Genomic DNA, 113,510 nt, shown 5'->3' with positions numbered 1-113,510 from the left:
ATGACGATCACTGCCGCCGTGCCAAGGCCCGACTTCTGCTCTCGCAGCCAGTCGAAATCCATGATCGCATCCCCGCATTGATCCGCGTTCAACAGCGGCACCGAAGAACCGCCCGGAATAACCGCCTTGATGTTTTTCCAGCCGCCGCGCACGCCGCCACAGTGACGGTCCAGCAACTCACGCAGCGGGATCGACATGGATTCCTCAACCACACAAGGATTTACCACATGGCCGGAAATCCCGAACAGCTTGGTCCCCGCATTGTTAGGCCGCCCGAAGGAGGTAAACCACTCCGGCCCGCGCCGAAGGATCGTGGGAACAACCGCGATGGATTCGACGTTGTTCACCGTGGTCGGGCAACCATAAAGACCGGCCCCCGCAGGGAATGGCGGCTTCATCCGCGGCATGCCCTTTTTGCCCTCAAGGCTTTCCAACAGCGCGGTTTCCTCACCACAGATATAGGCCCCTGCCCCGTGGTGCAGATAGAGGTCGAAATCCCAACCAGATTTGGCGGCATTCTTACCCAAAAGCCCCGCATCATAGCATTCGTCGATCGCGGCCTGAAGCGCCTCACGCTCACGGATGTATTCACCGCGCAGATAGATATAGCAGGCATGTGCCCCCATCGCAAAAGAGGCAATCAGCGCCCCTTCGATCAGGGTGTGCGGATCATGACGCATGATCTCGCGGTCTTTACAGGTGCCTGGCTCGGATTCGTCGGCATTGATCACCAGATAGGACGGGCGTCCGTCGCTTTCCTTGGGCATGAAGGACCACTTCAACCCGGTGGGAAAGCCCGCGCCACCACGACCGCGAAGCCCCGAAGCCTTGACCTGATCCACCAGCCAGCCGCGCCCCTGTTGGATAAAACCCGCAGTTCCATCCCAATGGCCGCGCTTCTTCGCACCAGCAAGGGAGCGGTCATGCATCCCGTAAAGATTGGTAAAGATCCGATCCTGATCTTTCAGCATGTCATGCCCTCAATTATTCCCGGAGGAGGATTTGTTCCGCCGCCAGATCCGATAAGTTACAACCATCGTCCAAAAGAACGCGGCCAATGCGGCCAAGTCGAACAGAAAGACAAAGCGTGCCTCCCAGCCGAAGTGACCCCCGATCCATTGCGCGCCAAGCCAACACGCCATCGTGGCAACCAAAACAACCGCCACCATCCGTGAGTCGCGTGCGTTCTGGATATCAGCTTTTCTGGGTTGGGTTTTGGTCATCTCACGCCCCCCCCGCCCATGCCGACAGGTTTCGAAAACCCTGTGCTTATACCCGTTGCCAAACCTTGTACCAAAACCACCCCTGCCGCAGCCAAGCGATGAAGGCCACGCTGCAAAACAGCCAATTTGCGGCCTGAGCCGATCATCTGCCTAAGATCATCGGCGGCGATAAGAGGCGTCGCTGCCAACGGTGGCATATGTTGCGACACCACCCTTTGCCCAATCCGAAACGCCCGAGCCAAGAACAAACAGGCCGCAACAGCGCAAATCAAACCAAGCATAAAGGTGCGAAAAAGAAACGCCACCAACAGGCCAAAGCCTGTCCCCATAGCCCAGCACATGCCGGTACAGGTATAGATGTGTGGTTTCTTTTGCATTCCAACCTTCCTTAGACCCTACAGCCGTTAACCGTCACTCCCTTTATCAGCCCGACGCGAAAACTCTGTCTCTCCGCCTTTGGCCAAAATCTTCGCTTGTGCGACCCAAGTATCCCGCGTCACCCGTCCCTTGAAACCCTCCAGGTTCTCATCGACCCAAGCGACCTGTTCCGCGGTCCAATTCGCAATCTGGTCAAAGTGATAAAACCCAAGACTGTTACACAAGGTTTCCAGCTTTGGCCCGATCCCCTTGATCAGCTTAAGGTCATCGGCCTTGCCATCCCGCGCTGCAGTCAGCCCCTCGGGCTTGACCGCGACAACAGGCTTCTCATCTGCCTGTGGTGGACGCGCTTTTTTGACCGCATCCGTATTGGCAGCCTTATCCGAGGCCGCCTCTTGCGCCTCGGTCATCGGCTTATCCGTAACCTCGGCGGGCTGATCCGCGCTTGATTTTCCCAGCCAAGGGGTCAGGATCGGAACCTCGGCCCCGTCGATCCGCTTGACAGTATCGCCGATATCAACGGCGGCCTGCGCGCTTGCATTATAGGGTTTGCGCCCGGCCTCATATTCCTTGAGGCTGGTTAGCCCACCCAACGGCTCTGCGGCATAGCGACCGTTTTGCGGGCCGGGTACTGGCACTTCGCCCTTGGAGAAGCGGGCGATCAGATCACGCAGGCTGTCAGCGGTCAGATCCTCATAATAATCTTTGCCGATCTGCGCCATAGGCGCATTGCTGCACGCGCCAAGACATTCGACCTCTTCCCAGCTGAACTTGCCATCCGCTGAAACCGTATGCGGTTTTTCCGCGATCAGCTCTTTACAGACCGCAACCAAATCCTCTGCCCCGCAAATCATGCAGGACGTGGTGCCGCAAATCTGGATGTTCGCAATGGTGCCGCGCGGCTCCAGCTTGAACATGAAGTAAAACGTCGCAACCTCAAGACCGCGAATGAAGGGCATATCCAGCATATCGCAAACATATTCGATCGCAGGCCGAGTCAACCAGCCTTCCTGCTCATGCGCACGCCAGAAAAGCGGGATGATGGCAGATGCCTGGCGCCCTTCCGGGTATTTTGAGATCTGTGCCTCGGCCCAGGTCTGGTTCGCCGGTGTAAACGCGAAATGGCTGGGTTGTTCTTTGTGCAGACGGCGTAGCATCAGGCGGCTCCGTTCGAAATCATGGCAACAGAATATTTAGGACTGAGGGCAACGCTAGATCTTTGGCACGCCCAAGCCGCCGATCCGGCAGCCAAGGCAAACCCAAGGGAGGCCAGATAGAACAGCATCAACGGTCAATCTCCCCGAACACGACATCCATAGTTCCGATAATCGCGGCGACATCGGCCAATTGGTGGCCTTTGCACATGTGATCCATCGCCTGAAGGTGCAAAAAGCCCGGCGCACGGATCTTGGCGCGGTAGGGTTTATTGGTGCCATCCGCCACCAGATAGACGCCAAATTCACCCTTGGGGGCCTCAACAGCAGCGTAAACCTCACCCGCGGGCACATGGAAGCCTTCGGTATAAAGTTTGAAGTGGTGGATAAGCGCCTCCATCGAGGTTTTCATCTCACTGCGCTTTGGTGGCGTGATCTTACCACGCGCCAGCACGTCACCCGGCTCATTGCGCAGCTTTTCGACGGCCTGACGGATGATCGAGGTGCTTTCGCGCATTTCCTGCATCCGGCACAAATAGCGGTCATAGCAATCGCCATTCTTGCCAACCGGAATTTTGAAGTCGAATTCATCATAGCATTCATAGGGCTGCGCGCGACGCAAATCCCATGCAAGGCCGGAACCGCGCACCATGACGCCCGAGAAACCCCAATCGAGGATCTCTTGCTCCGATACCACGCCAATATCGGCGTTGCGCTGTTTGAAAATCCGGTTTTCCGACAGCAACCCGTCGATATCATCCAGAACACGCGGGAAGTCCTGTGCCCAAGTGTCGATATCCTCGATCAACGCGGGCGGTAGATCCTGATGAACACCGCCGGGGCGGAAATAGGCGGCGTGCAGACGCGCACCGCACGCCCGCTCATAGAATACCATCAGCTTTTCACGTTCCTCAAAACCCCAAAGCGGCGGGGTCAGCGCGCCGACGTCCATTGCCTGCGTGGTCACGTTCAAAAGGTGGTTCAACACACGGCCGATTTCAGAAAACAAGACGCGGATAAGCTGGGCACGACGCGGAACCTCGACGCCCGTCAGCTTTTCGATGGCCAAGCACCAGGCATGCTCCTGATTCATCGGCGCCACATAGTCGAGCCGGTCGAAATAGGGCAGATTCTGTAGGTAGGTCCGGCTTTCCATCAGTTTTTCGGTGCCACGGTGAAGCAGGCCGATATGCGGATCGCAACGCTCTACAATCTCGCCATCCAGTTCAAGCACCAGACGCAAAACGCCGTGGGCCGCAGGGTGCTGCGGGCCGAAGTTCAGGTTGAAATTACGGATCTTCTGCTCGCCCGTCAGCGCATCATGAGAGCCGTCATCATAGGTGTGAATGTCGCCGTCCATCACTTCGCCCCTTCTTTCTTCTCATCACCCGGAAGCACATATTGCGCACCTTCCCATGGCGACATGAAATCAAACTGGCGGTATTCCTGCACCAGCTTGACAGGCTCATAAATCACGCGCTTTTGCGCCTCGTCATAGCGTACCTCGGTATAACCCGTGGTCGGGAAATCCTTGCGCAGCGGGTGGCCGCGGAAACCGTAGTCGGTCAAAATGCGGCGCAGGTCGGGATGGCCCGAAAACAAGATGCCGAACATGTCGAAAACTTCACGCTCAAACCAATTGGCCGAAGGGTAAAGCGAGGTGATAGAAGGCACCATCTCATCCTCACGCACCGACATTTTTACGCGGATACGCTGGTTTTGATACATCGACAAGAAGTGATAGACCACGTCAAACCGCGCAACGCCCCGTGTAGGGTAATCCACCGCAGTGATATCAACCAATGTCGAGAAACGGCAGCTCGCGTCCGTTTTCAGGTAATCCACAAAGGCCAGCAACGCCGAGGGCTGAATGGTAACCGTCAACTCATCATGCAACAGCTCGGTCGATACGATGTCATCCGCGTGGCGCAACTCCAGACGGGCGGCCAGTTCTGTCAGGGCTTCGATCATCTCTGTCACTCCTTAACGAACCAGCGTGCCGGTGCGGCGAATTTTGCGCTGCAACTGCAAGATGCCATAAAGCAAGGCCTCAGCCGAGGGCGGGCAGCCGGGAACGTAGATATCCACCGGAACGATACGGTCACACCCGCGCACCACCGAATAGCTGTAGTGGTAATAGCCGCCGCCATTGGCACAAGACCCCATGGAGATCACATAGCGCGGCTCGGGCATCTGGTCATAGACCTTGCGCAGCGCGGGCGCCATCTTGTTGGTCAGCGTACCGGCAACGATCATCACATCCGACTGGCGGGGTGAGGCGCGGGGCGCGAAACCGAAACGCTCGGCGTCATAGCGCGGCATCGCGGTGTGCATCATCTCAACCGCGCAGCACGCCAGACCGAATGTCATCCAGTGCAAGGACCCTGTCCGCGCCCAGTTGATGATATCCTCGGTCGAGGTCAGCAGGAAACCCTTGTCCTGCAACTCTGCGTTCAGCGCCTGGGTGGACACGTCAAGGTCTGCCCCTGCGGTATTTGCACCGGCCATCACTCCCATTCGAGCGCCCCCTTCTTCCATTCATAAGCAAAACCAACCGTCAGGACGGCCAAGAAAACCATCATCGACCAGAAGGCCGTCATCGAGATTTCACCAAACGCCACGGCCCAAGGGAACAAGAACGCCACCTCAAGGTCAAAAATGATGAACAGGATCGACACAAGATAGAACCGGACATCAAACTTCATCCGCGCATCGTCAAAAGCGTTGAATCCGCACTCATAGGCCGACACTTTTTCCGGGTCCGGATTGCGCACCGCAAGAATGACGGCCGCCAAAAGCAACACCAATCCCAAGCCAACGGCAATTGCCAATAAAATGATGATGGGCAGATATTCCCGAAGAAGGTGGTCCACGAAGATGCTCCTATCGCTGGCTGCACGCAGGCTTCTGCCACCAAGGGGCAGAGGACTCTCTATTCATCATGTACTCCGCCCCCTTGACGGGGTCAACCGAAGGCGAAGGGAAAACAGGTGAAAATGCGGGCAAATACACCCGACAAAAATAGTAAGTTATATGTGTAATTCAGGGTTTAGCGGGCCCATCCCGGCTTCTCCTTGGCAAAGAAGGCCGCGACCCCCTCAGCGCTTTCGGGGCTTTCCCAACGGGTGACAAGGGCGGCGATGCTAGCCTCTATTTGTGCGGGGCCGCTGGTGGATGAAAGCGTGGCAATAAGGGCCTTTGCCTCAGCCACGGCACCAGGGGCGCAAGACAAATAAGGCCTTACTTCAGCTTCAATCGCGGCGTCCAGATCATCGGGGGCAACAGCCCGCGCCAAGAGATCAAGCGCCACCGCTTCTTGCGCGTCAAACAGGCGGGCCGAGGCAAAGACCCTGCGCGCCTTGGCCGCACCCATTCTGGCCACCACATAGGGGCCGATGGTCGCAGGGATCAGGCCCAGACGGGTTTCGGTCAGTCCAAAGCGCGCCCCCGCCGCGCCGATGGCCACATCACAGACCGACATCATTCCCACACCGCCGCCATAAGCCTGTCCGTGAACACGCCCGATCAGGGGTTTGGGCAATGTATCAAGGGCGGCCAGCATCATCGCCAGCTTGCGTGCCTCGGCGGCGCGAGTCGGACCGTCGGCACCCATCTGTTCCTGCATCCACGCCAGATCGCCACCGGCGCAAAAGCTGTCACCCTCGGCGGCAAGCACCACCACGCGCACGGCGCTGTCTGCCGCCAGAACGCCCGCAGCCTCGGTCAGCTCGGCGATCATCAGGGCCGAAAGGGCATTGCGCTTTTCAGGGCGCGCCAGTGTCAGCCTGGCCACACCGCGCGTGTCGGTTTCAATACGAATGGTTTGATATGTCATGCCTGTTCCCCCTGCCCGCGCATCGCGCGCGCCATTGTTGCGGCTTGCGCCAATAGCCCGGTGTCCAAAGCGCAATCATAGCCATTTTCGGCCAGATAGGCGGCCACCGCCTCGGTCGCGACGTTACCTGCGGCACCGGGCGCATAGGGGCACCCGCCAAGCCCGCCCACGGCCGCATCAAACACCCGTAAGCCGCGCGCCAGCGAGGCACCAATGTTCTCCAGCGCCCGCCCGTTGGTGTCATGGTAATGCCCTGCCAGCCTTTCGGCGGGCAAAGCGTCCAGCACCGCCGCCAGCATGGCGTCGATTGTGTCGGGCGTGCCTTGGCCGATGGTATCGCCGAGGCTGACCTCATGACAGCCCATATCGCGCAGGGCCGCCACCACCCGCGCCACCGCAGCGGGGGCAACCGGCCCGTCAAAGGGGCAATCCGTGACACAGGAAACATAACCGCGCAGGGCGATCCCGTCCCGTTTCGCAGCCTCGGCCACGGGCGCAAAGCGTTCAAGGCTTTCGGCGATGGTCGCATTCAGGTTGGCCTTGGAGAACCCCTCCGAGGCAGAGGCGAAAATCGCCACCTCATCCGCGCGAGCGGCGCGGGCGGCCTCATAGCCCTTCATGTTGGGGGTCAGCGCGCCATAGATCACCCCCGACGCGCGGGTGATCTGCGCCATCACCTCGGCGCTACCGGCCATTTGCGGCACCCATTTGGGCGAGACAAAACTTGCCACCTCTATCCGGCGAAAGCCTGCACGCGACAACAGATCAATCAGCGCGACCTTTTCCGCGGTCGGGATCAGCCGTGCCTCGTTTTGCAACCCGTCGCGCGGGCCGACCTCATAGATCTCGACAAAGCTCATGCCTCCTCCTCCAGCAAGATCAACGCAGCGCCGGCCTCAACCTGCGCGCCCTCAACGGCGAGGACCTCAGCCACGATGCCATCGCGGGCGGCGGTCAGGGTGTGCTCCATCTTCATTGCTTCGAGGATACACAGCCGGTCGCCGGCCGTCACCGTCTGACCTGCCCCCACAAACACCGCTTTCACCAAGCCCGGCATCGGAGACAAGGTCGCATTGCCCGAACCCGCCCCCGCCGCGGCCCGCGCCAAAAGGTCAACCGGCGTAAAGATAAAGGCACCCTCGGGGGCAAAGACCGTTACCGTCGCCCCTGTTTTCTGTGCGGGGATCATCGGCGCGCCGTCGATCCGCCAAAGCCCCGCGCGGCGCGTGGCCAGATGGGCAGCATCCCCTAGCGTGACACGGGCCGCATCGGGGCCAAGCGGTTCCACCGTGGCATCAATCTGTGCGCCCTCATGCATCAGGGCGACCGCGTGACACAAAGGTGCCCATTGGGTAAAGCCCGAAAGCGCATCATCCGTCAGATCGGCCGCGACCAAAGCCGCCAATGCCTTGATCGGGCCGCTTGCGGCGGGGGCAGCAACCAGCGCCTCCAGATCACGCTCAATCAGGCCGGTATCCACATCGCCCTTGGCAAAGCCCGCATGGCGCGACAAGGCCCCTAGAAAGGCAAGGTTGGTAACAGAGCCCGCCACCTGCGTTTGCCCCAAGGCCCGTGACAGCTGTGACAAAGCCACCGCGCGGGTCGGGCCATGGACGATGATCTTGGCGATCATCGGGTCATACCACGGGCTGATGCTATCGCCCTGACGCACGCCGCTGTCGCTGCGGGCATTGGGAGGAAAGGCCAGATGATCGAGCCTGCCTGTCGCGGGCAAGAACCCTGCGGGCACATCCTCGGCATAAAGGCGGGCCTCAAAGGCGTGGCCGTTGATGGTCAGATCCTCTTGGCGCAGGGGCAGGCTCTCGCCGCTGGCCACGCGCAGCTGCCATTCGACCAGATCGACGCCGGTGATGGCCTCGGTCACGGGATGCTCAACCTGCAGACGTGTGTTCATCTCCATGAACCAGAACCGGTCCGCGCGCAGACCCTCGCTGGCGTCCACGATAAATTCGATCGTGCCCGCACCTTTATAGCCGATCGCCCGCGCTGCCTTGACCGCCGCATCGCCCATCGCCTGACGCATATCCTCGGGCATATCGGGGGCCGGCGCCTCTTCGATCACCTTCTGGTGGCGGCGTTGGAGCGAGCAATCGCGTTCAAAGAGATGCACCGCATCGGAGCCATCGCCAAAGACCTGCACCTCGATATGGCGCGGCTTTTCAACATATTTTTCAATCAGCACCGCATCATTGCCAAAGGCGGTTGCCGCCTCTCCCTTGGCGCTGGCAAGCGCATCGGCGAAATCCGCAGGGGTGGCGACCTTGCGCATGCCCTTGCCACCGCCGCCCGCCACGGCCTTGATCAGCACCGGATAGGTGATCTTATCGGCCTCGGACGCCAGAACGGCAGGGTCCTGATTTTCACCCAAATAGCCGGGCACCACGGGAACGCCCGCTGCCTCCATCAGCTTTTTGGCGGCATCTTTCAGCCCCATCGCGCGGATCGCCTTGGCCGAGGGACCGATAAAGGTCAGGCCAGCCCCCTCAACCGCATCAACGAAATCGGGGTTTTCCGACAGAAAGCCATAGCCCGGATGGATCGCCTGCGCGCCCGTGGCCAAGGCGGCCGCAATAATCGCATCGCCGCGCAAATAGCTGTCGCGCGGGGCAGGACCGCCGATATGCACGGCCTCATCTGCTTGGGCCACATGTTTAGCGAGCCGGTCCGCGTCGGAATAAACCGCAACCGTGGACACGCCCAGCTTTTGCGCGGTTTCCATGATGCGGCAGGCGATTTCGCCGCGATTGGCAATCAGAATTTTATCAAACATCTCTACGTCCATTTCTTGGGAGAGCGCCGGGGGCCAGCCCTTGGCCCCCGAGATTAAATTGGCACAAGGCCCGACCTACATGCGGAAGATGCCGAATTTGGTCGGCTCTATCGGGGCATTCAGCGCGGCGGTCAGTGACAGCGACAGAATCTGACGCGTCTTGCGCGGGTCGATGATCCCGTCATCCCAAAGCCGCGCCGCGGCGTAAAGCGGGTGGGATTGTTCCTCGAACATATCGATCGTGGGCTGTTTGAAGGCGGCCTCCTCGGCCTCGGACCAAGTGCCGCCTGCGCGTTCGATCCCGTCACGCTTGACGGTTGCCAAGACGCCCGCGGCCTGCGGGCCACCCATCACCGAGATGCGCGAATTCGGCCATGTCCACAAGAAACGCGGCGAATAGGCGCGACCGGCCATGCCGTAGTTGCCCGCGCCAAAAGAGCCGCCGACCAGCATGGTCACCTTGGGCACATTGGTCGTGGCCACCGCCGTCACCAGCTTGGCGCCGTGGCGGGCGATGCCCTCATTCTCATATTTGCGGCCCACCATAAAGCCGGTGATATTTTGCAAGAACACCAGCGGGATATTGCGCTGACTGCACAGCTCTACGAAATGCGCGCCTTTGACGGCGGCCTCGGAAAACAGCACGCCGTTATTGGCGATAATCCCGACGGGACAGCCGTTGATATGGGCAAAGCCCGTGACCAGCGTTTCGCCAAAGCGTGCCTTGAATTCGTCAAAGCGCGAACCATCCACCACACGGGCGATCAACTCCCGGATGTCATAGGGGGTGCGCAGGTCGGCCGGGACAAGGCCGAGGATTTCCTCGGGGTCATAGGCCGGTTCCTCGGCGGGTTGCCACTGCACCGAAGTGGGCAGAACCGCATTCAGGTTGCCAACCGCCCGCCGCGCAAGGGCCAGCGCATGGGCGTCATCCTCGGCCAGATAATCGGCCACGCCGGACAGACGCGTATGGACATCGCCGCCGCCCAGATCCTCGGCGCTGACGACCTCGCCGGTGGCGGCCTTGACCAAGGGGGGACCGGCCAAAAAGATCGTGCCCTGTTCGCGCACGATGATCGTCACATCCGACATGGCCGGCACATAGGCCCCCCCCGCCGTACAAGAGCCCATGACCACGGCGATCTGGGCAATCCCCTTGGCCGACATGCGCGCCTGATTGTAAAAGATACGACCAAAGTGATCGCGGTCGGGGAACACCTCATCCTGATTGGGCAGGTTGGCCCCGCCCGAATCCACAAGATAGACGCAAGGTAGATGGTTTTCCTCGGCGATCTCTTGGGCGCGCAGGTGCTTTTTCACCGTCATCGGATAATAGGTGCCGCCCTTTACCGTTGCATCATTGCAGACCACCATCACATCGCGGCCCATCACCCGGCCAATGCCCGCAATCACCCCCGCGCCCGGTGCCGCACCGCCATAAAGCCCATGCGCCGCCGTGGCCCCTATTTCCAGAAACGGCGAGCCGGGATCCAGCAGGTTGGCCACCCGTTCACGCGGCGGCATTTTTCCGCGCCCGATATGGCGGGCCATGGATTTTTCACCGCCCCCCGCCGCGGCCAATTGCGCGGCCTGTGCAACGGTTTCCAACATCTCAAGATGCGCCGCACGGTTGCTTTTGGCCGCATCGGTATTGGGAAGAAAAGTAGAGTTCAGTTTCATCTTGTCAATCCTGTCAAACTTTATCTAGGCGGCGAAACGGGAGGGGCAGTTTATGTTCTGGCTCAAGGCCTTATGCGCCATAATGTCGCGGGTCGCGATGAAATTAGATTGATCCAGATCATGGCTAGGACTCGACCCGATATGAAAAACTGGCCGCGCATTAAAAAAGAGAGAACACCTATGAAAACCCTCGCTATAGCCCTGATGACCACCGCGGCCCTTGCGGCCCCTGCCTTTGCCCAATCCCAGGGCGATATGACCTTGGGGCTTGGTATCGGCTATGTGGAGCCGAAATCCGACAATGGCACGCTTGCGGGCGGGGCGACCACGATTGACGGCAATGTGCGCCCCACGGTCACATTTGAATATTTCGTCCGTGACAACCTCGGCATCGAGGTTCTGGCCGCCCTGCCCTTCAAACATGACATCAACATCGGTGGCAGCAAGATCGGCACGACCAAACATCTGCCGCCAACCGTTTCCTTGAATTACCACTTCCCCACAGGTGGCGCGTTCAAACCCTTTGCCGGTGTCGGCATCAACTACACCACCTTCTTTGAGGACCGCACCGATCTGGGTGGTGGCGAGCTCAAGATCGACGACAGCTGGGGCCTTGCCGCCCATGTCGGCGTCGATTACGCGATCAGCGAGAAAGCCGCCCTGCGGATGGATCTGCGCTATATCGATATTGACAGCGACGTCTATCTTGACGGTGCCAAAATCGGTGAGGTTGAGGTCGACCCCGTTGTCTTCGGTGTCTCTTACGTCATGAAATTCTGACCGCTCCCTCGGTTGGATAGGTGCGAGAGGCTGCGGGCATGGTCCGCAGCCTTTTTTCATGACGCATTTCTGGCGCGGGCTCATTTGCCCAGCAACTCACGCCCGATCAACATGCGACGAATTTCCGAGGTGCCTGCCCCGATCTCCATCAGCTTGGCGTCGCGGAACAAGCGGCTGACAACGCTATCACCAAGGTACCCTGCCCCGCCAAGCGCCTGTACGGCCTGATGCGCTTGCACCATCGCCTGCTCGGATGCATAAAGCACGCAGGCGGCGGCATCCTGACGGGTGACCTGACCGCGATCACAGGCGCGCGCCACTTCATAGGTATAGGCACGCGCCGAATTCATCGCCGTATACATATCGGCAACCTTGCCCTGCATCAGCTGGAAATTCCCGATCGGCTGGCCGAATTGTTCACGTGTTTGCAAGTAAGGGATCACCTCATCCAGACAGGCCGCCATAATCCCCGTCCCGATCCCCGAAAGCACCACTCGTTCATAATCAAGCCCCGACATCAGGACACGCACGCCCTTGCCCTCGGTCCCCAGCACGTTTTCAAACGGCACTTCGACGTTGTCAAAGATCAGCTCGGCGGTGTTGGAGCCGCGCATCCCCAGCTTGTCGAAATGCGGGCTGGTGGAGAAACCCTTCATCGTCTTTTCCACGATAAAGGCCGTCATGCCACGGCTGCCCGCCTCGAGGTCGGTCTTGGCATAAACCACCAGTGTATCGGCATCCGGCCCGTTGGTGATCCAGTATTTATGACCGTTCAGAACGTAATAGCCGTCCTTTTTCTCGGCCCGCAGCTTCATCGAGACCACATCCGACCCCGCCCCCGCCTCAGACATCGCAAGCGCGCCGACATGGGTGCCCGCGATCAGCCCCGGCAGGTATTTCGCCTTTTGCGCCGCCGTGCCGTTCAGCTTGATCTGGTTCACACAAAGGTTGGAATGCGCGCCATATGACAGGCTGACCGAGGCCGAGGCCCGCGCGATTTCCTCGGTGGCGATCACATGGGCGAGGTAGCTCATGCCAGCGCCGCCATCCTCTTCGGGGACGGTGATGCCCAAGAGGCCCAGCTCCCCCATCTCGGTCCAAAGTTCGGCCGGAAAGATATTGTCGGCATCAACTGCGGTGGCCATCGGCTTTACCCGTTCCTGCGCCCAGCGATGCACCATATCTTGCAGCGCCGAAATATCTTCTCCCAGATCGAACCGCATAGAGCCCATGAACATGTCGTATCCTCTCCCGTGAACTGAACACATGTTCATTTAATGCGTGCAGGCGCGATTCGTGTCAAGAAAAACTGTCTGTGGCGGCTTTGGGTTGACACGACTGGGACCATGGGCCACCGCTAATTGGCAACGAGAAAGGGGCCGATCATGCAAACCAGAACCAAAGTGACCGCCGGAAATATAGAGTTCAGCAACGCAGGCCCCGTGGCCTTTATCCTTGGTCCCTGCCAGATGGAAAGCCGCGATCATGCGCTGGAAATGGCCGCCGCGATTGATGAAATCACCCGCGCCGTTGGCGTCAAGGCGGTGTTCAAGGCGTCGTATGACAAGGCCAACCGTACCAGCCTGTCAGGCACACGTGGCATCGGCATGGCCCGCGCGATGGAGGTTTTCGCCGAGGTCAAGGAACGCTTTGGCATGCCGGTTCTGACCGATGTGCATGAGGCCGCCCATTGCGCCCCCGCCGCCGAGGTTTGCGATATCTTGCAAATCCCCGCCTTCTTGTGTCGTCAGACCGATCTGTTGATTGCCGCCGCCAAAACAGGCCGGATCATCAATGTGAAAAAGGGACAGTTTCTGGCCCCTTGGGATATGGTCAATGTGGTGGCCAAGATCACCGGATCGGGCAATGATAATGTGATGTTGACCGAACGCGGCGCCAGCTTTGGCTATAACACTTTGGTCAGCGATTTCCGCAGCCTTCCGATTATGGCCGGGACCGGCGCGCCTGTGATCTTTGACGCGACCCATTCTGTGCAACAGCCCGGCGGGCTTGGCGGGTCGTCGGGCGGGCAGCGTGAATTTGTGCCGGTGCTGGCGCGGGCGGCGGTGGCGGTCGGTGTTGCGGGGGTGTTTATTGAAACGCACGGCGACCCCGATAACGCGCCCTCGGACGGGCCGAATATGGTGCCGCTGGATCAGCTTGCGGGGCTTTTGAGCAGCCTCAAGGCAATCGATGCCCTGATCAAAGCCGACTAGGAGATTGGCGGGCGGGGCCATTGCCCGCCCGCCAACCATATCAGTAACCGCGTGCGGCTGAACTCGTCTGTCGTGTATCGGCCCCACCCAGCAAGAGGCCGTCCTCTTCATCCACCACGATGGATTGGGCAGAACCCATGGTCTCCATCACCTGAACGACATGGCCCTTGGCCTCAAGGGCGGCAATAGTATCGGCGCTTAGGCCTTCCTCGACACGCAGAACCTCGGGCAGCCACTGGTGGTGGATGCGCGGGGCCACAGTTGCCTCGGCCACGTTCATGCCGTGATCGATCACGTTCATGATCATCTGGATCACCGTCGTGATGATGCGCGACCCACCCGGGCTGCCGGTCACCATGAACACCTTGCCGTCCTTCATCACCAAGGTCGGGCTCATCGAGGACAGGGGGCGTTTGCCCGGCTCAACCGCATTGGCATCGCCGCCGATCAAACCATAGGCGTTCATCACGCCCGGCTTGGCGGCAAAGTCGTCCATCTCGTTGTTCATCAAGACGCCGGTGCCATCGGCAACCATACCCGACCCGTAAGAGAAGTTGATCGTATAGGTGTTGGACACCGCATTCCCGTCCTTATCCACAATCGAGAAATGCGTGGTCTGATCGCTCTCATAGGGTGCCAGATCGGCGGGTTTGATATCCTCCGAAGGTGTCGCACGGCTTAGGGAAATGCCCTTGCGGATATCGGCGGCATAGTCCTTGGACATCAACTCTGCCTGCGGAACATCATAGAAATCCGGATCGCCCAGATATTCGGAACGGTCGGCATAGGCGCGCTTCATCGCCTCGGCCATCAGGTGTATCGTATCCGAAGAATTATGCCCCAGCCAGCCGATGGGATATTCCTCAAGCGTGTTGAGGATCTGCACGATATGGATCCCGCCGGATGAGGGTGGCGGCATCGACACAATCTCATAGCCGCGGTAGGTGCCGCTGACCGGATCGCGGCTCAGCGCCTTATAGCCTGCCATATCTTCCATCGTGATGCGCCCGCCCGAGGCCTGGACCGCATCGACGATATGCTGCGCGGTTTCACCCTTATAAAACCCGTCGGGGCCCTCGTCGGCAATCCGCTGAAGCGTTGCGGCCAGATCGGATTGGATCAACCGGTCGCCCGGTTCAAAGAAGGCACCGCCTTCCTTATAGAAGATCGTCTCAGAGGACGGCCATTTCTTGAGCCGGCTTTCCAGCCCGATCAGGCTGTCGGCCAGATCGGCGGTGACAACAATCCCGTCGCGCGCAAGACCGATGGCCGGTTGCAACACATCAGACAGGCTCATGGTGCCGTATTGTTCAAGCACCATCTGCATACCCGCAACGGTTCCGGGCACGCCGGTCGCAAGGCCGGTAAAGCGCGATTTCTCGCTGTCGGCATCGCCTGCATCATCAAGGAACATATCACGATCGGCACTCATGGGCGCCATTTCGCGGTAATCGATGGCCTTGGTTTCGCCGGTTTCGGCGTCATGAACCATCATAAACCCACCGCCGCCAAGATTGCCCGCACGCGGCAGGGTCACGGCCAGCGCAAAGGCCACGGCAACACCGGCATCCGCCGCATTTCCGCCTGCTTTCAGGATATCACGCCCGACTTCTGCGGCAATTTCCTCTTGGGCCACGACCATGCCGTTCTGGGCCCAAGCTGGGTGAATCCGGTCCATTCCGCTATAAATTGCGGCCTCTTGTGCCATGCCCGCCATCGGCGCGAGTACCAATGCGCCGCTTACGGCAACTGCGAATGTTCGCTTCATCAAACTGTCACTCCCGTTGTTCACGTAAGGGAAGCTTAGACAGCGTTAACCAAGACGGCAAGCCGCAAAACCCGCGACTCTTTCTTGTCACTCGGGCAGCGCCCCACAAAAGCCGCCGCTGGCCGCCAGCCCCGATCCAAAGGCAAGCATCGGCGGCGCGCGATAGGGGTTTGGCGGGCTGGCAATAACATCCAGCCCGATCAGTGCCACCAAACCGAAAATCGCCAGTGACGCGGTAAAACGGCGGGTCATGCGCGTGCCTCCAATCCTAGAAGAGGCCGCAGACGGATACCGACAAAGGCTCCGGCAAAGGCGGCAATGAACCAGACCCAACCATGCAAGCTGCCGGTTGCGATACCAGAAAAGAACGCGCCTACATTACAGCCAAAAGCCAGCCGCGACGAATAGCCAAGCACCAAGCCCACGACGACCGTCGCCACCCAGGCCCGCGCCGGATAGGACGGTAACGCCTGTGAAAGCCCGCCACGCCGCCAGGCCGCCACCCCGAAGGCCCCCGCAATCAGCCCGATATCGGTCAGTGATGTGTAATCCGTCAGCAGGCTTGTATTCAGCCGTTGCACCGACCCCGACGCCGCCCAGAACGCGGAGCCCGACAGATCAGCCCCAAGCGCCACGGCCCCTTTGGCAGCCCACAGCCCCAGCCCGTAGACCACGCCCCAAGGCTGGCCCGCCACCACAAGGTTACCGACCGCCAGCGCTGCCAGAACGCAGGCCGCCACGACATAGCGCGCAGGCAGCTTGCGCGTGCCGGGCTTGCCCAAAATCCAGAACAGCCCTGCCGTTAGCCCCAGGCCCGCAAGGGTGATCACAAGCCCCAAACCACCACGCAATGTCAGGATCGGCAAGGCCCCCAGATCCGTCCACCAGACCAGATGATAGGCCCCCGCAAAACTGCCAATCGCAAAGAACGGCAGTGCCAGCAGGCCAATCGGATTGCCCGACCCCGCATTGACCAAAGTGCCCGAGCCGCAGCCCAAAACCACCTGCATCGCCGCGCCGAACACAAAGGCCCCGCCGATCATCGCCCAGCCAATCGGGGCCTGTGCCCCGCTAAGCTCTTCGGGGTGGGCGGCCAGCAGCGGGATCGCCACGCAGGCCACCAAACCAATCGCCAGAAGCTGAGCGAACACACCCGCAGGCTCACGGCGCAGGATCATCGCGCGCCAAGGCCCCGCAAAGCCAAATCGCAATCCCTCCAGCGCCACGCCAAACCCGAGCCCAAGCGCAAGCATCAGCCCGAACCGCGCGCCCGCAAACAGCGCCACCAAAACCACCAGAACGGCCGCAGCCCCGATCAGCGCGCTGCGTCCAAATACCAAATTGGACGTCCGCGCCTGTGCATAAGAAATATCAGACATCGGTCAGCCACCCAAAAGCTGGTTGAACAGATGCGCGATCAGACCCGGCTGGTTGGCCATCTCACCATCGGTCTGGGAATACTCGACCATCGAGCCGGCATAGAGCTTTACATTCTCGATACCCGCGACCTCGGACATGGCAAACCAATCGGTCGCGGCCCAATGTCCGGTATTGCAAAATGCGACCACGGGCTGGTTCGATGTGCCGCCCAGCTTGGCCCGAAGCGCCTCCAGATCGGGGTCGGCATTGATCGCCGTCGCACCGGGACGAAAGAAATCGGTATGCGGCAGGTTCACGGCACCCGGCAGCGTGCCGGGGCGATCGGCCGCGTCATGCATCTTTTTGCCGTTGAAAAACGAACCGGGGCGCGAATCGACCAAAGTGGCCTGCTCGGTGCCCGCAACCACAGCCGAGACCTCGGCGGTATCGGCGGTCCATGCATTATTCCATGTGATATCCAGCTCGGTCGGCACCGGCGCGTTGGCCTGCGTTGACAGCGGCAGCCCCGCATTGACCCAGGCCGTTGCCCCCCCGTTCAGCACCGCCAGATCGGTAAAGCCCGAGCTTTTCAACGTCCAGTACACCCGCGCCGCCGCGCCGAAGTCGCTATCGGTATCGCCCTGCGACACAATGACCACCGGACGGTCCACCTCAAGCCCCAGCGCCTCATAGGTCAGCTCAAGATCCGTTACTGCGGGCACCGCACCGGGGTTGGATTCCGGCCCGCGAAACAAGCCGTAGGGACCAGAGACCGCTCCTGCGATATGGCCTGCCTCGAAACCCTTGGGACGAATATCCAGAATAACCGCCTCATGGGCCGCACCCGATGCCAGTTCGGCAGGCATGATCAACGGGCCGAAATCGCTCGCCAAAGCGGTGGTTGCGCAAATCGCGGCAAGGCCGGTCAAGGAAGACAGCATGATCCGTTGCATAATGAAACCTTTTCGAAATGAGATGTTTTACCTCCATTTTCGCAAAGTCATTGCGGGTGCAAGGAACATCAGCACCCAAAACCGATGCCCAGCCGGAATAAATTCCCGACGAACCCGATGACGAAACAACAATCACCTGCCCGCCAACGGATCGTGCAAACGTGCCTCTGTCAATGCGGCCAAACACAGGAAAAGGGTTCTTATTGCCTATATCTACATTTCACCTTCACGCGACAGCAACAGCGAGGACACCAAGAGACCCGCTGTCTGGCCTTTGTGGGTGCAAGTCGTGGCGCGTCGCGGCTTACGTCACGGCGTGCTTTCTCGCCCTTGCAAAAAGCTGCATCATCGCCATGATGTCCTTGTCGATGCCTTGGCTGTCTCCGGTTTTCCGGCTTTGCTTGCTGGGCATCCACCATTAAAACGCCGCATCCGAATCGCGGCCTTACAACGAGGGAAGACAAGATGTCTCTTAAAACTACGCTTGCGACTGGTCTGGTGATGACCGCGCTCTTGGCCCCTGCGGCCTTTGCCAAGACAATGGTCTATTGCTCCGAAGGGTCGCCCGAGGGCTTTGATCCGGCGCTGTTTACCACAGGCACCACATTTAACGCCTCCTCTCAGGCGGTGTACAACCGTCTGGTCGAATTCGACGGTGCCACCACAGCAACCAAACCCGCATTGGCCGAAAGCTGGGAAGTGTCCGAAGACGGGTTGGAATATACCTTTAAACTGCGCGAAGGCGTGAAATTCCAGTCCAATGACGCCTTCACCCCGTCCCGCGATTTCAACGCCGACGATGTGATCTTTACCTTTGACCGTCAGCGCGATGAGGCCAATCCCTATTTCACCTATGAGGGCGGCAGCTGGGAGTATTTCAACTCCATGTCGATGTCCGATCTGATCACGGAAATCGTCAAGGTCGACGATTATACCGTGAAATTCGTGCTGAGCCGTCCCGAAGCGCCGATGATCGCCAACCTCGCGATGGATTTCGCCTCGATCGTGTCCAAGGAATATGCCGATGCCATGCTTGAGGCAGGCACGCCTGAGATGCTGAACCAGGCGCCGATTGGCACCGGGCCGTTCTCTTTTGTGGCCTATCAAAAGGATGCGGTTATCCGCTATGCCGCCAACCCTGATTACTGGGCAGGCGCGTCACCGCTGGACAATCTGGTCTTTGCGATCACAACCGACGCCTCGGTTCGCTATCAAAAGATGAAGGCTGGCGAGTGCCACCTGATGTCCTATCCCAACCCTGCCGATGTGGCAGCGATGCAAGAAGACGCCGATCTGGTGGTTCAGGAACAAGAGGGCCTGAACGTCGGTTATCTGGCCTATAACACCAAGGTTGCGCCTTTTGATAACGTCAACGTGCGTCGCGCGCTGAATATGGCGGTCGACAAGCAGGCGATTCTGGATGTGGTCTTCCAAGGCGCCGGCAGCATTGCCAAGAACCCGATCCCGCCTGCGATGTGGTCCTATAACGACGCGGTAGAGGATGACGCCTATGACCCCGAAGCGGCCAAGCAGATGCTGGCTGATGCGGGTGTCTCGGATCTGTCGATGAAGATCTGGGCAATGCCTGTGCAGCGCCCGTATAACCCCAATGCCCGCCGTATGGCCGAGCTGATGCAAGAAGACCTCGGCAAGATCGGCGTCTCGGTGGAAATCGTATCCTATGAGTGGGGCGAGTATCTGGAGCGCGCCAAGGCCGAAGATCGTGACGGTGCGGTTCTGCTGGGCTGGACCGGCGACAATGGTGACCCGGACAACTTCCTTGCCGTTTTGCTGGGCTGTGATGCCGTGGGCAACGCCAACCGCGCGCAGTGGTGCAACGAAGACTTCGACGCGCTGGTCCAAAAAGCCAAGGTGACGGCCGATCAGGCAGAGCGCACCAAGCTTTATGAAGAAGCGCAGCTGATCTTCAAGGATCAAGCGCCTTGGAGCACGATCGCCCATTCGGTGACCTTCACGCCAATGCGCAAAGAGGTTCAGGGCTATGAGATGAGCCCGCTCGGCTCTGTCCGTTTCTATGGCGTTGACCTCGCCGAGTGATCTATTGATACGGGAGGGGGCCAGACGGCCCCCTCCCCCCCTGAGCCATTTGCCAAGGTAAGAAACACTATGACCGACCGCTATGCCGAACACCGTGCGATTGCGCGGGACTTGGGCGTTGATGCTATTGCCCTCGTGCCCGGCAGTAACTTTGAACGTCTGTTCAATGCCAGCTTCGGCAGCCATGAACGGCCCATGGTTATCATCATCCCCGTAACCGGCGCGCCGGTGGCCTTGGTCCCAAACCTTGAGCTGCTGTCTTTTGAGGCGCTTGGATTTGAGGGCGCTGTTTTTGATTGGCGCGACCAGACCGGATACCGCGATGCTTTTGCCGCGATGGCCGCACATCTGCCGCTGACCTCGCTTGCGGTTGAGGGTCAGGTGATGCGGGTGTTTGTCCACCACGCGCTGGCTGCGGCCTATCCCGATCTGCGTATTCTGGATGCCGAGAAACAGATCTCGGGCCTGCGTTTGCGCAAAACCCCTGATGAGATTTCTGCGCTGACCGGCGCAATCCGTCTGTCCGAGGCCGCACTTGCCGAAACCATCGCCGAGGTGAAGCCCGGCATGACCGAACGGCAGGTCGAGAGCCTGCTGGTGGCAGCCCTCTTTCGCAACGGGGCCGAGGGGCTTTCCTTCGGGCCGATTGTGGCCGCAGGTGGCAATGCCGCCAAGCCCCATGCCCATGCGCGCGATGTGGCGATTGCGCCCGGTGATGCGCTGCTGATCGATTTCGGCGGGCGCAAGGACGGGTTTACCGCCGATATCACCCGCACCTTCTTTGTCGGCCATGCTGATGACCGCGCGCATCAGGTCTATGACACTGTCTTGCGTGCCAATATGGCGGGACATGCGGTAACACGCGCCGGTGTGACCGCCCATCAGATCGATGATGCCGTAACGTCAGTGCTTGAGGCCTCGCCCTTTGCGGAATACATCCGCACCAAGACAGGTCATGGGCTGGGCCGCGATGTGCATGAGGCACCCTATATCATGCGTGGCAATTATGAGGTTCTGGCCGCCGCAACCGTGTTTACCAATGAGCCGGGGCTTTATATCCCGAATGAAATCGGCGTTCGGATAGAGGATGATGTCCTGGTCACCGATGGTGGCTATATCAGCCTGACTGAATTCCCCAAAGACCTGACGGTGATAGGCTGATGCTGAAATATCTTGCTTCGCGGCTGCTGACCTTTGTGCCGACCTTTATCGGGGTCACATTGATCTCTTTTGCCTTTATCCGCATGTTGCCGGGTGATCCGATCACCGTCATGGCGGGCGAGCGCGGCGTATCGCCCGAGCGCTATCAGGAATTGATGGTGCAGCTGGGTTTTGACCAGCCGGTTTACGTGCAATATTTCGAATACCTCAAAGGGATCGTGCAGGGTGATCTGGGCATGTCCTTTGTCACCAAGAAGCCGGTCTGGGACGAGTTTTTCGCCCTCTTCCCCGCCACGCTGGAGCTGTCGCTCTGCGCGATGATCTTTGCCGTCGGGCTTGGACTGCCTGCGGGGGTGATTGCCGCCGTAAACCGCGGCAAGTTCTTTGACCGCGCGTTGATGTCCACCGCCCTTGTCGGCTATTCGATGCCGATCTTTTGGTGGGCGCTTTTGTTGATCATCGTGGTCTCGGGCTGGTTGGGGCTGACGCCGGTTTCGGGCCGCATCAGCCTGATGTTCTATTTCCCCGACACCACAGGGTTCATGCTGATCGACAGCCTGCTTTCGGGGCAAAAGGGCGCGTTTTCATCGGCCCTGAGCCATCTGATCTTGCCAACAATCGTGTTGGGGACCATCCCGCTGGCGGTGATCGCGCGGCAAACCCGCTCTGCGATGCTGGAGGTTCTGTCCGAAGATTACATCCGCACCGCCCGCGCCAAAGGGCTTTCGCCTTATGGGATCAACGGCATCCATGCGCTGCGCAATGCGCTTATTCCCGTCATCACCGTCATCGGGCTTTCGGTCGGCACCTTGCTGGCCGGCGCAATCCTGACCGAGACGATCTTTAGCTGGCCGGGCATCGGCAAATGGATGGTCGACAGCATCTTCCGCCGCGATTACCCCGTGGTGCAGGGCGGGCTTTTGCTGATCGCCGTGATGGTGATGATCGTCAACCTGACCGTGGATATGCTTTACGGTTTCATCAACCCCAAGATCAGGAAACGCTGATGGCCGATACAGTGCAACAAGAGCCGGATATGCAGGCACGTCCCGGCAGGCTGACCGAATTCTGGCATTACTTCCGCGAAAACCGGGGCGCTGTTTTCGGGCTTTGGGTCTTTGCCATATTCGTGGCGGTGGCCATTCTGGCCGATGTGATCGCCCCTCACGATCCGACGGAACAGTTTCGCCAGCACCTGCTGCAACCGCCCTTCTGGCAAGAGGGCGGGACGACGGCCTTTTTGTTGGGCACCGATGCGGTGGGGCGCGATATGCTGTCGCGGCTTTTGCACGGGGCGCGCTATTCCTTTTATGTGGGGATTGTCGTTGTGGCTGTTGCCGCCTCGGGCGGGATTTTGATCGGGCTGATCGCGGGCTTTGCGCCCAAATGGGTCGATACGATCATCATGCGGGTGATGGATATCATTCTGGCCTTTCCGTCCTTGCTGCTGGCGCTTGTGCTGGTCGCCATTCTGGGGCCAAGCCTGACCAATGCGATGATCGCCATCGCCATCGTCTTGCAGCCCCATTACGTGCGCCTGACACGGGCCAGCGTAATGTCGGAGCTGTCCAAGGATTACGTCACCGCCTCGCGCACCACCGGCGCGGGTCTTGCGCGGTTGATGTTCATCACCGTGCTGCCCAACTGCATGTCGCCGATCATCGTTCAGGGCGCCTTGTCCTTTTCCACCGCGATACTGGATGCGGCGGCTTTGGGCTTTCTTGGTATGGGCGCACAGCCACCAACGCCGGAATGGGGCACCATGCTGGCCGAGGCGCGTGAGTTTATCTTGCGGGCGTGGTGGGTTGTGACCTTCCCCGGTCTTGCCATCCTGATCACAGTGCTGGCGATCAATCTGATGGGCGACGGTTTGCGTGATGCCCTTGACCCCAAGCTGAAGCGGAGCTGAGCCATGGCCCTTTTGGAAATTCGCAACCTCAGCGTCGATTTCACCACCGCATCGGGGGCATTCCGGGCCGTGGATGCGGTGGATGTCTCGGTCGACAAGGGTGAGGTTCTGGCCATTGTCGGCGAAAGTGGGTCGGGCAAATCGGTGTCGATGCTGGCACTGATGGGGCTTTTGCCCTGGACCGCGACCATCACCGCCGATGTGATGGAGTTTGAGGGCCGCGACCTGCGCGCCCTTACCCCCAAGGCGCGGCGCAAGATCGTGGGCAAAGACATCGCCATGATCTTTCAAGAGCCGATGTCCTCGCTCAACCCCTGTTTCACGGTTGGTTTCCAGATCAAGGAAGCCCTGCGCCTGCATATGAATATGGACCGCGCCACCCGCCACAAGCGCGCGATCGAGCTGATGGATATGGTGGGCATCCCTGCCCCCGAAAGCAGGCTCAATACCTTTCCGCACCAGATGTCGGGCGGGATGAACCAACGTGTGATGATCGCGATGTCGATTGCCTGTAACCCCAAACTCCTGATCGCGGATGAGCCGACAACGGCGCTGGACGTGACCATTCAGGCGCAGATCCTCGATCTGCTGACGGGGTTGCAGCGCGATACCGGCATGGGGCTGATCCTGATCACCCATGATATGGGCGTGGTTGCCGAGAATGCGGAACGCGTCTCGGTGCAATATGCGGGGCAAAAGGTTGAGGACCAACCGGTCTATGACCTCTTTGCGCGCCCGCATCACCCCTATACCGCCGCCCTGCTGGCCGCCCTGCCCGAGCGCGCGACCTCCAAACTGTTGCCGACCATTCCGGGCGTGGTACCGGGGCAATTCGACCGCCCCAAGGGCTGTCTCTTCTCGCCCCGCTGCGCCTATGCCGATGACCGTTGCCGCAGCACGCCGCCCATACCTTGCGGGTCCGAACTGGGTCTTGCGCGCTGCCACTACCCCCTGAACGCAACCGAGGAGGTCAAGGCATGAGCGACACCCCCGTAGTCATCGCCGAAAACCTGAGCCGCCATTACGAGGTCGGCGGCGGTATGTTCCGCAAACCGCAAGTGGTGCGCGCGCTGTCCGAGGCCAGCTTTACCCTGCATCTGGGCAAGACCCTTGCCGTGGTCGGCGAAAGCGGCTGTGGCAAATCCACCCTCGCGCGGCTGATCACCCTGATCGAGGAACCGACGGGCGGGCAGTTTCAACTGAACGGACGGGGCGCCACAAGGGAAAACTGGGCCAGCCTGCGCACCGATGTGCAGATCGTGTTCCAGGACCCTTACGGCTCGCTCAACCCGCGCCAAAAGATCGGGGCCATTCTGGAAGAACCGCTCAAGATCAACCGCCCCGAGATGAGCGCCGCCGAGCGCACCGCCAAAGCGCGCGATATGCTGCGCCTCGTGGGCCTGCGCCCCGAGCATTTTGAACGGTATCCGCATATGTTCTCGGGCGGTCAGCGCCAGCGGATCGCGGTTGCCCGCGCGCTGATGCTGGACCCCAAGGTGCTGGTGCTGGATGAACCCGTTTCCGCGCTGGACCTGTCGATCCAAAGCCAGATCCTCAACCTGCTGACCGAATTGCAAGAGCGGATGGGCCTTGCATATCTGTTCATCAGCCATGACCTTTCGGTCGTCAAACATATGGCCGATGATGTCATCGTGATGTATCTGGGCCGCCCCGTAGAAACCGGCTCCAAAGAGGAAATCTTTGCCGGTCCGCGCCACCCATATACCAAGGCGCTTTTGTCCGCGACCCCCGTGGCCGAACCGGGCCTGGAGAAACAACGCATCAAACTGGCAGGCGAACTGCCATCCCCGATGAATGTTCCGCCCGGCTGTGCCTTTGCGCCTCGCTGCTGGAAGGCCCAAGACCGCTGCCATGCAGAACGCCCGCTATTGGAAGGTGCGACACATCGGACGGCTTGCTTCTTTCCCGAGGCGGGGGGAACCCCTTCACCGGCGGCACCAAAGCCCGCAACCTAACGCGCAAGGTTCAGGTGGTGTCGGGCATATGCAGCCAGATCGGCTTGGCTGAGGCCAAAACGCATGACTAACACGGTCAGCGATCCTCAATATTCAGACGCTTTATAAGGTTCTGACGGGCGATAAGCGCCTGTTCAGTTTGTTGGAAATCAAAGGCGGCCACAGCATTGATCACACATTCGGCCACCGCAAAGAAACTGGTGATCGAGTTTGAGATAAAGCTGCTTTGATGCGGCGCAAAAATCGCGGCCTTCGAATGCGATACAAGCGGCGAACTGCCAAGATCGGTGATCGCGATCACATCAAGCCCCTGTTCATGCGCCACTTGCGATGCGGCAACGACCTGACGTGAATAAGGTGCAACGCTGATCACGATACAGACGTCACCGGACCCCATGGCGGCGATCTCTTCGGCGACACCCAGACCGTTTGCATCCAGAACACTTACATCCGCGCGGATCAACCGAAGCCCGTAAGCCAGAAAGGCCGCGAGGGAGTGAAACTGGCAGATGCCGTAAATGGTGACACGCCGCGCCTCGGCGATCATCCTGATGGCTGTTTCAAAGCTGTTCGGGTCAAGGTTTTCCACAAAACGGTCGATATTCGCCTGATTTTCATGACAAAGCTGGGCCGCACGTTGTTTGATCGGCTGATCGGCATTCGACAGGGCCGATTGCGCCTGATTGAGATAGAAAGAACCGGGCTGTTGCAGGCGGGTTGCCAGCAAGGCTTTTTGAAACGCCCCGAACCCAGGATAGCCGAGGCTTTTGGCCAGACGGGTGATGGTCGAGGGGTTGGTCTTGACCCGTTCCGATAACGTTGTAATGGACAACAGGTCAGTGCTGTCCTGAAGATCCAATATCCGGCCAAATGCATCGCGTGACTTGGCGCCCAGACTGTGAGGGGCCGCGCCCTTTGTGATCTCGATCAAAAGGGCGCGCAACTCTTCGATATTCGCAGGCGGCGAGTCAGGCGGGTTCCTGTTCGCTGTGATAGGCTGCTGGTCCGTCTTTTTCACCGTAAATCCCCCACTCCACGCCCGTTTTAGAAACGCTAAACTGACATGTTGCAAGCGTGTTCTCATGGTCGGGATCATCAGGCGCATCGCGGCGTATCGGCAAACCGGGGCCCGACGTATCGCGCAGAATATCGAGGTCGATCAGTTTATCCTGCTTCACCAGCCGCTCCACGGTCGTTTGACGATCCGCCGATGATTGCGTGATGATCTGCCCCTCGGCTCCCAGATGGAGCGCGTGATTGGCGTGGCCGCTGCGCACCTCAATTCCGCGTACCGAGGCCTTGCCGCCACCGTATTCCACACTCAGCAATTGCGGATTTCCGGCCTGGGCCAATGTCATATGGAACCCGCCGCTCTGCGGATCATCGGTCAGGGTCTTGACCGCCCCTTGCAACGTCGCCGACGCCAGAACCGCCCGCCCCAGAACCATACGCGGAATCGTCGGGGTCAGATCCCTCAGCCGCAAATTGTTCACCGCCTGCACCAGCCCCGCATCATTCCAGCCAAAGGTATGACCGGCCACAGATCCCGGATAGCAAAAGGCGCGAAACCCCATTGAGGCCTGCGGCTTGGCATCCAGAATAAAGCAATCCCCGCGAAAGAACGGCAGCCCGTCCTCATTATGGCTGACACGGATGACATTGCCCGGCGACTGGATTGTGGTACAGCCATCCGGCACCGATGCAAGGATATCCCCCCGGCAATTCCAGGCGAAAACATCCTGAAACGGCACATCCAACCCCTGCGCCAAACCGCGCAACTCCTCATAGAATTCGGGGAAACGGTTTTTCGTGCTTTCCATCAGCCGCGAAACAGTTCCGGCATGATCTGCGCCGGTGATTTTGGACCAGATATCTGACCGGATCAGATGGGCATGAACTGCTGCCCGCCCTTGCGCGCCCATTGCTTGCCCGACGTCAAACGGCGTGCCAGACACAGCAAGCCATTCGATCGGGTTCTTGTTACTCGACATGGCTCAGGAAATCCTTCATCCGCGGATTTGGGGGGGTATCGATCACGGTGCGCGGGTCATCATCCACCGCAATCTTGCCGTGTTCCATAAAGATCAGCCGCGTGCCGACCTGTTTGGCAAAAGCCATCTCATGGGTGACCACGACCATGGTCATCCCCTCTTTGGCCAGTTGCAACATCACGTTCAGAACTTCATGCTTCAGCTCGGGGTCCAGCGCCGAGGTCGGCTCGTCAAAGAGCATGACTTTGGGCTTTACGGCCAAGGCGCGCGCGATGGCGACACGCTGTTGCTGCCCGCCTGACAGCTCGGCAGGGTAATGGCCGCCTTTGTCGGACAGGCCAACCTTATCGAGCAACGCTTGCGCCTGTATTTCGGCCTCATCCTTGGACAGGCCACGGACCTTGCGCGGGCCAAGGGCCACGTTTTGCAGGGCTGTCATCTGCGGAAAGAGGTTGAACTGCTGAAAGACCATTCCGGCCTCTTGCCGTATCTCACACAGCACCTTTTTACCGCCCGTGACCGACAGACCATCCACGATCAGATCGCCGCCGGTGATGGTTTCCAAACCATTGATGCAACGCAACAATGTGGATTTCCCCGAACCCGAAGGACCGATCAGAACAACCACTTCGCCCTTTTCAGTGGACAGATCGACATCCTTCAGCACTTGCAGCGGGCCAAAGGCCTTGGAGGTGTTTTTAAACTCGATAAAGCTCATAGAATTTTCATCCGCTTTTCCACGCTGCGCAAGGCAAACGTCATTGTACCCGTCATGATGAGGTAGCAGATCGCCACGGCGGTCCAGATCTCAACCGCGCGGAAATTGGCGGCCATAATCTCCTGTCCGGTGCGGGTCAATTCACCGACACCGATGACGATGAACAACGAAGTGTCCTTGAGGCTCACGATAAACTGGTTGCCAAGCGGCGGAATCAGGCGGCGAAAGGCCAGCGGCCCGATGATATAGAGCAAGACCTTCCAATGCGGCATGCCGATGGCCAGCCCCGCCTCGGTCAGCCCCTTGTTGATCGACAAAAACGCGCCCCGCACGATTTCCGCGATATAGGCGCCGGCATTGACGACAATCGCCAGAACGGCCGCAGACATCGGATCAATACGGATATCGGCCAGCACCGGCAGCGCGAAATACAGGAACATGACCTGAACAACGATGGGCGTGCCGCGGATCAGCTCGATATAGGTAAAGGCGATGGCGTTCAGTATCTTGCCGCCATAGGCGCGCATCAACCCGGCGATAGAGCCCAGAACAATGCCCCCGATCAGGCCAAGCACGGTAATGTAGATTGTGACTTTTGCCCCGGCAATAAGCTGCGGGATAAAGTCGAACATGATAGACCAGTCGACCTGCATGATATCTTCCCCTCAAATCGCCTGCGCCACAGATGACGCAGGCATTTTTCGTGATTTACTTCGCCGGTGCCTGACCGAACCACTTGGAGAAGATCGCATCATAGCGGCCGTCTTTTTTCATTGCGGCCAGCGAGGCATTCACACGCTCAACCCATTCGCTGCCCTTTGGAAAGCCGATGCCATATTCATGTGCCAACATCTGTGAGCCCACGGCCTTGACCGCGCCGTCACCAGCATTTGCGATGTAATACAGCACGTTAGGCGTGTCATGCATGGCGGCATCCACGCGCCCCGTCCGCAGTTCCAGATAGGCGTTGTCAATATTGGGGAACAGACGCAGCTCGCTTTCCTTGAAGTTGCTATTTGCGTAATCCGCAGCAGAAGTCCCCGTTTTCAGCGCAACAGCCTTGCCTGCCAGATCGGCCTCGCCGGTGATGTCGCTATCGCTTGGCACCATCAACAGAAAACCGCTGTCGTAATAGCCGTCGGAAAAGTCGATAACCTCTTTGCGCTCATCTTTGATCGTGATGCCGGCCAGCGCCACATCGACCTGCCCCGTTTGCAACGCAGGAATAATCCCGCCGAAATCCATCGGACGCAGTTCATAGCTGACGCCCATATCGGTGGCGATGGCATCCCACAGATCAATGTCAAAGCCGACGTATTTGCCGTCTTGTTTGAACTCGAACGGAACGAAGGCCGTATCTGTTGCGACGATCAAATCTTGGGCCGAGGCACTGGTCGCAGAGATCGCAAGGGCCGCAACGGCAGCCAGTTTTTTTGAAGGTATTCATATATACACCCTGATTGAACGGATCTTTTGTCCTCCGACATTGATATGCAAATATTTTTGCGAGTAAAGAAAAAATGAAAATATAATTATTCCATCTCGCCGTGGTCAAAGACCCGCTCGACCAGCCCTTGCTGTCTAGGTCATTGATAATGCGAAAAGAGATGCGCAATGCGCAGCAGCTTTTACAAGCCGCCGGGATCAGGACGCCCCCACCTGCAACAGATCACCTGTACCGGTTTTGCCGCGCTGCGGCCAGAATCACATTGGCTAAATCAGGCCGCCCGGCTGTCTCTGTCACCGCTCAGAATGTAATGTGACAAGGCATCTGCCGTCAGATTGGCGGCATCCAGATCAATCTGGTTCTCACCACGCCGCAGGATACTGACCCGATCCGCGACGGCCACAACATCCTTCATGGCGTGGCTGATCAGGATAACGGTCTTGCCCGCATGTTTAAGCGCGCGGATTAATTCAAGCACCTGTTCGGTTTCGCGCACACCAAGGGCGGCCGTGGGTTCATCCAGAATGACGATATCGGCGTTCCAGCGCAGCGCCCTGCAAATCGCGACCGCTTGGCTTTGCCCGCCGGACAGGGCCTCTACCTTGGTGTCCATATCGGTGATCGACTTGTTAAGCTGGGACATATAGCCCAAAGCATCGCGCCGCATGGCCGGTTTATCCAGCAAGGTCACGCCCAGAACTTTCTTGGTAAGCTCTGCACCCATAAAGATATTTTGGGCAATGGTCATACGCGGCGCAACCGCCAGATCCTGATGGATCGTCGCAATCCCCGATGTCAGCGCATCCGTCGGGCTGGTGAATTTGCGCGCGCTATTGCTCACCCATAGCTCGCCACTCTCGGGGGTCTCAACCCCCGAGAGGATCTTGATGAGGGTCGATTTCCCCGCGCCATTGTCACCGCAGATCGCGTGAACATCGCCCTCTTTAATATCAATACTGACGCCCCGCAGGGCTTGGACCGCGCCATAATTCTTGAAGATATTCTTCATCACGATCTTTGAAGACATGGTTTCTTTCCTTATGGCCGGGGCGTCAGAGAACAGGTTAGTCGATATAGTCAGCGGCGTTATTTGCATCCACCAGAATTGCCGGCATGAACATATAGGGGCCTTTGACGATCTCTTCTTTGGCCTTGCCGTCCACCACGATCGCCTTCATCGCATCCACGGCGGCAATGGCCATTTCCTCAAACGGAATAGAGACCGTGGCCGTCATCATGGATTGCGGGTCCAGAATGCGTTGGAACACCTCTTGGCCGCCATCAATGGACACCAGCGACACATCCCCCTTGTTCAGCCCCGCCTCCTTGAGCAGGTCATCAATGATGAACGCCTGCCCGTCAAAGGACGCCCAAACGCCTTTGAACTTGCCAGCCTGCTGCAAAATCAGCGCCTGCATCCCGTTGCGCACATCATCGCGCCAGCTTTTGGTCCGCGCCATGGAATGTTCGCCCACAACCGTAACCGCAGGGTTTTCGGCCAGAACAGCCGAGAGCACCGCCCCCCTGATCCGCGTCCCTGCATTTGCCTCAAAGCGCTGCACAAGGATACCGCCCTCAAAATCGATGGTGCCCAAAAGGTACAGCGCAGATTCCGCCCCCACCCCGTATTCATTGACCTGAACATCAAACAACGTATGCGGGCTGGAGCCGCTGACGACGGAAATCACCGGAATCCCCGCCTCTTTGGCGGCGGCAAATTGGGCGTCTGCCTCAATCGGTTTCGACATGCAGACGAGGATCGCATCGGGGGCAGAGAGGATGAGGTTCTCGATCTGCTCGGAATGGGTTTGCAAGCTGCCGTTAGAATTCAGCACCTGAACATCCCAGCCCAGACCTTTGGCATGGGCCTCGGCGGCATTGGCGCAACGGGCATGGGTTTCGGACGACATCTGGAACGCCACAACACCCAGATCAAAGGCCAGCGCCTGACCGGCAAACAAGGCCGATGTCATAAGCGCACAAAGCCCGGCGGTTGATTTCAAAAACTTCATATTTTTTCCCTATTGGCTGATTAAAGGCTGAATGCCGCCTGTTTCAATGTCGATGCAGATACGGCGACCGAGGCGATGATGATGATACCCAGCATGATATCTTGCACGTAATATTGCGCGCCCAGCAGGATCAAACCATTGCCAAGCATCACGATGATCAAGGCCCCGACAACAGTGCCCAGAATATTCGGCTTAGCGGGGGTGAACATGGTCATACCCAAAAGCGTGGCCGCGATCCCCAAAAGCATGAAATCACCGCCCATTTGCGGCGCCGCCGAGGACAGGTTCGCCACCAGCAGCACGGCGGTAAAACCGGCCGCCGCCCCCGAGAGCGCCAGCCCAATGACCTTGTTCCGGCGGGTATTGATGCCCGCGCGCCGCGCCGCCTCTTCATTCTCGCCGGTGGCTTGTAAATGCACACCCGCCCGCGTTTGGGTCGAAAACACCAAGGCGATCCCGACAACAACCACCAGAACGATGACAATCAACGGAACAGGCCCCAGCTTGCCCCGCGCAAGAAACAGGAAATTCGGGTCCCACCGCCCCACAAAGGCAACGCCCCCCGTCAGCATGAAGGCCAATCCATTCGCGACCGAAGAGGTGCCAAGCGTCGCGATCAGGGACGGCACCTTCAGCACCGTGACCAGAAATCCGTTAAGCACCCCCGCAAGGGTCCCCAAGCCAATCCCTGCAACCACCGCCAAGGGCCAAGGCAGCCCGTTAAAGATCATCATCCCGACAATCACACCCGACAGGCTGCAAATATTGGCAAAGGACAGATCCAACTCGGATGTGATCAGCGCAAAGGTAAAGCCGATTGCCAGAATGGACAGAAAGCTGGCCTGCTTTAGAATATTGAGCAGATTTGCGACCGATGCGAAGTTATCAGCGAATATCAGCAGAAAGACAAACAGGGCGATACCCGCAAAGAACGTGCCATATTTTTCGATCATCTAACGCATACCTGTTTTTATGGTGTGCCGTTTGAAAAGACACGGCCAAAGGCGCGCCACAGCATCGCCCCGGACCTTATTGGACCGCAAAGGGTGTTTCCAGCCCTTTGCCGCGATCTTGTGCCTTTGCAAGCTGTGCAATGCGGTGTGACACCGGCGTCAGCGCGGTGCAGGCGGCCTCAAAAATGGCATAGCGCGCGTTATGGGCCGCGCAAGCGATGGGGTCGGGATGATACCAGCGGCCATTGGCCAAAAGGTCCGTGGTGATCGCCTCTATATCGTCAGATGTCGCAAGGGCCACGCTTGCTGCACCAATCAGCCCCGACTCAGGCACATCAGCCACAAAAACCGGCCTGCCCAGAATATCCGCCTTTAGCTGGCATAAAACCGCGCTATTCGACAATCCGCCCGAAAAACAGATATGTGAGCATGTCTCACGGGTTTCCGCCTCTGCACGTTCCAGAATGACCCGGCTTAGATAGGTAATCCCCTCTGCAACCGCCCAGATAAAATCCTGCGGCGTGGTATCGGGATCAAGCCCCAGAAAGGCCCCCCGCAAATCATGGTCCCAATAGGGGGCCCGCTCCCCTTCCAGAAACGGGATAAAGAGGGGCGTTTTGCCATGTTTCGCGTGGCTTTGCGTAAGGGCGTCTTTAATCGTCCTTTGAGGCATGAAACGATCTACCGCCCATTGCAACCGCGATGCGGCCCCCTGACTTGGCCCGCCGAGTTGCCAATGCTCATCCCCCCATTGCACCGTCATCAGCCCCTCACGACGGTAAGGGCTGTCGGTGATGACGCCGAACACATCGCTTGTCCCCGAAATGTTATATGCCGCCCCATGCCGCAGCCCGCCACTGCCCAAAACGCAGGTCCAAGTATCGTGTGAGCCGCAAAACACGGGCACCCCTTGCAGCCCCATAAGCGGGTCGTCCGGTTGCGCCGTCACCGTCCCGACCCTGTCAAATGGTCCCAGAAGACGCGGCAAGACGGATCTCTCTATCCCCAGCTCCGAGGCGGCATCCTGATCAAGGCTGTCCATGAAAGCCGTTGTCGCATTCTGCGAAATCCGGTCAGAGGCATAGACCCCCGTGAGCTTGAAGTTGAGGAAATCTTTCGGCTCAATGACGGTTTCGACCTGCGCCCAAAGATCCGGCCGCGCTAGTTGCAACCAGATCATCCGCGCAAGGGGATCAAAGGGGCTAAGCCTTGCCAGATGACGTGCGAGCGTAGGTGTCGCCGCCGCACCGCATTGCGCCAGAACATCCGACGCACGCGCATCCTGAAAGGTGATGGCGGGATGCACCGCCTGCCCTTTGGCATCCATCGCCACTTGGCTGCGCGTAAGGCCGCAACCCGCAATCGCCGCTATATCCCCGAAATCGGCACCGCTGCGCAGCAATTGTGAACAGGCTTCACAAAACCCATCCCACCATAGCTCCGGGTTGACCTCATATGCGTTATCGGGACACTTTTCGATGCTCATGGGGATCTGAACCAGATCCAGCACTTCGCGATCTTCCGACACAATCGCAACCCGCAAGCTGCTGCCGCCAAGGTCAAATACAAGGACGTTTTTCATAAACCAGCCCTATTCATTGGCCTAGCTGCGCGCAACACTCAATTACGGCATTCTTCCCCTACCGTCCGTATAAACATCAACACGATGATAAAGGCACAGGCGTTAGGGTGGCCTTAACCAGTCTCAGGCATGGTAAATGCACCGTTTACTATGAAAGGCATGCAGATGCGTTTTACAACCCCCGCCCCGCAGAGTGAAATCGATCAATTCCTGCGCAAGGCCCCATCGCGTAGCGCGGGCGACCCGCCATTACCTTGGGGTCCTGCGATTATCGGACTGTCACTTCTGGTCCTGATGCAAGGGCTGTTTTGACCTCAACAGTGGCCCCCCGCGCAATCAGTTCGCCGCCTCGGCAATTGCTGGACGGATGCTGCGTTCAAGCTCGGCCTCGGTGATCGGCCCGGCAAAGCGCAGGATGATCCGCCCCTCACCGTTAATCACAAAGGTTTCGGGAACGCCGGTGATTCCCCAGTCGATGGACATGCGCCGCTCATCCGTGCCGATCGCGCGGTAAGGGTTGCCCATCTCGGCCAGAAACCCCTCGGCTGCCGGTGCGTTATCCTTGTAGTTCACACCGTAAATGGCAACCCCCTCATCGGCAAGCTGTTCCAGCATCGGATGTTCGGCCCGACAAGGCGCGCACCAGCTCGCCCAGAAGTTCACCAGCTTCACCCCCGGCGCACGCAGATCCTCTTCGGTGAAAAGCGGGTGATCGGCCAATGCCACAACCGTAACCGCTGGCGCGATTTTGCCAGTGAACGCCGAGGGTAGGCTGTCGGGATCGTCGCGGTTCATCCCCACCACAAACAATGCCGTCAGCCCAACAAACAAGACCGGCGGCAGGAACATCAACAGCTTAGACATTGCGCTTTGCCTCCTTGGCTTTTGCGGCACGTGCCTCCACCTCAGCAAGGGTGCGCCGGATGCGGGCCCCTCGCCACAGGCTCCATGCGACCAAAGCCGTAATCAAACCCAGCGATGCGGCATAAGAGCCAAGCACAGCATCGGCGTATTTTCCAAGATCTGGTATCATCCCATCCGCTCCCGCGCCAAAAGCGCATTTAACCGCCGCGACCGGATTTCGGTCCGTGTGCGCAGCAAAACCAGTGTCAGAAACAGCAAGACAAATCCCGCAATGCAAACCAATAGCGGGAACCAGAACACATCGGCCACATTCTCTTCCTTATCCAGTGACAGGGACGCACCCTGATGCAGCCCCTGGTTCCAGAAATTCACCGCATAGCGGGACAACAGCGCAAAGACCGATCCCACGATGCATAAAACCCCCGTCAGATCGGCCGCCGTATCGGGATCATCCACCGCCTGCCAAAGTGCCATATATCCAAGGTAGAACAGCGCGAGGATCAAAAAGCTGGTCAGCCGCGGGTCCCACGCCCACCATGTGCCCCACATCGGCTGACCCCAAAGCGCGCCCGTCGCCAGTGCGATCAGCGTAAAGGTAAGCCCCACGGGCGCCGCCGCCTTGGCCGCCAGCGCCGACACATGGTGCCGCCGGATCAGCCAGACCAGCGAGGCCGCCAGCATCATCACCCAGGCATTGATCGCCATCATCGCGGCGGGCACATGCAGGTAGATGATCTTGACCGTCGACCCTTGCTTGTAGTCATCCGGCGTGCCGAAAAACCCCCAAGCCAGCCCCCCGAGCAGGCATAAAACCGAGGCCGCCGCAACAAAGGGCAAGACCCTGCGCGACAGCTGCATGAATTTCTGCGGATTTGCATATTCCCAAAGTGACATGGCGATTAGCTAGACTTTCATAATTTCGACGACAAGGCTTATCACAGTCTTCACCGAAGGTTGATACGAATTGCAGCGGCTGCGGCAAATGGCAACAGCGCCGATGCCCCCGCCGTAATGGCCGCCAAAAGGGCAAGCGGGGTGGAGGTTGCCATCCCCTCGGCTCCGCGTTTAACGACCTCGGCCCCGAAAATCAGGGTGGGCACATAAAGCGGCAGCACCAAAAGCGACAGCAAAAGCCCGCCACGTTTCAATCCCACGGTCAACGCAGCCCCAAAGGCCCCGATCATCGACAGGGCCGGCGTCCCCAACAACAGCGACACCACAAGCCAGTAGAACCCCGCATCAGGCAGGTTCAGCAAGATCCCCAAGACCGGCGCCACAAGCGTCAACGGCAGGCCCGTCACCGCCCAATGCGCCAGCGCCTTGATCGCCACCACACCCTCCAGCGGGATCGGCGCCGTGACCAGAAGGTCCAAAGAGCCATCCTCGAAATCCAGCGCGAACAGCCGGTCAAGGCTGAGCAGACAGGCCAGAAGCGCGCCGACCCAAAGGATCCCCGGCGCGATCTTGGCCAAAGTGGCGCTTTCCGGCCCGACACCCAGCGGCACCAGCACCGCCACCAACAGGAAAAACGCAAGACCAAGGCCAAAGCCGCCCCCCGCCCGCATCGCCAGCCGCATATCCCGGATCAACAGCGCAATCATGCGAAATCCTCACCAAAGGCAGCATCAAAAGCACCGCCGTTGCCCGCGCCGATTTGGGCACGGTAGGGGCCAAGCTCCAGCACATCGGCCTCTAGCCCCAGATCGATATGGGTGGCGATCAGCGCCGATCCGCCCCGCGCCAGATGCCCGCGCATCACATCGCCAAACAGCGCCACCGATGCCAGATCAAGCGAGACCGTCGGCTCATCCAACACCCAGACCGGCCGCCCCGTCACCAAAAGCCGCGCCAACCCCAGCCGCCGTTTCTGTCCCGCCGAAAGGTTCGCGGCCTGACGGTCGCGCAGCTCTACAAGGTTCATCTGTTCCAAGGCAGGCCCGACCTGATCGGTGCCATAGATCGCGGCCCAAAAGGCAAGGTTTTCGGTGACTGTCAGCGTGGCTTTCAACCCGTCGGCATGGGCGGCATAGGCGATGGCCTCGGCACCCGCCGAAATACTACCCGCCACCGCCGGTTGCAGCCCCGCAATCGTGCGCAGCAGGGTGGTCTTGCCAATCCCATTGGGTCCACGCAGCACCAAGGCCCGCCCCGGCAAAAGGGAAAACCCGACCCCCTCCAGCACCGTCAGCCCGCCTCGGGCAACGGCCAGATCGGTTACATGCAGGTCCATTCCATCCCCCCGGTGTCAGAGTTGTTCAATGTCACCCTCCGCCCGTTTTGCATGAAACTCCGCGACAAAAGCGGCCAATGTGCCAGTTGAGATGGCGTCTCGCATACCCGCCATAAGATCTTGATAGTAATGTAGGTTATGCCATGTCAAAAGCATCGATCCGATAATCTCGTCGGCTTTGATCACATGATGCAAATAGGCCCGCGAATAGTTGCGGCAAGCCGGACAGCCACAGGCCTCATCCAAGGGGCGCGGGTCATCCTTGTGGCGGGCATTGCGCATATTCACCTGACCGTGACGCGTCCAGCCCTGTCCCGTGCGCCCCGAGCGTGAGGGCAAAACGCAATCCATCATGTCGATCCCGCGCTCTACGGCGCCGACGATATCATCGGGCTTGCCCACGCCCATCAGGTAACGCGGTTTATCCTCGGGCAGCATATCGGGCGCATAGTCAAGCACACCAAACATCGCCTCCTGCCCCTCGCCCACGGCCAGACCGCCCACCGCATAGCCGTCAAATTCAATGGCGCGCAAGGCCTCGGCGCTCTCGGCGCGCAAATCGCGTGTCACACCGCCTTGCTGAATCCCGAAAAGCGCATGCCCCGGCCGGTCGCCAAAGGCATCGCGCGACCGCTGTGCCCACCGCATAGAGAGCGCCATGGATTTCGCCACCTCGGCATCCGTCGCAGGCAGCGCCGGACATTCATCGAAACACATCACGATATCCGACCCGAGCAGCTTCTGGATCTCCATGCTGCGCTCAGGGCTGAGCATATGTTTGGAGCCGTCGATATGGCTGGCAAAGCGCACGCCTTCCTCGGTCAGCTTGCGCAGGCTGGCAAGGCTCATCACCTGAAAGCCGCCGGAATCGGTCAGGATCGGCCTGTCCCAATTCATGAATTTATGCAGCCCGCCCAAAGCCGCGATCCGTTCCGCCGTCGGGCGCAGCATCAAATGATAGGTGTTACCCAGCAAGATATCGGCCCCGGTGGCGCGCACCGATTCCGGCATCATCGCCTTGACCGTGGCCGCCGTGCCCACGGGCATAAAGGCCGGCGTGCGAATTTCTCCGCGCGGGGTGGAAATAACCCCTTTTCGCGCGCGCCCGTCGCGGGCCTCTACCTCAAAGCTGAACCGTTGTGTCATCCGCCGCCCCTGTTGCTCTGGCCCCTTTTGCCGTGCCGCGCGCCAAAAGCCAAGCCTTGCAACCGCGCTCCGCTTTGCCGATGTTGGGTGCAGCTCCAACAAAAGGCCGCGCCATGCCCGAAACCCGTCTTCGCCTTCGCCTGCATTTCGGTCCCGCCTCCATGTTCGGCCCCGGTCGCGCCGATCTGTTGGAGGCGATTGCCGAGCATGGCTCCATTTCTGCCGCAGGTCGCAAGACGGGTATGAGCTATCGGCGCGCGTGGTCTTTGGTCGAGGCGCTGAACAGCGGATTCAAGACCCCCCTGGTCGACAGCAGCCGGGGTGGTTCGGCGGGCGGTGGCGCACGGCTGACCGAAACCGGCATTGCCGTTTTGGCACATTTCCGCAATCTGGAGGCCATTTTGGCCAAGGCGGGCGCCCAAGACATCGAGGCATTGCAATCCTTGGCGGTCGATATGCATGACGGGAAATAACGCTTGCAAGACAAACCCGCCTATCGATATGTTCGCCCGAACATGTCGTAACAGGAAATCAGCAATGTACCGCCCCACCCTCGCCCTGCTTTTGCTTGCCGCACCCGCCCAGGCCGATACCGCCCTTGCCGCTGTCGCTGCCAATTTTGCCGAGGCCGCGGCCGAGCTGGCGGATGGTTTCAACGCGCAATCGGGGCATGAGGTACAGATCACCACCGGCTCTACCGGCAAGCTTTATGCGCAGATATCCCAAGGTGCGCCCTTTGATCTGTTGCTTTCGGCCGATGCGGCCACCCCCGCGCGATTGGCCGCTGAGGGCCACGGTACAGCCGCCCCCTATGCCTTTGGCGTGCTGACCCTTTGGGCACCAGAAATGCTCGCCGATATGACAGCCGAGGATTTACTGGTGGATCAAAACATCCGCCATATCGCCATCGCCAACCCCGATCTTGCCCCCTATGGGGCGGCGGCGAAATCTGCGCTAGAGGCGATGGGGCTGTTTGAGGCGGTCAATGATAAAATCGTGATGGGCCAGAATATTGGACAGAGTTTTGCCCTTGTGCAATCGGGCGCGGCCGATGCGGGCTTTGTCGCGCGATCCGCCTTGGCGGGTGAGGTGACTGGCTATATCTGGGATGTCTCACCCGACCTCTACACCGCCATCCGTCAGGATGCGATCTTGCTGGCGCACGGCAAGGAGAATGCCGCCGCCCAAGGGTTTCTGGAATACCTCACTAGCGATGCCGCCCGCGATGTGATTGCGCGCTATGGTTACGGTCTGCCATGAGCCTACCCGATCTTGGCCCGCTCTGGCTTACGCTCCGGCTGGCGGCCATCACCACAGTATTCCTTTTGATCCTTGGCGCCCTTTGGCGTGGTGGCTGGCGCGCACGCGCTCGCGCTTCAAGCCGGTGGTCGAGGCGCTGACGGCCCTGCCTTTGGTCCTGCCGCCGACGGTTCTGGGGTTCTATCTTCTGGTGCTGTTCAGTCCCAATTCCACCTTTGGCGGGTTCTGGGTACAGGTTACGGGGGAAACGCTGACCTTTTCCTTCACCGGCCTTGTCATCGCCTCAATGATCTATTCCCTTCCCTTCATGGTGCAGCCCCTGCAATCGGCCTTTGAGGCCGTCGGCCGCGCCCCGCTAGAGGCCGCGATGATGCTGCGCGCCACCCCGCTGGACCGTTTCTTCACGGTGGCCGTGCCTCTGGCGAAACGCGGGTTTCTGACGGCGCTGGTGTTATCCTTTACCCATACCTTGGGCGAATTTGGCGTGGTCTTGATGGTGGGCGGCAATATTCCGGGCAAGACCAAGGTTATCTCTATCGCGATCTATGAGCATGTGGAGATGATCAACTACGCCGATGCCCATGTACTTGCGGCCATTCTTTTGGTGTTCTCATTTGCGACCCTGCTGATGGTCTATACCCTCAACCGACGATTCCCAAGCGGGGGGCATGGGTGATGCTTTTAATTGATATAAATATTAAATATCAAAATTTTACACTGCAAACCTGCCACACGATCTTAGCTTCCGGTGTTACCGCCCTTTTTGGGAGGTCGGGATCGGGAAAATCCACCCTGCTGCGGGTGATCGCGGGGCTGGAAGGTTGCGCCAAGGGCCGCGTGGTTTGGGGCGATGAGGTTTGGCAGGACGACAGCCACTTCACCCCGCCGCACAAACGCGGCCTTGGTTTCGTCTTTCAGGACAGCCGGTTGTTCGCGCATCTGACGGTGGCGGGGAACCTCGCCTATGCCGATAAACGGGCGCGCGACCTGCCCGGTGCCAACCTTGATGAGATTGTCGACGCGCTTGACCTTGGCCCCCTAATGGCCCGCCACCCCGCCACGCTTTCAGGCGGGGAACAATCCCGTTGCGCCATTGGCCGCGCGTTGCTGACGCGTCCGCGCATGCTGCTGATGGATGAGCCCCTCGCCGCCCTTGATGCCAACCGCAAGGCGGAAATCCTGCCCTATCTGGAACGGCTTCGTGACCGGATCGGCACGCCCATCCTTTACGTCAGCCACAACATGGCCGAGGTCACACGGTTGGCCAACCATCTGATGCTGATCGACGCGGGGCGCATCACCCATTCCGGCCCGCTGTCCGCGCTGCTTGCCGATCCGGCCGCCGCCCCCGCCCTTGGCCCGCAAGAGGCCGGCGCCGTGATCACCGCCACGCTGACCGCCCATGAGCCAGACGGGCTGGCGCGCCTGCAAACCACCACCGCGCCGCTGTTCCTGCCGCATATCGAAGCCCCGCTTGGCAGCCGTCTGCGCATCCGAATTCTGGCTCAGGATGTGATTATCGCGCGCGAGGCCCCGGCCGGCCTTTCGGCACTGAACATCCTGCCTGCCGAGATCAGCCAGATCAGCGGCGATGACGGACCCGCCGTCATGGTGCAATTGCGCGCGGGCGACGACCTTATCCTTGCCCGCATCACCCGACGATCGGCATCGGCACTTGGGCTTTGCATCGGCATGGCCTGTTTTGCGATTGTCAAATCCGTATCGGTCGCCCCCGCCCATATCGGGCCAGACCATAACACAAGCCATCAGCGACCATAAGAAAATATTGACCTCTTTCCCTTGCACCCTTTTGCGTTATGTTCCATCACTCATACCAATCTGACACCACGGGCCGGACGCCCGAATTCTTGAGGAAGCGGGTACGCCAATGGTTGATGCAACAATGAAACCCACCGAAGAAATCTCTGTTCGAGAGGTTTTCGGCATTGATACCGACATGAAGGTCAAGGGCTTTGCAGAGCCGACCGACCGCGTGCCAACGATTGACCCGACCTATAAATTCGATCCCGATACGACTTTGGCGATCCTTGCGGGCTACGGCTATAACCGCCGCGTCATGGTGCAAGGCTATCACGGCACCGGCAAATCCACGCATATCGAACAGGTCGGCGCGCGGCTGAACTGGCCCACCGTGCGCGTCAACCTCGACAGCCACATCAGCCGGATCGACCTGATCGGCAAGGATGCGATCAAGCTGCGCGACGGCAAGCAGGTCACCGAATTCCACGAAGGCATCCTGCCTTGGGCGCTGCGCAACCCTGTGGCGATTGTCTTTGATGAATATGACGCAGGCCGCGCCGATGTGATGTTTGTGATCCAGCGTGTGCTGGAACATGACGGCAAGCTGACGCTGCTTGACCAGAACGAGATCATCACCCCGCATCCGTCCTTCCGTCTGTTCGCAACCGCCAACACCGTTGGTCTGGGCGATACCACCGGCCTTTACCACGGCACCCAGCAGATCAACCAGGCGCAGATGGACCGTTGGTCGCTGGTCGCCACGCTCAACTATCTGTCACATGACGCCGAAACCAATATCGTCCTGTCGAAAAACCCGCATTACAACACCGAAAAAGGCCGCAAGACCATCGGCCAGATGGTCACCGTTGCCGATCTGACGCGCATAGCCTTTATGAACGGCGATCTTTCCACCGTCATGAGCCCGCGCACCGTGATCACATGGGCCGAAAATGCGCGGATCTTTCAGAACATCGGCTATGCCTTCCGGCTGACCTTCCTCAACAAATGTGACGAGCTAGAGCGCCAGACGGTTGCCGAATTCTATCAGCGTTGCTTTGACGAAGAGCTGCCGGAATCGGCCGCATCGCAGGCGATGAAGTAACGTCCTTTCGGGGTTCGCCCCAGCGTCACCGGAACGGCGGGGTCAGCCCCGCCCCAGAGGGGCCGAGTATATGAGCAAACCATCAGATAACCCCGCCGATCCGTTCAAGAAAGCCTTGGCCGAGGCGACTAAGGTCATAGCCAATGATCCGGAGATGAACGTCACCTATTCGGTGGATCCCGCCGGCATGACCAAAGAGGGCATCCGCCTGCCGCAGGTCAGCCGCCGGATGACGCGTGACGAGGTCTTGCTGGCCCGCGGCACCGCCGATGCTTTTGCCATGCGCCGCAAATACCACAATGAGGCCACGGCAGCGAAATATGCCCCCAGCGGCGGCCTTGCCCGCGAGATTTACGAGGCCATGGAAACCGCCCGCTGTGAGGCCGTCGGCGCGCGTGAAATGCCCGGCACCGCAGGCAATATCGACGCCAAGATCGGCTATGAGGCCAAGCGCAAGGGCTATGCCGATATTACCCAATCCGCCGATGCGCCCCTGTCGACGGCGGCGGGCTATCTGGTGCGGCATCTGGCCACGGGGCGCGCCCTGCCGCCGGGCGCCGATAACGTCATGGAACTGTGGCGCGGTTTTATCGAGGAAAGCGCCTCTGGAACCCTTGATCACCTTGATGAGGTCCTTGACGATCAGGCCGGTTTCGCCCGCCTTGCGCGGAAGGTGATCGCGGATCTGGGCTATGGCGACCAGCTTGGCGACGATCCCGATACCGAGGACGAAGATCAAGACAGCGGCAATGAGGCCGAGCAGGAGCAGCAAGAAGAAAGCGGCTCTGACGACGACAGTCAGGACGATGAGAACGACGCCTCGGCCGAACAATCACAAGAAGAGCAGCAAGACGCCTCCCAAGCGCAGGTTTCCGAGGACGAATCCTCGGATATGGAGCAGGGCGAAGAGGCTGAGATGCCCGAGGGCGAGGCCCCGATGGAGCCGCCGCCCCCTGCGCCCCATTCCGACGCCGATCCGAATTATGTTGTCTACACCACGGATTTTGACGAGGAAATCCGCGCCGAAGATCTGGCCGAGATTGCCGAATTGGAACGGTTGCGCGCCTATCTCGACCAACAGCTGGAGCCCTTGAAGGGCGCCGTATCGCGCCTTGCCAACAAGCTGCAACGCCGTCTGCAGGCACAGCAGAACCGCAGCTGGCTGTTTGATCTGGAGGAGGGCACGCTGGACGCGGGCCGTCTGGCGCGGGTTGTGGCCAATCCGACCACGCCGCTGTCGTTCAAACAGGAAAAAGACACCGAGTTCCGCGATACCTGTGTGACCCTTTTGCTGGACAACTCGGGGTCAATGCGCGGGCGGCCGATCTCTATTGCCGCGATTTGCGCCGATGTTCTGGCCCGCACGCTGGAACGCTGCTCGGTCAAGGTTGAAATCCTCGGCTTTACCACCCGCGCATGGAAGGGCGGGCAAAGCCGTGAACGCTGGTTAAGCGCGGGGCGCGAACAACAGCCCGGCCGCCTGAACGATCTGCGCCACATCATCTATAAATCCGCCGATGCACCTTGGCGGCGGGCACGGCCCAATCTGGGGCTGATGATGAAAGAGGGGTTGCTCAAGGAAAATATCGACGGTGAGGCGCTTGAATGGGCGCACCGCCGTATGCTGGCCCGCCCCGAGGCGCGCAAGATCCTGATGGTGATTTCCGACGGTGCGCCGGTGGATGATTCCACCCTTTCGGTCAATCCAGCCAACTACCTTGAAAAGCATCTGCGCGATGTGATCGGCATGGTTGAAAAGCGCAAAGCCATAGAGTTGATCGCCATCGGTATCGGCCATGACGTCACCCGCTATTACGACCGCGCGGTGACGATCACCGATGTGGAACAGCTTGCCGGTGCAATGACAGAACAGCTTGCCAGCTTGTTTGACACCGACCCACGCAAACGCGCGCGGGTTTTGGGGATGCGGAACGTCAAATGAGCTTTCAGAATTTTTCCGCCAGTGCCGATCCGTCGCAAGGTCCCACCCGCCTGCAGGCTTTGCGCAAAAGGCTGGCTGCGGAAGGTCTGGACGGGTTCATCATCCCCCGTGCCGATGCGCATCAGGGTGAAAATGTCGCGCCCCGCGATGACCGTTTGCAATGGCTGACGGGGTTTACCGGCTCGGCGGGGTTTTGCATCGTTCTGCCCGATGTGGCGGGGGTGTTCATCGACGGGCGTTACCGTACGCAGGTGAAAACCCAGGTGGATCTGGCGCATTTCACCCCTGTCCCCTGGCCCGACATCAAGCCCGGCCCGTGGATTGCGGATCATCTGGAACAGGGGCGCATCGGCTTTGACCCGTGGCTCCATACCCCTGACGAGATCGCCGCGATAGAGAGGGCATTGGAGGGGCTGGCGATCACCCTTTGCCCTACGGCCAATATGGTGGATGCCATCTGGCCCGATCAGCCCGCCCCGCCCATGGGCCGCGCCTTTGTGCATCCCGATGCTTTGGCGGGCAAGACCAGCGCGCAAAAACGGACCGATCTGGGTGCGCAACTGCAAGAGGCAGGCCAAGGCGCCGCCATCATCACCTTGCCCGACAGCCTGTGCTGGTTGCTCAATATTCGCGGCCGGGATGTGCCGCGCACGCCGGTCTTGCACGGCTTTTCCATCCTCTTTGCCGATGGCCGCGTCAGCCTGTTTACCGCCCCCGAAAAGCTGGATGAGGCCACCCGCGCCCATCTTGGCGATCAGGTTACCATCCGCCCTGCGGCGGCCTTTGTCCCCGCCCTGCGCAGCCTGCAAGGTCCGGTGCGGGTGGACCGTGCAACAGCCCCCTTGGCGGTATCACTGGAACTGAACGAGCCGGCCTGGGGTGATGACCCTTGCCGTCTGCCCAAGGCCTGCAAGACCGATGCCGAAATCGCAGGCGCCCGCGCGGCCCATCTGCGCGACGGGGCGGCGATGGTTGAATTCCTCTGCTGGCTAGAGGATGAGGCCCCCAAGGGTCAGTTGACCGAGATTGACGTTGTCCAAAAGCTCGAATCCTGTCGCCGCGCCACAAACCAGCTGCATGATCTGAGCTTTGACACCATTTGCGGTGCGGGCGAACACGGCGCGATCATGCATTACCGCGTGACCGACGAGAGCAACCGCCCCGTCACCCCCGGTGCGCTGCTCTTGGTCGACAGCGGCGCGCAATATGTCGATGGCACAACCGACATCACCCGCACGATGGCCATCGGGCCAATACCGGCGGGCGGCGCAGAGGCCTTTACCCGCGTGCTGCAAGGGATGATTGCCCTGTCACGGGCGCGCTGGCCCAATGGCCTTTCGGGCCGCGATCTGGACCCGATTGCGCGCTATCCGCTCTGGCTGGCGGGGATGGATTTCAACCATGGCACCGGCCACGGTGTTGGCGCGTTCCTCTCGGTCCATGAGGGGCCGCAGCGGATTTCCAGAATGTCAGAGGTGGCCTTGCGGCCCGGTATGATCGTGTCGAACGAGCCGGGGTATTACCGCGAGGGGGCCTTTGGTATCCGGCTCGAAAACCTGATCGTGGTGACACCTGCCGCCAAGCTGCTAGATGACCGCGACCAGCTTTGCTTTGAGACGCTGACCTTTGTGCCCTTTGATCGCCGTCTGGTTGATTTGACCATGCTTGCCCCCGGAGAGCGTGACTGGCTGAACGCCTATCACGCCGAGGTCGCATCCAAGATCGCGCCGCTCGTCTCGGCCCCTGCGGCGGAATGGCTGGCCCGCGCCTGCGCGCCGCTTTAGGCCGCAGCGGCGGCGGCGGTTTGCCGGATACGTTCCACCATGGCGCGCACGCCGTTTGACCGCTGAGCCGACAGATGTTCGTCCAGCCCCAGCCGCGCCAGTTCGGCCGCCGCATCGACACGCAGCACATCGGCAACCGTCAACCCTGCATAAAGCGCATGCAGAACCGCGATTAGCCCGCGCACGATCATCGCGTCGCTTTCGCCGTCAAAACGGAAAATTGCATCCGGCCCCTGCCCCTCGATCTGCGGGTGCAACCAGACCTGACTGGCACAGCCGTCAACCTTCAGGCTTGGCACCTTAAAGGCCTCATCCAGCGCGGGCATCTCCTTGCCCAGATCGATCACATGACGATAGCGGTCTTCCCAATCGTCCAGAAATTCAAAGGTCTCGGCGATCTCTTCAAAGGCGGCGGTGGCCATAGTGTTGCTCCGTTTCCATTTCCACGCAGAGGTAGCGCCCTGCGCGCCAAAGGTCCAGCTTTGCGCGCAGCAAATGCTTTCCAAATGCCGCGCTATGGGCTACGCAAGGGGCAACAGATGATAGGGAAAGCCGCTATGAACAGACCGCTGGTCGCCGCCCTTTGCGCAACTTTGGCCCTCGGGGCCTGCTCTACCGTTGGGAAATCCCGCCTGAATCCGATGAACTGGTTCGGTGGCTCAGAGGAAACCCCCGTGGTGACCGTGGTCGAGGGCAAGCCCGTCGATCCGCGCCCGCTGATCTCGCAGATCACCGATCTGAAGCTGGAGCGCATGCCCGGCGGTGTGATTATCCGCGCCACCGGCCTGCCGCCAAGCCAGGGGTTCTGGGATGCCGAGCTGGTGGCCCGTCCGGTCAAAGACGGCACGATCGTCTATGATTTCCATGTCTTCCCGCCGGTAACGCCAAAGGCCGCTTCCACCCCGCAATCGCGTGAGGTGACGGTCGCCAGCTATCTGTCGGACACCAAGCTGGCAGGCATCCGCCAGATCACGGTGCAGGGCGCCAGTAACGCGCGCAGCAGTCGGCGCTGATGCGCGCCTTGGGGGCTATTTCTGGGCAACCTCCAGCCGCAAAGGCACGGTAACGCGAAATGCCCCGCCCCATTGCCCCGGCAAATAGCTGATGGTGCCGCCCAGATTGGCCATCACCTCACGGCAAATCGCAAGGCCAAGCCCGGCCCCGCCCGCCTTGGTCTGATCGGTTAGCCGTGCGAATTTCTCGAATATAAGCGCCTGTTTATCCTTGGGGATACCTGACCCGTTATCGATGAAATCAACCGTCACGCGGCCGCCCTTTTGCCGCACGGCGATGCGCAGTTCCGGGTTGGTCGCATCGCAATATTTGCGCGCATTGGAGATGAGGTTGATAAACACCTGCGTCAGCCGGTCACTGTCGGTGCGCAGAAAAATCTCTTCGGTTGGCAAATCGCGGTGGATGATAAACTCCCGCTCGGGGCGGGTATGACAGGCCGCCGCCATCGCACGGTCAATCATCCCGCGCAGGTTGCTCAGGTCCAGATTAAGCTGCACGGTGCCGCTTTCCAGCACGCTCAGATCCAGCAGATCATCCAAAAGCCGCGTCAGCCGTTTGGTTTCATCATGGATCACATGGCCGTATTTCGTGACCAGCTCTCCCGGTAAATCACCCTCGGTCAAAATCTCGGAAAACGCGCGGATAGAGGTCATCGGCGTGCGCAGCTCATGGCTGATCTGGCTCAGGAAGGCGTCTTTTTGCACCGAAAGCGTGGTCAGCTTGTCATTGGCATCACGCAGCTGGCGCGCGGTGCGGGTCATCTCTTCGCGCTGTTCTTCCAACTTTGACGAGTATTCCTTGATCTGGGCGGCCTCATTGGCCACGGCCATCAGATCCTCGACCGAGACAATCGCCCGCCCCGCAATCTGCGAGATCATCGCATGGGCCGTCGCCGCCCCGACCGACCCCGCAAGCCTGCGCTCCAACAGATCGATGAACCCCGAAGTCGGATCGGGCAAATAGCCTGCACGCCCTTGGGCGCGGGCCTCGGCCTCAAAAAAGGCAAGCGCCTCTTCATCGCCCAGAATACGCTGTGCCATGACCAGAAGGTCCTCGGCCTCCGCCCGGCCATGAGAGGCCCAGCCATGCGCATTGCCGCTGTCCACTTCGAACACATTGACAAAAGCCGCGCCCTGAAACCGTTCGACAGGACCGGGAAAGGTCAGCAAGGAGCCGACACAAAAGGTAAATGCATTCAGTGCGATGGACCAGAACAACGCGTGGATCAACGGGTCCATACCCGCCACACCAAACAGCGCTTGTGGACGCAACCAGCCAAGGCCAAGCGGCCCCTGCGCCAGAATTTGTTCCGACAAAACCCCATCCGCCCCGAAAGAGGGCAGGAACAGCGTATAGGCCCAGATCGCAAACCCAAGGCACAGCCCCCAGATCGCCCCCGTGCGCGTGGCCCCGCGCCAAAAGACACCCCCCAGCATGGCAGGCAAGATCTGCGCCACCCCCACAAAGGAAATCAACCCGATAGAGGCAAGCGCCTCGGCCCCGCCCGAGCTTTGGTAATAGGCAAACCCCAGACCAAGGATCGCCAGAATCGACAGCCGCCGCGACAAGAGCATCAACCGCCGCACATCCCCCGCCACCGGCTTGGCCGGGCGCAGCGACAGCCAGAGCGGCATCGCGATATGGTTCGACACCATCGTCGCCAGCGCGATCGAGGCCACGATCACCATCGAGGTCGCACTTGAAAACCCGCCCAGAAACGCCAGCATGGCAAGCCCGCCCTGCCCCTGGCTGAGCGGCAGCGTCAGCACGAACAGATCGGGGTTGGACCCCTCTGGCATCAGCTCCAGCCCGACAACGGCAATCGGGATGACAAAGAGGCTCATGAGCATCACATAAAGCGGAAAGGCCCAGCTTGCGGTGGCCAGATGCCGCTCGTCGCTGTTTTCCACCACCAGCACCTGAAACATCCGCGGCAAGCAGATCACCGCCGCCGCCGAAAGGAATATCAACCCCGTCCAGCGCGAGGGCTTCATATGCCACTCGGCCATCGGGCTGGCATCGATCCGCGCCAGAATATCCGCAGGCCCGCTGGCAAGCCCCCAGATCACAAAGATCCCCACTGCAATCAGCGCGACCAGCTTGACCACCGCCTCGACGGCGATGGCGGTGACAATGCCGGTGTGCTGCTCATTGGCATCAAGGTTGCGGGTGCCGAACAAAATGGTGAAAATCGCAAGGCCGATTGTCACCCAAAGAGAGGTCACATTGCCGTCCGGCTTGGCCCAACCATCCGCCGTGGCACTGGCGAACACCCCGAACGAAAGCGTTACAGATTGAAGTTGCAGCGCGATATAAGGCGTCGAGGCCGTGACGCACATCAAGGTTACGATCACCCCCAGAAGGTTCGATTTCCCAAATCGGCTGGAGATCAGATCCGCAATAGAGGTAACCCGGTACTGCCGCCCGATCCGCACCAGCTTGCGCAGCACCCACCACCAGCCGACAAAGACAACCGTCGGCCCCAGATAGATGGTCATATATTCCAGCCCCGAGCGCGCGGCATATCCCACAGCACCGTAAAACGTCCATGCCGTGCAATAAACCGACAACGACAACGTATAGACCAGAGGCGAGCGCAGCCACTTCACCGCCCCGCGTGCGGCGCGACGCTCTGCCAGAAACGCCACGCAAAACAGCATGACAACATAGGCCACAGAGGCGAAAACCAGCAGATTGAACGGCATCTTACCCTTTGTCCTCATCCGCGGGGGTGTCACCCGGCGTCAAGCGCCGCGCCAGAACCGCCGCGGCAATGATAACGCACAGCCAGACCACGAACAGATAGATCGCATCCTGCCCCGAGCTGCGCAGATCGCTGCCCGCCTCACCCCAAAGCATCGGCAAAATGATCAGGAACACCGCCAGGATCGGCAACAGCCGTGCCGCATCGCGCAACCGGCGCTGGCGGTAACTTTGCGGTGCAACATAAAGTGGTTTATTCATCACCTCCCCCATCCCCTTTTTCCGACTATCGCGGGTTCGGCGCGGCCTGTCAAAACGCGTCTAGGCAATTTCGGCAATAATCGACGGTTCGCGGCGCGCTGCACAATTCGCGCGCGGGCAAATCCGGCAAGAGCTGCCGACCTCCAGCGCCGGTCCTGCGCGCTCGGCCATCGAGGGCGCGATGAGCATGGCGGCATCGCGCACCTGCGGCCCCGAAAATCCCTTAGGATAAGTGATCGCGCAATAGGCCCGCAACTCAAACCGCTGCGGGGTCAGCCCCGGCATCTCGGCTATGGCCGCCACAGGATGCGCAGGGCAGGACAAGGCGGCATAAAGCGGCCAAAGCGGACAAGCCGCCCCTTGGCGCGGCAGGATGAACCCATCGACCGGCTTGCGCATGATCAACGTGCCCGCCCCATCGCAAAGCGCCAGCCCTTCGGTCGCACCAGGACGCAAGGCCAACCGCCGGAACACCCGCAGCACATCACAGCCAAAACGTTGCGCAAGCAGCAAGGGGTCGCTCTCTTCGGTCAGGGCCGACTCAAATTGCGCCAGCGGCAGGTGGCGGGCATCCTCGGCTGCCTGCGCCACCCATGCACGGGCCAAAGACCGCGCAACCCCCGAAGCAAGGCCCGAAATCCGCGCCTTCAATGCATCCGGCCCCGCGCCCCCCGTTTCCAACTCGGGGAAATGCCAGCCCTCTTCGGCAAGCCAGCTTTCGAATTCTTCTTGCGGGGCGGCGACACCGGTGTCGGCCTCCTGCTCGGACCCATCGAGATAGGCGACCAGCGCCTCGGCCCCGGCCGCCAGACGCCCGCTGTCGGCATGAAGGTTGGCGTGAAACCGGGCGCGCCAGTCGGGGTCGATATCCTCGGTTTCCGCCAGAATAGCAGCGGTGGACCGCACCGAACTGACCGCCGAGAGCATCTCATGCAAAGCTTGGGACAGATGCGGGTCATGGCCGATCCGGTCGTTCAGCGCCGCGACCATCCGCTCCAGATGTCCGATGCGCCGGTATTGCCCCGCCAGCAGATCGGCCCAGCCCGGAAAACGTCCCAGAAATTCATCCAGCCGTTCCACCTCGGGCTTTGGCCCTTGGGCCGCGGTGGCCGCCGCGCGCAAATCGGACGAAAGGCCACCTTCGGCACCTTCGGCCAGATGCGCCGCATCCACCCCCAAGACCTTGGCCAGCTTGGCCAGAACAGCATCAGATATCCGGCGCCGGTTATGTTCGATCAAGTTCAGATAAGATGCCGATATGCCCACAGCCCGCGCCAGATCGGCCTGTCCGATTCCCGCAGCCAAGCGGCGTTCACGCACGCGGCTGCCTGTCAAACCTGTAAGTGCCATAGGCTAACCCTCTCTGATCTGCCCAAATTTACATCATTTGAAAAGTTTTACAATTTGCATTGACAGCCTCGTGACCACTTGGGCAAATTTCCGGCCCGTGTCCGGGGCTTTATTGACAATCCCCACCCCCGGTGACAGCCTCCTAAACGAAATATCTGTTGCACCACGACCCTTTGGAATGGAGAACATGATGTCTATCCAGATCACACGCAGAAATCTGATACGAGGTGCCGCCATCTTGCTGGGCACCACGGCGCTGCCATCCTTTGCCCTTGCGGCAGCGGGCGGGCGGCTGGTCATCGCCTCGGATTCAGAACCGCGCAACCTGAACCCTGCGATGGTGGCCTCCAACGGCGTGTTCTTTATCGCTTCCAAGATCGTGGAACCTCTGGCCGAGCTTGGGTATGACGGGATGAAGCCCCTGCTTGCGACCTCATGGCACGGGTCGGATGATGGCAAGACCCTCACCTTCAAGCTGCGCGAGGGGGTGACATGGCATGACGGCCAGCCCTTTACCGCCGCCGATGTCGCTTTTTCGGCGATGGAGGTCTGGAAGCCGCTGCAAAACCTTGGCCGCGCGATTTTTGTCAACCTTGAGGCGGTTGAGACCCCTGATGATCATACCGCCATTTTCCGCTTTTCACAGCCGACACCGGTGCAGCTGATCCAGAATGCCTTGCCCGTGGTCACCTCGGTTTTGCCCAAACATCTCTATGAGGGCAGCGACATCAAGGAAAATCCGCTCAACCTTGCCCCCGTCGGCACCGGCCCGTTCAAATTCGCCGAGCACCGGCCCGGTCAATATTACCGGCTGACCAAGAACGATGCCTATTGGAACGCGGGCGAACCCAATATCGACGAGCTGATCTACCGCGTCCTGCCCGACCGCGCGGCGGCGGCAAATTCGCTAGAGGCGGGCGAAATCGGCCTAGCCGCATTCTCCATGGTGCCGCTGGTGGAACTGGACCGGATCGGCCAGATCGATGGGCTGGAGGTGATCACCAAGGGCTATGAGGCGCTGACCTATCAGCTGATCGTCGAGATCAACCACCGCCGTGAACATATGGCCAACCTCAAGGTCCGTCAGGCCATCGCCCATGCCATCGACAAGCAATTCGTTATCGATGCGATCTTCCTCGGCTATGCCGCCGCAGCGACCGGCCCCGTGCCCGCCAATGCGCCAGAGTTTTATACCCCCAAGGTGACGCAATATGATTTCGACCTCGATAAGGCCAATGCCCTGCTGGATGAGGCGGGCTATCCCAAGGATGCCTCGGGGGTTCGATTCTCGCTGGATCTGCTGCCCGCGCCCTATTTTTCCGAAACCAAGCAATTTGGCGATTACCTGCGCCAAGCCTTGATAAAAATCGGGATTGAGGCGCGGATTGTGGCCAATGATTCCGCAGGGCATCAAAAGGCGGTCTATACCGATCATGATTTTGATCTTGCGATTGCGCCTACGGTTTTCCGTGGCGATCCGGCGATCTCAACGACCGTTCTGGTGCGTTCGGGGCTACCTGCGGGGGTGTCCTTTTCCAATCAGGGCGGCTATGCCAATCCGCAGGCCGATGCGCTGATCGACAAGGCCGCAGTGACACTGGACACCGACAAAAGAACCGCGCTTTACAAAGAGTTCCAGCAGTTGGTCGCGGCCGATCTGCCGCTGATCAATGTCGCCGATTGGTCCTTTACCAGCGTCGCCGCGACCAGCCTTGGGAATGTCGCCAACAATCCGCGCTGGCCGGTTTCAAACTGGTCCGATCTGACGGTCGAGAGATGAGGCGCGCAGGATGAAACGGGCTTGGCGGCTGCTTTTGCGCCGGTCGCTGACCAGCATCCCCGTGCTGATGCTGGTCATCACCGGCACATTTCTGTTGTTGGAGAACGCCTCGGGCGATGCGGCCGACGCCTATCTTGTGGCCATTGGCGGCGGGGATGCGGGCTATGTCGCGGATCTGCGCGCAGAATACGGGCTGGACCGTTCGGTCTGGGTGCGGCTGTGGTTTTACATAAGCAATCTGGCACAGCTTGATCTGGGACAGTCGGTGGCGCTGAACCGGCCCATTCTGGATGTGATCCTTGAACGGCTTCCTGTCACGCTTTGGCTGATGGGGTCGGCGGTGGCGCTGTCATTTGTGTTCGGCAGCTTGCTGGGCGTCCTTGCCGGAGCGCGGCCTGGAAGTGCCACCGATCGCACGCTCTCTATCGGCTCCTTGGCGCTTTATTCGGTGCCGAGTTTCTGGCTGGGACTGGTGCTGTCGGTGGTGTTTGCGGTGCAGCTGCGCTGGTTTCCGGTGTCGGGCATAGAGACCATCGCCTCGGGTAAGACGGGGCTTGCGCGGGCGGGGGATATTGCCCTCCATCTGGTGTTGCCGGTGGCCTCTTTGGCGATGCTCTATCTGGCGCTGTTTTTGCGGTTGATGCGCGCCGGCATGGCCGAGGTCTGGCGGCAGGATTTCGTGCTGGCGGCAAGGGCGCGGGGTATAAAACATCACAAGATCATCTTGCAACATATTGCGCGCAATGCATTATTACCGCTCATCACCATGCTGGGGCTGCAAGCGGCGGGGATGCTGGGCGGCTCGGTTGTGATCGAGGGCGTCTTTGGTATTCCCGGCTTTGGCAGGCTGGCCGCCGAGGCGGTATCGGGCCGCGATGCACCCTTGCTGATGGGAGTGATCCTGACCAGCTCCATTCTGGTTATTCTGGTCAATCTGGCGGTGGATATGGTTTATGCACTGCTTGATCCGCGTGTCGGGGCCTCGGATCCGGCATGAATTTTGTCGCCCGTTTCATACGCTCCCCCGAAGGGATTGCAGGGTTGGTTTTGTTGAGCCTGCTGGCGGCGGCGGCCCTGCTGGCGCCTGTGTTTTTTCCCGGCGATCCGTTGGCAATCGAAGGCAGACCCTTGCTGCGCCCCTTTGAGCACCCAGGCCTGCCCTTGGGCACCGACCGGCTGGGCCGCGATGTGATGGCCGAACTTTTTCATGGCGCGCGGGCGTCAATGATCGTGGGCATTTCGGCGGCGGCAGTGGCGATCTTGGTCGGCGCTTTGGTCGGCACATTGGCGGGCTTTGGGGGCGGGCTGATCGACGAGGCCCTGATGCGGGTTGTCGAAGCGTTCCAGATTGTGCCCGGATTCTTGCTGGCGCTAGCCTTTGTCAGTGTGGTCGGCCCCTCGCTGACGGTGGTTGTGATCGCCATCGCACTGGGGTCATGGACCGGCCCCGCCCGCCTTGCCCGCGCCGAGGTTCTGTCGATCCGCGAGCGGGATTTCGTTGCCGCGGCGCGTGTCATCGGGATGCACCCTTTGGAAATCGCGGTCAAAGAGGTCTTGCCCCTCGCCCTGCCACCGGTAATGGCGCTAACATCGGTGATTGTCGCGGGTGCCGTGCTGACCGAGGCGGCGCTGTCTTTCCTTGGGCTGGGCGATCCCAATATCGTCACTTGGGGGTCGATGATCGCCGAGGGGCGCAACGTGTTGCGATCCGCCGCCTATCTGTCGATTGTGCCGGGCCTCGGGCTGGTGGCATTGGTTCTCGGGGTCTATCTTTTCGGCGAAGGTCTGGTAGAGGCCCTCGCCCGCCGTGAGGGTCAGGGATGAGCGCGTTGGTTTCCCTTGAGGGCCTCAGCGTCCGCTATCCGCGCAGCACCACTCCGGCACTGGAGGCGGTGACGATGTCGGTCGCGCAGGGTGAAAAGCTGGCCATTATCGGGGAAAGCGGTTCGGGGAAATCCACGCTGGCCCGTGCGCTGGTCGATCTGTTGCCAAGGGGTAGCCGGTGTGACGGCACCATCACCTGGCAGGGCGGTTCACCTGCGCCGGGGCGCGACTACGGCTATGTCTTTCAGGATCCGGGGTCCAGTTTTGACCCCATCCTGAGCATCGGCGCGCAGATGGTTGAGGTCTTGCAAACCCATTTCCCGCTGACCCGCCATGACGCGCGGGTGCGGGCCGCCGCATTGCTGGCACGGGTGCAAATCCCCGCGCCCGAACTGGCGCTGGATGCTTATCCGCATCAGTTTTCCGGCGGTCAGAAACAACGGATCGCCATTGCTATAGCCATCGCGACCGGCCCCAAACTTCTGATCGCGGATGAGCCGACAAGTGCGCTTGATACCGTGGTGCAGGCTGAGATTGTGGCCCTTCTGCAAGAGTTGGTCGAAAGTGACGCGATGACACTTTTGTTCATCACCCATGATATCGCTCTGGCCTCTGGTCTGGCCGACCGGATCGCGGTGTTCCGTAACGCGCGGCTGGTAGAGATCGGCACAGCCAATGAAATCATCACCGCCCCGCGCCGGTCCTATACCCGTGGCCTTGTCGCGGCCCATCTGGATCTGACAACGCCCGTGCTGATCGGGGACGTCCCATGAGCCTGTTGGAGGTGAGCAACCTGTGCAAAACCTACCCCGGAAAACGGCGGGTCATGGCGCTGGATGATGTTTCAATCACCTTAAAGCGCGGGGAAACACTGGGTCTGGTTGGCCCATCGGGCAGCGGGAAATCCACCCTCGCACGTGCCATTATGCGGCTGGTGGAACCCGACACGGGCAGCATCCGCTTTGAGGATGGCGACTGGCTGGCCCTGCGTGGACGTGCCTTGCGGCAGGCGCGGGCACGCTTACAGATGGTGTTCCAAGACCCGCTCGGGACATTCAATCCGCGCGCCTCGGTGGGCGGGGCGATTGGGGATGCACTGCGCATCCACAATATTGGTGCGCGCCATGACCGCGCCGATCGGGTCGCGGTTCTGCTGGAACGGGTCGGCCTGAGCGCCGATCACGCCCGCCGCCCCATCACCCAGATTTCGGGCGGTCAGCGTCAGCGCGTTGCCATCGCCCGCGCCTTGGCCACCGCGCCCGCGCTGATCGTGCTGGATGAGGCGGTCTCGGCGCTGGATGTCACCGTGCGCGCGCATATCCTCGATCTACTGGTCAATCTGCAACAACAAGAGGGCATCGCCTATCTGTTTGTCTCGCATGATCTGGCGGTGGTGCGCGCGGTGTCGCACCGCACCGCGATCATGGAGGCCGGACGCATCGTCGAAACCGGCCCGATCCAAAATGTCATCGCCGCCCCCGCCTCGGCCACCGGTCGCGCATTGGTCGCCGCCGTTCCACGCCTGATCACCAACCCGCCCGCAAAGGAGCCCGCCCCATGATCCCTTGGTCCCCCCTGCCCGACGCGCCCGACTTTCCTGCCAGCGGCTTTGCCCAACTGGCTGACCGGATCGCGGACCTATTGGGCACGCGCAATGATGTCGTGCTGGTTCAGGCCGAAGCTGTGGTGGCACTAGAGGCCGCGGCCAGCAGTCTGGGACGCCCCGGCTTGGTCGCGCTGAATGTGGTGACAAGCCTCTATGGCGCGTGGTTCGGTGGCTGGCTGCGCCATGCGGGGGCCACGGTGATTGACCTGACCGCCGAACCGGGCCGCCCGATCACCGCCCAAGTCGTGGCCGAGGCGCTGGAAACCCACGACATCGGGCTTTTGGCGATGGTCCATGCGGAATCGGCAACCGGCATCCTGAACCCTTTGCCCGAGATCATGGCACTGGCGCAAAAGGCGGGCGTGATGACGGTGGTGGATGCGGTGGCCTCTTTTGGCGGGCATCCGGTGCCGGTGGACGCGCTGGGGATTGATGTGGCGGTCATCGGGCCGCAAAAGACCATGGGCGGCCAAGCGGGCTGTTCCGCGATTTCCATCAGCCCCCGCGCGTGGGATGTGATGAACCCCGCCGGAGAGGCCCCCTCGATCCTGTCACTGGCCGATCTCAAGGCGGGCTGGATCGACGCAGGGCGCGGCGCATTGCCCGGAACGCCCTCCCCCATCGAATTTCATGCGCTGGCCGCCACGCTGGACCGGATAGAGGCCGAGGGGCTGACGGCAATGCTGACCCGCCACGGGGTGGCGGCACAGGCGATGCGCGCAGGGGTGGCGGCACTTGGGGTGATGCCATGGGTTGCGCCGGAACATGCCTCCAACCTTGTGACTGCGGGGCCGGTGCCCGAGGGGTATAGCGCCGACGACCTGACCCGCGCCCTGCCCCAAGGAGCAACCATGATCGCCCCCGGTGTTGGCCCCGCCGGAGAGCGCTTGGTCCGGTTGAACCATACCGGCCCGCGCGCCTGCCCGGCCGTTGTGCTGTCCGAACTGGCCGCCTATGCGGGCGCATTGGCGCGTCTGGGGGAAACGGTTGATTGCGGCGCGGGGCTTGCCGCGGCGGCATCTGTTTTTGAGGGTGCATAGATGACGGCAGAGCGGCTCTCACATCGGCCCAAGGCCATCCTCTTTGATCTCGATGACACGCTCATTAGCGCCTACCGCAATCCGGTTGAGACATGGCGCGGCATCATCGCCGAACACCCCGAGGCCCTGGGGGAGCAGGACGCGGGCTGGGTCACGCGGGGCGTGGTCTTTCGCATCGTTGATTTTCTGTCTGACCATGAGGCGCGGCGCCTTTGGCGGCTGGAGGCCGATACCACGCGCCGCCTTGTGATCCGCCAAGCATTCCACAAGCTCAATCTGGCGCGACCCACAGGGTCGGAGCCGCTGCACGGGGTCGATGCCGACCGGATTGCCGACCGGTTTGAGACCTATCTGAACGAGACTATGCGCCTGAAGCCCATGGCGATCGAGACATTGGATGCCCTGGCTGCGCGCGGACTTGCGCTGGCCCTGCTGACCAACGGGTCCAGCAAGACACAGCGCCGCAAGATCGCACAATTCGATCTGGCCCCCCATTTCCAGCTGATCCGTATCGAAGAGGAAGTGGGCACCGGCAAGCCCGAACCGGCCGCCTATCACGGCGCCCTTGATGCGCTGGGGATGAGCGCGGATGACACATGGATGATCGGGGATGACCCGATCTGGGATGTGGCGATGCCGCGCCGTCTTGGCATGGGGGCGATTCTGTTTGACGATCTGGGCGGACGGGAACCCGATCCGGCAGCCCCGCCCCATGCCATATTGACCCGCCTGACCGATTTGCTGCCTTTGGCTGACCAATCCGTTTAGGGCAAACCAGCCCGCCTTATGACCGTTGACAGACGCAACACTCGCCCTTCTTTTCAGGTCGATCAGTTTTTTGGGGTTGCGCGCCCTTCCTTTAGGCCAGAAATCCCTTATGCTGCTCCAAACCTTGGAAAGGACACCGCATGGCTCGCACAATCGAATACGGCAACCTGATGCATAACGCCATGCGCGGACTTATACAGACCGTTCTGACGGATGTTTCCAAGAACGGCTTGCCCGGGGATCACCATTTCTTCATCACCTTTGACACCACCCATCCGGAGGTTGAAATCGCCGATTGGCTGCGCGCCCGCTACCCCGAAGAGATGACAATCGTCATCCAGAACTGGTTTGACAACTTCGAGGTGACCGACAAAGGGTTTTCCATCACCCTCAACTTTGGCAACAACCCCGAGCCGCTGATCATCCCTTTTGATGCCCTGCGCACATTTGTTGACCCTTCGGTTGAATTCGGCCTGCGGTTTGAAACCTCCGATGACAGCGACGAGGACGAGGCCGATCTGGAAGAGGACGCGGAAGCAGAAGACAACACAGCTCATAACGCCGAAGTTGTGTCACTCGACAAATTCCGCAAATAACCCCCAGAAAGTTTCGCGCCATATGCTCGCCGACCTCGCGTTCTTTCTGAAACAGGCGGTCATGCAGCCAAAGCAGACGTCCTCTCTGGTGCCCTCTTCGCGGGCGCTGGCGGCGGCAATGGCATCACATGTGGGGCCCGATACGGGGCCGGTGGTGGAATTCGGCCCCGGCACAGGGATCATCACCAAGGCGATCCTTGCGCGAGGCGTGCCCCCCGAAAACTTGACCCTCTTTGAGATGAACCCCAGCTTTGCGGCGAACCTGCGGACCCGTTTTGCGGGCGTCAAAATCCATGTCACCGGCGCGCAAGAAGCGCCAAACCTGATGCCCGCAACCGTGGGGGCCGTCGTATCGGGATTGCCGCTTTTGTCGATGCCAAGCGGGTTGCGCCGCGACATTGTTGCCGCCGCCTTTGAGATCATGCGACCGGACGGCGTTTTCATCCAGTTCACCTATGGCCAGAAGATGCCGCTGTCGGCCGAGGGGCTGACCGCTTTGGACCTGCACGCCACAAAAGCGCAAAAGGTCTGGCGCAACTTCCCGCCGGCACAGGTTTATTTGCTGCGCCGCGCCGATATCTAGGGCTTTGCCGCGCGGTGCCAATTGATTTCTGCGCCGCAGCGGCCTAATAAGGCGCAAATTTTGCAGGAGAGCATGATGTCCGCAACGCGTACCGAAACCGACAGCTTTGGCCCCCTTGAAGTCCCCGCGGACAAGTATTGGGGCGCACAGACCCAACGCTCGATCCAGAACTTCCCCATCGGCTGGGAACGTCAGCCCGTCGCCATCATCCGCGCGCTTGGCGTGATCAAGAAAGCCTGTGCTTTGGTGAACAAAGCCCAAGGCGATATGCCCGCCGATTTGGCCGATACCATTGCGGCGGCGGCCCAAGAGGTGATCGACGGCAAGTTTGACGACAACTTTCCGCTGGTTGTCTGGCAAACGGGTTCGGGTACGCAAAGCAACATGAACGCGAATGAGGTGATCTCTAACCGCGCGATTGAAATGCTGGGCGGCGAAAAAGGGTCCAAGAAACCCGTCCACCCGAATGACCATTGCAATATGGGGCAATCGTCGAATGACACCTTCCCCACCGCGATGCATGTCGCAACGGGGATGATGGCGCGTGATGTGCTGTTGCCGGGGCTGGAAAAGCTGCACACTGCCTTGGTCGCGAAATCCGAAGAGTTCAAGGACATCATCAAGATCGGCCGCACCCATACTCAGGACGCAACCCCTCTGACGCTGGGTCAGGAATTCTCCGGCTATGCGCATCAGGTTGCCAAGGGGATCGAGCGGGTCAAATCCTGCCTGCCCGATATCTATGAGCTGGCACAGGGTGGCACCGCGGTTGGCACCGGATTGAACACCCGCGTTGGCTGGGATGCCCGTGTGGCCGCCGAAATGGCCAATATCACCGGCCTGCCCTTTGTCACCGCCCCGAACAAGTTCGAGGCATTGGCCGCCCATGACGCCATGGTGATGATGTCTGGCGCGCTGAAAACCGTTGCGGGAAGTCTGTTCAAAATCGCCAATGACCTGCGTTTGCTTGGCTCCGGCCCGCGCTCGGGCCTTGGCGAATTGATCCTGCCGGAAAATGAGCCGGGCTCTTCGATCATGCCGGGCAAGGTGAACCCGACCCAGGCCGAGGCGCTGACCATGGTCTGTGCCCATGTCATGGGCAATGATGCGGCCATCGGCTTTGCCGGTTCCCAAGGGCATTTCGAGCTGAACGTCTACAACCCGATGATGTCTTATAACCTGTTGCAAAGCATGCAGCTTTTGGGTGACGCGGCGGGTTCGTTCACCGATAACATGGTTGTGGGAACGCAGGCCAACACCACCCGCATCGACAAGCTGATGAAGGAATCGCTGATGCTGGTCACGGCGCTGGCCCCGACCATCGGCTATGACAATGCGACCAAGGTTGCCAAAACCGCGCATAAAAACGGCACGACCCTGCGCGAAGAGGCAATCGGTCTTGGCCTTGTCGACGGCGAAACCTTTGACCGTGTGGTGCGCCCCGAAGATATGATCGGTCCAAAGGGCTAAGCATGGCGGCAGATATCCTCAGCCTCGCGCGGGCGCGCAAACAGCGCGACCGCAAGGCGCGCGCCGCGCAGGCTGATGCCAATGCCGTCAAATTCGGCCGTACCAAGGCCGAAAAACAGGCCGATGCGGCCGCCAAACAGAAATCAGATCGCGCCTTGGACGGCCATGCGCGCGATCCCGAAGACGGGTCATGAGCCGCGCTTCGGAACGCCCGGCCAAACGGTCGCTGACATTACGCGGCCACCGGACCTCGGTCTCGCTGGAAGCAGAGTTCTGGCAGGCCTTTCGTGATATTGCCGATGAACGCGGGCTGACCATCAATGCCCTTGCGATTGAAGTGGATGAGGCCCGCCAGACCGATATCGGCCTGGCCTCTGCCATCCGGGTTTTTGTGCTGAACCATTACCGCAAGACCAAAGCCTGACACCCCCTTGCACAACGGCCTGAAAAGGGCGAGGCTCGGCCTGCATGGACCCCGCCCCCCAAAGCAACCCGCCAAGGAGTTGTCGATGAAGATCGCATTGTGGCAGACACCCCCGCATCATGATGTGCAAACCGCGCTGGAACAGATTGACAGCGCGGCAAAGCAGGCCAGGGCGGCGGGCGCAGTGGTGATGGTCACGCCGGAAATGGCATTGGGCGGCTATAACATAGGTCCCGAGAAATGCGCCGAACTGGCACAGCAGGCAGATGGGCTGATTGCCGCCCTCAAGCAGATTGCCACAGCGCATGACATCGCCCTTGTTGCAGGGCTTGCCCTGCCCGGCGAGGGGCGTCCCTTCAATGGTGCGATCGCGGTGGACGGGCATGGCCGCGAGCTTTGCTGCTATCACAAGACCCATCTTTACGGCGATGTCGACCGCGCGCAGTTTACGGCGGGCAAGGCCCTATCTGGCCTCTTTGACCTGCACGGGTGGCGCATCGGCTTGGCGATTTGCTATGACGTGGAATTCCCCGAGGTCACAAGATCGCTGGCCCTGCAAGGCGCAGAGTTGATCTTGGTCCCGACGGCCAATATGGCCCCCTTCACCAGCGTTGCCACAAGGCTTGTTCCCGCACGGGCCGAGGAAAACGCTGTTGTCGTGGCCTATTGCAATTACACCGGCCACGAGGGCGACTTTGACTATTGCGGGCTGTCTTGTGTCTGCGGTCCCGATGGCAATGACCTTGCGCGCAGCAAAGCATCGGATAGTGATGTGCTGATCGCCGATCTCTCGCATGCCGCTTTGGCCGACTGCCGCGCCGTGATGACCCACCTCAGGGATCGCCGTCCCGAATTGTACCGCCCCTGAAAGGAACGAACACATGGTGAATAAAGTCTCTGTCTTCGGACCGGATTTCCCCTTTGCCTATGATGACTGGATCAAACATCCAAAGGGGTTGGGGCATCTGCCCGCGACGGCCCATGGGGCCAAAGTGGCGATCATCGGATCGGGGGCTGCGGGGATTATCGCGGGCTATGAGCTGATGAAACTTGGTGCGCGGCCCATTGTGTTTGAGGCGGGACAGTTCGGCGGCAGGCTGCGCTCTCAATCCTTTGAGGGGGCGGATGGTGTTATTGCCGAGCTGGGCGGGATGCGGTTTCCGGTCTCTTCCACCGGGTTTTACCACTATGTCGAAATGCTGGGCACCGAAAGCAGGCCTTTTCCCAACCCGTTGACCGAGGCGGCGGGCTCCACCGTGATCGACCTGCTGGGCAAATCGCATTACGCACAAACCCTTGATGACCTGCCCGTGCTGTTTCAGGAGGTGGCCCGCGCCTATGATAAGGCGCTGGAGGATGGTGCCAATTTCACCGCGCTGAAACAGGCCATCCGTGACCGCGACAACGCCCGCATCAAAGAGATCTGGAACCCCATCGTCAAACAATGGGATGAGCGTACCTTTTACGATTTCGTCGCCTCTTCTGATGCATTCAAGGCGCTGTCCTTCCATCACCGTGAGGTTTTCGGTCAGGTCGGTTTCGGCACCGGCGGCTGGGATTCCGATTTCCCGAACTCGATGCTGGAGATATTGCGGGTCAATGTGACCGAATGTGATGACCATCAACGCTATATGGTCGGCGGCGTCGGTCAGGTGCCGCGCAAGCTTTGGGAACATGCCCCCGAGGCGATCACCCATTGGCCCAAAGGCACGACGCTGGCCAAGCTGAACAATGGTGCCACACGGGCCGGTGCCGTGCGCATCAGGCGGCAGGAGAACGGTAAAATCCAGATCACCGACCAATGGCAACGCGCCGAGGCATTCGACGCGGTGCTTGTCACCTGCCAGAGCCATCTTTTGTCGATCGCCATCGACACCGAGGAAAGCCTCTTTGCCCAAGACCTGTGGATGGCGCTGGACCGCACCCGCTATATGCAATCGGCCAAGACATTCGTCATGGTGGACCGTCCCTTCTGGAAGGACAAAGACCCCGAAACCGGACGCGACGTGATGTCGATGACCCTGACCGACCGGATGACACGCGGCACCTATCTGTTCGACAACGGGCCGGACAAGCCTTCGGTCATCTGCCTGAGCTATTCATGGATGACCGACGCGCTGAAGGTTCTGCCGCTGCCGGTGGAAAAGCGGGTTGATCTGGCCTTGTCCTCGCTGGCACATATCTATCCCGATCTGGACATCAGGTCACATATTCTGGGCGACCCGATCACCGTCAGCTGGGAAAATGATCCGAATTTTCTGGGGGCCTTCAAGGGGGCGCTGCCGGGGCATTACCGCTATAACCTGCGGATGTTCGGGCATTTCATGCAAGACGATCTGCCCCCGCAGGAACGCGGGATTTTCCTGGCCGGTGATGGCATCAGCTGGACGCCTGCCTGGGTAGAGGGCGCGGTGCAGACATCCCTCAATGCGGTGGCGGGGATTATCCGGCATCTGGGCGGCGGCTTTCACCCCGAGAACCCATCGCCCTGCGACCATTATCCCGAATGGGGGCCGGTGCCGCTAGACAACTAATCTGGCAAGGGCGGCGCGGTCGATTTTCGAGGCATGCCGTTTGTCCATCGGGATATTGGCAAGCTGTTTCACCTTGGCGATCCCCAGACGCGCGGCCTGTGCCTGCCAATCGGCAAGGCACCGCGCGTCGCCCTCCACCACCAGACAGGCGCCCGCCCCGGTTTCGATCAACGCGCATCCGGTGACGCCTTTCCACCCCCGCGCGGCGACCTCGATCGGAAAGGGAAAGCGCGGCCCTTGCGGCAGGTCCACCTCTGTGCCGCTGCGCCCCAGCAGCCACAGCCTGCCCTGCGCATCGACATGGCCCGCATCGCCCGTCCGGTGCCAGATCACCCCGCCCTCATGGACCTTGTTTTCAACGTCATGCGCCGGATCGAGATAGCCGGAGTTGACATGCGCCCCCGCGACCTGGATCTCATCCTCAACCACGCGCAGCGCAAGCCCCGCCACGGGATGACCAACCAAGAGGCCCTTCCCCTCTGTCATCCAGCGCTGGTCCTCGGCGCTGATATCGATCGCATCCAGATGGGCAATCGGCTCTGCCTCGGTCGAGCCATAGACGCAAACAAGGCGCAGCTCCTTATTGCCCGCCGTCAGTCGCCGCATCAGATCGGGAAACACCGGCCCCCCGCCGGTAAAGAGGCTATGCAACGTGGTCGGAAGCGTCACCTCAGCCAGTTTCTCGCAGAGTGACGGTGGCATAAGGGCCCGCGTCACCGATTGACGGGCCATCCAACCGGCCAGCGCGGCGGGTTTGACCCGCGACAGGCGCGACATCTTCCAATCGGGCAAAACCGATGTCCGGCCGCTGGCGATATTGATCAAAACGAACACCGGAAAGCAGACCAGATCCCGCTCTGGCGTATCGCTGTGCAGCATGGGGGCGATGGCGTGGTGTTGTGCGTCAAGAAAGCCATGGCTGCGCGGGATCGCCTTGGGCAGGCCGCTGGTCCCCGAGGTAAAGGAGATCAACGCGATATCCTCTGCCTGCGGGGCGGGCAGATCGGGCCTTGGACCGCGCGATGCTGTGGGCCGCAGATGACGCAGGGGCCACAGTTCAGGCAAGGCAAATTTCAACACCCCAAAGGCGCCGGAACTGCAAAACGCCGAGACCCCTTCCAATTTCGCGGCATGACGCAGCCCCGCAAGCCCCATGGCCGGCTCGGGCAAGACCACCGTGGCCCCCAGCGACCAAAGTGCTGCCAATGCGGCATAGAGGTCGGCATCCCACCGCATGGCCAGCAAGACACGGTCGCCCTTGCGGATACCCCGCATGTGCCACGCGCGCGCCAAGGCCTCGGTGCGGGTCATCAGTTGCGCAAAACGGGTCTCACGCCCTTTGCCATCGACAATCGCAACCCTGTCGGGATGGCGTGCAACGGCGGCGGCGAAATCCGACAGCAGGTTAGTCATCCAGAACCAGCCCGAACAACCCGTAACGGCGAAAGACCTCGGCCCCTTCGGCCGCGCTGCGCAATGCAGAAAGGTTATCCTCATGGATCAACGCATGGATGGCCGTATCATAGCCCCCCGCCAATGCCGCAGTGTGAAAGGCATGGGCCAGATGCTGCCCCGCCCCTTTTTCCAGACTGGCATAGGTTTTCAAGATGGCGCTGCGCGGCTTTGGCCCTTCGGCATAATTCGGGGTGCCGAACAAAAAACCCGCAAGGCTCTGATCCGGGCGGCGGGCGAAAAAGATCAACTCTTGCCGCAGCAATGGCACCATGGGCATATACATCGCCAGAAATGCGTCACGGCTGATCGGTTTGTAAAAGGCATTGCGCGAAAAGGCCGCGCTCGACAGGGTAAAGACCTGATCGAACAGCACCTCGGGGTTGGTCCCGTCCCACGGGCTAACCTCAAATGCCGCAGTGGCGGGCGGGGCCGTCCGCGCCACCTGTGCAAGCGGCACACGGGCCGAGAAATAGCGGCTGATCTGGGCAAAGCCCGCGTCTTGCATGACCTTCAGTGCAAGGGGATTATCCGCAGGCTCCATCAAGAACTCCGGGCTGCCGTCGCTTTGGGTCACGAAACGGTAGCTGTGCCAAGTGTCGCCCTCCATCGGGCCGATAACACGGCGCAGCCCCGCCTCACGGATAAAGGCAAGGGCCTGGGCCAATACATCCGCCCCCGCCGCCGCCGTCTTGCACGTGAATGCCCCCAACGCCGCGGCGGGCATGCCGTCCCATTCCGGCGCGTCCAGATAGGCGGTGATCTTTGCGCCATCGGCACGGAAAACCTGTTGTGTCATGCGGAAATACCAATCGAGATCAAATAAGTAGAAAGCGGGATCACAAGCGCCAGCAGCGTCAGCTTGCCCACACGCGCCCGAAAAAACCACTGCGGAAATAAGGAAGGAACAGCAGCCGCCAGAAAAAGACAACCCAGCACCACCGGCCACATCGCCCCGTTCCAGTTCGACGCATCCGGGTTCAGGCTGATCACCCCCGCATAAAGCAGGCAAAGCGCGCCCGCCTCGGCCATAAGCACCGCGATGCGCCGCGCGGGCCTTTGGGGCGTCAGGTCAAGCGCGCTTAACCCCAGCGTCATGCCCATCGCCGTCATCCCGTAAAAGCTGACGGCATTCCAACCACTTGCCGTCCCCAAGGTCAGCCAGCCAAAGCTGACAAGCGCCAGCGCAGCGACGATATCAATATCGGGAAATCTCGCCTTGCAAGGGGTGGTACTGCGCGCCCAGACATGGGCCGCCAGCACCAGAATGGGCAAAAGCGCATTTTGCACCATCGTCACCGCAAGCAGCAAAAACACCGTGATAACATAGACATGTGCTGTGTGATCATTCAGCCCGATCCTTGGCGCAACGCCCCGAAAGGCAAAGATGCTGATGGCAAAAATCCCCGCAAGGGTCATCAATTCCGGTAAGGCGCTGGTCGCATGGACCGACAAGAACACCAGCAGGCCAAGCGGCAGGAAGAAATTGTCAAACCCGCGCCAGCTGGTTGCCTCAACCAAGGTGCCAAAGCCCGCGACCATGACAGAAAGCGCGATGATATTCAGCGGCGCAAACCCCGTCATCAGCATAAGGCAAAGCATGGAAATCAACAGTGTGACGGTGAAAAAGACCACGCTGCCCTCGATGCTCTTGGTCCCGTCCTCGATTTTGAAAAACCGGGTGCCATAGGTGCTGCCCGCCAAGGCGGCGGCGGCATCGGCAAGGGTCAGAACCGCGATCGGCAAGACATAAAGATAGAGCTGCTCCTGTGCCAGAAACAGGCACAGACCCACCGAAATCGCTAAGAGAAGATCGCCGTAAGAACTCCGCGCGACACCGTGCAGGGTCTTGCCCAGACGTGAATTCGGCAAGCGCAGAACCAGCAGCACGCCAAGCGTCACCCCCACCAGCACATAGACCGGCCAACGTTCGGGAAACAGCCACGGCAGCATCAGCGCATAAAGCCCGGTGCCGATATGGATCAGCTTGCGCTGCACCTCGGCGCCGATCTGCCACTTTGCCGCAAGCTGGCGCACCACGCCCATCAGCCCCAGCAAAACCGCGACCGAGGCCAGCGCCAGCATGAGTTGCCAAAACGCGCTCACCCTTTGACCTCTTCCACAACCAGATCGGAATAAAAGAACGCCTTGTCGCGTGGTTTCAGCCGATCCTCGATATCGCTGCGGGTTGTCACCCTATCCGCAAAAGCCTGCGGCACACGGCGCGGGGCCATCATGTTCCAATAGACCAACCGCGCACCGGGGGCCGAGGCGCGCAGAATACTGCCGTAAACCTGCGCAAAGACCCCGGGCGACATATACTCGAAAATATCGGACAGGTTGAACCCGTCCGCCTTCTCGCCGGTTGAAATAAAGGCCTCCAACGATCCGGGGCGGATGTCGAGCCGGTCCAGACGGGATTTGATCACCTCGAAATGCTCGGCCCGCCATGTCATCGGCAGGGCCGCCCCATGGGTGCCCTTCATGATCCAGTGGAGATAGGGGTTTTGCGCCGGTTCGCCAATAACAGCCGCATGATGGATACGGCGCGCGACATGCTGTGCGGGACTGCCCTCGACATGGTCGAAAAAGGCCTTGTCCCGCCCCATCCGCCCCATAACAAAGCGCGAGAAAAAGACGTTCAGCAACAACCGCCAGCGCCAAGTGTTGAACCGCCTGTCAAGGAACGCCTGACGCGCTGCCTTGGGGCGCGGCACAAAGATCGCATCAATCGTCTTGCGGGAATGGACCAAGGGCAAAAGCCGGGTTCGAAAGATGCGGAAGTAACGCTCAAACTTGCCGACACCGCCCGCGCCGTGCTGGGCGACCTCATCGCCCAGAGCGTTCCAGAACGCCTGCACCTCAGGGGCGGCCCCCGCCAACGCCTTGGCCAAAAGCGCCTTGCGTTTGGTTGAGGGACGCGCCCCCATCAGCGCCAGAAATTCCGCGTGATCCAGATTGCGAAACATACCAATCCGCAACTGAAGGCAGGCAATCTGGGCCGGAGACAGGTCCACCACCACGACCTTTTCAGGGTCCAGCGTCAGCATCGCCAGCGCATTATCACCCGCAGAGCAGATCGAGACCAAAGTCCCGCCCGCGCAATCGCCCAAGGCTTCGGTGAGCACATCGGCATCTTCCCAAAGCTGGGCATAGCGGATGTGGTCAAAGGCGGCTTTGGATTCGATCTCACATCTCTGCATCGCAGCGCTCCACCTGCCCGGTTGCCCCATCAACGGTAAGGGTCTCACCGTCCCTGATCCATTGCGTCGCCCCCTTAAGGCCGACCACACAAGGAATGCCCAACTCCCGCACCACAATCGCGGCGGCATTGGAAAACACGGCAATCCAGCCCGGATCGGTATGGCGGGCGACCAAGATATCACCGGGGGTCAGGGATTCGGTCCGCGGGTCGCGGATCACCCTTGCCCGTGCCGTCACCTGCCCCGCCGAACAGCCCGTACCACTGCGCGCGGCAGCATTGTCCTGCGCGGACGGGACGTCGTTCCACTGCGGCGCGATGGCCGGTCCGCGCAGCTCTATCCGTTCCGGCGGGTCCGGCCGTTTGGCGGCGGCCAGATCCTCGGCCTTTCGCAACGCCACATGCGCCTTGAGGTCCGGCGACAGCCCGTACCCCTCCACCGCGCCGAGCAGTTCATCCTTGGTCAAAAAGAACACATCGCGCGGGGCGGCCAACAGGTCACGCGCTGCAAACTCCCGCCCAAGGGCAAGGAAAACGCGGCGGGTATAGCCAAAGATGCGCGTTCTTTCGAACCGCAGGTTCTCACGGTCCCGCACACGGTTCTTGGTCCAGCCGATCAGCCATTTCGCAACCCGCCGTTTGACCGGATTTTTCGGAAACAGCGCCTTCCAGTCCGGCTCTGGCGTGATGTGCTGGGCCTTGGGGTCCCGCGCGGCACTGGCGGCAATTGCCTGCAACAGGCTGGTTGGATCATCACTCAGGGGGATGCTCTCCAGCTTCAGCTCTTCGGTGCAACGGTCGCCGAATTTCTCCAGATAGGCCTGCACCTCGGCAGCAATCTGGGGGTGCCCCTCAAGGGCCGCCAGCCCCTGTTCGCGCAGCGCATCCGCAAGGCCCGCCGCCCCGACCATTTGCCCCAATTTGGCGATGCGCTGTGCAGGCTCGGCGGAAATGATATCGCCCTGCCCGATCATCACGTCATTATGCAGGCGCAAGCCCTCTGGCCCCAGCCATTTCTCCAACAGATTGCGTGAGGCGCCAAAGGCGATCATGCATAGAAAATCATTGACCAAAGGCGCGTCCCAACGGTCCAGCAGGCTGCTCTCGATCCGGCGGTATTCGGCGGCAAGCGCCGTTGGCCCCGCCGTGCCGGGATCAAAGCCGCTGTCAAGCGCCGCATTCAAACGCGCGTAAAACCGTGCCCGCGTGCGCGGCAACCGGACGGCCTGCCAGATCAGACCGCCGCCGACCTTGACCAGCTTCAGATACTCCAACAGGCGGGCGGCCCCTTGCGCCGGTGGCGGGCCGATCGCATCGGTCACCTCTGCGGGCATCGGCGTTGCAACCCCCATCATGGTTTCCATATAGGCCCGGTTCAGCGAAAACCCCGGCAGTAGCGCCAGCGCCTGATACCAGTTGACAAGGTTGTAATAGACCCGCCCGTCAACGCGCCCCAGCATATTGCCAAAGACCGCCGCATTGGCGTCAATTTTTGCCTCAGGCACCCCCAAAAGCGTGACAAAGGCCCGATAAACCCGCGCATAGATATGCACCGCAAAAGAATAGGTTAGCGGGCTGACCATGCTGGGATAGCTCTCGACGATATTGGAGTTGTCAAAGATCGTCAGGGCCGTGTCCGGCTGCGGTGGCGGAAACAGCGCCGTGGTGATGGGCCGCGATTGCAAGATATGCAGCCCCTCGGCATCAAAGGCCCATTCGATATCTTGCGGCGAGCCAAAAGCCGCCTCGGCGCGACGGGCAAGGTCGGCCACCTGTGCCGCCTGATCCGGGGTCAGGACCTTTGGCGTGGCGGGTCCATGCACGCTGCTGTCCACGGTCCACCCCTCGCCGTCTTCCTCGCCCGAGACCAGACGTTCGCCCAGCCCTGCAATGGCCGAGATTACAACCTTGTTGCGCAGCCCGCTGACCGGATCGGCAGAAAAGGCAACCCCTGCGGAGACAGCCTCAATCATCCGCTGCACGATCACGGCAGGCCCCTCGGCCTCACCGCCCGATTTCACCGCGCGGTAGGTTGCGACAGTATCGGAAAACCCCGATTGCCAGACCTCCACCGCCGCTTGCCAAACCTCGCCCCCGGCCACGTTCAAACGGGTGTCGAACTGTCCGGCATGGCTGTGTTGCGCGCCATCCTCGGCCCGGCCCGAACTGCGCACCGCAAAGGGCCCAGCGCCCAAGGCCGTCAGGGCAGCCTCCAGATCCTTTGGCTTTGTGCCCGCCTCAAAGGCTTCGGCGCGGATCACAAAAAACGCCGGCGGGTTGAACCCCAAAGCCGCCAGTCGCGACAGGGCCGCGGCCTTGCCGCCAACCTCGGCGACATCGCTTGCGCGCTCTTGGCTGATTAAAACCGACGTCATGTTGCCCCCATCAAAACTGGCACAAAGCCCGCAATCGCGTAGCAGGCAAAAACCCAAAGACCCGCGATCTTATCCATGCGCTTTTCATTCAGCTGTGTCGGGGCTTGCGCATAGCGCCGCGCCGCCAAAAGGCAGCTCAGAACGCCAAAACCGCCCAAAACCAAGCTGATCGCAAATGCTCCCACCGCAGCCGACACGCCCAGCAATAGCGCGAATGACAGCAAGACACTCATCCCCCAGACAAGCGCCGCGCGCCGTGGCCCCCACATGCGGGAATAGCTCTCTACCCCGTCAATCTCACTTTCAGGGGCCCAGAGTTTTCGACCGACCTCCAATACGCAGCCGTTCACAAAAGACAGCGCCAGAAACATCCACAGACCGCTTGCCGCGCTGCCAAAAGGCATCCATTCCAGCCCTGTCAGCAAAAGATCAATCAACGGCATGATCGCCATATGGCTGAGCAGATAGAGCAAGGGGCGCGCCTTGAGCCATGCGGGCACAGCGAATTCCACCGTCATTGCCGCCAGCCATATCCAGACCAGCGCCAAAAGCCATAATGCGGGCGGATGCCACAAAAGCGCCGCCAAAGCCGCCAGCGGTAACGAGACCACCCCAAGCCCGATGACCAGACGCAAGGACACCAATCCGCGCGGGATGGGACGGTCGGGCCGATAACGCCGGTCATCCTCCAGGTCCTTGTATTCATCGCAAACGCGCATCTGGAAAAACAACAGCATCGCAAGGATAAAGCCCGCCAGATAAGCGCCCGCGCCGGGCAAGGGCCGCCCCGCAAGTTCTGCCGAGACGCAGATGCTGGCCGCCGAGAACACCGCCAGAAGTGGCACGGTTTTAAACAGGGGAAAGCGTTCCGCCTGATAGGTCCAAAGTGCCGCTAGGGTCATCTTTGCCGCGCCAGCTGTTCATGGGCGCGGGTGAAATGGCCCGCCGCAATGGCCGCCACGATGGAAATCTCACCGCAAAGACAGGTTGCGGCAGCGACCTCGGCCAGGGCGGCGCCCTTGCCCGGCCCTTTCAGCCCCAATATGTTCAACCCTGCGGATTGGCTGGGCAGGGATGTCCCGCCCCCGACCGAACCGACAAGGATATTCGGCATCGTGACCGAGCAGAACAGATCCTCGCCGCGGGCCTCCATTCGGGTAATGCCAATCGCGCTTTCCGCAACGCAGGCTGCATCCTGTCCGGTGGCGATATAGAGCGCGGCGAGACCATTGGCGAAATGCGCCTGTGCCCCCAATTGCCCCGACAGATGCGCGCCCAGATTGGCGACCTGACCGTATTCCAGCATCGCCTGCACCGTGGTGCCCAGCGTTTTCTGGACCACATCGGCCGTTAGGGTGACAGAGGCGCTGACCTTGCGCCCGCGTCCCGTGACCAGCCCTAGAAACGAGGCCTTTTTATCGCCCGAGAAATTCCCCTCGATATACCACGCCTTCAGCGCAATCGGGCAACGCGCCGCGATATCCTCGCACAGTGCATTGGTGGCGATGGTCACCATATTCTGCCCCGCCGCATCGCCCGTACTGTAACGGCAGATCAGGAACACGACGTTATTGTCGATCACCGGCTCTACCGAGACCAGCTTACCGTGACCGGTGGTGCCTTCGGCAACCGCCTTGAGGGCTGTGATTTCCTGCACCACCCATTCCACGAACATTCCCGCATCCAGCAAACCGTCCAGAACAAAGGCCGGCGTGCGGATCACCCCCTCATAGAGCAAGGCCGTACTGATGCCGCCCGATTTACTGGCCGCATAGGCCCCGCGCGCATAAGAGGCCACCAGAGCCGCCTCGGTGGTGGCCATGGGCACGTGATAATCACCATGGGCATTCAACCCGTTGATCCGTAAAGGCCCGATGATGCCCACCGGAACTTTGACCGTGCCGATAAAATTCTCGATATTCGCGCTGAAACGATCAGGGGCGGCCATGGTCAAAGGGTCGGCCATCGCATCGTGATCCTCTGGCGTGGTGGTCGCCCCGAAGCGGTCCCAGTATTTCGCCACCGAAGCCGTGCTTGCCCGGCGCACTGTGCGCAGGGTGGCAAATGCCTCCCCCTTGGGCAGCAAACGCGCCTTCAGGGGTGCCGTCTGAAACCGGCTGCGGATCTTTTGCAGCATCTCGATGACATGCGAGGGGATTGTCATATCGGAACCTCCGGCTTTGCTTTACGAATGGAACTCTTACAAACGGCGTATTTGGTACCGGATCGGTTTAGACCTCCGGACGCGTCACGACAGCGAACACATCCAGAGAATGGAACATGATTGCCTGACGGGTATCACTTTTGGAAAATGGTGTAAATTACCGGGCCGGAACGGTTTTCGGATTGCACCGTCCTGTTGGCCCAAGCCATAACAGCCACCCCCTCGCTGACTGACCTGCATCAGGCGCCGGGGGGATTGCCTTTTACGCGACAAGCCCACTAATGTCGCGCCACCCCGTCGGGAACAAAAATGAAGGTCACATGACATTTTCCAGCCCCAAAGACGCAGGCGCTTTACTGTGCTGCCTGGTGCTTTTGGTCCTGACGGCCTGCGCACCACGCCCCGGTACCGAATCGCTCACACCGGTTCCGAGTGCAAAAACCGTCCTGAACCAGGTGACGATCAAGGTCGCAACCACCCGCGTTTTTGATCCGGTTACGGGCAGCTATTCCGATGCCCGTGCACCTGCGCTAAGCTACGAGTCCTTTACCGTTTCTATTCCACCCACACACAAAGCCACCCGGATCGAAATATCGCAGGCCGGACCGGACCCGATGACAAGCTTTGCCGTGACAGAGCGCCACCACCTTACCGGTCTTGGCCCGTCAAATCCCGCGCAGGGCAAGCAAGACATCATGATCTTTGTGCATGGCTATAACTATACTTTTGCGGAATCGCTGTTTCGTCTGGCACAGGTTGCCGTTGACGGAGAGATAGCCGAAACGCCGGTGCTGTTTGCCTGGCCTTCGGCGGCCTCGGTGGTGGGCTATCTCGCCGATAAGGATGCCGCGACCTATTCGCGTGATGATCTGGTGATGCTTCTGGCCGATGTGGCCGCCGATCCCGATATCGGAGAGATCACCCTGTTTGGGCATTCCATGGGCGGCTGGCTGGTGGCGGAGGCCCTGCGCCAGCTACGTCTGAGTGGGCAGGACAAGGTGATCGACCGGCTGGAAAATGTGGTTCTGGCCGCGCCGGATATTGACCTTGATGTGTTCCACCGGCAATTGCGCACCATCGGGCCGCTGACGCCGCCCATGACGCTGCTGGTTTCAGCCGATGATCGCGCCTTGCGGCTTGCCGAGTGGCTGGCAGGATCGCGGGCACGGCTAGGGACAACGGATGCCTCAGACCCCAAGGTGCAGGCACTTGCCGCCACGCATGGCCTGCTGGTGATCGATATCTCAAAGGTGGACGCATTGGACCCGAGCAATCACAACAGGTTCGCAGGCTTGATGACCGTGCTGCCGCGCGTACCCAGCAGCACGCTTGCCTCCCTGCGCCATGCGGGGGCCTTTATCCTTGAACCGATAAGCGCCACGCTGGTGGCATCACAAAACTGATGTCGAGACCGGCGGGCGGTCCCGACACAAGGTCAGGCGGAATTATTCCGCTGCTACCGCCTTATCGGTCAGGGCCTTCAGCGCGCCATTGACCTTGGCCACAACCTCGGCATCGGCAGGAATATCCAGCCCGGCAAAGAGATCCTCGGCGGGTGAGTAAACCACTTGGGTATTCCCGTCACCGTCCTGATAGGCCAGCACGCGCAGCGGCAATTCCAGACCCGCGCGCAAATCGGCCTCCATCGCCACGGTGCCCAGCGCCGGATTGCCAAAGACCAGCAAGGTCGCATCCGGGATCGACTTGCCCACGCTCTCGGCACCTTCGGCATGATCGACCCGCGCAAAAACCGTCGCACCGGCCCCTGTTGCTGCGGCCTCAAGCCGGTCGATGGTTTCATCAACCGAAAGGGGCGATGGCTTGGTGATATTTTCGGCCCAGGCTGTGGTGGCCGAAACGGCCAAAAGGGTTGCGGCAACATAATGTTTCATGTCGTGCTCCTGTTGTGATCACCACCAATCAAGCGGGGCGGCCAGTAAAACAAATGGCCAGCCCGAGCCGCTTTTTCAACCGTTTGCGCGGCGGTCGGCGGTTTTATCGGCCATACGCACCGGCAAAGCGGTCGGCCCGCGAAAGGCAAAGCCGTGAAATTTCACCTTGGGCGCATCCATCAGCGCCATATCCGCAAAGCGCGCAAAGAGTTCGGGTAGAACGACACCACCCGCCAGCAAACGGTAGGCATCCCCGCCCAAACATTGATGCGCCCCGTCGCCAAAGCTGTGGTTGCGCAAGGCGGGGCGGTGAATGTCAAAGCGGTCGGGCTGGTCCCAGATATCCTCGTCATGATTGGCCGAGGCCTGAACCGCCATCACGGTTTCCCCTTCGGGAATATGCAGGCCGCGCATCTCCAGCGATTTCCTAACGATGCGCGGGCTGGCCTGAATGGGCGCGACCCAGCGCAGCCCCTCCTCAACCGCGGCCCCCCAAGTGCCGCTTTGGATGCAGCTTTGCAACTGCGCGGGGTCCCCAAGCAAGCCGTAAAGCGTAGACAGCAGCGCATCGCGGGTCTCGATCACCGCGCCGCCGATGCAGATCTTCATATTGGTTCTGATCTGCGATAGCGGGATCGGATCGGCTTGATTGGCCATCACGGACAGCACCGAGCCATCCGGTGCCGCGCGGTGCCTTTCGATCATCGCGTCAAAATGCGCGTTCATTTCGACATTGGCCTGATCGCTGATCCTGAAAACCTCAGGGTCAAAACCGGCATTCATCGCGCCGGTCACAAGCGCATCGGCCCATGCAAAGAGCTGCGCATCCTCCATATCGCCCAAGCCCAGCACCAGCTTGACATAGCCCGCGCTGATCGGCGTGGCGAGGGCGGGCAGCAGATCACAGCTGTCCTGTCCGGCCATATCCTCCAGCACGCGCGCCGTCAGCGCGGCAAAGGCCGGACGCCACATTTGAACATGATCGGCGGTCAGGGCCGGTTCCATCGCGGCACGTTCGCGCAGATGCGGACAGCCATCCTTGCGCATCAGGGTATGGCCGCCAAAGGCGCGCTGCATCGGCGTGGTCTCATCCTGCGAACCAAAGTGTTCGCCGTCGGTTTTGACGCGCAGAACATCCTCGGCCTTGGTGAACAGGATCCTGCCCCCCAAGGCGGCGATCCGCGCAATCGGCATGGTCCGGCGCAAACGGGCATAGACCTGCGCCGGATCATCCTCCAGCATCGCAAGCGTGGTCTGCCCGTCCGTTGGCACCATCTCAGGCATTTGCTGCGACCTCGGTTGTGACCGTGACCGGACAGTTCAACGTATTGCTGACGGTGCAAATCGATTTGGCCTGCGCCACAATGGGGGCGATCAAGGCCTCATCCGCGACCAGACGGCCCAGAACGGTGACCTCGATACTGCCGACGCGACTTGGGTCATCGCTGGCCTTGACGCCTTCGACCTTGACCGAAAAGGGCTGAAGCGCCGCGCCGTGCTGTTCCGCCGCCCATTGCACGGATTTCAGGATACAGGAGGCCAGCGAGGCCAAAAGCGTGTCTACCGGCGTTTGCGTGGGTGGGTGCGCGGATGCCCGCGCCACATCGCGGTAGGCATATTGAATGACATCCCCTCCGTCAAAGATCGCAAAGACAGGGCCGAATTTCCGTGGGCGGACATTAAGAGCCATAGGGACACTCCAGTATCAGAAAAGCAGGTTGGGAAGGAAAAGCGCCAGCGTGGGAAAGGCCGTCAGCAGCAGGATCGCAAACAGATGGATCAACCAGTAAGGCACAGTAGCATAGGCCACACGGCCAAGGCTCACCTGATTGTTGGTCAGCGAGGTCAGCACCGAAAGGTTCAAACCTACAGGGGGCGTCACCTGACCGATTTCGATCACAATGGTGATGACCACACCGATCCAGATTGCGTCAAACCCAAGCCCCGTCAGCAAGGGAAAGACCACCGGCAGCGTCATGATCATCAAGGACAGCCCATCAAAGAAACACCCCATGATCAGATAGATCAATACCACCAGCAGCAAGACGCTATAGGTGCCAAGCCCGCTTTGGGCCACGACCTCCAAGATCTTTTGCGGCAGGCCCAGAATGCTGACCGATTGCGCCAGAATGGTCGCGCCCAGCACCAAAAACCCGACGGCTGAAAACAGCAATACCGAGTTGTAGATCGCCTCGATCAGTTTCGAAAACGTCAGATCGCCCCAGATCGACGAAATAATCACCGCCAAGACAACGCCAACACCGGCGGCCTCGGTGGGCGTAGCAAGGCCAAGGACGATGGTGCCGATCACCCCTGCAATCAACGCAAGCAGCGGCCAGATTTGCCGCAGCCCCAGCATAATCGCCCAAAGGGTGCTGCTTTGCGGGTCCCGCGGGGCCAGCGACGGATTGCGGATACATCTGACCAGAATATAGGCCATGAACATCGCCCCGACCATCAAGCCCGGCACGATCCCCGCCGCAAACAGCCGCCCGATAGAGGTCTCGGTCAGCGCGCCGTAAATCAGGAAGGACAGGCTTGGCGGGATCAACAGGCCAAGGGTGCCGCCCCCCGCAAGGCTGCCGACCACCATATCCTTGTTATAGCCGCGCTTGGCCATCTCGGGGTAGGCGACAGAGCCCACGGCGGCCGCTGTTGACAGGCTTGATCCGCTGACGGCACCGAACAGGGTGCAAACCGCGATATTGGTGTGCAACAAGCCGCCCGGCACCCGCCGGAACAGCGGCGAAAAGGCGGAATAGGCCTTCTCGCTAATGCCGCTGCGCAATAAGATTTCGCCCAGCAGGATGAACATCGGCACGGCGCTGAGTGTAAAGGAATTGAACACGCCCCAAATGGCATCGATTGCCAAAGAGGTCGCGCCGTTGGAATAGAACTGCAAGATAACCAGCCCGGTGATGCCAAGGGCCGCGCCCAAGGCAACGCCCGTGCCCGCGCTAAAGACGATGCCGCCGATCAGTGTGAACCAAAGTGTCATTCGAAGGGTTTTCCAGAATTGGGCTGCGCATTCTCCGCAGGCGCAATAATCCCGAGCAGCTGCGCCAGCAAAATCGCCCCCGTGGTCGCCAGCGACAGCGGCATCAACAACATCCAGGGCCAGAGCAAAAGCCGCGTCGTCTCGGTCTTGAGGTTGCGCTTGAAGGCGAATTCAAACCAAGGGATTGTTTCCACGATCAACCAGCCGAAAAAGCCGATACCCACCAACAAGGCCGTGATGCCCATCACGCTGCGCGCAGTCCCTTGCAGCCGGTCCGCGATCAGCGAAACCCGAACGTGGTCTTGCTTGAGCGTGACCATGGGCAGGCCCAGAAACAAAGACACGCTCAGCATTAGCCCGACGACTTCTTCGGTGATATGCACCGGCGAATTTGCGAATTTGCGCATCATAACGCTGGTCACGATGATGCCGACAATTCCCACCATCCCCAAGGCCGCAAGGGCCGCACATGCCAGGGCCAGCCGATCCAGCCCCAGCGCGATACTGTTTTTCAGCCTGTTCACAAAGTGCCTCTTAGCGTCCCAATGCGTCAAGCACACGTTCGCGGTAGGCTGGCGCATTGCCCCCGGCCTCTTCGGCCAGCTGTGCCCATGTCTCGGTCATCGAGGATACGACCAACGCGCGATCCTCATCCGAGAAATCCTCACCCCAGACAACACCGCCATCGGCGAGGGTCTGACGTGCGTCCATCTCAAGCTGGAGGTCTTTTTCATATTGGTTGGTGCGGTCCCACAGGTCATCCGCAGCCTTGGTGATGGCGGCTTTGACGGTCTCGTCGGTTGCTTCCCAACGGTCGGTGGCAACGCCGATCACATAAGGCCCCGACGCCATCGGATAGAGGTAGGACGCATATTGGGCGACCTCTTGCAGTGACACCGTATGGGCGTAAAGCGCGGGGTAAAGCGCGCAATCCACCACGCCGGTTTTCATTGCCACATACATCTCCTCTTGGGGCACGATCTGCGCCGCGATACCCAGACGGGTGAAGGTTTCAACCTGATCACGCGCCCAGACCCGGAGCTTTTTGGATTTCAGGTCCTCGAGCGTGCGCACAGGTTCGTCCCGGCAAAAGACCGAAACCGACAGCATCGGAATCGCGACATAGCCGACCGAGGACACACCCCAATCGGTAAACTCTTCTTGATAGATCTCACGCACAGTCGGGATCACCCGTTCGAATTCCTCGATGGAACCAATGGTCCCCTGCACCACGACCGAGCTGAGCGCGGGGGCATCGCGGCCCAGATAATTCGCCCACATCAGGCTCATCTCAACCGCGCCTTTGGGCAAAAACCGCAAGGTGTCGGTATTGGGCAGCCCCAGCGAGCCACCGCTGTAAAGCTTGAGGGTGGTCTCACCGCCCAAGGCCGCATTCACCTCTTCGACGAATTGTTCCATCTGTGCGGTTTCGGGGCGGGTCTCGGGCAGGAAGTTATTGAACCGCCATTCCTCGGCCATGGCCGGGGTCATGGTCATGCCAAGGGCGCTAAGGCCCAATGCAAGGCTTGTGCTAATTTTGCTCATCCTGAAAACTCCCTATAGGGTTTGCTTTTGACATATCGAGCAGACCCTTAGTGTGTTTTGAGGCCGCGCGCCACTCTGGAACGCGCATTTTCAATGGCCGAGTCAGGCTCTCACTGGCTGACAATGGCGCAACCGGTCAGAAGATACTATTATTTTCATGCCGACATCCGCCCAAGTGCTGCGCTGATAGACGGGCAACAGGGAAGGCACGCCATCGCGCCCCTTCCCACACTCATTACACGCCCGCAGCCTCTTTGCACATCACAAGGCCTGCGCACCACTTAAGACGTCAGCCGTAGCGTCCGGTGATATAGCTTTCGGTGCTGGGATGTTTCGGGCTGGTAAATATCTGGCTGGTCTCTCCGAATTCGATCAGCTGGCCCAGATACATAAAGGCCGTCCGGTGTGAAATCCTCGCCGCCTGTTGCATGTTATGGGTCACGATCACCACGGTTACGGTTTCCGCAAGATCTTGAATGAGGTCTTCAACCTTGGCAGTTGCAATCGGGTCAAGCGCCGATGTCGGCTCATCCAAAAGCAGGATTTCCGGGTTTGGGGCAAGGGCGCGCGCGATGCACAGACGTTGTTGCTGGCCGCCCGACAGGTCATTGGCCGATCCGTGCAGCTTGTCCTTGACCTCATCCCAGATCGCGGCGCGCTTGAGGGCGGTTTCAACAGCCTCCTCGATCACGGCGCGGTTCTTGATCCCGCGCACGCGCAAACCGGCGGCGACATTTTCAAAGATCGACTTGGGGAAGGGGTTCGGCTTTTGAAACACCATGCCCACGCGCAGGCGCACCACAACCGGATCGGCCTCGGGGCCAATAAGGTTTTCGCCGTCCTGTTCCAGGATCACACGGCCTTCATAGCGGTTGCCGGGATAAAGGTCATGCATCCGGTTCAGGCTGCGCAACAGCGTGGATTTCCCACAGCCAGACGGCCCGATAATCGCCGTTACCTTGCGGTCAAGAATCGGCATATCGACGTTTTTGATCGCCTGCATCCCGTTGGAATAAAAGAAGCTGAAGCCCTCTATCCGCGCGCAAAGGGGTTCGCTTTCGGCCGCGGGCTTGATCGGGGGCAGCGTGGAGGTATCCGAGGCTTTGGGGGTCATGCCGGTATCCATCATGGGTTAATTCCTCGAGCCTTTGCGAAGACGGTATCTGATCCAGATCGCAACGCCGTTAAGTGAAAGGGTCAGCGCCATCAGCACCACGCCGGTGGCCGCCGCATTGGTGTGGAAATCGGCCTGCGGACGCGAAACCCAGTTGAACATCTGAATGGGCAGCACCGTAAAGGGCGCATTCAGCCAGTCGAAGTTGATAAAGGGAAACTCTCCCGTAATCGGTGCCGGTGGCAGGAAGGCGATGAAGGTCAGCGCGCCGATGGTGATGATCGGGGCGGTTTCACCGATGGCACGGCTCAGACCAACAATCGCACCCGTCAAAATGCCGGGACGCGCGGCCGGAAGGATATAGTTCCACATCACCTGCCACTGGTCAGCGCCAAGACCGTAAGCGCCTTCCTTGATGATCTTGGGGATCGCGCGCACCGCCTCACGGGTAGAGACAATCACAATCGGCAAGATCAACAGGGCCAATGTCATCCCCGCAACCAAGACCGTCTTGCCCAGGTTCATCCCGTAAACAAACATGCCAACCGCCAGCAAACCGTAGATGATCGAGGGCACACCGGCCAGATTGGCCACATTGATCTCGATCAGATTGGCAAGCCAGCCCTTGCGGGCGTATTCTTCTAGGTAAAGCCCCGCCGCCACCCCGATCGGGATCGCCAGAAGGGCCGTCACCAGCATGACCAGCAAAGAGCCGACCCAAGCCGAAAGAATACCGGCCCGTTCGGCCTTGCGCGATGGGAAGTTGGTCAGAAAATCATAGTCGATCCGCCCCAGCCCGCGCACGACAAGATCGCCGATAAGCGTGAGCAGCAAGGTCATGGCGATGGCCATAACGACCAGCCCACCAACCGAAAAGATAATGTCACGGCGTTTGGCACGGGCAATGGCGGCATAGGCGGCCTGATCGGTTTTGACCGCAGCGTTACCAAGGGAACCTTGGGTTGTTACAGACATCTTAATAAACCTCGCGGAATTTGCGGCGCAGATAGAAACCGACGACGTTGAAGAACAAAGTGATCAGGAACAGCAACAAACCGACCGCAAAGATCGTTTGATAGGCAAGCGAACCATGCGCCACATCGCCCAGACTCATCTGCACGATATAGGCGGTGATTGTGGCCGCACCCTCACGCGGGTCCCATGTCAGATTGGGGTTTTGCCCGGCCGCAATGGCCAGAACCATGGTTTCGCCCACAGCGCGCGACATCCCGAGGATAAAGGCCGCCGTGATGCCGGAAAACGCGCCCGGGATCACCACTTTGACCGCCACCTGCCATTTGGCCATGCCCAGCGCATAGGCCCCTTCACGCAATCCGTTGGGTACGGCGCGCATCGCATCCTCGGATACGGATACCACATAGGGCAGGATCATGATGCCAAGGATAATGCCCGGCACCAACAGGTTGATGCCCTTCAGGCCGGGTACAAACTGCTGCAAAAACGGCGTCATCACCAAAAGCGCGAAATAGCCATAGACAACGGTTGGCACCGCCTCAAGCATCTCTAGCGCGGGTTTGATTACCTCACGGACAGCCGGTTTGGCGTATTCGCTCAGATAGATCGCCATGGTCAGACCGAATGGAATGGCAATCAGCATCGCCAGACCCGCCGTCTGCAATGTTGCAAGCAAAAGCGGCAGAACGCCGAATTGCGGGTCGGCAAAAACCGGGGTCCACATTGTCCCGAACAGGAAATCGGTCAACGGGATTTGCATGAAAAACGGCCAGGAATCGCGCAGCAGGATATAGACAATCGCCGTTGTCACAAAGATCGACAATGCGGCGCTTAGAAACAGGAACACGCGCATGATGCCGGCAATCATCCTGCGCCGTTTGACGAACCCGCTTTTAATCAGTTCTGACCCTGTAGGAATGGCAGAGTTGGTCAATGGAACCCCCAATCATTGGAAATGGCGGGCCGATATGGCCCGCCACCGGGTTAGGTCGGATCAGTTGGCAGCCAGAAGGTCGGCAACGCTTACGCCGATCTTGGACCCACCATCAAAGAAAGAGCCGGTCTTGCGGGCGTCGATCTTTTCCTCGGCCAGAACAAATGCCTCTTTGGGCAGGGCAAGATAGCCGGTTTCGGAAACCAGTTCCTGTGCGTGCTCTGGGTCAAACATGAACTTGGCATAGGCCAGAACTTCGGGTTTTTCGTCCAGATGCGCCTTGTTGGCATAGATGAACAGCGGGCGGGTCAGCGGCTGGTAAGACCCGTCACCGGCGGCCTCAACTGTCGGGGCAACACAATCGCCACCCTGATAGGAAATCTCCACCGCTTTTACGCGGCTGCGGTTTTCTTCGAGATAGGCCAGACCCAAGAAGCCGATCGCGTCAACGTCGGTCGACACACCTTGGATGGTGATATTGTCATCTTCGGTTGCGGTGAAATCGCCGCGCGATGCCCCCTCTTCGCCAACAATCGCAAAGGTAAAGTAGTCATAAGTACCCGAGTCCGTACCAGCCCCGAAAAGCGTCAGCCCGTGGTCGGGGAACTCAGGGTTCAACTGGCTCCAGTTGTTGATCTTGCCCTGAGCTTCTGGCTCATAGGCTTTTTTCAGCTCTTCGACGGTCATGCAGGTCGCCCATGTGTTTTCCGGGTTCGCGATGACGGCAAGGGCGTCCATGGCCAGCGGCATTTCGATAAACTCGATACCGTTTTCTGCACACAGCTCGGCTTCCGAGGTTTTGATGGGACGCGACGCGCCCGAAAAGCTGGTCTCGCCGCGGCAGAATTTCTTGAAACCGCCGCCTGTGCCGGACACACCGACCACAACGCGGTTGCCTGTGGCAATCTGGAATTCCTCGGCAAAGGCTTCCGAAACAGGATAGACTGTAGAGGAGCCGTCAATCTGAACGGCATCCTGTGCCATTGCAAAGCCGGGCAAAACAAGGGCAGCGGCGGCTGTAAGGGTAATATTACGCATGAGCAGTATAGTCTCCTGTCAGGTTTAAGTAGCTCGATGCAGGCCTAATCCGGACGCATGACAGATATGCAAAGGTTTTATGAAGGTTTTGTGACAAGCAAAATTGCGCGTCGCCGATGGATTTTGCGGGGCAAACGCCCCTTGTCCTTTGGGGATCTTGTCGTCAAGGTGGCGCCAATCCGACCGGAGCACCCCCCACACTCCAGCAAATCCCGAGAGTGAAACATGACCGACCAAGCCATGGATGACCGACCACATGTTCAGGATCTGATCGCGGCCTTTCCCTTGCCGACACTGGTGATCGACCCTGCCGAACAGATCATCGCCGTGAATGATGCCGCCGTCAAAATGATGGGGCCCAATGCCGCAGGACGTCATTTTACCGCCACATTGCGCAACCCCAAACTGGTGGATGCGATAGAGCGGGGGCTGCGCGAACCGGCACCACAGAGCATCTCTTATCAGGGAATAGAGAACGGCAACGACATTCACTATGACGTCCACCTGCAACAGATCGGCCAGACCGGCCGGCTTCTGGTCAGCCTGCAAAACGTCGAAGGTCAGGCCCAGGCCGAACAGATGCGCCGCGACTTCATCGCCAATGTCAGCCATGAGCTGCGCACCCCCCTGACCGGCATGATCGGCTTTATCGAGACGCTGCGCACCTCGGCACGCGATGATGCGCGGGCAAGGGATAAATTCTTGGGCACGATGGCGCGAGAGGCCGAGCGGATGAACCGCCTTGTCCATGACCTTCTATCCCTCAGCCGGGTTGAGGCCGAACAACGCGTGCGCCCCACCGAACGGCTGGATCTGCGCAATGTGATGCAAACCACCCTGCGCAATCTTGATCGGTTGGCGATCAAAAGCAATGTGACCCTGAAACCCGATCTGGGCGAAGAGCCGCTGCTTGTCATCGGGGAAATGGACCAATTGTTGCAGGTCTTTACCAATCTTCTGGAAAACGCGATGAAATACGGCGGTGCGGATAAATCCGTCGAGATTACCAGCCAGATCATCCCCCATGATCCGGTATTGCGCGGCCCCGCGATTGGCCTGACCATTGCCGACCACGGGCCGGGCATCGACCCGATCCATATCCCCCGCCTGACCGAACGTTTCTACCGCGCCGATAGCCACCGCAGCCGCGAGCTGGGCGGAACCGGCCTTGGGCTCGCGATTGTGAAACATATCCTCAACCGGCACCGGGGCCGGTTGAAAATATCCAGCGAACCCGGGCAAGGTGCAAAATTCACCGTCATCCTGCCCCCCGCCCAGATCTGATTTTCCACCCCTACCGGCCCAGTGTCATAAATCTGTAACATAGCTGTCGCAAAACCGCAGCGTTCCGCGCCGATAACCGCAGTTGAATGCCACCCCTTGCGCGGGTCGGCACCGGTAACGACTAAATTCGCAAGATTGGATGACCCATGACGAAAGACCATATCTCTTCTGCTTTTGACACCGATCTGGCAGTCATTCAGGCCCAGATCATGAAGATGGGCGGGTTGGTAGAGGATGCCATCCGCCTTGGCATGCAATCGCTTGAGACCCGCGACGAGGAACTGGCCCAGCAGGTTCGCGCCGCCGATAGCGCAATTGACGATCTGGAAGAAACGATCAATGAGGCCGCCGCCCGTATCATCGCCCTGCGTGCGCCCACCGCGATTGACCTGCGTCTGATACTTTGCGTGATCAAGATCAGCGGCAACCTTGAACGCATCGGCGACTATGCCAAAAACATGGCCAAACGGACCGAGGTTCTGTCACAGGTCGCCCCCATCGGGGACAGCATCGGCACGCTGCGCCGCATGACCCGCGCGGTTCAGGTGATGCTCAAGGATGCGCTGGATGCCTATATCCAGCATGATCCGGCCCTTGCCGCCGATGTGATCGCGCGCGATGTCGACGTCGACCAGATGTATAACGCGCTTTTCCGGGAACTTCTGACGTTCATGATGGAGGATCCGCGCAATATCACCGCCTGCCTGCACCTGCATTTCATCGCCAAGAACACGGAACGTATGGGCGACCATGTCACCGCCATCGCCGAACAGGTCGTCTATCTGGCCACCGGCAAACAGCCGGATGAAAACCGCCCCAAGGCCGATTCGACCTCATCGACAACAGGGGCCTAAAGAATGGTAGACCTGCACCCCCAAGTTCTTTTGGTAGAGGATGAACCCGCCCAACGCGAGGTTCTGACCTATAACCTGGAGGCCGAGGGTTTCTCGGTTCGCTGTGCTGAAAACGGCGAAGAGGCCATCATGATGGTTGATGAGGCCATACCAGATCTCGTCATCCTCGACTGGATGATCCCGCTGATGAGCGGGATCGAGGTGTGCCGCCAGCTCAAGAACCGCTATGAGACCCGGCATATCCCGATCATCATGCTCTCGGCGCGGTCCGAAGAGGTCGATACCGTGCGCGGGCTGGAAACGGGTGCGGATGACTATGTGATCAAACCCTATTCGGTGCTGGAGCTGATGGCCCGCGTGCGCACACAGCTGCGCCGTGCCGGTGTGGCGATGGCAAACGGTGCGCTGGCGTTTGAGGATATCACCCTTGATATCGAAAGCCACCGTGTGTCACGCAATGATCAGGAACTGAAGCTGGGCCCGATCGAGTTCCGCCTGCTGACCCGTCTGATGGAACGGCCCGGCCGTGTGTTCAGCCGCGAGCAGTTGCTCGATCTGATCTGGGGGCGCGATATCTTTGTCGATACACGCACGGTTGATGTTCATGTCGCCCGGCTGCGCAAGGCGCTTACGGTCCATGGTGGCAGCAACCCGATCCGCACCATTCGCGGGTCAGGCTATGCCATAGGCTAGGGCCGGTCTTTAACACTTGGCAGGGCCCTGCCCCGCCCCTAAGGTCAGGAAGTACCTTTCTGATGAGGCCCGCCATGCCCGCCCCCATTCTGGTTTCAATGCTGCTTTTCGTGATCCTCGCGGCCGGTCTGACCATCGCCGCAACCATCGGCCTCGGCTTGCCGCTCGCGGCCCTTGCCTTGGCGGCTGTTGCACTCCGGCTTTGGATGCTTGCAAGGTGACCGCGCGGCCCGATGACCACAGCCTGACCGAAACCGGCCTTCCCCCTCGAGGAGAGGGCCGCATCCTGCTGATTGCCTGCGGGGCCTTGGCACATGAGATCCTTGCCCTGAAGCGGCTGAACGGCTGGGCGCATCTCGACCTGCGCTGTCTGCCTGCCAATCTGCACCTTTGGCCCGACCGCATCCCCCCCGCCGTTGAGGCCGCCGTCACCGAACACCGCGCGGATTATGACAAAGTCTTTGTGGTCTATGCCGATTGCGGCACTGGCGGGCAATTGTCTGATACCTGCCAGAAGCTGGGCGTAGAGATGATTGAGGGCCCGCATTGCTATTCCTTCTTTGAGGGGAATACCAAATTTGCCGCCAAGGCCGAGGATGAATTCCGCGCCTTCTACCTCACCGATTTTCTGGTGCGCCAGTTTGATGCTTTTGTCTGGCGGCCCATGGGTCTGGATCGCCACCCAGAGCTGCGGGATATGTATTTCGGCAATTACACCACGCTGATCTATCAGGCACAAACCAACGACCCGGCATTGGACGCGAAGGCCGAAGACTGCGCAAACCGGCTCGGGCTGGCGTATCAGCGCCGATACACCGGCTACGGCGATCTTGAACCCGCACTGGCACGTCAAACGCCTTAGGGTGCAAACTGCCGCCATCGGATTAAGATAGCACAACCATAGGTAGATATGGTATCGAGTGGCAACAAACGGTATTTTCGGGATGGGATCTCATGGGGCAAATAGAACGCGCGTTGGATCCGGCCAACATGACCGCCCGCGCAGAAAGCTTTTCGCGCATCTTTGCACAGCTTTGGGGCGCACGGGATGTGGCAGGGCTGGCGGGGCTGATGGTCGAAGATGCCGAGATGCTAAGTCTGACCGGCGGTTGGGCCGAGGGCCGCGCCGAGATCGAGGCGCTCTTGGCCAGCGAATTTGCCGGGGCTTTCGGGCGTTCGCGTCTGGTTAGCGGCAAGACGCGCCTGCGCACTCTGGGTCCGGGAACAGTCATTTTGCAGCAACGCTTTGTGCTGTCGGGTTTGCTGGATGGTGCGGGACGCGATATCGGGCGCACCGGCGCGATGCTGATTGCGGTTCTGGTGGCAGGCCCCGACGGTTGGCAGGCCGTTACTCTGCAATTTTCGGCAGTGGACCCTTAATCAAGCAAGGCGCGCGCCGCCTCACGCGCCGCCGCTGTGATGGTATCGCCCGCCAGCATCCGCGCAATCTCCTCGATCCGTTGATCGGGGGACAGGGGTGTGACGGTCGAAGTGGTCATCCCCTTGGCGACATTCTTTTCCACCCGCCAGTGATGTGCGCCAAGGGCTGCAACCTGTGGCGAGTGTGTCACGACCAAAAGCTGTGCCGTGGTGGCAAGCGCCGCCAACCGGCGACCAACCGCATCGGCTGTGGCCCCGCCAACGCCTCGGTCGATCTCATCGAAAATCATGGTCAGCCCCGGCGTATTCCCCGCCAGACAGACCTTTAGCGCCAGCAAGAACCGCGACAACTCCCCGCCCGAGGCGATCTTGTTCAATGGCCCCGCAGGCGCCCCGGGGTTGGTCGCCACGGTAAAGGCAACCTCATCCACGCCGTCGGGTCCTGCGTCCACCTGCGTGATCGCCGTGGCAAAAACCGCGCGTTCCATTTTCAGCGGGGCAAGCTCTGCGGCCATCGCCTTGTCCAACCGCTTGGCGGCAGACCGGCGCGCCTCGGTCAGACGGGCAGCGCGGCGGCGGTAGGTGGTTTCCGCCTCGGCCAAGGCCAGATCAAGGGCGGCAAGGTTGCCCTCCCCCCCGTCGATCACTGCAAGCCTCTTGCGCAACCCTTCGGCGAAATCGCCCAGATCATCAGCCAGCACGTTATGTTTGCGGGCAAGCGCTCGGATGGCGAACAGGCGTTCCTCCAGCTGCTCCAGCTCATAGGGGTTGAAATCCAGCGCTGAAAGGCAATGCTCGACCCCGGTCTGCGCCTCATCTAGTTCAACCAAAACGCGCGCCAAAGCGGCAAGCGCACCGTCCAAACGGCCCTCGGCACGATCAGCAACCCCTTCCAACCAGCGCAACGCATCGACCAACACACCCTCGGCGCCTTGGTCGGACATCGCCGCTTGGGCGCGGGCAATATCGCTGCGGATTTTCTCGGCGCTTTGCATAGAACGGCGCCGCACGTCCAAACTCGCCTCCTCGCCCGGTTCGGGGGAAAGTTTGTCCAGTTCTGCCACGGCATGGCGCAGGAATTCCTCTTCGACCTTGGCGGCAGCCAACGCCTCTTCGGCGCGGGATTTTGCGCGGCGGGCCGCGGCAAGGGCCGTCCATGCAGAACGCACCGGCCCCACATCAACTGACGCAAAACTATCAAGGATCAGGCGATGCCCGCGCGGGTTCAACAGCCCGCGATCATCATGCTGGCCGTGCAGTTCCACCAATGTATCCGACAGCGCGCGCAATACTTCACCGCTTGCACGGCGGTCGTTGACCCAAGCGGTTTTGCGCCCGTCAGCGGTGTTGATGCGGCGCAAGATCAGCTCATCCTCGGCCACAATCCCCGCCTCGTCCAAGACAGTCCGCGCGGCGTGATCGGGCGGCAGGTCAAACACCGCCGTCACCTCGCCCTGATCGGCACCGGCGCGCACCAATTCGGCGCGCCCCCGCCAGCCCAGAACAAAGCCCAAAGCATCCAGCAGGATCGATTTGCCCGCACCGGTTTCGCCGGTCAACACATTAAGACCCGGCTGGAAATTCAGATCCAGCCGGTCAATGATCAACAAATCGCGAATTTCAAGCGAGCGGAGCATAGGTTTCTTCGCAGGCGCGCGCGCGCTCCATTCTTACAACCACTTACCCTGAATGACCTGACGGTACACATTGCTCAGCCAGCTTTCACCCTGCGCCTCCATCGACAATCCACGCCCTTTGAGCAGGCGGAAACTGTCATCATAGAAGGGGCTGGACTGATAGTTGTGGCCCAGGATCGCCCCGGCTGTTTGGGCCTCAGCGGTCAGACCCAGTGCAAGATAGGATTCGACCAAACGGTGAAGCGCCTCAGCAGTGTGGGTCGTGGTCTGGAAATCCTCGACAACCACACGGAAGCGGTTGATCGCCGCGGTATATTGCCCTTTTTTCAGGTAATAGCGCCCGATCTCCATTTCCTTGGCTGCCAAGTGGTCAAAGGCCAGATCGAACTTCAGAATGGAGGAGCGCGCATATTCGCTATCGGGATATTGCTCGATCACCTCACGCATGCCCTGCAATGCCTGGAAGGTCAGGCCCTGATCGCGGCCAACCTCGTCAATCTGGTCGTAATAGGACAGCGCCAGAAGATATTGCGCATAGGCGGCATCTTCCTCGGCGGGATAAAGATCAAGGTAGCGCTGTGCCGAGGCGCGCGCATCCTCATAGTTCTTGGCCTTATGCTGTGAAAAGGCCTGCATGATCAGCGATCGCTTGGCCCATTCCGAATAGGGGTAAAGCCGCTCTACCTCAGAGAAATACCTGATCGCGCTGTCGGGTTTGCGGCCGGTTTCCAGCGCAAGCTCCCCACGTTTATAGATTTCTTCTGCCGTCAGGCTTTCAAGAGGCACTTCTTTTGGCGCCCCGGCACAGCCCGAAAGGCCCACGGCGATAACAGCCGCCCAAATGAACCCTGCGCGTGACTTAACGCTTGTCATCTTCCGCCTACCCCATAATCCTGCAAATACCGACCATAACGGGTCTGGTTTGATACGTCCTAGCACAGAAAAATCCGCTGCGCAAAACGCCTTTCACCTTTTAGGGTCGGTTATGCATGAACAGGGACGTCAGAGCGCAAAACACCAACGCCAGGCAGCTTTCTGCCGGTTGGAAGGCCACATTCGACGATCTCCCAGGCCCCTGCCTGTGCAAAAAGAGCGCGCAAAAGGCGGTTGGTCATCGCATGACCTGCACGCAAACCGGTGTAGCGGCCAAGAATCGGTCCGCCTGCCAGCGCCAGATCCCCAAGCGCATCCAGCATCTTGTGGCGAACCGGCTCATCCGCGTAGCGCAGACCGCCAGGCGAGAGGACGCGGTCGCCCTCAAACACCACGGCGTTCTCCAGATTACCACCCAAGGCCAAGCCGTTCGCCCGCATCGCATCCACATCGGACTGACGGCAGAACGTACGACTGTCGCAGAGTTCGCGCACAAAAGCACCGTTGGACATGTTCAAGGCTTTTTCCTGACGGCCAATCGCGGCCTCAGCGAAATCGATGCTGAAATCGATCTCCAGCATATCGGATGGTTCCAGCCGTGCCACGGCATCTCCGTCGCGCACTTCGATGGTTTTCAGGATACGGATCGCACGGACAGGCACGTTTTGCGTGCGCACGCCCTTGGCCAGAATACCCGAAACAAAAGGCCCGGCAGAGCCGTCAAGAATCGGAACCTCGGGGCCATCGATTTCGATCAACGCATTGTGAACACCGCAACCGGCCAGGGCCGCCATGATATGCTCAATAGTCGATACACTATGCCCCGCCGCATTGGCGACAAGCGTACACAGCCGTGACGGCACCACAGCATCCCACCGCGCCGCAATCAGCGTATCGCCTTTGTCAATGTCGGTCCGACGGAACCAGATGCCATAATCAGCAGAGGCGGGTTTTACCACCATACGAACCGGCTTGCCGCTATGCAGCCCGGCACCTACAAAAACCACTTCGGATTTGAGCGTATGTTGCACGATATCACCTTCTGGCCGTTTCTATTTCGTTGCCGGTCCCCTTCACGCCTTTGTCGGCAGTTACGCCAAACTCTGTGCAGGTTTTCGGTGAATTTTACATAGACAGGCTGACGCGCCGCAACAACTCACTCTTTGTGACCTTCTGTTACAAAACTGCAATTTAAACGCAAGGGACCGCCTACCCTTGTGCAACCTCCTGAATATAAACGCAAAAAGGGCCCGCCTTGGCGGACCCTTCTGCAATCACATTTGATCGGAATCAGTTGGCCTGACGGCGCAAGAAGGCCGGAATTTCGATCCGCTCCTGATCCGCGCTCATTTCCGGATCGTCGTCATAGCTGGTCACAGGCGGCTGTTGGCGCACGGCTTGCTGCTGTCCAACGGGGCGTTCTGCCTGTCCTTCGGGGTGACCCGCCATACGGTTGATCAGCGAGCCGATGCCAAAGCGCGGGCGCGCGCCTTCGGCTGCGGCGGGACGGGCGGCCTGTTGTGGTGCGGGTGCAGCACTTGGGGCCGGGCGCTGCTGATGCGCAGGGGCTTTGGACACGGCGGCTTGCAAACGGGCCAATGCCTCTGGCGAGGGAGAGCCAGCAGGGCGTGGGCGCGGCGCGACGAAATCCGAAGCATTCGCATCGAAGGCACTTGTCGCGGCCGGACGGGGCTGCGGGCGGTAAGCCGGGGGCGGCAGATCATCGGCCGGTGCCGCGTGCTGCTGCGGTGCTGGCTCGGACTGCTGGGCCTCGACTTCTTGGTCAAACAGGCTTGGCGCGCGATCTTGCACGGCGGCGGGGCGGTGCTCTTCGCGGGGGGCGGGGGCATGTGCAACTTCGGGGGCTGGTGCCGGTTCCGGCTCTGCGTTGGGCGCCACGAAGGGCGGTGTTGGCAAAGGTGCGGCCATTGAACGGCGCGCAACAGGCTGTTCCGCGCTAGAGATATTGGCGTCAATACCGGTCGCAACCACAGAAACGCGCAAACGCCCTTCCATTTCAGTATCCAGAGTGGAGCCAACGATGATATTCGCATCCGGATCGACTTTTTCGCGGATGATATTCGCAGCTTCGTCCAGCTCAAACAGGGTCAGGTCATAACCGCCTGTGATGTTGATCAAAACACCCTTGGCGCCATGCAGGCTGATTTCATCCAAGAGCGGGTTGGCAATCGCCTTTTCGGCGGCCTGAACGGCGCGGTCGTCGCCCTCGGCCTCGCCGGTGCCCATCATCGCCTTGCCCATCTCATCCATCACCGAACGCACGTCGGCAAAGTCGAGGTTGATCAGGCCGGGGCGCACCATCAGGTCGGTCACGCCTTTAACACCCTGATACAGCACATCATCGGCCAAAGCGAAGGCTTCGGTAAATGTGGTACGCTCATTCGCCAGACGGAAGAGGTTCTGGTTCGGAATGATGATCAGCGTGTCGACAACTTTTTGCAACGCATCAATGCCGTCCTCGGCCTGCTTCATGCGCTTGTTGCCCTCAAACTGGAAAGGCTTGGTGACAACGCCGACGGTCAGAACGCCCAACTCCCGCGCGGCTTGCGCGATGATCGGAGCAGCACCCGTTCCGGTGCCACCACCCATACCGGCGGTGATAAAGCACATATGCGCACCGGCCAGATGGTCAACGATTTCCTCGATGGTTTCCTCGGCCGCGGCCGCCCCAACGGAAGGGCGCGCACCGGCACCCAGACCTTCGGTCACTTTCAGACCCATCTGGATGGTCGCCGTCGCGCGGCTTTGCTGAAGCGCTTGTGCGTCGGTGTTGGCCACCACGAACTCCACGCCTTCAAGCTGTTGGTCGATCATATTGTTGACGGCATTGCCGCCCGCCCCGCCAACCCCGAAAACCGTGATCCGCGGCTTCAATTCCTCGCGCTGCGAAGTCATCATCAAATTAAGTGCCATGTGCCAGTCCGCCTGCCTATGAGTGTCCCTGCGCCTTTAGGTGACGCTTTCAGTCCCGATATGCGCCATTATTACGCATAAGCGAGGCAAAGGTCACGCAGAAAACATGGCCTCAACACAAAATATGGGCGAATTTATGCCATTTTTAACGGTATCTGGGGCAGTCGGCCCGATAGTGTGGTCACCAATTGTCCTTGAACCATTTCAAAGCGCGCTTGAGCGACCGCGCGGGATAGCGTTCTGCGGGGATATCGAAATCCCACCATTCGTCTTGCGGGTGGGCGGCAAAGAGGCACAACCCCACAGCCGATGAAAACGCAGGACCGGTTGCGGCCTGCGGCAAGCCTTGCACGCGCAGCGGACGGCCAAGGCGTACCCGTTGCCCCAGGATCCGCGCGGCAAGCCCGTCGAGCCCCGGGATCTGGCTTGCGCCCCCCGTCAGAACGATCTGCTGGCTTGGCAAATGGTCAAAACCCGCCGCATCCAGACGGGCGCGGGCCTCTTCCAGAATTTCCTCGACCCGAGGGCGCATGATGCCGATCAGCTCGGTCCGGCTGACCTGACGGCGGTCCTTTTCCCAATCGCCACTGTCGCCGCCAATCTCGATCATCTCGCGGTCATCCATGCCGGTGGCATGCACCCCGCCAAATTTGGTCTTGATGCGTTCGGCCGTGGCCAGCGGCACCTGCAACCCCTTGGAGATATCGGAGGTAACGTGATCGCCGCCCATCCGCACGGAATCCGCATAGATCATGTGTTTCTTCATGAACACCGAAATGCCGGTCGATCCGCCGCCCAGATCGATACAGGCCGCGCCCAGCTCCTGTTCATCCTCCACCAATGAGGAGATCCCCGAAACATAGGCCGAGGAGGCCATGCCGGCCAGCTCCAGATCACAGCGTTTCAGGCAATAGATCAGGTTTTGCACCACGCTGGCATCCACCGTCATCATGTGCAGATCGCACGACAAACGGTTGCCGATCTGCCCGCGCGGGTCGCCCAATCCGGTGCGGTGATCAAGTGCAAAGTTCACCGGCTGGGCGTGCAAAACCTCGCGCCCTTCACCTACATCCGGCACCTCGCAAGAGGCCAGAACCCGCGCGACATCCTGTTCGGTTACCACGGAATCTTCCAGCTCCCACTCCCCTGCCAGGCCGTAGCTGCGCGGCTCGGCCCCCGAGAAACAGGCGATCACATGATCGACCCGCACATTGGCCATCTTTTGCGCCGATTGCACGGCGGTGCGGATCGCGCGCTCGGTTTCGTTCATCACCGCGATCTCACCAAAACTCACCCCGCGCGAGCGTGTCGTGGCAGCGCCGATCACTCGAAACGAGGATTGCCCTGCCATAGAACCGACACCCTCCATGTCGCGCAGCCCGTCACTGTCGGAAACGCGCAGGATGAGGCAGCCGACTTTACTGGACCCGATGTCCAAAATCGCGATCACCCCGCGTTGCAGGGCGGCACGACGAATGTTGCGCATCGCGCGCTGGGTTTGATAGAGATCGGTCATAGGTCGTTCTCCGCAGGGATAATGCCGCGTTGGCGGCGTAATTCGGCCAAGGAATAAGGGGCAAGCCGCAAGGAAGGGCGGGCCTGCAAACGAAGATCAACAGCCACGACATCGCGGGCCAGAACCTCTTGCGCCTGATCCAGCGCGATAAGACGTTCCAGCGCCAGAACGGGCTGATCGGCGGGCAAAAGGATGCGTTGGTCACGGTCCAGCACGATATCCCAGCGCCGGTTTCCCATACGCACAAGCCCGCGCAAACGGGGCAAAAGCGGCCCGGCCGAGGCATAGATCTGGCGCGCCTCGGCAATCGCCTTATCCGCCCCCTCGCCCGCGATCAGCGGAAGGTCGGGGCGGTCACTGCGCGCCTCGACCTCGGCCACGCGTTTGCCGGTGTCATCCACCAGCCAGATCCCCGCCGCATCCCGCCAGACAAAGGCCGGCACGCGCTCTTTGATCACCACCTGCAAGATACCGCCGGACTGGACCCGTACATCCACCGAACCGACCGCATAAAGCTGTGCCACCTTGCTGCGCGCCGCCTCCAGATCCAGATCCAGCGAGCTGAGCGGCAAGGGCAGCGCCAATGCGTTGCGCACGGCCTCGGCCAGTTCCGGCGAGGCACCCTCAACCGACAACAGGGTCACCTGAAACTCGGGGCGGTTTTTCACCTTTTCGCGCATATCGATATAAATCGAGGCCAGCGCATCGCGCCGCCCCTCATCCGCCAGATAGGTCCCGACCCCGGCCGCCAGCACAAGTGCGGGCAGCCCCACACGCAAAGCCGCGCGCACCGAGGGCGTCAACCACAGACGTTGCAGCCGGTAGGCCATACGGCTTGGCGCCGGATCGCGGCGCGGGGTGTTGCGTTTCTGGCCTGCTATCGGTCGCATGAGGCATCCTCGACGATTGCACGGCACAGCTCGGGAAAGCTGATCCCCACAGCGGCGGCCTGCTCTGGCGCAAGCGAGGTCGGGGTCATACCCGGCTGGGTGTTTGTTTCCAGAATAATCAACCCGTCCAGGCCCCGCGACGCATCCCAGCGAAAATCCGTGCGCGACAGCCCGCGACAGCCCAATGCCTGATGGGCGCGCAGGGCGTATTCCTTACAAGCCGCTGAAATCTCTGCCGGAACATCGGCCGGGATCACATGACGCGACCCGCCGACCGAATATTTCGCGTGATAATCATACCAGCCCTCAACGATGATATCGGTCACGCCAAGCGCGCGATCCCCCAGCACGGCCGTCGTCAATTCACGACCCGGTGCATAGGTTTCGACCATCACCACTTCGGGCATATCATCCGACAGTTTCGGCGGCGCATTTGCCGCCTCATGCACGATATAGACCCCGACCGAGGACCCCTCGTTATTGGGTTTCACCACATAGGGCGGCGGCATCACATGGCGCGCGCAAACATCGGCCTTACTGGCAAGGATGCTGGTGACAACCGGAAGGTTTGCTGCCCGAAACGCGGCCTTGGATTTTTCCTTGTCCATCGCCAGCGCCGAGGCCAGAACCCCCGAATGGGTATAGGGAATACGCATCCATTCCAGCAGGCCTTGAACACAGCCATCCTCACCCCAGCGACCATGCAGAGCGTTGAACACAACATCGGGCTTTATCTCGGAAAGGCGTGCACAAAGGTCTGGTCCGGCATCCACCGTAACCACCTTATATCCGGCCTCCGTCAGGGCATTGGCGCATTCACGCCCGGATGACAAGGACACCTCCCGCTCTGCGGAAGGTCCACCCATCAAAACGACCACTGTGGAGGCTGTCCCGCTCGACATGCCAACCATATTATTTACTGCCTCAAGGCCTTTTGCGGCCCATATTATTGTTTTTCAGCAAGCCTTTCGCCGACCCGCTTGATTTCCCATACTAGCCGTATTCCGCTGTGTTGGAAAACCCTATTTCGTACCTCTTCGCCCAATTCTTCTAAATCTGCGGCGGTTGCGCCACCCTTGTTGATCAAAAAGTTGGAATGCATCTCGCTCATCTGGGCGCCGCCGAGGCTTGCGCCGCGCATTCCGGCGTCATCGATCACCTTCCAGGCCTTCAACTCATGGCTGTCATCCGCCCGCCCCGTTGAGGAAAACCCCGCCGGATTGCGAAAGGTTGACCCTGCCGAGCGGTCCTTGGTCGGCTGGCTCGCATCGCGCTTGGCCAGCTGATCGGTCATGCGGGCGTGCAAATCCTGCGGATCGCCCTTGGGCGCGCGAAAACTGGCCCCGACGATCACGGCGCCCTCGGGCAATTGCGACTGACGGTAGGCAAATTCCAGCGCTTCGGGGGCGAGGCTTTGCAACCGACCCTGACGCGTAACCACATGGATTTTCTGTATGAAGTCGGCCGTATACTGTCCGTAGCACCCCGCATTCATCCGAACAGCGCCGCCGATGCTGCCCGGAATGGTGCGCAAAAACGTCAGGTCCAGCCCCGCATCCGCCGCCTTGCGCGCCACATGGCTGTCCAATGCGGCGGCCCCTGCGGTGACGGTATCACCCTCAATCGTGATCGCATTGAACCCGCGCCCAAGGCGGATCACAACGGCCCGAAGTCCCCCATCCCGCACGATCAGGTTGGAGCCGACCCCCATCGGGAACACAGGCACCTCGGGCGCAAGCGCGGCCAGAAACTGGCACAAGTCATCCAGATCCGCAGGCTGGAACAACCAATCCGCAGGCCCGCCCACACGCAACCATGTCAGATCAGCCAACACCCGGTTTTGGGTCAGCCTACCGCGCGTCGAGGGCATCGGGAAAGCGGGATTTTCAACCATAGAGAGCCCCCTATTCCGCGGGATGCGCGGTTTTGGATTTCAACCAGCGCCACAGATAGATCACCGGCCAGCGCAGGACCGAAGTCCCCATCGCCAAAATGATCAAGCCGACCACCGGCCCGTTGATCCAGGTCACCCAGCCCAAAATCGGAATACCCACCGCGATCAATACATAGGCCGCCCGCCAATGATTGTCCCGACTGGGAAAAAACCCGGTCACATTGGCCGCCACCAGCCAAAGGAATGCCGCCGCAAGCGCCACCCTTATGTACCCCCGTCTTGCAACAATGCAGGCAGGCCGGTGGCCCAGGTTGAGATCGTTCCCGCCCCAAGGCACACCACCATATCACCGGGACGGGCCTGCTCGCGCACCAGCCGTGCCAAATCCTGTTCGTTCAAAATGGCGCGGGCATGGCGGTGGCCATGGGCGATCAACCCCGCGACCAGATCATCACGCTCTGCCCCCGGGATGGGGTCTTCACCCGCACCGTAAACTTCGGCAATGGCGACAACATCGGCCTCGTTGAAACAGGTGCAGAAATCTTCAAACAAACTTGACAGGCGCGAATAGCGGTGCGGTTGATGGACAGCAATCACACGGCCTTTGGTAGCCTGACGCGCGGCACGCAGAACGGCGGCAATTTCAACCGGATGGTGGCCGTAATCGTCGATGATGGTCACATCGTTCACGACACCCACACGGGTAAAGCGGCGGTTGACCCCGCCAAATGCGGCAAGCGCTTCGCGGATCTCATCCATGCGCATCCCAAGGAAACGGCATACGGCAATCGCGGACAAGGCGTTGGACACGTTATGATCGCCGGGCATCGGCAGGGTACACCCTTCGATCACGATGGTGCGGCCCGCCTCACGGGATTCGCCTTGCAAGGCCACATCGAAATGCGCGATCCCATCTTCATAGGTCAGGTTGATCGCCCGCACATCGGCCTGCGGGTTAAACCCGAATGTCACCACGCGGCGGTCGGTGATCTTGCCCACCAAACTCTGTACCTCGGGGTGATCGGTGCAGCAAACAGCCAACCCGTAAAAGGGAATATTGGACACAAAGTCGTAAAACCCCTGGCGCAGCGCGTCAAAGCTGCCCCAATGCTCCATATGCTCGGGGTCGATGTTGGTGACGATCGCAATGGTCGCGGGCAAACGGTTAAAGGAACCGTCGCTCTCGTCGGCCTCCACCACCATCCATTCACCGGCCCCCGCCCGCGCGTTGGAACCATATGCGTGGATCACGCCGCCATTGATAACCGTCGGGTCAAACCCGCCCTTGTCCATAAGGGTCGCAACCATGGTGGTCGTGGTGGTCTTGCCATGCGTGCCACCAATCGCGATGTTGGATTTCAGACGCATCAGCTCGGCCAGCATCTCGGCGCGGCGCACCACCGGAAGACCCAGACGGCGCGCTTCCTCCAGCTCGGGGTTGCCCTTTTTGATCGCAGTGGAAATCACAACCACCGCCGCCTCACCGATGTTTTCGGCGCGCTGCCCCTCAAACACGGTCGCGCCAAGCGTCACCAGACGGTCGGTGATTTTCGAGGCCTTGGCGTCGGAGCCCTGCACGGTATAGCCAAGCGTCATCAACACTTCGGCGATACCCGACATGCCGATACCCCCGATGCCGACAAAATGGATCGGTCCCAAGGCAACGGGGAGTTTGGTCGCGGCGATCATGAAGGCACTCTTTCTGTCAGGCTTGTCACAAGGTCTACAAGGCGGTCCGTCGCATCCGCACGCCCCAACCCCAGCGCATTGCGCGCCATGGCTTGTGCGGCTTGCGGATTTTCGAATACAGCCGCCATTTGCGCGCTCAGGCTTTCGGGGTCAAGCGCCGATTCCGGGATCAGGATCGCGGCATCAGCACCGACAAGCCCGCGTGCATTGGCGGTTTGGTGATCGCCGGTGGCGGCGGCATAGGGAATAAAGATCGCAGGCCGCCCGATCACCGAAATATCTGCAACCGATGACGCGCCCGAACGCGAGATGACAAGCTGCGCCTCGCTCAGCCGTCTTGGAATATCATCGAAAAACGGCTGCACATCGGCATGGATACCGGCCTGCGCATAGGTGGCGTCGACACGTTCCAGATCCTCGGCCCGCGCCTGATGGGCCACACGCAAGTTGGCGCGTAACCCATCGGGCAAACGTGCCACCGCGGCGGGCACCACATCTGACAGGATGCGCGCGCCCTGGCTGCCACCGATCACCACCAGCGACATCGGGTAATCGCCGGGCGCAATATAGCCCGCGCCTGCACGTTCCAGCACGCTGGCGCGCACCGGATTTCCGGTATGGATGCCCGACACACCTTCGGGCAGATCCGTAGGCCATGTGCCACAGGCCACCGCCATAACACGCGGCGCAAAGATCCGGTTCACACGACCCAACACGCCGTTTTGTTCATGGATCATCCGCGGCAGACGCAACATGGTCGCCGCCGCCAGTGCCGGAATGGAAGGATAACCGCCAAAGCCCACGACCACCGCGGGCCTGTCACGAACCATCCCCCAAAGCGCTCCCAACACGCCACTCGCGATGCGAAACGGCACGGCAGCCTTGGCCAGAACGCCGCCCCGCGCAAAGGTGGCCGATGGGACCTGTTCGACCACGACCTCTTGCGGGAAACCACCGGCATAGCGCGCACCCCGCGCATCGGTGGAAAGCTTCACGCGCCAACCGCGTGCAACCATCGCCTCGGCCAAAGCCTGTGCGGGGAACATATGCCCGCCGGTGCCACCGGCTGCGATCAACAAAAGTGGTGCCATGCGCCCAGCCCCCCTTACCGCCCGCGGCGGAACAGGATTTCCCCGATCTGCCCTTGTGGTCGCGTACGGGTCAGCGCCAGCAACATCCCCACCGTAATACCGGCTGCAATCAAGGATGATCCGCCATAGGATACAAACGGCAACGTCATCCCCTTGGAGGGCAACAAGCGCACCGCCACGCCCATATTCACCATCGCCTGTACCGCAAAAATGCAAGCCAGCCCTGAACCCGCAAGCCTGATAAAGGGATCACGCTCCCGCATCAGTCGGAACAGCGACAGCACCACAATCGTGGCGTAAAGCGCGATGATGCACAGCACCAGCAACAACCCGTATTCCTCGGCGGCAACGGCGATGATGAAATCGGTATGCGCATCGGGAAGCGACCATTTCACCTGCCCCTCGCCCACGCCAACGCCGAAAAAGCCACCCTCTTGAATGGCATTGGTGGCATAGCCGATCTGGGTCCGCGGATCGATATCGGGCGACAAAAAGCCGTTGATCCGGCGCGCGAAATGCTCAGAGCTTTGATAGGCAAACATCGCCCCCGCCCCGACAAGGCCCAAAACGGTGGCAATAAGCACCATCGGCGCACCGGCGATGAAATAGACCACAGACCAGCCAAAGATGATTAGCGCCGCCTGTCCAAAATCAGGCTGCATTGCCAGCAACAGCACCACGATAAAGGTGATCAGAAAGGACATGGATTTACCACGCGGGCCATTTATCTCTTGCGCGGCGGCCATCAACCATGCGGTCAAAACGATGAAACCCGGTTTCAGGAATTCCGATGGCTGCACCGATGCAAAACCAAAGCTGATCCAGCGCACCGCCCCCTTGCCGAAATCCGTCCCGATCACGGGCAAGGCCGCCAGCGCAGCAAAGGCGCCCAAAAAGCCCAAGACCCCCAAGCGGCGCACCATCACCGGCGGCATCATCGATACCCCCAGCATCGCCGCCAACCCCAGAGTGCCGAAAAACGCCTGTCGTTTTACGTAGTAGAACCCGTCAAGCCCGTTGCGCTGCGCCAGCGGAACCGAGGCCGCCAGCCCCAGCAAGAGCCCGATACCGAAAAGCATGAAAACAGCAGTCAGGGACCAGCGGTCAATGCTGCGCCACCAACGGGGAATAACGGGGTCCACCACCCGACTGGGTGAGGAACCATAGACCATCTCAGTCATGGGGTACCGCCTGATTTTGCCTGTATACTGCCTTAGTGTCCGGATGTTTCCCCGGATCTTGCATAAAGTTTAGCGAAGAACGCAGCCCATGGCTAGAGGGAAGCGGCCCGGATGCCGCCAAAACGGGCATTTTCCAAAGCCTGTCTTTGTGCCCCTGCGCGCCTCAGTCGCCCTTAGGTAAAGCTGCCGGTGGCAGCTACCCGTCAAGTGCTGCTTTGACACAGGCGCAGAAATCATCCCCGCGCTTCTCGAAATTCGGATATTGGTCAAAAGAGGCCGCCGCCGGGGCAAGCAAAACCACCTCGCCCGCCTCGGCCTCGGCGGCGGCGCGCTCTACCGCGACGGCCATGGTTTCGCACAGCTCATAAGGGGTATCGCCCAGCTCCAGCGCGAAATCGCGGGCGGAATGGCCGATCAGATAGGCTTTGGTCACCGCGCCCAAATGGGGGACCAGCCCCTTGATGCCCCCCTCTTTGCCCATGCCCCCCGCGATCCAGCGGATCCGCGCAAAGGCCTGCAAGGCCTTGGCCGCGCTATCGACATTGGTGGCCTTGCTGTCGTTGACAAAACGCACGCCGCCGCGTTCGCCCACCAGTTGACTACGGTGCGGCAAGCCGCCAAAGCTGTGAAATGCCTGCTCGATCAGCTTCGGTCCGATCCCGAGGCTGCGCACCGCCGCATAGGCCGCGCAGGCGTTTTGATGGTTATGCGCCCCCGGCAGCCCCGCAATGGCACGCAGATCGATCGAGGCCACCTGCCGCCCCTTGCGCCATTCACTCAGGAACCCTTTGCGCACAAAAACCGACCAGCCAAAGCCTTCAAGCTTTTGCCCCGCGGAAATCCGGATCACCCGATCATCCTGCGGCCCTTCGGCCATTTGCCCGGCAAGGAACTGCCCCTCCACCTCATCCACACCGATCACGGCACGGTCCGGCCCGCCCTCGGCAAACAAGCGGCGCTTGGCGGCGAAATAGCCCCCCATGCCGTGGTGACGATCCAGATGATCGGGCGAGAGGTTGGTGAAAACGGCAATGTCGGGGGTCAATGAACGCGCAAGCTCTGTCTGGTAGCTCGACAGCTCCAGCACCACCACCTCACCGTCGACGCCCGGATCAATGTCCAAGACCCCGCGCCCGATATTGCCCGCCATCTGGCACGGCCTGCCTGCCACCTCCAGAATATGATGGATCAATGCGGTCGTGGTGGATTTGCCATTTGAACCCGTCACGGCGATAACGCGGGGCGTGGTGTCAAACCCGTCCCAATCGTCATTGGCAAAGCTGCGAAAGAACAAGCCAATGTCATTGTCCACCGGAACGCCGACCTTCAGGGCGGCCTCGATCACGCGGTTGGGTTCAGGATAAAGATGCGGGATACCCGGCGAGGTGATCAGGGCTGCCACCCCGTCAAACGCCCCGTTACGTCCCAGATCGGTGCATTCGAACCCCTCAACCTGTGCGGCCTCGCGTGCCTCGGCGCTGTCATCCCAGACGACCGGCACCGCACCACCGGCACGCAAGGCCCGCGCCGTCGCAAGGCCGGAGCGGCCAAGCCCGAGAACAGCAACCCTCTGGTCAGCAAAACAGATAACGGGAATCATGGCGCGCCTTTCAAACAGGTTTCCCCGCACAATGGGCGCGCAAGGCGGGGGGGTTCAAGCCCCCATCACGCAAGGTTAACGCAGTTTCAACGTGGCCAGCCCGATCAGCGCAAGGATCAAAGAGATGATCCAGAAGCGGATGACGATCTGCGGCTCTGCCCAGCCCTTCTTTTCAAAGTGGTGATGGATCGGGGCCATCAAAAACACCCGCCGCCCCGTACGTTTGAAGTAAAGCACCTGAATGATGACCGACAGCGCCTCCACCACAAACAAACCACCAACGATCGCCAAAACGATCTCATGCTTGGTGCAAACCGCAATGGCGCCAAGCGCACCGCCCAAAGCCAGCGATCCGGTATCGCCCATGAACACAGCCGCAGGTGGGGCGTTATACCACAAGAACCCCAGCCCACCACCGAACAGGGCAGCAGTAAAGATAAACAGCTCCCCCGTGCCGGGAATGAAATGGACGCCCAGATAATCGGTATAGTTATAGTTGCCGACGATATAGGAAATCACACCCAAAGTAGAGGCCGCGATCATCACCGGCATAATCGCCAGCCCGTCCAGCCCGTCCGTCAGGTTGACCGCATTGGCCGCACCGACGATCACGATCATCCCGAAGGGCACAAAGAACCAGCCAAGATCAAGCAGCACATTCTTGAACACCGGCAAGGCGAGATTATAGGAAAGCCCCTCGGGGTGGTAATGCGCCGCCGCCGTCGTTGCCAGAACGGCAATGATCAGCCCAAGGCCAAAACGCACCCGTGACGACACACCCTTGGTGTTTTGCTTGGACACTTTGGCGTAATCGTCGGCAAAACCGATCATGCCAAAGGAAAAGGTCACCCCCAGCACGATCCAGACATAAGCATTATCCAGCCGCGCCCAAAGCAGGGTCGAAAACAATAGTGCCGACAGGATCAGCAAGCCGCCCATCGTCGGTGTGCCCACTTTGGCAAGATGCCCCTGCGGGCCGTCATCGCGGATCGGCTGACCCTTACCCTGACGACGCCGCAGCAGATTGATCAGCGGTTTGCCAAAGATGAATCCGAACACAAGTGATGTGAAAAACGCCATGCCTGCCCGGAAGGTGATATAGCGAAACAAGTTGAAAACATCGCCGCCGTCCGAAAATTCAGTAAGCCAATAGAGCATTCATGCGTTTCCTTGATGTAGGGCGCTGGGTTGCCCCAATTTGCGCAAGGCGTCAACCACCCTGCTGACCTTGATGCCCTTGGACCCTTTAACCAGCACAATATCGCCCGCATCGACCAATTGTGACACCTTGGGCAACAATTCCTCGGCTGTTTCCACCCAGTGACCACGTTTGGATTTAGGCAAGGCAGAGTGCAACACACGCATACGGGGACCAACGCAATGGACAAGGGTGATATGCGCCAAGGCGGGATGGCCCGCGAGGGCAGTGTGCAGCGCGTCTTCGGTCGGGCCAAGTTCCAGCATATCGCCCAGAACCGCGATACGGCGGCCCTTGCTGATGCGGCCAACGCGGTCGGTCGGCTGACAGGCCGCCAGCAGATCAAGCGCGGCCGAAACCGAGGCCGGATTGGCGTTGAACGCATCGTCTATCAACCCGACAGAGAGTCCTTCGACCTCATCCAGCATGATAACCTCACGCGTGCCGCGCCCTGCGGGTGGTGCCCAATGGCCAAGGTCGGTTGTGGTTATCGCGCGGTCCAGATCCAGCGCATCCGAGGCCGCCAGAACGGCCAGCGCATTGGCCGCAAAATGTTTTCCCGGTGTCGCAAGTTTAAACAGCATATCCTGCCCCGCATGGCGTGCCCGCGCGATGGTGGCAAATTCAGTGATCTGCACATCCGTCAACCGGTAATCAGCCTGCGCATGGGTGCCAAACAGCACCGTGCGCACACCGGCCAATGACGCCCGCGCCGTCAGGATCGGCGTCACCGTCAAATCGGCCGGTAGGATCGCGGTCCCCCCCTCCTCCAGCCCGTCAAAGATCGCGGCTTTTTCATGGGCAATACCCTCGACATTCTCAAAGGCCTCAAGATGCGCCGAGGTAACGGTGGTGATGATCGCCACATGCGGGCGCGCCATTTGCGACAGGGGCGCGATTTCGCCAGGGTGGTTCATGCCGATCTCTATCACCGCAATATCGGCATCCGCAGGCATCCGCGCCAGTGTCAGCGGCACACCCCAATGGTTGTTATAGCTGGCCTCGGCTGCATGCACCGTTCCCTGCCCCGCAAAACCTGCGCGCAACATATCCTTGGTCGAGGTTTTCCCGACCGAGCCCGTCACCCCGATCACCCGCGCCGAGGTTCGCGCACGCGCGGCGCGGCCCAGGTCCTCCAACGCCTTCAGAACATCGGGAACCACCAGCAGGGGCGCATCCTCGGCCACCCCTTCGGGGATCCGGCTGACAAGGGCTGCGGCCGCCCCTTTGGCCAGGGCGTCAGCGACAAAATCATGCCCGTCGCGGACATCCTTTAGCGCGACAAACAGATCACCCTTTTGCAAGCTGCGCGTATCAATGGAAACCCCGCTTGCAACCCAGCCGGTGGGAGAGCTGCCCCCTGTGGCTGCGATGGCATCTTGGGCGGTCCAGAGCGACGTCATGGTGGTATCCTTTTGGTATCAAATGGCCGGTTCACTGCCCCGCGCCAGGTTTATCAAGCGGCCTGCGTCAAATCATGCCGTCAAGGGCGGCCACCGCGATCGAGGCCTGCTCGACATCATCAAAGGGGTAAACCTGCCCTTTGACCGTCTGACCGGATTCGTGGCCCTTGCCCGCGATCAGCAAGGCATCGCCGGGGCCAAGGCTGTCGACCCCGCGCAAGATCGCCTCGGCCCGGTCACCGACATTGCTGGCATCAGGACATGCGGCCATGATCGCGGCGCGGATCTCGGCCGGATCTTCGGATCTGGGGTTATCATCGGTGACGATCAAGACATCGGCATGTTCGGCCGCGGCCTTGCCCATCAAGGGGCGCTTGGTGGTGTCACGGTCGCCACCTGCCCCGAAGACCACGACGATACGCCCCATAACATGCGGGCGCAGCGCCTTCAGCGCGGTCTTCAACGCATCGGGCGTATGGGCATAATCGACAAAGACGCTGGCGCCATTTTCACGGGTGGCGGCCAGCTCCATCCGGCCGCGCACGCCCGTCAACTGTGGCAGGGCCGCAAATACCCGTGCCGGATCATCACCGCCCGCAATCACAAGCCCTGCGGCCAGCACGACATTATCCGCCTGAAACCCGCCGATCAGCGAAAGCCGGATCTGGTGCGCCTCGCCCAGCCATTCGATGCGCACGTCCTGACCCGTCGCATCAAAACGCTGGCCCAGAATACGCAGATCGGCCGCAGCGTTGCGCCCCACGCGCAGCACATCCTGCCCGCGATCCTCGGCAAGGGCGGCCATATCCTCACCGCGCGGATCATCGATATTAATGACGGCGACACCGTCTTCGGGCAAAATCCGTGTGAAAAGCCCCGCTTTGGCGTCAAAATAGGCGTCAAAGCTGTGGTGATAATCAAGGTGATCTTGGGTGAAATTGGTAAAGCCCGCTGCATCAAGCCGCACCCCGTCAAGGCGGCGCTGGTCCAGCCCGTGGGATGAGGCCTCCATCGCGGCATGGGTGATCCCCGCCCCCGAGGCATCTGCCAAAAGCCGGTGCAGGGTGATCGGTTCGGGCGTGGTATGGGCGCAGGGCGCGTGCCAAGCCCCCTCAACCCCCGTGGTGCCGATGTTGATGGCGGCATGGTCCAGCCCCATCCAGATCTGACGAGTAAAGGTCGCAACCGAGGTTTTGCCGTTGGTCCCCGTCACCGCGACAATGGTTTCAGGTTGTGCGCCCGACCAGAGGGCCGCCGCATAGGCCAGCGCCTGACGTGCATCCTCGGTCACGATCAAGGCCGCATCGCCCAGATCATCACGCGCAATCGCGGCCCCCTCGGCATCGGTCAAAATGGCCGAGGCCCCGCGGGTGACAGCCGCACGGATATATTCCGCCCCATGGACCACAGATCCGGGCAAGGCGGCAAACAGCACACCGTCGCGCACCGCGCGGCTATCAACACAAAGCCCCGTGATATCGGGGTTGGCGCCGCCACGTGCCGTCAGGCCAAGATCAGAGAGTTTTGTGGCCTGTGTCATCGCCTTGTCCATTTTTACCGTTACTGTACGGAGGCTGATACCGCATTCAGGGGGGCATATTCAATCTGTGGTCTTAGCCCCAACAAGGGCGCTGTGCGGCGGATCACCTCGGCGGCGACGGGCACGGCGGTCCAACCGGCGGTACGGCGCGGGCGGGTGCTGGAATTATCCGAGGCTTCATCCAGCGTCACCACAAGCACATATTGTGGATCCGAGGCCGGAAACATTGCAGCAAACGTATTGATATTCTTACCCTTATCATAGCCGCCACCACGTTTCACCTTATCGGCAGTGCCGGTTTTGCCGGCAACCTCATAGCCGTCAACCTCGCCAAAGCTGGCGGTGCCGCGGGTCACCACCTGACGCAACATCAAGGCCGCAGCCCGGGCGTTCTCGGACGACAGAATGCGTTTTCCTGCAGGCGGGCTGTCACGGCGCAACAATGTGGGCGTCAACATCACCCCGTCATTTGCAATCGCGGAATAGGCGGTGGCAAGATGCATCGGGCTGGCCGACATGCCGTGCCCGTAAGAAGAGGTGATCGTCACGATATCCGCCCAACGCTTGGGCAAAAGGGGTGCGGCCCCCGATGCCTCGGACAGCTCCAGCGGAACAGGATCGAACAACCCGAGGGATTTGAAAAATTCCTGCTGGCGCTCTCCGCCGATTTTCAACGCCAGATTCGCGGTGCCTACGTTGGAGGATTTCACAATCACATCCGTTACCGACAACAGCGGGCCATAGTTCTTGCCCTCATACTCACCGATCCGGTGCTTACCCCAGCGCAGCGGCGCATCGGCATCCACCATCGTATTGGCATTGACCAGCCCCAGTTCCATCGCCTGCGAGGTGGTGAAAATCTTGAAGGTAGAGCCCAGCTCATACACGCCCTGAACGGCGTGGTTGAACAAAGGGCTGTCAGCGGGATCGCCCTTCAGTAAGGGTGTGGGGCGGTCGTTGGGATCAAAATCGGGCAAGGACACCAAAGAGAGCACCTCTCCGGTGTGCACATCCATCAACACACCCGCTGCCGCCTTGGCGTTCATCATTAACATGCCGGTCTCAAGCACCTCATGCATGGCGGTTTGCACCGTCATATCGATGGACAGCGCCAGCGGGGTTGCGGCCTGTGCCGGGTCACGTAGCCGCGAATCCAACGCGCGTTCGACACCGGCAATGCCGATCACCTCGGCGGAATGCACGCCTTCGGCCCCAAAGGACGCCCCGCCAAGGATATGCGAGGCCAGCTTGCCATTGGGATAAAGCCGCATGTCGCGCGGACCAAACAACAGCCCCGGATCGCCGATGTCATGGACGGCCTGCATCTGCTCGGGGCTCAACTTCTTGCGCAACCACAGGAAGGAACGCCCATCGGTAAAGCGCCGCTCCAGATCCTCCGCCTTCATCTCGGGGAACAGGGCCGACAGTTCCAGCGCGACACGGGCGGGGTCAATCATCTGTTTGGGGTGGGCATAAAGCGCATGGGTGGAGAAATTCGTCGCCAGAATCCGACCGTTGCGATCGGTAATATCAGCCCGCCTGCCGCTGATTTCCGCCCCCAACCCGGCTGAGCGCGGTTCCATCGGCTCACTTGCCGCCAAAAGCCCCATGCGCGCACCAACCACCATAAAGGCGGCAAAAAAGGCCAAGCCAAGCAAAAGCAACCGCCCCTCGGCCCGGTTTTGGGCGCGCGCCCGGGTAGTCTCGGCCCGCAGGCGGATGTTCTCACGTTCAATATAATCAGGGTTTTCACCCTTTGCACGCGCAGACAGAATACGCGCAAGCGGGCGAAGGGGGGTGCGGATCATGGCGTATCCTCCATCTCATCAGAAATCAGTCCCATCGTATCCACAGGCATGCCCAGCTCCGGCAGCGACAGCGGCGGCAGCGGATAGGCGACCTGCTCTACCCGGCCGAATTGCTCTGGCTCCATCGGCAAAAGGCCCAGGCTGTCAAAGTTGAGCACCACAAGATCGCGCAGCCGCGACGGACGGTTAAGATAGGCCCATTCCGCGCGCTGCTGCGAGAGCGCCTCTCGTAGATGGGCGATTTCGCGGGTCAGGGCGGTCACATCCTTTTGCGCGCGCTGTGTGGCATAGTTTTCGCGGTAGGCCCAAAAGGCAAGCGACATCAGAACCACGGCAGAGAGGATAAAAAGCAGGGGGCGCATCAACGATGTCCTTTCGCTGGTCTGGTCGGTGGTCTGGATTTCGGAGGTCTTTTCGAACCGGAGGACGTGGGCAGCATCGGCACACCAAGTACGGCAGGATCAACCTTTGCCGAAGGGGCATCGGTCCGCTTGCCCACGCGCAATTTGGACGACCGCGCGCGCGGGTTGGCCGCGATTTCCTCGGCATCAGGGGCCACCGCGCCTTTGGTCACAAGCGTAAACCGTGGCACGGCCTCATCCCGCGCGGGGGCATAGCGGTTGGTCTGGGCATCCTTGCCCGCGCGGTTCTGGAAAAACCGTTTGACGATCCGGTCCTCAAGGCTGTGAAAGGTCACAACCGCCAGCATACCACCGGGTTTGAGCGCGCGTTCGGCGGCCATAAGCCCTTCGATCAGCTCATTGAATTCGGTGTTTACCGCAATACGGATCGCCTGAAAACTGCGGGTGGCGGGGTGCGATTGGCCGGGTTTCGGGCGCGGCAAGCAGCCCGCCGCAATCGCGGCCAATTGCAGCGTGGTGGTGATCGGCTGGGCCGTGCGCGCGGCCACAATTGCCCGTGCAATCCGGCGCGAGGCGCGCTCCTCGCCATAGTGATACAGGATATCGGCAAGGGTTTCCTCAGAGGCAGTATTGACCAGATCGGCCGCGCTTTCACCGTCTTGCGCCATGCGCATATCCAAAGGGCCCTCCTTGGCAAAGGAGAACCCCCGCGCGGCCTGGTCCAACTGCATCGACGATACGCCAAGGTCCAGCACGATCCCGTCCAGCGGCGCATCCGCATAATGATCGAGTTGTGAAAACGTACCCGCAACAAGCCGCAACCTGTCGCCATATTCAGGGGCCCAAGCGGCAGCCATCTCCAGCGCCAGCGGGTCGCGGTCCACGCCGGTTACGCTATCGGCCCCCGCCGCAAGCAAGGCGCGCGTATAGCCACCCGCCCCGAACGTACCGTCAAGCCAATGACCTGTGACCGGGCCAACAGCATCCACCAACGGGCCGATCAGAACCGGAATATGCGGGCGACCTGTGGGATCGCAGGGTTCCAAGGCCTATTCCCCCTGATCTACGCCGCTGAGCAGCGACAACACATCCACACCTTCTGGCAACTCATCTTCTTCGTCATCCAGATTGCCGTTGACAAAATCATAGGTCTCGCGCTTCCAGATCTTGAACCGGTCCAGCGCACCGGCAAAGGCCGTCTCGCCGCCATCGTCAAATGCGATCTTGTCACGCACCTTTTGCGGCAGGACAATACGGCCGTTTTCATCAATTTCCACGGTGAGAGAGCGGGTGATCAGATCACGCTCTGCGATCTCGCGCTGTTTGGAGCCTATGGGAAGCTTGCGTACGCGCGCGGCCAGAAGGTCGGCATCGCGCACGGTATAGCATTCAACGAACTGGCGCGATTTGCCGCCATAGACGATCACGATACGGGTGCGGGGGTAATCGGCGCTTGGCGGGTCACCTGCGTCGAGGACACGGCGAAAGGCCGCAGGAATAGAGACCCGCGCCTTGCTATCTACCTTCTGGTAGTATTCGCCTCTAAAGTCTTCCGACACGGTTTGTTTGCCCCTTGCGCCCTCGTCCCAATAACTGCCCCTTGAACGGGAAACGGCGGATTGAGCTGCTGCCACTGCCCAATCCGCCGCCCTATCCCGCTTGCGGGGAAACCGACTGCGCGCGCCACCTGGGGGATGTCTGCTCGCTCGCGCGCCGGATCAGTTGTTCGTCGGAAGCAAAAAAGCGGTTGCCTGTATGAGCCTGCTTTTTCTGCCTATTCGGAGTCTTTTGAATCGCCCCTATTTGTTTTGCCCGTTCTTTGCTTCCGTGAACAATGAATGCCATGGGATTTCATGGGACGCAATGGAAAATTTTGGGCGCGACAGGGCAGATCTTGTTTCCGACCAGGCTCAAAAACAGCATTTGGTGCAAAAACTGTATCAATCTAAGCTAACTGTACTGCAAGGCGGCGACAGACACACAACATATGGGGGCTGCCCATCAAAACAACTAATTCCCAAATAATCCCATTATTTTCAAAAATATTTCCGGAAACCCGCAGTTTTCAGGGATGACACAGCGCCCAGTATAAGACAGCGGCCCCAAAGCTGCTCGCCAAAAACGAATTTGATTCGGAAATCTGGATGGGAACGACGTAAATCCCAAACCATCCCATTCGGGCTTGCCACTTGTCCCATAAAATCCCAACGCCTGACAACGAAGGGCCGCGCAGGGCTATTCCTGCGCGGCCCTTCGCCGGATCTTTGAAGGTGAATGTCAGGCCATACCGCCTGCAATCAACCGCGCAGCCAAGGCGGCATAGGCCTTGGCGGCCGGGCCATCCCCCAAGGCAATCGGCGTACCTGCATCCCCGGCCAAGCGGGTATCAAGCTCCAACGGCAGTTCCCCCAGGAAAGGTACACCGATCTTGGCCGCCTCGGCCGCCACGCCGCCATGGCCGAACAAATGCGCTTCATGGCCGCAATTGGGACAGATATAGGTGGACATGTTTTCGATCAGCCCCAGCACCGGCGTTTTCAGCTTTTCGAACATATCCAGCGCCCGGCGTGCATCCAGCATCGCCACATCCTGCGGCGTAGACACAACAATCGCGCCCGTCAGCTTGGTCCGCTGGCACAACGTCAACTGGATATCCCCTGTGCCCGGCGGCAGATCCACGATCAGAATATCCAGCTTGCCCCATTCCACCTGCGAGAGCAGCTGCTGCAACGCCCCCATGATCATCGGGCCGCGCCAGACCACCGCCTCATCCTCTTTGAGCATCAAGCCGATCGACATCACGGTCACACCATGCGCCTGAAGCGGGATGATCGTCTTGCCGTCCGGCGAGGCCGGGCGCTTGGACACCCCCATCATCCGCGGCTGTGACGGCCCATAGATATCAGCATCCAATAGCCCCACACGCCGACCCTGTTTTGCCAAGGCGACCGCCAGGTTGGAGGAGACGGTGGATTTCCCTACCCCTCCCTTGCCCGAACCAACCACTACAATCCGGTCAATCCCGCTTATCGGTGCCGGGCCGCCCTGCTGCGGCTTGGGGTGCTGGCCGATTTTCAGGCTGGGCGGATTGGCCGCAGGACCATGGGCGGTTGTCACCGCCTGCACCGATGTCACCCCCGGCAGCGCCCGCACCGCAGCCTCGGCCGTGGTCTGGGCCGGAGCGAGCGCGCGGGCCTCCTCGGGTGTTGGTGCCTCGATCACGAAACGGACGGTGCCCGCCTCGACCGTCAGCGCCCTGATCAGATCCCGCGAAACCAGCGTTCCGCCGTCGGGCAAAGCCACGCCGTCCAGTGCCGCCAGTACCGTTTCTTTATCCAAAGCCATAAAATCCACTCCAAATGTTCCCTTGCAGAATGTCACTTTGCTGACGAAGGGCAAGGGCCACTGCTATATTTCCCGATAAAACCCAAAAGGCGCTGGATTACCCTTTGTTTACCTTACGTTAATTCCTTAACCTGCCATTCCCAAAACGCATAGCTGCAATGCAGCAATGGGCGTTGTGCAATTGCAGCATATGCCCCATCTTAGTTTCAACAGCGCAACAAGACGCGCTTTGAAAGAAAAGAAGCGAGACATAAAAATGGCTTATACAAGCACAACATCTGCTGGCAACCTGGGCCTGATGGACCGGATCACAAGCCTTGTGAAGTCCACCAAAGAAGCAATGCACAGCCGCCGCGTCTATAACCAGACCGTGTCGGAGATGCGCGGTCTGTCGACACGCGAATTGAATGATCTGGGTATCTCCCGCAGCATGATCACCCGTATCGCCCTTGAGGCAGCCTACGGGAAGTAACAACAGAATTCGGACAAGGGCCCTCCTCCTCCCTCGGGCGCTTGTTTGAAAACGGCGACACTCCTCCTCCCTTGTGTCGCCGACCTTATACGAAGGCTCGGCCTTCATGAATACCAATCGGCTCCTCCTCCCTGAGCCGGATGGGATATGCAGCGGCCCCTATCCTCCTCCCGGGGGTCGCTGCGCAAAGT

Annotated in this window: 112 protein-coding genes (1 of these 112 only partly in view); 39 read left to right on the top strand and 73 right to left on the bottom strand. The window is 60.3% G+C overall.

What is annotated here, in order from left to right; translation table 11 throughout:
• From nuoF to AKU94_RS18150, 11 genes are all read right to left on the bottom strand, one after another.
• A protein-coding gene (gene nuoF / locus AKU94_RS18205) for an NADH-quinone oxidoreductase subunit NuoF (protein WP_050528655.1) crosses the window boundary here: on the bottom strand, positions 1-971 show its 5' portion. Its footprint begins 325 nt before the window's first position; 971 of the gene's 1,296 nt are visible here — the first part of the coding sequence; the start codon lies at positions 969-971; the stop codon falls past the left edge of the window.
• A gap of 9 nt (positions 972-980) precedes the next feature.
• Positions 981-1,223, bottom strand: coding sequence for a DUF5337 domain-containing protein (locus AKU94_RS18200; protein WP_050528654.1), 243 nt, complete (start codon positions 1,221-1,223; stop codon positions 981-983).
• A 404-nt stretch (positions 1,224-1,627) separates the two neighbouring features.
• On the bottom strand, positions 1,628-2,758 hold the full coding sequence (gene nuoE / locus AKU94_RS18190; RefSeq protein WP_050528652.1) for an NADH-quinone oxidoreductase subunit NuoE: 1,131 nt from the start codon (positions 2,756-2,758) through the stop codon (positions 1,628-1,630).
• A 127-nt stretch (positions 2,759-2,885) separates the two neighbouring features.
• Positions 2,886-4,115 (bottom strand): NADH-quinone oxidoreductase subunit D, encoded by a 1,230-nt coding sequence (locus AKU94_RS18185; protein ID WP_050528651.1) that lies wholly within the window; start codon positions 4,113-4,115, stop codon positions 2,886-2,888.
• On the bottom strand, positions 4,115-4,726 hold the full coding sequence (locus AKU94_RS18180; protein WP_050528650.1) for an NADH-quinone oxidoreductase subunit C: 612 nt from the start codon (positions 4,724-4,726) through the stop codon (positions 4,115-4,117). The genes AKU94_RS18185 and AKU94_RS18180 overlap by 1 nt, the downstream gene beginning before the upstream one ends.
• A 12-nt stretch (positions 4,727-4,738) precedes the next feature.
• Complete coding sequence (locus AKU94_RS18175) at positions 4,739-5,272, bottom strand: NuoB/complex I 20 kDa subunit family protein (RefSeq protein ID WP_050528649.1); 534 nt, start codon at positions 5,270-5,272, stop codon at positions 4,739-4,741.
• Positions 5,263-5,628: an NADH-quinone oxidoreductase subunit A gene (locus tag AKU94_RS18170; RefSeq protein WP_050528648.1), complete on the bottom strand. Its 366-nt coding sequence runs from the start codon at positions 5,626-5,628 to the stop codon at positions 5,263-5,265. The genes AKU94_RS18175 and AKU94_RS18170 overlap by 10 nt, the downstream gene beginning before the upstream one ends.
• A 176-nt stretch (positions 5,629-5,804) precedes the next feature.
• The gene (locus AKU94_RS18165) at positions 5,805-6,590 is read right to left on the bottom strand and encodes a crotonase/enoyl-CoA hydratase family protein (protein WP_050528647.1); all 786 of its coding nucleotides are present in this window, start codon (positions 6,588-6,590) and stop codon (positions 5,805-5,807) included.
• The gene (locus tag AKU94_RS18160; RefSeq protein ID WP_050528646.1) at positions 6,587-7,450 is read right to left on the bottom strand and encodes a hydroxymethylglutaryl-CoA lyase; all 864 of its coding nucleotides are present in this window, start codon (positions 7,448-7,450) and stop codon (positions 6,587-6,589) included. Before AKU94_RS18160 ends, AKU94_RS18165 begins: the two co-directional genes overlap by 4 nt.
• Positions 7,447-9,381, bottom strand: coding sequence for an ATP-binding protein (locus tag AKU94_RS18155; protein WP_050528645.1), 1,935 nt, complete (start codon positions 9,379-9,381; stop codon positions 7,447-7,449). The genes AKU94_RS18160 and AKU94_RS18155 overlap by 4 nt, the downstream gene beginning before the upstream one ends.
• 75 nt (positions 9,382-9,456) lie before the next feature.
• Positions 9,457-11,061, bottom strand: a complete 1,605-nt coding sequence (locus AKU94_RS18150; protein ID WP_050528644.1) for a carboxyl transferase domain-containing protein — start codon at positions 11,059-11,061, stop codon at positions 9,457-9,459.
• Between the two features lie 180 nt (positions 11,062-11,241).
• Between AKU94_RS18150 and AKU94_RS18145 the strand changes: the two genes are divergently transcribed.
• A complete protein-coding gene (locus tag AKU94_RS18145) occupies positions 11,242-11,841 on the top strand; it encodes an OmpW/AlkL family protein (protein ID WP_050528643.1) in 600 nt (199 codons plus the stop codon).
• 80 nt (positions 11,842-11,921) lie between these two features.
• Here AKU94_RS18145 and AKU94_RS18140 read toward each other — a convergent pair whose 3' ends face one another.
• Positions 11,922-13,079, bottom strand: a complete 1,158-nt coding sequence (locus tag AKU94_RS18140) for an isovaleryl-CoA dehydrogenase (protein ID WP_050528642.1) — start codon at positions 13,077-13,079, stop codon at positions 11,922-11,924.
• Positions 13,080-13,226: 147 nt separating this feature from the next.
• Here AKU94_RS18140 and kdsA point away from each other — a divergent pair, with 147 nt between their 5' ends.
• On the top strand, positions 13,227-14,057 hold the full coding sequence (kdsA, locus tag AKU94_RS18135; RefSeq protein ID WP_050528641.1) for a 3-deoxy-8-phosphooctulonate synthase: 831 nt from the start codon (positions 13,227-13,229) through the stop codon (positions 14,055-14,057).
• A gap of 40 nt (positions 14,058-14,097) precedes the next feature.
• On the opposite strand, the gene ggt is transcribed toward kdsA, so the two are convergent.
• From ggt to AKU94_RS18120, 4 genes are all read right to left on the bottom strand, one after another.
• Positions 14,098-15,825: a gamma-glutamyltransferase gene (ggt, locus tag AKU94_RS18130; protein ID WP_050528640.1), complete on the bottom strand. Its 1,728-nt coding sequence runs from the start codon at positions 15,823-15,825 to the stop codon at positions 14,098-14,100.
• Between the two features lie 87 nt (positions 15,826-15,912).
• A complete protein-coding gene (locus tag AKU94_RS20085; protein WP_198144946.1) occupies positions 15,913-16,077 on the bottom strand; it encodes a hypothetical protein in 165 nt (54 codons plus the stop codon).
• Positions 16,074-17,204 carry a YeeE/YedE thiosulfate transporter family protein gene (locus AKU94_RS18125; RefSeq protein WP_050528639.1) on the bottom strand — a complete coding sequence of 377 codons (1,131 nt, stop codon included), beginning with the start codon at positions 17,202-17,204 and terminating at the stop codon, positions 16,074-16,076. The genes AKU94_RS20085 and AKU94_RS18125 overlap by 4 nt, the downstream gene beginning before the upstream one ends.
• Before the next feature lie 3 nt (positions 17,205-17,207).
• Positions 17,208-18,137, bottom strand: a complete 930-nt coding sequence (locus tag AKU94_RS18120) for a sulfurtransferase (RefSeq protein ID WP_050528638.1) — start codon at positions 18,135-18,137, stop codon at positions 17,208-17,210.
• A gap of 465 nt (positions 18,138-18,602) precedes the next feature.
• On the opposite strand from AKU94_RS18120, the gene AKU94_RS18115 reads away from it, so the two are divergent.
• The 6 genes from AKU94_RS18115 (at position 18,603) to AKU94_RS18090 (ending at position 25,241) form a co-directional block, all read left to right on the top strand.
• Complete coding sequence (locus tag AKU94_RS18115) at positions 18,603-20,195, top strand: ABC transporter substrate-binding protein (protein WP_050528637.1); 1,593 nt, start codon at positions 18,603-18,605, stop codon at positions 20,193-20,195.
• A gap of 69 nt (positions 20,196-20,264) precedes the next feature.
• The gene (locus tag AKU94_RS18110) at positions 20,265-21,356 is read left to right on the top strand and encodes a M24 family metallopeptidase (protein ID WP_050528636.1); all 1,092 of its coding nucleotides are present in this window, start codon (positions 20,265-20,267) and stop codon (positions 21,354-21,356) included.
• Positions 21,356-22,363 (top strand): ABC transporter permease subunit, encoded by a 1,008-nt coding sequence (locus tag AKU94_RS18105; RefSeq protein WP_050528635.1) that lies wholly within the window; start codon positions 21,356-21,358, stop codon positions 22,361-22,363. The genes AKU94_RS18110 and AKU94_RS18105 overlap by 1 nt, the downstream gene beginning before the upstream one ends.
• The gene (locus AKU94_RS18100; protein WP_050528634.1) at positions 22,363-23,265 is read left to right on the top strand and encodes an ABC transporter permease subunit; all 903 of its coding nucleotides are present in this window, start codon (positions 22,363-22,365) and stop codon (positions 23,263-23,265) included. Before AKU94_RS18105 ends, AKU94_RS18100 begins: the two co-directional genes overlap by 1 nt.
• Positions 23,266-23,268: 3 nt before the next feature.
• A complete protein-coding gene (locus AKU94_RS18095) occupies positions 23,269-24,246 on the top strand; it encodes an ABC transporter ATP-binding protein (RefSeq protein ID WP_050528633.1) in 978 nt (325 codons plus the stop codon).
• Entirely contained in the window at positions 24,243-25,241 is a 999-nt protein-coding gene (locus AKU94_RS18090) for an ABC transporter ATP-binding protein (protein ID WP_050528632.1), read from the top strand. The genes AKU94_RS18095 and AKU94_RS18090 overlap by 4 nt, the downstream gene beginning before the upstream one ends.
• A gap of 76 nt (positions 25,242-25,317) precedes the next feature.
• Here the strand turns inward: AKU94_RS18090 and AKU94_RS18085 are convergent, their stop codons facing one another.
• The 9 genes from AKU94_RS18085 to AKU94_RS18045 form a co-directional block, all read right to left on the bottom strand.
• A complete protein-coding gene (locus tag AKU94_RS18085; protein ID WP_198144945.1) occupies positions 25,318-26,172 on the bottom strand; it encodes a MurR/RpiR family transcriptional regulator in 855 nt (284 codons plus the stop codon).
• A gap of 37 nt (positions 26,173-26,209) precedes the next feature.
• Positions 26,210-27,232 carry a C45 family autoproteolytic acyltransferase/hydolase gene (locus tag AKU94_RS18080; RefSeq protein ID WP_050528630.1) on the bottom strand — a complete coding sequence of 341 codons (1,023 nt, stop codon included), beginning with the start codon at positions 27,230-27,232 and terminating at the stop codon, positions 26,210-26,212.
• On the bottom strand, positions 27,222-27,950 hold the full coding sequence (gene glnQ, locus AKU94_RS18075; protein WP_050528629.1) for a glutamine ABC transporter ATP-binding protein GlnQ: 729 nt from the start codon (positions 27,948-27,950) through the stop codon (positions 27,222-27,224). Before glnQ ends, AKU94_RS18080 begins: the two co-directional genes overlap by 11 nt.
• Positions 27,947-28,603, bottom strand: coding sequence for a glutamine ABC transporter permease GlnP (glnP, locus tag AKU94_RS18070; RefSeq protein WP_050528628.1), 657 nt, complete (start codon positions 28,601-28,603; stop codon positions 27,947-27,949). The genes glnQ and glnP overlap by 4 nt, the downstream gene beginning before the upstream one ends.
• Positions 28,604-28,658: 55 nt before the next feature.
• Complete coding sequence (gene glnH, locus AKU94_RS18065) at positions 28,659-29,378, bottom strand: glutamine ABC transporter substrate-binding protein GlnH (protein ID WP_269744981.1); 720 nt, start codon at positions 29,376-29,378, stop codon at positions 28,659-28,661.
• Between the two features lie 290 nt (positions 29,379-29,668).
• Positions 29,669-30,424 (bottom strand): ATP-binding cassette domain-containing protein, encoded by a 756-nt coding sequence (locus tag AKU94_RS18060; RefSeq protein ID WP_050528626.1) that lies wholly within the window; start codon positions 30,422-30,424, stop codon positions 29,669-29,671.
• A gap of 37 nt (positions 30,425-30,461) precedes the next feature.
• Positions 30,462-31,409, bottom strand: a complete 948-nt coding sequence (locus AKU94_RS18055; RefSeq protein ID WP_050528625.1) for a sugar ABC transporter substrate-binding protein — start codon at positions 31,407-31,409, stop codon at positions 30,462-30,464.
• A 20-nt stretch (positions 31,410-31,429) separates the two neighbouring features.
• Positions 31,430-32,362, bottom strand: a complete 933-nt coding sequence (locus AKU94_RS18050; protein WP_198144944.1) for an ABC transporter permease — start codon at positions 32,360-32,362, stop codon at positions 31,430-31,432.
• A 76-nt stretch (positions 32,363-32,438) separates the two neighbouring features.
• Positions 32,439-33,944, bottom strand: coding sequence for a xylulokinase (locus AKU94_RS18045; protein WP_050528624.1), 1,506 nt, complete (start codon positions 33,942-33,944; stop codon positions 32,439-32,441).
• Positions 33,945-34,109: 165 nt separating this feature from the next.
• Here AKU94_RS18045 and AKU94_RS19850 point away from each other — a divergent pair, with 165 nt between their 5' ends.
• Positions 34,110-34,256, top strand: coding sequence for a hypothetical protein (locus AKU94_RS19850; protein WP_157056608.1), 147 nt, complete (start codon positions 34,110-34,112; stop codon positions 34,254-34,256).
• A 24-nt stretch (positions 34,257-34,280) separates the two neighbouring features.
• Here AKU94_RS19850 and AKU94_RS18040 read toward each other — a convergent pair whose 3' ends face one another.
• Genes AKU94_RS18040 through tgt form a run of 6 tightly spaced genes read right to left on the bottom strand, consistent with a single transcriptional unit; the run spans position 34,281 to position 38,184 of the window.
• Positions 34,281-34,808, bottom strand: a complete 528-nt coding sequence (locus AKU94_RS18040; RefSeq protein WP_157056607.1) for a DsbE family thiol:disulfide interchange protein — start codon at positions 34,806-34,808, stop codon at positions 34,281-34,283.
• The gene (gene ccmD / locus AKU94_RS19420) at positions 34,801-34,977 is read right to left on the bottom strand and encodes a heme exporter protein CcmD (protein WP_083445128.1); all 177 of its coding nucleotides are present in this window, start codon (positions 34,975-34,977) and stop codon (positions 34,801-34,803) included. The genes AKU94_RS18040 and ccmD overlap by 8 nt, the downstream gene beginning before the upstream one ends.
• Positions 34,974-35,702, bottom strand: a complete 729-nt coding sequence (locus AKU94_RS18035; RefSeq protein ID WP_050528623.1) for a heme ABC transporter permease — start codon at positions 35,700-35,702, stop codon at positions 34,974-34,976. The genes ccmD and AKU94_RS18035 overlap by 4 nt, the downstream gene beginning before the upstream one ends.
• A 50-nt stretch (positions 35,703-35,752) precedes the next feature.
• On the bottom strand, positions 35,753-36,409 hold the full coding sequence (ccmB, locus tag AKU94_RS18030; protein ID WP_050528622.1) for a heme exporter protein CcmB: 657 nt from the start codon (positions 36,407-36,409) through the stop codon (positions 35,753-35,755).
• Positions 36,406-37,038, bottom strand: coding sequence for a heme ABC exporter ATP-binding protein CcmA (gene ccmA, locus AKU94_RS18025; protein ID WP_050528621.1), 633 nt, complete (start codon positions 37,036-37,038; stop codon positions 36,406-36,408). Before ccmA ends, ccmB begins: the two co-directional genes overlap by 4 nt.
• 15 nt (positions 37,039-37,053) lie before the next feature.
• Complete coding sequence (tgt, locus tag AKU94_RS18020; protein WP_050528620.1) at positions 37,054-38,184, bottom strand: tRNA guanosine(34) transglycosylase Tgt; 1,131 nt, start codon at positions 38,182-38,184, stop codon at positions 37,054-37,056.
• Between the two features lie 113 nt (positions 38,185-38,297).
• On the opposite strand from tgt, the gene AKU94_RS18015 reads away from it, so the two are divergent.
• The 7 genes from AKU94_RS18015 (at position 38,298) to AKU94_RS17985 (ending at position 46,033) form a co-directional block, all read left to right on the top strand.
• Complete coding sequence (locus AKU94_RS18015) at positions 38,298-38,657, top strand: winged helix-turn-helix domain-containing protein (RefSeq protein ID WP_232295809.1); 360 nt, start codon at positions 38,298-38,300, stop codon at positions 38,655-38,657.
• Between the two features lie 64 nt (positions 38,658-38,721).
• Entirely contained in the window at positions 38,722-39,444 is a 723-nt protein-coding gene (gene modA, locus AKU94_RS18010; protein ID WP_157056605.1) for a molybdate ABC transporter substrate-binding protein, read from the top strand.
• 82 nt (positions 39,445-39,526) lie between these two features.
• Positions 39,527-40,120, top strand: coding sequence for a molybdate ABC transporter permease subunit (gene modB, locus AKU94_RS18005; protein ID WP_232295808.1), 594 nt, complete (start codon positions 39,527-39,529; stop codon positions 40,118-40,120).
• Positions 40,120-41,223 (top strand): molybdenum ABC transporter ATP-binding protein, encoded by a 1,104-nt coding sequence (gene modC / locus AKU94_RS18000; protein ID WP_050528617.1) that lies wholly within the window; start codon positions 40,120-40,122, stop codon positions 41,221-41,223. The genes modB and modC overlap by 1 nt, the downstream gene beginning before the upstream one ends.
• 109 nt (positions 41,224-41,332) lie before the next feature.
• Positions 41,333-42,307, top strand: a complete 975-nt coding sequence (cobS, locus tag AKU94_RS17995; RefSeq protein ID WP_050528616.1) for a cobaltochelatase subunit CobS — start codon at positions 41,333-41,335, stop codon at positions 42,305-42,307.
• A 70-nt stretch (positions 42,308-42,377) separates the two neighbouring features.
• Complete coding sequence (cobT, locus tag AKU94_RS17990) at positions 42,378-44,249, top strand: cobaltochelatase subunit CobT (protein WP_050528615.1); 1,872 nt, start codon at positions 42,378-42,380, stop codon at positions 44,247-44,249.
• Positions 44,246-46,033: an aminopeptidase P family protein gene (locus AKU94_RS17985; protein ID WP_050528614.1), complete on the top strand. Its 1,788-nt coding sequence runs from the start codon at positions 44,246-44,248 to the stop codon at positions 46,031-46,033. The genes cobT and AKU94_RS17985 overlap by 4 nt, the downstream gene beginning before the upstream one ends.
• Here AKU94_RS17985 and AKU94_RS17980 read toward each other — a convergent pair.
• Positions 46,030-46,455, bottom strand: coding sequence for a SufE family protein (locus AKU94_RS17980; protein WP_050528613.1), 426 nt, complete (start codon positions 46,453-46,455; stop codon positions 46,030-46,032). The genes AKU94_RS17985 and AKU94_RS17980 overlap by 4 nt on opposite strands.
• A gap of 135 nt (positions 46,456-46,590) precedes the next feature.
• On the opposite strand from AKU94_RS17980, the gene AKU94_RS17975 reads away from it, so the two are divergent.
• A complete protein-coding gene (locus AKU94_RS17975) occupies positions 46,591-47,046 on the top strand; it encodes a hypothetical protein (protein WP_050528748.1) in 456 nt (151 codons plus the stop codon).
• Positions 47,047-47,061: 15 nt separating this feature from the next.
• On the opposite strand, the gene AKU94_RS17970 is transcribed toward AKU94_RS17975, so the two are convergent.
• From AKU94_RS17970 to AKU94_RS17960, 3 genes are read right to left on the bottom strand one after another with little or no spacing between them, the layout of a single operon-like run.
• Positions 47,062-49,752 carry an ATP-binding protein gene (locus tag AKU94_RS17970; protein ID WP_050528612.1) on the bottom strand — a complete coding sequence of 897 codons (2,691 nt, stop codon included), beginning with the start codon at positions 49,750-49,752 and terminating at the stop codon, positions 47,062-47,064.
• A gap of 1 nt (position 49,753) precedes the next feature.
• The gene (locus AKU94_RS17965; protein ID WP_050528747.1) at positions 49,754-50,011 is read right to left on the bottom strand and encodes a hypothetical protein; all 258 of its coding nucleotides are present in this window, start codon (positions 50,009-50,011) and stop codon (positions 49,754-49,756) included.
• 60 nt (positions 50,012-50,071) lie between these two features.
• The gene (locus AKU94_RS17960) at positions 50,072-51,361 is read right to left on the bottom strand and encodes a helix-turn-helix domain-containing protein (protein ID WP_050528611.1); all 1,290 of its coding nucleotides are present in this window, start codon (positions 51,359-51,361) and stop codon (positions 50,072-50,074) included.
• A 190-nt stretch (positions 51,362-51,551) separates the two neighbouring features.
• On the opposite strand from AKU94_RS17960, the gene AKU94_RS17955 reads away from it, so the two are divergent.
• From AKU94_RS17955 to AKU94_RS17890, 14 genes are all read left to right on the top strand, one after another.
• Positions 51,552-53,141: an ABC transporter substrate-binding protein gene (locus tag AKU94_RS17955; RefSeq protein ID WP_198144943.1), complete on the top strand. Its 1,590-nt coding sequence runs from the start codon at positions 51,552-51,554 to the stop codon at positions 53,139-53,141.
• A gap of 10 nt (positions 53,142-53,151) precedes the next feature.
• Complete coding sequence (locus tag AKU94_RS17950) at positions 53,152-54,138, top strand: ABC transporter permease (protein WP_050528610.1); 987 nt, start codon at positions 53,152-53,154, stop codon at positions 54,136-54,138.
• Positions 54,135-54,965 (top strand): ABC transporter permease, encoded by an 831-nt coding sequence (locus AKU94_RS17945; protein ID WP_050528609.1) that lies wholly within the window; start codon positions 54,135-54,137, stop codon positions 54,963-54,965. The genes AKU94_RS17950 and AKU94_RS17945 overlap by 4 nt, the downstream gene beginning before the upstream one ends.
• Positions 54,962-55,738: an ATP-binding cassette domain-containing protein gene (locus AKU94_RS17940; RefSeq protein ID WP_050528608.1), complete on the top strand. Its 777-nt coding sequence runs from the start codon at positions 54,962-54,964 to the stop codon at positions 55,736-55,738. The genes AKU94_RS17945 and AKU94_RS17940 overlap by 4 nt, the downstream gene beginning before the upstream one ends.
• Positions 55,735-56,526: an ABC transporter ATP-binding protein gene (locus tag AKU94_RS17935; RefSeq protein WP_050528607.1), complete on the top strand. Its 792-nt coding sequence runs from the start codon at positions 55,735-55,737 to the stop codon at positions 56,524-56,526. Before AKU94_RS17940 ends, AKU94_RS17935 begins: the two co-directional genes overlap by 4 nt.
• Entirely contained in the window at positions 56,523-57,611 is a 1,089-nt protein-coding gene (locus tag AKU94_RS17930; protein WP_050528606.1) for a pyridoxal-phosphate-dependent aminotransferase family protein, read from the top strand. Before AKU94_RS17935 ends, AKU94_RS17930 begins: the two co-directional genes overlap by 4 nt.
• Positions 57,612-58,379 (top strand): HAD family hydrolase, encoded by a 768-nt coding sequence (locus AKU94_RS17925; RefSeq protein ID WP_050528605.1) that lies wholly within the window; start codon positions 57,612-57,614, stop codon positions 58,377-58,379.
• A gap of 140 nt (positions 58,380-58,519) precedes the next feature.
• On the top strand, positions 58,520-58,975 hold the full coding sequence (locus AKU94_RS17920) for an SspB family protein (protein ID WP_050528604.1): 456 nt from the start codon (positions 58,520-58,522) through the stop codon (positions 58,973-58,975).
• Between the two features lie 22 nt (positions 58,976-58,997).
• Positions 58,998-59,558, top strand: coding sequence for a class I SAM-dependent methyltransferase (locus tag AKU94_RS17915; RefSeq protein ID WP_050528603.1), 561 nt, complete (start codon positions 58,998-59,000; stop codon positions 59,556-59,558).
• Between the two features lie 75 nt (positions 59,559-59,633).
• Positions 59,634-61,028: a class II fumarate hydratase gene (gene fumC / locus AKU94_RS17910; RefSeq protein WP_050528745.1), complete on the top strand. Its 1,395-nt coding sequence runs from the start codon at positions 59,634-59,636 to the stop codon at positions 61,026-61,028.
• 2 nt (positions 61,029-61,030) lie between these two features.
• Entirely contained in the window at positions 61,031-61,222 is a 192-nt protein-coding gene (locus AKU94_RS17905; protein WP_050528602.1) for a DUF4169 family protein, read from the top strand.
• The gene (locus tag AKU94_RS17900; protein WP_050528601.1) at positions 61,219-61,452 is read left to right on the top strand and encodes a ribbon-helix-helix domain-containing protein; all 234 of its coding nucleotides are present in this window, start codon (positions 61,219-61,221) and stop codon (positions 61,450-61,452) included. The genes AKU94_RS17905 and AKU94_RS17900 overlap by 4 nt, the downstream gene beginning before the upstream one ends.
• An 85-nt stretch (positions 61,453-61,537) precedes the next feature.
• The gene (locus AKU94_RS17895) at positions 61,538-62,320 is read left to right on the top strand and encodes a carbon-nitrogen hydrolase family protein (RefSeq protein WP_050528600.1); all 783 of its coding nucleotides are present in this window, start codon (positions 61,538-61,540) and stop codon (positions 62,318-62,320) included.
• Positions 62,321-62,333: 13 nt separating this feature from the next.
• The gene (locus AKU94_RS17890) at positions 62,334-63,986 is read left to right on the top strand and encodes a flavin monoamine oxidase family protein (protein WP_050528599.1); all 1,653 of its coding nucleotides are present in this window, start codon (positions 62,334-62,336) and stop codon (positions 63,984-63,986) included.
• Here the strand turns inward: AKU94_RS17890 and AKU94_RS17885 are convergent.
• Genes AKU94_RS17885 through AKU94_RS17855 form a run of 7 tightly spaced genes read right to left on the bottom strand, consistent with a single transcriptional unit; the run spans position 63,975 to position 73,179 of the window.
• Positions 63,975-65,399: an AMP-binding protein gene (locus AKU94_RS17885; protein ID WP_050528598.1), complete on the bottom strand. Its 1,425-nt coding sequence runs from the start codon at positions 65,397-65,399 to the stop codon at positions 63,975-63,977. The genes AKU94_RS17890 and AKU94_RS17885 overlap by 12 nt on opposite strands.
• Entirely contained in the window at positions 65,392-66,237 is an 846-nt protein-coding gene (locus AKU94_RS17880; protein ID WP_050528597.1) for a hypothetical protein, read from the bottom strand. The genes AKU94_RS17885 and AKU94_RS17880 overlap by 8 nt, the downstream gene beginning before the upstream one ends.
• A complete protein-coding gene (locus tag AKU94_RS17875; protein ID WP_157056604.1) occupies positions 66,234-67,544 on the bottom strand; it encodes a diacylglycerol/polyprenol kinase family protein in 1,311 nt (436 codons plus the stop codon). The genes AKU94_RS17880 and AKU94_RS17875 overlap by 4 nt, the downstream gene beginning before the upstream one ends.
• Complete coding sequence (locus tag AKU94_RS17870) at positions 67,541-68,641, bottom strand: DUF3419 family protein (protein WP_050528595.1); 1,101 nt, start codon at positions 68,639-68,641, stop codon at positions 67,541-67,543. The genes AKU94_RS17875 and AKU94_RS17870 overlap by 4 nt, the downstream gene beginning before the upstream one ends.
• Entirely contained in the window at positions 68,628-71,015 is a 2,388-nt protein-coding gene (locus AKU94_RS17865) for a PEP/pyruvate-binding domain-containing protein (protein ID WP_050528594.1), read from the bottom strand. The genes AKU94_RS17870 and AKU94_RS17865 overlap by 14 nt, the downstream gene beginning before the upstream one ends.
• Positions 71,012-71,917 carry a UbiA family prenyltransferase gene (locus tag AKU94_RS17860; protein ID WP_050528593.1) on the bottom strand — a complete coding sequence of 302 codons (906 nt, stop codon included), beginning with the start codon at positions 71,915-71,917 and terminating at the stop codon, positions 71,012-71,014. Before AKU94_RS17860 ends, AKU94_RS17865 begins: the two co-directional genes overlap by 4 nt.
• Complete coding sequence (locus AKU94_RS17855; protein ID WP_050528592.1) at positions 71,914-73,179, bottom strand: hydroxymethylglutaryl-CoA reductase; 1,266 nt, start codon at positions 73,177-73,179, stop codon at positions 71,914-71,916. Before AKU94_RS17855 ends, AKU94_RS17860 begins: the two co-directional genes overlap by 4 nt.
• Before the next feature lie 320 nt (positions 73,180-73,499).
• Here AKU94_RS17855 and AKU94_RS17850 point away from each other — a divergent pair, with 320 nt between their 5' ends.
• Positions 73,500-74,582, top strand: a complete 1,083-nt coding sequence (locus tag AKU94_RS17850) for an alpha/beta hydrolase (protein WP_050528591.1) — start codon at positions 73,500-73,502, stop codon at positions 74,580-74,582.
• Positions 74,583-74,624: 42 nt separating this feature from the next.
• Here the strand turns inward: AKU94_RS17850 and AKU94_RS17845 are convergent, their stop codons facing one another.
• The 10 genes from AKU94_RS17845 to AKU94_RS17800 all read right to left on the bottom strand — a co-directional run bounded on the left by AKU94_RS17845 (position 74,625) and on the right by AKU94_RS17800 (position 83,675).
• On the bottom strand, positions 74,625-75,071 hold the full coding sequence (locus tag AKU94_RS17845) for a DUF302 domain-containing protein (RefSeq protein WP_050528590.1): 447 nt from the start codon (positions 75,069-75,071) through the stop codon (positions 74,625-74,627).
• A 75-nt stretch (positions 75,072-75,146) separates the two neighbouring features.
• Positions 75,147-76,355 (bottom strand): cytochrome P450, encoded by a 1,209-nt coding sequence (locus AKU94_RS17840; protein WP_083445125.1) that lies wholly within the window; start codon positions 76,353-76,355, stop codon positions 75,147-75,149.
• Positions 76,348-76,761, bottom strand: a complete 414-nt coding sequence (locus AKU94_RS17835; RefSeq protein WP_050528588.1) for an OsmC family protein — start codon at positions 76,759-76,761, stop codon at positions 76,348-76,350. The genes AKU94_RS17840 and AKU94_RS17835 overlap by 8 nt, the downstream gene beginning before the upstream one ends.
• 15 nt (positions 76,762-76,776) lie before the next feature.
• Positions 76,777-78,069, bottom strand: coding sequence for a TRAP transporter large permease (locus tag AKU94_RS17830; protein WP_050528587.1), 1,293 nt, complete (start codon positions 78,067-78,069; stop codon positions 76,777-76,779).
• Positions 78,066-78,593 (bottom strand): TRAP transporter small permease, encoded by a 528-nt coding sequence (locus AKU94_RS17825; RefSeq protein WP_232295807.1) that lies wholly within the window; start codon positions 78,591-78,593, stop codon positions 78,066-78,068. Before AKU94_RS17825 ends, AKU94_RS17830 begins: the two co-directional genes overlap by 4 nt.
• Positions 78,594-78,603: 10 nt before the next feature.
• On the bottom strand, positions 78,604-79,614 hold the full coding sequence (dctP, locus tag AKU94_RS17820; protein ID WP_050528586.1) for a TRAP transporter substrate-binding protein DctP: 1,011 nt from the start codon (positions 79,612-79,614) through the stop codon (positions 78,604-78,606).
• A gap of 289 nt (positions 79,615-79,903) precedes the next feature.
• Positions 79,904-80,743: a phosphate ABC transporter ATP-binding protein PstB gene (gene pstB / locus AKU94_RS17815; RefSeq protein WP_269744980.1), complete on the bottom strand. Its 840-nt coding sequence runs from the start codon at positions 80,741-80,743 to the stop codon at positions 79,904-79,906.
• A gap of 3 nt (positions 80,744-80,746) precedes the next feature.
• A complete protein-coding gene (pstA, locus tag AKU94_RS17810) occupies positions 80,747-81,703 on the bottom strand; it encodes a phosphate ABC transporter permease PstA (protein WP_050528585.1) in 957 nt (318 codons plus the stop codon).
• 1 nt (position 81,704) lies between these two features.
• Positions 81,705-82,571, bottom strand: a complete 867-nt coding sequence (pstC, locus tag AKU94_RS17805) for a phosphate ABC transporter permease subunit PstC (protein WP_050528584.1) — start codon at positions 82,569-82,571, stop codon at positions 81,705-81,707.
• Between the two features lie 126 nt (positions 82,572-82,697).
• On the bottom strand, positions 82,698-83,675 hold the full coding sequence (locus AKU94_RS17800) for a PstS family phosphate ABC transporter substrate-binding protein (protein ID WP_083445124.1): 978 nt from the start codon (positions 83,673-83,675) through the stop codon (positions 82,698-82,700).
• A gap of 225 nt (positions 83,676-83,900) precedes the next feature.
• Here AKU94_RS17800 and AKU94_RS17795 point away from each other — a divergent pair, with 225 nt between their 5' ends.
• From AKU94_RS17795 to AKU94_RS17775, 6 genes are all read left to right on the top strand, one after another.
• Positions 83,901-84,959: a sensor histidine kinase gene (locus tag AKU94_RS17795; RefSeq protein ID WP_050528583.1), complete on the top strand. Its 1,059-nt coding sequence runs from the start codon at positions 83,901-83,903 to the stop codon at positions 84,957-84,959.
• A 146-nt stretch (positions 84,960-85,105) separates the two neighbouring features.
• On the top strand, positions 85,106-85,813 hold the full coding sequence (gene phoU / locus AKU94_RS17790) for a phosphate signaling complex protein PhoU (protein WP_050528582.1): 708 nt from the start codon (positions 85,106-85,108) through the stop codon (positions 85,811-85,813).
• A gap of 3 nt (positions 85,814-85,816) precedes the next feature.
• Positions 85,817-86,506, top strand: a complete 690-nt coding sequence (gene phoB, locus AKU94_RS17785; RefSeq protein WP_050528581.1) for a phosphate regulon transcriptional regulator PhoB — start codon at positions 85,817-85,819, stop codon at positions 86,504-86,506.
• 74 nt (positions 86,507-86,580) lie between these two features.
• On the top strand, positions 86,581-86,727 hold the full coding sequence (locus tag AKU94_RS20080) for a hypothetical protein (RefSeq protein ID WP_198144942.1): 147 nt from the start codon (positions 86,581-86,583) through the stop codon (positions 86,725-86,727).
• Positions 86,724-87,368: a DUF1638 domain-containing protein gene (locus AKU94_RS17780; RefSeq protein WP_050528580.1), complete on the top strand. Its 645-nt coding sequence runs from the start codon at positions 86,724-86,726 to the stop codon at positions 87,366-87,368. The genes AKU94_RS20080 and AKU94_RS17780 overlap by 4 nt, the downstream gene beginning before the upstream one ends.
• 128 nt (positions 87,369-87,496) lie before the next feature.
• On the top strand, positions 87,497-87,886 hold the full coding sequence (locus AKU94_RS17775) for a nuclear transport factor 2 family protein (protein WP_050528741.1): 390 nt from the start codon (positions 87,497-87,499) through the stop codon (positions 87,884-87,886).
• Here the strand turns inward: AKU94_RS17775 and recN are convergent.
• The 21 genes from recN to AKU94_RS17665 all read right to left on the bottom strand — a co-directional run bounded on the left by recN (position 87,883) and on the right by AKU94_RS17665 (position 112,847).
• Positions 87,883-89,523 carry a DNA repair protein RecN gene (gene recN / locus AKU94_RS17770; protein ID WP_050528579.1) on the bottom strand — a complete coding sequence of 547 codons (1,641 nt, stop codon included), beginning with the start codon at positions 89,521-89,523 and terminating at the stop codon, positions 87,883-87,885. The genes AKU94_RS17775 and recN overlap by 4 nt on opposite strands.
• Before the next feature lie 33 nt (positions 89,524-89,556).
• Positions 89,557-90,396 carry an outer membrane protein assembly factor BamD gene (locus AKU94_RS17765; protein ID WP_050528578.1) on the bottom strand — a complete coding sequence of 280 codons (840 nt, stop codon included), beginning with the start codon at positions 90,394-90,396 and terminating at the stop codon, positions 89,557-89,559.
• A gap of 110 nt (positions 90,397-90,506) precedes the next feature.
• A complete protein-coding gene (lpxC, locus tag AKU94_RS17760) occupies positions 90,507-91,427 on the bottom strand; it encodes a UDP-3-O-acyl-N-acetylglucosamine deacetylase (RefSeq protein WP_050528577.1) in 921 nt (306 codons plus the stop codon).
• A 259-nt stretch (positions 91,428-91,686) separates the two neighbouring features.
• Positions 91,687-93,330: a cell division protein FtsZ gene (gene ftsZ / locus AKU94_RS17755; RefSeq protein ID WP_050528576.1), complete on the bottom strand. Its 1,644-nt coding sequence runs from the start codon at positions 93,328-93,330 to the stop codon at positions 91,687-91,689.
• Between the two features lie 181 nt (positions 93,331-93,511).
• A complete protein-coding gene (gene ftsA / locus AKU94_RS17750) occupies positions 93,512-94,846 on the bottom strand; it encodes a cell division protein FtsA (RefSeq protein ID WP_050528575.1) in 1,335 nt (444 codons plus the stop codon).
• Positions 94,843-95,736: a cell division protein FtsQ/DivIB gene (locus tag AKU94_RS17745; RefSeq protein WP_050528574.1), complete on the bottom strand. Its 894-nt coding sequence runs from the start codon at positions 95,734-95,736 to the stop codon at positions 94,843-94,845. The genes ftsA and AKU94_RS17745 overlap by 4 nt, the downstream gene beginning before the upstream one ends.
• Positions 95,724-96,602 carry a D-alanine--D-alanine ligase gene (locus AKU94_RS17740; RefSeq protein ID WP_232295806.1) on the bottom strand — a complete coding sequence of 293 codons (879 nt, stop codon included), beginning with the start codon at positions 96,600-96,602 and terminating at the stop codon, positions 95,724-95,726. Before AKU94_RS17740 ends, AKU94_RS17745 begins: the two co-directional genes overlap by 13 nt.
• 80 nt (positions 96,603-96,682) lie before the next feature.
• Positions 96,683-97,606 carry a UDP-N-acetylmuramate dehydrogenase gene (gene murB, locus AKU94_RS17735; protein ID WP_157056622.1) on the bottom strand — a complete coding sequence of 308 codons (924 nt, stop codon included), beginning with the start codon at positions 97,604-97,606 and terminating at the stop codon, positions 96,683-96,685.
• 34 nt (positions 97,607-97,640) lie between these two features.
• The gene (locus AKU94_RS17730) at positions 97,641-97,898 is read right to left on the bottom strand and encodes a DUF2484 family protein (RefSeq protein ID WP_050528739.1); all 258 of its coding nucleotides are present in this window, start codon (positions 97,896-97,898) and stop codon (positions 97,641-97,643) included.
• A complete protein-coding gene (murC, locus tag AKU94_RS17725) occupies positions 97,895-99,319 on the bottom strand; it encodes a UDP-N-acetylmuramate--L-alanine ligase (protein WP_050528572.1) in 1,425 nt (474 codons plus the stop codon). Before murC ends, AKU94_RS17730 begins: the two co-directional genes overlap by 4 nt.
• Positions 99,316-100,410 (bottom strand): UDP-N-acetylglucosamine--N-acetylmuramyl-(pentapeptide) pyrophosphoryl-undecaprenol N-acetylglucosamine transferase, encoded by a 1,095-nt coding sequence (locus AKU94_RS17720; RefSeq protein WP_050528571.1) that lies wholly within the window; start codon positions 100,408-100,410, stop codon positions 99,316-99,318. The genes murC and AKU94_RS17720 overlap by 4 nt, the downstream gene beginning before the upstream one ends.
• A 14-nt stretch (positions 100,411-100,424) precedes the next feature.
• Positions 100,425-101,591: a putative lipid II flippase FtsW gene (ftsW, locus tag AKU94_RS17715; RefSeq protein ID WP_050528570.1), complete on the bottom strand. Its 1,167-nt coding sequence runs from the start codon at positions 101,589-101,591 to the stop codon at positions 100,425-100,427.
• Positions 101,592-101,787: 196 nt separating this feature from the next.
• Positions 101,788-103,191 carry a UDP-N-acetylmuramoyl-L-alanine--D-glutamate ligase gene (murD, locus tag AKU94_RS17710; RefSeq protein ID WP_050528569.1) on the bottom strand — a complete coding sequence of 468 codons (1,404 nt, stop codon included), beginning with the start codon at positions 103,189-103,191 and terminating at the stop codon, positions 101,788-101,790.
• A gap of 75 nt (positions 103,192-103,266) precedes the next feature.
• The gene (gene mraY, locus AKU94_RS17705) at positions 103,267-104,349 is read right to left on the bottom strand and encodes a phospho-N-acetylmuramoyl-pentapeptide-transferase (protein ID WP_050528568.1); all 1,083 of its coding nucleotides are present in this window, start codon (positions 104,347-104,349) and stop codon (positions 103,267-103,269) included.
• Positions 104,350-105,792 carry a UDP-N-acetylmuramoyl-tripeptide--D-alanyl-D-alanine ligase gene (locus AKU94_RS17700; protein ID WP_050528567.1) on the bottom strand — a complete coding sequence of 481 codons (1,443 nt, stop codon included), beginning with the start codon at positions 105,790-105,792 and terminating at the stop codon, positions 104,350-104,352.
• Positions 105,793-105,859: 67 nt separating this feature from the next.
• Complete coding sequence (locus AKU94_RS17695; RefSeq protein WP_050528738.1) at positions 105,860-107,332, bottom strand: UDP-N-acetylmuramoyl-L-alanyl-D-glutamate--2,6-diaminopimelate ligase; 1,473 nt, start codon at positions 107,330-107,332, stop codon at positions 105,860-105,862.
• A 20-nt stretch (positions 107,333-107,352) separates the two neighbouring features.
• Complete coding sequence (locus AKU94_RS17690) at positions 107,353-109,140, bottom strand: peptidoglycan D,D-transpeptidase FtsI family protein (protein WP_050528566.1); 1,788 nt, start codon at positions 109,138-109,140, stop codon at positions 107,353-107,355.
• Positions 109,137-109,502, bottom strand: coding sequence for a cell division protein FtsL (gene ftsL, locus AKU94_RS17685; RefSeq protein ID WP_050528565.1), 366 nt, complete (start codon positions 109,500-109,502; stop codon positions 109,137-109,139). Before ftsL ends, AKU94_RS17690 begins: the two co-directional genes overlap by 4 nt.
• On the bottom strand, positions 109,502-110,548 hold the full coding sequence (rsmH, locus tag AKU94_RS17680) for a 16S rRNA (cytosine(1402)-N(4))-methyltransferase RsmH (protein ID WP_083445123.1): 1,047 nt from the start codon (positions 110,546-110,548) through the stop codon (positions 109,502-109,504). Before rsmH ends, ftsL begins: the two co-directional genes overlap by 1 nt.
• A 3-nt stretch (positions 110,549-110,551) precedes the next feature.
• Entirely contained in the window at positions 110,552-111,061 is a 510-nt protein-coding gene (locus AKU94_RS17675) for a division/cell wall cluster transcriptional repressor MraZ (RefSeq protein WP_050528564.1), read from the bottom strand.
• 718 nt (positions 111,062-111,779) lie between these two features.
• On the bottom strand, positions 111,780-112,847 hold the full coding sequence (locus AKU94_RS17665; protein WP_050528737.1) for an Mrp/NBP35 family ATP-binding protein: 1,068 nt from the start codon (positions 112,845-112,847) through the stop codon (positions 111,780-111,782).
• 256 nt (positions 112,848-113,103) lie between these two features.
• Between AKU94_RS17665 and AKU94_RS19415 the strand changes: the two genes are divergently transcribed.
• Positions 113,104-113,319: a DUF1127 domain-containing protein gene (locus AKU94_RS19415; protein WP_157056602.1), complete on the top strand. Its 216-nt coding sequence runs from the start codon at positions 113,104-113,106 to the stop codon at positions 113,317-113,319.
• Positions 113,320-113,510: the final 191 nt, after the last annotated feature.

The organism is Pseudorhodobacter aquimaris (genome assembly GCF_001202025.1).
GTDB classification, from domain to species: Bacteria; Pseudomonadota; Alphaproteobacteria; order Rhodobacterales; family Rhodobacteraceae; genus Pseudorhodobacter; species Pseudorhodobacter aquimaris.
This window is presented reverse-complemented; position numbering and strand designations above follow the sequence as displayed.

Excerpts from the sequence above, each read along its gene's own strand:
- ftsA (WP_050528575.1), bottom strand. The coding sequence starts at position 94,846 with ATGACCGATCTCTATCAAACCCAGCGCGCGATGCGCAACATTCGTCGT.
- AKU94_RS17860 (WP_050528593.1), bottom strand. The coding sequence starts at position 71,917 with ATGACCCTAGCGGCACTTTGGACCTATCAGGCGGAACGCTTTCCCCTG.
- AKU94_RS20080 (WP_198144942.1), top strand. The coding sequence starts at position 86,581 with ATGCCCGCCCCCATTCTGGTTTCAATGCTGCTTTTCGTGATCCTCGCG.
- glnQ (WP_050528629.1), bottom strand. The coding sequence starts at position 27,950 with ATGAGCTTTATCGAGTTTAAAAACACCTCCAAGGCCTTTGGCCCGCTG.
- AKU94_RS17930 (WP_050528606.1), top strand. The coding sequence starts at position 56,523 with ATGATCCCTTGGTCCCCCCTGCCCGACGCGCCCGACTTTCCTGCCAGC.
- AKU94_RS17720 (WP_050528571.1), bottom strand. The coding sequence starts at position 100,410 with ATGGCACCACTTTTGTTGATCGCAGCCGGTGGCACCGGCGGGCATATG.
- AKU94_RS18150 (WP_050528644.1), bottom strand. The coding sequence starts at position 11,061 with ATGAAACTGAACTCTACTTTTCTTCCCAATACCGATGCGGCCAAAAGC.
- AKU94_RS18180 (WP_050528650.1), bottom strand. The coding sequence starts at position 4,726 with ATGATCGAAGCCCTGACAGAACTGGCCGCCCGTCTGGAGTTGCGCCAC.
- AKU94_RS18175 (WP_050528649.1), bottom strand. The coding sequence starts at position 5,272 with ATGGGAGTGATGGCCGGTGCAAATACCGCAGGGGCAGACCTTGACGTG.
- AKU94_RS17765 (WP_050528578.1), bottom strand. The coding sequence starts at position 90,396 with ATGACAAGCGTTAAGTCACGCGCAGGGTTCATTTGGGCGGCTGTTATC.
- nuoE (WP_050528652.1), bottom strand. The coding sequence starts at position 2,758 with ATGCTACGCCGTCTGCACAAAGAACAACCCAGCCATTTCGCGTTTACA.
- AKU94_RS18015 (WP_232295809.1), top strand. The coding sequence starts at position 38,298 with ATGCCCGAAACCCGTCTTCGCCTTCGCCTGCATTTCGGTCCCGCCTCC.
- AKU94_RS18035 (WP_050528623.1), bottom strand. The coding sequence starts at position 35,702 with ATGTCACTTTGGGAATATGCAAATCCGCAGAAATTCATGCAGCTGTCG.
- AKU94_RS18165 (WP_050528647.1), bottom strand. The coding sequence starts at position 6,590 with ATGACATATCAAACCATTCGTATTGAAACCGACACGCGCGGTGTGGCC.
- modC (WP_050528617.1), top strand. The coding sequence starts at position 40,120 with ATGCTTTTAATTGATATAAATATTAAATATCAAAATTTTACACTGCAA.
- AKU94_RS17840 (WP_083445125.1), bottom strand. The coding sequence starts at position 76,355 with ATGCCTGAGATGGTGCCAACGGACGGGCAGACCACGCTTGCGATGCTG.
- AKU94_RS17695 (WP_050528738.1), bottom strand. The coding sequence starts at position 107,332 with ATGACACAGGCCACAAAACTCTCTGATCTTGGCCTGACGGCACGTGGC.
- AKU94_RS18045 (WP_050528624.1), bottom strand. The coding sequence starts at position 33,944 with ATGAAAAACGTCCTTGTATTTGACCTTGGCGGCAGCAGCTTGCGGGTT.
- AKU94_RS18145 (WP_050528643.1), top strand. The coding sequence starts at position 11,242 with ATGAAAACCCTCGCTATAGCCCTGATGACCACCGCGGCCCTTGCGGCC.
- AKU94_RS18050 (WP_198144944.1), bottom strand. The coding sequence starts at position 32,362 with ATGATCGAAAAATATGGCACGTTCTTTGCGGGTATCGCCCTGTTTGTC.
- AKU94_RS17870 (WP_050528595.1), bottom strand. The coding sequence starts at position 68,641 with ATGCAGAGATGTGAGATCGAATCCAAAGCCGCCTTTGACCACATCCGC.
- AKU94_RS17850 (WP_050528591.1), top strand. The coding sequence starts at position 73,500 with ATGACATTTTCCAGCCCCAAAGACGCAGGCGCTTTACTGTGCTGCCTG.
- AKU94_RS17845 (WP_050528590.1), bottom strand. The coding sequence starts at position 75,071 with ATGAAACATTATGTTGCCGCAACCCTTTTGGCCGTTTCGGCCACCACA.
- AKU94_RS19415 (WP_157056602.1), top strand. The coding sequence starts at position 113,104 with ATGGCTTATACAAGCACAACATCTGCTGGCAACCTGGGCCTGATGGAC.
- kdsA (WP_050528641.1), top strand. The coding sequence starts at position 13,227 with ATGCAAACCAGAACCAAAGTGACCGCCGGAAATATAGAGTTCAGCAAC.
- AKU94_RS17895 (WP_050528600.1), top strand. The coding sequence starts at position 61,538 with ATGAAGATCGCATTGTGGCAGACACCCCCGCATCATGATGTGCAAACC.
- AKU94_RS17920 (WP_050528604.1), top strand. The coding sequence starts at position 58,520 with ATGGCTCGCACAATCGAATACGGCAACCTGATGCATAACGCCATGCGC.
- pstB (WP_269744980.1), bottom strand. The coding sequence starts at position 80,743 with ATGATGGATACCGGCATGACCCCCAAAGCCTCGGATACCTCCACGCTG.
- AKU94_RS17905 (WP_050528602.1), top strand. The coding sequence starts at position 61,031 with ATGGCGGCAGATATCCTCAGCCTCGCGCGGGCGCGCAAACAGCGCGAC.
- AKU94_RS18060 (WP_050528626.1), bottom strand. The coding sequence starts at position 30,424 with ATGTCTTCAAAGATCGTGATGAAGAATATCTTCAAGAATTATGGCGCG.
- pstA (WP_050528585.1), bottom strand. The coding sequence starts at position 81,703 with ATGTCTGTAACAACCCAAGGTTCCCTTGGTAACGCTGCGGTCAAAACC.
- modA (WP_157056605.1), top strand. The coding sequence starts at position 38,722 with ATGTACCGCCCCACCCTCGCCCTGCTTTTGCTTGCCGCACCCGCCCAG.
- AKU94_RS18110 (WP_050528636.1), top strand. The coding sequence starts at position 20,265 with ATGACCGACCGCTATGCCGAACACCGTGCGATTGCGCGGGACTTGGGC.
- AKU94_RS17745 (WP_050528574.1), bottom strand. The coding sequence starts at position 95,736 with ATGCGACCGATAGCAGGCCAGAAACGCAACACCCCGCGCCGCGATCCG.
- murB (WP_157056622.1), bottom strand. The coding sequence starts at position 97,606 with ATGCCCTCGACGCGCGGTAGGCTGACCCAAAACCGGGTGTTGGCTGAT.
- AKU94_RS17915 (WP_050528603.1), top strand. The coding sequence starts at position 58,998 with ATGCTCGCCGACCTCGCGTTCTTTCTGAAACAGGCGGTCATGCAGCCA.
- AKU94_RS18140 (WP_050528642.1), bottom strand. The coding sequence starts at position 13,079 with ATGTTCATGGGCTCTATGCGGTTCGATCTGGGAGAAGATATTTCGGCG.
- murD (WP_050528569.1), bottom strand. The coding sequence starts at position 103,191 with ATGATTCCCGTTATCTGTTTTGCTGACCAGAGGGTTGCTGTTCTCGGG.
- AKU94_RS17775 (WP_050528741.1), top strand. The coding sequence starts at position 87,497 with ATGACCGCCCGCGCAGAAAGCTTTTCGCGCATCTTTGCACAGCTTTGG.
- AKU94_RS17880 (WP_050528597.1), bottom strand. The coding sequence starts at position 66,237 with ATGACACAACAGGTTTTCCGTGCCGATGGCGCAAAGATCACCGCCTAT.
- AKU94_RS17985 (WP_050528614.1), top strand. The coding sequence starts at position 44,246 with ATGAGCTTTCAGAATTTTTCCGCCAGTGCCGATCCGTCGCAAGGTCCC.
- AKU94_RS18040 (WP_157056607.1), bottom strand. The coding sequence starts at position 34,808 with ATGTCTAAGCTGTTGATGTTCCTGCCGCCGGTCTTGTTTGTTGGGCTG.
- AKU94_RS17960 (WP_050528611.1), bottom strand. The coding sequence starts at position 51,361 with ATGGCACTTACAGGTTTGACAGGCAGCCGCGTGCGTGAACGCCGCTTG.
- cobT (WP_050528615.1), top strand. The coding sequence starts at position 42,378 with ATGAGCAAACCATCAGATAACCCCGCCGATCCGTTCAAGAAAGCCTTG.
- ccmB (WP_050528622.1), bottom strand. The coding sequence starts at position 36,409 with ATGATTGCGCTGTTGATCCGGGATATGCGGCTGGCGATGCGGGCGGGG.
- dctP (WP_050528586.1), bottom strand. The coding sequence starts at position 79,614 with ATGAGCAAAATTAGCACAAGCCTTGCATTGGGCCTTAGCGCCCTTGGC.
- ftsZ (WP_050528576.1), bottom strand. The coding sequence starts at position 93,330 with ATGGCACTTAATTTGATGATGACTTCGCAGCGCGAGGAATTGAAGCCG.
- phoB (WP_050528581.1), top strand. The coding sequence starts at position 85,817 with ATGGTAGACCTGCACCCCCAAGTTCTTTTGGTAGAGGATGAACCCGCC.
- AKU94_RS18055 (WP_050528625.1), bottom strand. The coding sequence starts at position 31,409 with ATGAAGTTTTTGAAATCAACCGCCGGGCTTTGTGCGCTTATGACATCG.
- AKU94_RS18200 (WP_050528654.1), bottom strand. The coding sequence starts at position 1,223 with ATGACCAAAACCCAACCCAGAAAAGCTGATATCCAGAACGCACGCGAC.
- AKU94_RS18125 (WP_050528639.1), bottom strand. The coding sequence starts at position 17,204 with ATGTCTGATATTTCTTATGCACAGGCGCGGACGTCCAATTTGGTATTT.
- AKU94_RS17700 (WP_050528567.1), bottom strand. The coding sequence starts at position 105,792 with ATGACGTCGCTCTGGACCGCCCAAGATGCCATCGCAGCCACAGGGGGC.
- AKU94_RS18115 (WP_050528637.1), top strand. The coding sequence starts at position 18,603 with ATGTCTCTTAAAACTACGCTTGCGACTGGTCTGGTGATGACCGCGCTC.
- AKU94_RS18090 (WP_050528632.1), top strand. The coding sequence starts at position 24,243 with ATGAGCGACACCCCCGTAGTCATCGCCGAAAACCTGAGCCGCCATTAC.
- AKU94_RS17740 (WP_232295806.1), bottom strand. The coding sequence starts at position 96,602 with ATGGGTGGACCTTCCGCAGAGCGGGAGGTGTCCTTGTCATCCGGGCGT.
- AKU94_RS17970 (WP_050528612.1), bottom strand. The coding sequence starts at position 49,752 with ATGCCGTTCAATCTGCTGGTTTTCGCCTCTGTGGCCTATGTTGTCATG.
- ccmA (WP_050528621.1), bottom strand. The coding sequence starts at position 37,038 with ATGGACCTGCATGTAACCGATCTGGCCGTTGCCCGAGGCGGGCTGACG.
- phoU (WP_050528582.1), top strand. The coding sequence starts at position 85,106 with ATGACGAAAGACCATATCTCTTCTGCTTTTGACACCGATCTGGCAGTC.
- AKU94_RS17830 (WP_050528587.1), bottom strand. The coding sequence starts at position 78,069 with ATGACACTTTGGTTCACACTGATCGGCGGCATCGTCTTTAGCGCGGGC.
- ftsW (WP_050528570.1), bottom strand. The coding sequence starts at position 101,591 with ATGACTGAGATGGTCTATGGTTCCTCACCCAGTCGGGTGGTGGACCCC.
- AKU94_RS20085 (WP_198144946.1), bottom strand. The coding sequence starts at position 16,077 with ATGACCCGCCGTTTTACCGCGTCACTGGCGATTTTCGGTTTGGTGGCA.
- cobS (WP_050528616.1), top strand. The coding sequence starts at position 41,333 with ATGGTTGATGCAACAATGAAACCCACCGAAGAAATCTCTGTTCGAGAG.
- AKU94_RS17980 (WP_050528613.1), bottom strand. The coding sequence starts at position 46,455 with ATGGCCACCGCCGCCTTTGAAGAGATCGCCGAGACCTTTGAATTTCTG.
- AKU94_RS17885 (WP_050528598.1), bottom strand. The coding sequence starts at position 65,399 with ATGACTAACCTGCTGTCGGATTTCGCCGCCGCCGTTGCACGCCATCCC.
- glnP (WP_050528628.1), bottom strand. The coding sequence starts at position 28,603 with ATGCAGGTCGACTGGTCTATCATGTTCGACTTTATCCCGCAGCTTATT.
- AKU94_RS17955 (WP_198144943.1), top strand. The coding sequence starts at position 51,552 with ATGTCTATCCAGATCACACGCAGAAATCTGATACGAGGTGCCGCCATC.
- AKU94_RS17900 (WP_050528601.1), top strand. The coding sequence starts at position 61,219 with ATGAGCCGCGCTTCGGAACGCCCGGCCAAACGGTCGCTGACATTACGC.
- mraY (WP_050528568.1), bottom strand. The coding sequence starts at position 104,349 with ATGCTCTATTGGCTTACTGAATTTTCGGACGGCGGCGATGTTTTCAAC.
- fumC (WP_050528745.1), top strand. The coding sequence starts at position 59,634 with ATGTCCGCAACGCGTACCGAAACCGACAGCTTTGGCCCCCTTGAAGTC.
- AKU94_RS17690 (WP_050528566.1), bottom strand. The coding sequence starts at position 109,140 with ATGATCCGCACCCCCCTTCGCCCGCTTGCGCGTATTCTGTCTGCGCGT.
- AKU94_RS17950 (WP_050528610.1), top strand. The coding sequence starts at position 53,152 with ATGAAACGGGCTTGGCGGCTGCTTTTGCGCCGGTCGCTGACCAGCATC.
- AKU94_RS18120 (WP_050528638.1), bottom strand. The coding sequence starts at position 18,137 with ATGCAACGGATCATGCTGTCTTCCTTGACCGGCCTTGCCGCGATTTGC.
- AKU94_RS18105 (WP_050528635.1), top strand. The coding sequence starts at position 21,356 with ATGCTGAAATATCTTGCTTCGCGGCTGCTGACCTTTGTGCCGACCTTT.
- AKU94_RS18185 (WP_050528651.1), bottom strand. The coding sequence starts at position 4,115 with ATGGACGGCGACATTCACACCTATGATGACGGCTCTCATGATGCGCTG.
- AKU94_RS17935 (WP_050528607.1), top strand. The coding sequence starts at position 55,735 with ATGAGCCTGTTGGAGGTGAGCAACCTGTGCAAAACCTACCCCGGAAAA.
- recN (WP_050528579.1), bottom strand. The coding sequence starts at position 89,523 with ATGCTCCGCTCGCTTGAAATTCGCGATTTGTTGATCATTGACCGGCTG.
- AKU94_RS17855 (WP_050528592.1), bottom strand. The coding sequence starts at position 73,179 with ATGACAATCCCCTCGCATGTCATCGAGATGCTGCAAAAGATCCGCAGC.
- AKU94_RS17835 (WP_050528588.1), bottom strand. The coding sequence starts at position 76,761 with ATGGCTCTTAATGTCCGCCCACGGAAATTCGGCCCTGTCTTTGCGATC.
- AKU94_RS18100 (WP_050528634.1), top strand. The coding sequence starts at position 22,363 with ATGGCCGATACAGTGCAACAAGAGCCGGATATGCAGGCACGTCCCGGC.
- AKU94_RS17890 (WP_050528599.1), top strand. The coding sequence starts at position 62,334 with ATGGTGAATAAAGTCTCTGTCTTCGGACCGGATTTCCCCTTTGCCTAT.
- AKU94_RS17665 (WP_050528737.1), bottom strand. The coding sequence starts at position 112,847 with ATGGCTTTGGATAAAGAAACGGTACTGGCGGCACTGGACGGCGTGGCT.
- murC (WP_050528572.1), bottom strand. The coding sequence starts at position 99,319 with ATGATCGCCGCGACCAAACTCCCCGTTGCCTTGGGACCGATCCATTTT.
- AKU94_RS18155 (WP_050528645.1), bottom strand. The coding sequence starts at position 9,381 with ATGTTTGATAAAATTCTGATTGCCAATCGCGGCGAAATCGCCTGCCGC.
- AKU94_RS18095 (WP_050528633.1), top strand. The coding sequence starts at position 23,269 with ATGGCCCTTTTGGAAATTCGCAACCTCAGCGTCGATTTCACCACCGCA.
- AKU94_RS17975 (WP_050528748.1), top strand. The coding sequence starts at position 46,591 with ATGAACAGACCGCTGGTCGCCGCCCTTTGCGCAACTTTGGCCCTCGGG.
- AKU94_RS17800 (WP_083445124.1), bottom strand. The coding sequence starts at position 83,675 with ATGCGTAATATTACCCTTACAGCCGCCGCTGCCCTTGTTTTGCCCGGC.
- AKU94_RS17795 (WP_050528583.1), top strand. The coding sequence starts at position 83,901 with ATGACCGACCAAGCCATGGATGACCGACCACATGTTCAGGATCTGATC.
- tgt (WP_050528620.1), bottom strand. The coding sequence starts at position 38,184 with ATGACACAACGGTTCAGCTTTGAGGTAGAGGCCCGCGACGGGCGCGCG.
- AKU94_RS17945 (WP_050528609.1), top strand. The coding sequence starts at position 54,135 with ATGAATTTTGTCGCCCGTTTCATACGCTCCCCCGAAGGGATTGCAGGG.
- AKU94_RS17965 (WP_050528747.1), bottom strand. The coding sequence starts at position 50,011 with ATGAATAAACCACTTTATGTTGCACCGCAAAGTTACCGCCAGCGCCGG.
- AKU94_RS17865 (WP_050528594.1), bottom strand. The coding sequence starts at position 71,015 with ATGACGTCGGTTTTAATCAGCCAAGAGCGCGCAAGCGATGTCGCCGAG.
- pstC (WP_050528584.1), bottom strand. The coding sequence starts at position 82,571 with ATGATTGCCGGCATCATGCGCGTGTTCCTGTTTCTAAGCGCCGCATTG.
- AKU94_RS17925 (WP_050528605.1), top strand. The coding sequence starts at position 57,612 with ATGACGGCAGAGCGGCTCTCACATCGGCCCAAGGCCATCCTCTTTGAT.
- AKU94_RS18080 (WP_050528630.1), bottom strand. The coding sequence starts at position 27,232 with ATGTCGAGTAACAAGAACCCGATCGAATGGCTTGCTGTGTCTGGCACG.
- ftsL (WP_050528565.1), bottom strand. The coding sequence starts at position 109,502 with ATGCGCCCCCTGCTTTTTATCCTCTCTGCCGTGGTTCTGATGTCGCTT.
- AKU94_RS18160 (WP_050528646.1), bottom strand. The coding sequence starts at position 7,450 with ATGAGCTTTGTCGAGATCTATGAGGTCGGCCCGCGCGACGGGTTGCAA.
- ggt (WP_050528640.1), bottom strand. The coding sequence starts at position 15,825 with ATGAAGCGAACATTCGCAGTTGCCGTAAGCGGCGCATTGGTACTCGCG.
- ccmD (WP_083445128.1), bottom strand. The coding sequence starts at position 34,977 with ATGATACCAGATCTTGGAAAATACGCCGATGCTGTGCTTGGCTCTTAT.
- AKU94_RS19850 (WP_157056608.1), top strand. The coding sequence starts at position 34,110 with ATGCGTTTTACAACCCCCGCCCCGCAGAGTGAAATCGATCAATTCCTG.
- AKU94_RS17940 (WP_050528608.1), top strand. The coding sequence starts at position 54,962 with ATGAGCGCGTTGGTTTCCCTTGAGGGCCTCAGCGTCCGCTATCCGCGC.